This window comes from Paenibacillus sp. J22P90, from assembly GCF_059692195.1.
On record NZ_JCAUAY010000013.1, the window covers coordinates 1 to 115,343 of the forward strand.

At 45.2% G+C, this 115,343-nt stretch carries 97 protein-coding genes, 3 pseudogenes, 1 riboswitch and 1 other annotated feature; of the genes and pseudogenes, 90 read left to right on the top strand and 10 right to left on the bottom strand.

Annotated elements, in window-relative coordinates; translation table 11 throughout:
• The 21 genes from AC58UX_RS29055 to AC58UX_RS29155 form a co-directional block, all read left to right on the top strand.
• A partial coding sequence (locus AC58UX_RS29055) for an S-layer homology domain-containing protein (RefSeq protein ID WP_497259305.1) occupies window positions 1–1,179 on the top strand: 1,179 nt, incomplete at its 5' end.
• A 173-nt stretch (window positions 1,180–1,352) separates the two neighbouring features.
• Entirely contained in the window at window positions 1,353–2,264 is a 912-nt protein-coding gene (locus AC58UX_RS29060; RefSeq protein WP_497259307.1) for a zinc metalloprotease, read from the top strand.
• A gap of 201 nt (window positions 2,265–2,465) precedes the next feature.
• Window positions 2,466–3,107: a GOLPH3/VPS74 family protein gene (locus AC58UX_RS29065; RefSeq protein ID WP_497259309.1), complete on the top strand. Its 642-nt coding sequence runs from the start codon at window positions 2,466–2,468 to the stop codon at window positions 3,105–3,107.
• Between the two features lie 14 nt (window positions 3,108–3,121).
• Window positions 3,122–3,376 carry a MerR family transcriptional regulator gene (locus AC58UX_RS29070; protein WP_497259311.1) on the top strand — a complete coding sequence of 85 codons (255 nt, stop codon included), beginning with the start codon at window positions 3,122–3,124 and terminating at the stop codon, window positions 3,374–3,376.
• A gap of 162 nt (window positions 3,377–3,538) precedes the next feature.
• A complete protein-coding gene (locus AC58UX_RS29075) occupies window positions 3,539–4,477 on the top strand; it encodes an ABC transporter ATP-binding protein (RefSeq protein ID WP_497259313.1) in 939 nt (312 codons plus the stop codon).
• Window positions 4,470–5,414: an ABC transporter permease gene (locus AC58UX_RS29080; RefSeq protein ID WP_497259315.1), complete on the top strand. Its 945-nt coding sequence runs from the start codon at window positions 4,470–4,472 to the stop codon at window positions 5,412–5,414. The genes AC58UX_RS29075 and AC58UX_RS29080 overlap by 8 nt, the downstream gene beginning before the upstream one ends.
• 150 nt (window positions 5,415–5,564) lie before the next feature.
• Entirely contained in the window at window positions 5,565–6,950 is a 1,386-nt protein-coding gene (locus AC58UX_RS29085) for an FAD-dependent oxidoreductase (protein WP_497259317.1), read from the top strand.
• Window positions 6,951–7,221: 271 nt separating this feature from the next.
• Window positions 7,222–8,838: a response regulator gene (locus tag AC58UX_RS29090; RefSeq protein WP_497259319.1), complete on the top strand. Its 1,617-nt coding sequence runs from the start codon at window positions 7,222–7,224 to the stop codon at window positions 8,836–8,838.
• Between the two features lie 48 nt (window positions 8,839–8,886).
• A complete protein-coding gene (locus AC58UX_RS29095) occupies window positions 8,887–10,686 on the top strand; it encodes a cache domain-containing sensor histidine kinase (protein ID WP_497259321.1) in 1,800 nt (599 codons plus the stop codon).
• A gap of 91 nt (window positions 10,687–10,777) precedes the next feature.
• Window positions 10,778–11,743 (top strand): ABC transporter permease, encoded by a 966-nt coding sequence (locus AC58UX_RS29100; RefSeq protein WP_497259323.1) that lies wholly within the window; start codon window positions 10,778–10,780, stop codon window positions 11,741–11,743.
• Between the two features lie 13 nt (window positions 11,744–11,756).
• Window positions 11,757–12,638 (top strand): carbohydrate ABC transporter permease, encoded by an 882-nt coding sequence (locus tag AC58UX_RS29105; RefSeq protein ID WP_497259325.1) that lies wholly within the window; start codon window positions 11,757–11,759, stop codon window positions 12,636–12,638.
• Between the two features lie 76 nt (window positions 12,639–12,714).
• Window positions 12,715–14,250 (top strand): extracellular solute-binding protein, encoded by a 1,536-nt coding sequence (locus tag AC58UX_RS29110; RefSeq protein WP_497259327.1) that lies wholly within the window; start codon window positions 12,715–12,717, stop codon window positions 14,248–14,250.
• Between the two features lie 180 nt (window positions 14,251–14,430).
• Window positions 14,431–15,867, top strand: a complete 1,437-nt coding sequence (locus tag AC58UX_RS29115; RefSeq protein ID WP_497259329.1) for a PAS domain S-box protein — start codon at window positions 14,431–14,433, stop codon at window positions 15,865–15,867.
• A 170-nt stretch (window positions 15,868–16,037) separates the two neighbouring features.
• The gene (locus AC58UX_RS29120; protein WP_497259331.1) at window positions 16,038–16,946 is read left to right on the top strand and encodes a CapA family protein; all 909 of its coding nucleotides are present in this window, start codon (window positions 16,038–16,040) and stop codon (window positions 16,944–16,946) included.
• A 163-nt stretch (window positions 16,947–17,109) separates the two neighbouring features.
• A complete protein-coding gene (gene lepB, locus AC58UX_RS29125) occupies window positions 17,110–17,769 on the top strand; it encodes a signal peptidase I (protein WP_497259333.1) in 660 nt (219 codons plus the stop codon).
• 146 nt (window positions 17,770–17,915) lie between these two features.
• Window positions 17,916–19,436 (top strand): spore germination protein, encoded by a 1,521-nt coding sequence (locus AC58UX_RS29130; protein WP_497259335.1) that lies wholly within the window; start codon window positions 17,916–17,918, stop codon window positions 19,434–19,436.
• Complete coding sequence (locus tag AC58UX_RS29135) at window positions 19,433–20,587, top strand: Ger(x)C family spore germination protein (protein WP_497259337.1); 1,155 nt, start codon at window positions 19,433–19,435, stop codon at window positions 20,585–20,587. The genes AC58UX_RS29130 and AC58UX_RS29135 overlap by 4 nt, the downstream gene beginning before the upstream one ends.
• A gap of 17 nt (window positions 20,588–20,604) precedes the next feature.
• Window positions 20,605–20,844, top strand: coding sequence for a hypothetical protein (locus AC58UX_RS29140; RefSeq protein WP_497259339.1), 240 nt, complete (start codon window positions 20,605–20,607; stop codon window positions 20,842–20,844).
• 25 nt (window positions 20,845–20,869) lie between these two features.
• The gene (locus AC58UX_RS29145) at window positions 20,870–21,988 is read left to right on the top strand and encodes a GerAB/ArcD/ProY family transporter (RefSeq protein ID WP_497259341.1); all 1,119 of its coding nucleotides are present in this window, start codon (window positions 20,870–20,872) and stop codon (window positions 21,986–21,988) included.
• 365 nt (window positions 21,989–22,353) lie between these two features.
• Entirely contained in the window at window positions 22,354–24,018 is a 1,665-nt protein-coding gene (locus AC58UX_RS29150; protein ID WP_497259343.1) for a CehA/McbA family metallohydrolase, read from the top strand.
• A gap of 81 nt (window positions 24,019–24,099) precedes the next feature.
• A riboswitch (ZMP/ZTP riboswitch) is annotated at window positions 24,100–24,177 on the top strand.
• A gap of 73 nt (window positions 24,178–24,250) precedes the next feature.
• On the top strand, window positions 24,251–24,661 hold the full coding sequence (locus AC58UX_RS29155) for an HAD hydrolase family protein (RefSeq protein ID WP_497259345.1): 411 nt from the start codon (window positions 24,251–24,253) through the stop codon (window positions 24,659–24,661).
• Window positions 24,662–24,737: 76 nt separating this feature from the next.
• On the opposite strand, the gene AC58UX_RS29160 is transcribed toward AC58UX_RS29155, so the two are convergent.
• Window positions 24,738–27,485: an exo-alpha-sialidase gene (locus AC58UX_RS29160; protein WP_497259347.1), complete on the bottom strand. Its 2,748-nt coding sequence runs from the start codon at window positions 27,483–27,485 to the stop codon at window positions 24,738–24,740.
• A 226-nt stretch (window positions 27,486–27,711) separates the two neighbouring features.
• Here AC58UX_RS29160 and AC58UX_RS29165 point away from each other — a divergent pair.
• The 8 genes and pseudogenes from AC58UX_RS29165 (at window position 27,712) to AC58UX_RS29200 (ending at window position 39,011) form a co-directional block, all read left to right on the top strand.
• Window positions 27,712–28,286 (top strand): annotated as a pseudogene (locus AC58UX_RS29165) (Nif3-like dinuclear metal center hexameric protein).
• A gap of 45 nt (window positions 28,287–28,331) precedes the next feature.
• Window positions 28,332–29,252: an oxidoreductase gene (locus AC58UX_RS29170; protein WP_497259349.1), complete on the top strand. Its 921-nt coding sequence runs from the start codon at window positions 28,332–28,334 to the stop codon at window positions 29,250–29,252.
• 126 nt (window positions 29,253–29,378) lie between these two features.
• The gene (locus AC58UX_RS29175) at window positions 29,379–29,672 is read left to right on the top strand and encodes a hypothetical protein (protein WP_497259351.1); all 294 of its coding nucleotides are present in this window, start codon (window positions 29,379–29,381) and stop codon (window positions 29,670–29,672) included.
• A 28-nt stretch (window positions 29,673–29,700) separates the two neighbouring features.
• A complete protein-coding gene (locus AC58UX_RS29180) occupies window positions 29,701–30,633 on the top strand; it encodes a GNAT family N-acetyltransferase (RefSeq protein WP_497259353.1) in 933 nt (310 codons plus the stop codon).
• Window positions 30,634–30,675: 42 nt separating this feature from the next.
• On the top strand, window positions 30,676–31,515 hold the full coding sequence (locus tag AC58UX_RS29185; protein WP_497259355.1) for an aminoglycoside adenylyltransferase domain-containing protein: 840 nt from the start codon (window positions 30,676–30,678) through the stop codon (window positions 31,513–31,515).
• Window positions 31,516–31,725: 210 nt separating this feature from the next.
• A complete protein-coding gene (locus tag AC58UX_RS29190; RefSeq protein ID WP_497259357.1) occupies window positions 31,726–32,772 on the top strand; it encodes a copper amine oxidase N-terminal domain-containing protein in 1,047 nt (348 codons plus the stop codon).
• Between the two features lie 278 nt (window positions 32,773–33,050).
• Entirely contained in the window at window positions 33,051–35,495 is a 2,445-nt protein-coding gene (locus AC58UX_RS29195; protein WP_497259359.1) for a carbohydrate binding domain-containing protein, read from the top strand.
• Between the two features lie 39 nt (window positions 35,496–35,534).
• Complete coding sequence (locus tag AC58UX_RS29200; RefSeq protein WP_497259361.1) at window positions 35,535–39,011, top strand: hypothetical protein; 3,477 nt, start codon at window positions 35,535–35,537, stop codon at window positions 39,009–39,011.
• Window positions 39,012–39,096: 85 nt separating this feature from the next.
• On the opposite strand, the gene AC58UX_RS29205 is transcribed toward AC58UX_RS29200, so the two are convergent.
• Window positions 39,097–39,996, bottom strand: coding sequence for a helix-turn-helix domain-containing protein (locus AC58UX_RS29205; protein WP_497259363.1), 900 nt, complete (start codon window positions 39,994–39,996; stop codon window positions 39,097–39,099).
• Between the two features lie 199 nt (window positions 39,997–40,195).
• Here AC58UX_RS29205 and AC58UX_RS29210 point away from each other — a divergent pair, with 199 nt between their 5' ends.
• Genes AC58UX_RS29210 through AC58UX_RS29220 form a run of 3 tightly spaced genes read left to right on the top strand, consistent with a single transcriptional unit; the run spans window position 40,196 to window position 41,958 of the window.
• Entirely contained in the window at window positions 40,196–40,648 is a 453-nt protein-coding gene (locus tag AC58UX_RS29210) for a VOC family protein (RefSeq protein ID WP_497259365.1), read from the top strand.
• Between the two features lie 29 nt (window positions 40,649–40,677).
• Window positions 40,678–41,250: a histidine phosphatase family protein gene (locus AC58UX_RS29215; protein ID WP_497259367.1), complete on the top strand. Its 573-nt coding sequence runs from the start codon at window positions 40,678–40,680 to the stop codon at window positions 41,248–41,250.
• 33 nt (window positions 41,251–41,283) lie between these two features.
• Window positions 41,284–41,958 (top strand): Type 1 glutamine amidotransferase-like domain-containing protein, encoded by a 675-nt coding sequence (locus AC58UX_RS29220; RefSeq protein ID WP_497259369.1) that lies wholly within the window; start codon window positions 41,284–41,286, stop codon window positions 41,956–41,958.
• A gap of 220 nt (window positions 41,959–42,178) precedes the next feature.
• Here the strand turns inward: AC58UX_RS29220 and AC58UX_RS29225 are convergent, their stop codons facing one another.
• Window positions 42,179–42,343, bottom strand: a complete 165-nt coding sequence (locus AC58UX_RS29225; protein WP_497259371.1) for a hypothetical protein — start codon at window positions 42,341–42,343, stop codon at window positions 42,179–42,181.
• Window positions 42,344–42,567: 224 nt separating this feature from the next.
• On the opposite strand from AC58UX_RS29225, the gene AC58UX_RS29230 reads away from it, so the two are divergent.
• The 16 genes from AC58UX_RS29230 to AC58UX_RS29305 all read left to right on the top strand — a co-directional run bounded on the left by AC58UX_RS29230 (window position 42,568) and on the right by AC58UX_RS29305 (window position 64,713).
• The gene (locus AC58UX_RS29230) at window positions 42,568–43,227 is read left to right on the top strand and encodes a cyclase family protein (protein ID WP_497259373.1); all 660 of its coding nucleotides are present in this window, start codon (window positions 42,568–42,570) and stop codon (window positions 43,225–43,227) included.
• On the top strand, window positions 43,224–43,469 hold the full coding sequence (locus AC58UX_RS29235) for a hypothetical protein (RefSeq protein ID WP_497259635.1): 246 nt from the start codon (window positions 43,224–43,226) through the stop codon (window positions 43,467–43,469). Before AC58UX_RS29230 ends, AC58UX_RS29235 begins: the two co-directional genes overlap by 4 nt.
• A gap of 211 nt (window positions 43,470–43,680) precedes the next feature.
• A complete protein-coding gene (locus AC58UX_RS29240; RefSeq protein WP_497259619.1) occupies window positions 43,681–44,373 on the top strand; it encodes a M24 family metallopeptidase in 693 nt (230 codons plus the stop codon).
• A 22-nt stretch (window positions 44,374–44,395) separates the two neighbouring features.
• Window positions 44,396–45,280 carry a dihydrodipicolinate synthase family protein gene (locus AC58UX_RS29245; RefSeq protein ID WP_497259375.1) on the top strand — a complete coding sequence of 295 codons (885 nt, stop codon included), beginning with the start codon at window positions 44,396–44,398 and terminating at the stop codon, window positions 45,278–45,280.
• 17 nt (window positions 45,281–45,297) lie between these two features.
• On the top strand, window positions 45,298–46,317 hold the full coding sequence (locus AC58UX_RS29250) for a zinc-dependent alcohol dehydrogenase (RefSeq protein WP_497259377.1): 1,020 nt from the start codon (window positions 45,298–45,300) through the stop codon (window positions 46,315–46,317).
• A gap of 246 nt (window positions 46,318–46,563) precedes the next feature.
• The gene (locus AC58UX_RS29255; RefSeq protein ID WP_497259621.1) at window positions 46,564–48,873 is read left to right on the top strand and encodes a helix-turn-helix domain-containing protein; all 2,310 of its coding nucleotides are present in this window, start codon (window positions 46,564–46,566) and stop codon (window positions 48,871–48,873) included.
• A 23-nt stretch (window positions 48,874–48,896) separates the two neighbouring features.
• Window positions 48,897–50,510, top strand: a complete 1,614-nt coding sequence (locus tag AC58UX_RS29260) for an extracellular solute-binding protein (RefSeq protein WP_497259379.1) — start codon at window positions 48,897–48,899, stop codon at window positions 50,508–50,510.
• A 162-nt stretch (window positions 50,511–50,672) separates the two neighbouring features.
• Window positions 50,673–51,989 carry a neutral/alkaline non-lysosomal ceramidase N-terminal domain-containing protein gene (locus AC58UX_RS29265; RefSeq protein WP_497259381.1) on the top strand — a complete coding sequence of 439 codons (1,317 nt, stop codon included), beginning with the start codon at window positions 50,673–50,675 and terminating at the stop codon, window positions 51,987–51,989.
• Window positions 51,990–52,073: 84 nt separating this feature from the next.
• The gene (locus tag AC58UX_RS29270) at window positions 52,074–53,723 is read left to right on the top strand and encodes a type 2 periplasmic-binding domain-containing protein (RefSeq protein ID WP_497259383.1); all 1,650 of its coding nucleotides are present in this window, start codon (window positions 52,074–52,076) and stop codon (window positions 53,721–53,723) included.
• Window positions 53,724–53,803: 80 nt separating this feature from the next.
• Window positions 53,804–54,766 (top strand): ABC transporter permease, encoded by a 963-nt coding sequence (locus AC58UX_RS29275; protein ID WP_497259385.1) that lies wholly within the window; start codon window positions 53,804–53,806, stop codon window positions 54,764–54,766.
• A 15-nt stretch (window positions 54,767–54,781) separates the two neighbouring features.
• Entirely contained in the window at window positions 54,782–55,657 is an 876-nt protein-coding gene (locus AC58UX_RS29280; protein WP_497259387.1) for a carbohydrate ABC transporter permease, read from the top strand.
• A 16-nt stretch (window positions 55,658–55,673) separates the two neighbouring features.
• On the top strand, window positions 55,674–58,574 hold the full coding sequence (locus AC58UX_RS29285) for an OmpL47-type beta-barrel domain-containing protein (RefSeq protein WP_497259389.1): 2,901 nt from the start codon (window positions 55,674–55,676) through the stop codon (window positions 58,572–58,574).
• Between the two features lie 161 nt (window positions 58,575–58,735).
• Window positions 58,736–60,829 carry a choice-of-anchor Q domain-containing protein gene (locus AC58UX_RS29290; protein WP_497259391.1) on the top strand — a complete coding sequence of 698 codons (2,094 nt, stop codon included), beginning with the start codon at window positions 58,736–58,738 and terminating at the stop codon, window positions 60,827–60,829.
• 106 nt (window positions 60,830–60,935) lie between these two features.
• Window positions 60,936–62,249, top strand: coding sequence for a neutral/alkaline non-lysosomal ceramidase N-terminal domain-containing protein (locus tag AC58UX_RS29295; protein WP_497259393.1), 1,314 nt, complete (start codon window positions 60,936–60,938; stop codon window positions 62,247–62,249).
• 16 nt (window positions 62,250–62,265) lie between these two features.
• Window positions 62,266–63,936, top strand: coding sequence for a glycoside hydrolase family 3 protein (locus tag AC58UX_RS29300; protein WP_497259395.1), 1,671 nt, complete (start codon window positions 62,266–62,268; stop codon window positions 63,934–63,936).
• 18 nt (window positions 63,937–63,954) lie between these two features.
• Window positions 63,955–64,713, top strand: coding sequence for a sugar isomerase domain-containing protein (locus tag AC58UX_RS29305; RefSeq protein ID WP_497259397.1), 759 nt, complete (start codon window positions 63,955–63,957; stop codon window positions 64,711–64,713).
• Here AC58UX_RS29305 and AC58UX_RS29310 read toward each other — a convergent pair.
• Window positions 64,710–65,492 (bottom strand): IclR family transcriptional regulator, encoded by a 783-nt coding sequence (locus AC58UX_RS29310; protein ID WP_497259399.1) that lies wholly within the window; start codon window positions 65,490–65,492, stop codon window positions 64,710–64,712. The genes AC58UX_RS29305 and AC58UX_RS29310 overlap by 4 nt on opposite strands.
• Before the next feature lie 112 nt (window positions 65,493–65,604).
• On the opposite strand from AC58UX_RS29310, the gene AC58UX_RS29315 reads away from it, so the two are divergent.
• Genes AC58UX_RS29315 through AC58UX_RS29340 form a run of 6 tightly spaced genes read left to right on the top strand, consistent with a single transcriptional unit; the run spans window position 65,605 to window position 72,186 of the window.
• Window positions 65,605–67,197, top strand: coding sequence for a gamma-glutamyltransferase family protein (locus AC58UX_RS29315; RefSeq protein ID WP_497259623.1), 1,593 nt, complete (start codon window positions 65,605–65,607; stop codon window positions 67,195–67,197).
• A 32-nt stretch (window positions 67,198–67,229) separates the two neighbouring features.
• Window positions 67,230–68,333: an alanine racemase gene (locus AC58UX_RS29320; RefSeq protein WP_497259401.1), complete on the top strand. Its 1,104-nt coding sequence runs from the start codon at window positions 67,230–67,232 to the stop codon at window positions 68,331–68,333.
• A complete protein-coding gene (locus AC58UX_RS29325; RefSeq protein ID WP_497259403.1) occupies window positions 68,330–69,628 on the top strand; it encodes a M20 family metallopeptidase in 1,299 nt (432 codons plus the stop codon). Before AC58UX_RS29320 ends, AC58UX_RS29325 begins: the two co-directional genes overlap by 4 nt.
• A gap of 25 nt (window positions 69,629–69,653) precedes the next feature.
• A complete protein-coding gene (locus AC58UX_RS29330) occupies window positions 69,654–70,037 on the top strand; it encodes a RidA family protein (protein WP_497259405.1) in 384 nt (127 codons plus the stop codon).
• Window positions 70,038–70,039: 2 nt separating this feature from the next.
• On the top strand, window positions 70,040–70,792 hold the full coding sequence (locus AC58UX_RS29335; RefSeq protein WP_497259407.1) for an SDR family NAD(P)-dependent oxidoreductase: 753 nt from the start codon (window positions 70,040–70,042) through the stop codon (window positions 70,790–70,792).
• A 17-nt stretch (window positions 70,793–70,809) separates the two neighbouring features.
• Window positions 70,810–72,186: a DegT/DnrJ/EryC1/StrS family aminotransferase gene (locus AC58UX_RS29340; RefSeq protein ID WP_497259409.1), complete on the top strand. Its 1,377-nt coding sequence runs from the start codon at window positions 70,810–70,812 to the stop codon at window positions 72,184–72,186.
• An 87-nt stretch (window positions 72,187–72,273) separates the two neighbouring features.
• Here AC58UX_RS29340 and AC58UX_RS29345 read toward each other — a convergent pair whose 3' ends face one another.
• Window positions 72,274–72,858: a TetR/AcrR family transcriptional regulator gene (locus AC58UX_RS29345; protein WP_497259411.1), complete on the bottom strand. Its 585-nt coding sequence runs from the start codon at window positions 72,856–72,858 to the stop codon at window positions 72,274–72,276.
• A gap of 203 nt (window positions 72,859–73,061) precedes the next feature.
• Here AC58UX_RS29345 and AC58UX_RS29350 point away from each other — a divergent pair, with 203 nt between their 5' ends.
• The 3 genes from AC58UX_RS29350 to AC58UX_RS29360 all read left to right on the top strand — a co-directional run bounded on the left by AC58UX_RS29350 (window position 73,062) and on the right by AC58UX_RS29360 (window position 75,723).
• Window positions 73,062–73,742, top strand: coding sequence for an NAD(P)H-dependent oxidoreductase (locus AC58UX_RS29350; RefSeq protein ID WP_497259413.1), 681 nt, complete (start codon window positions 73,062–73,064; stop codon window positions 73,740–73,742).
• A gap of 491 nt (window positions 73,743–74,233) precedes the next feature.
• Window positions 74,234–74,758, top strand: coding sequence for a hypothetical protein (locus AC58UX_RS29355; protein ID WP_497259415.1), 525 nt, complete (start codon window positions 74,234–74,236; stop codon window positions 74,756–74,758).
• A 356-nt stretch (window positions 74,759–75,114) separates the two neighbouring features.
• Window positions 75,115–75,723, top strand: a complete 609-nt coding sequence (locus tag AC58UX_RS29360; protein ID WP_497259417.1) for a class I SAM-dependent methyltransferase — start codon at window positions 75,115–75,117, stop codon at window positions 75,721–75,723.
• A gap of 254 nt (window positions 75,724–75,977) precedes the next feature.
• Here the strand turns inward: AC58UX_RS29360 and AC58UX_RS29365 are convergent, their stop codons facing one another.
• On the bottom strand, window positions 75,978–76,472 hold the full coding sequence (locus AC58UX_RS29365; RefSeq protein WP_497259419.1) for a VOC family protein: 495 nt from the start codon (window positions 76,470–76,472) through the stop codon (window positions 75,978–75,980).
• Between the two features lie 134 nt (window positions 76,473–76,606).
• On the opposite strand from AC58UX_RS29365, the gene AC58UX_RS29370 reads away from it, so the two are divergent.
• The 6 genes from AC58UX_RS29370 to AC58UX_RS29395 all read left to right on the top strand — a co-directional run bounded on the left by AC58UX_RS29370 (window position 76,607) and on the right by AC58UX_RS29395 (window position 83,142).
• Window positions 76,607–78,358, top strand: a complete 1,752-nt coding sequence (locus AC58UX_RS29370) for a glycoside hydrolase family 3 protein (protein ID WP_497259421.1) — start codon at window positions 76,607–76,609, stop codon at window positions 78,356–78,358.
• Window positions 78,359–78,576: 218 nt separating this feature from the next.
• A complete protein-coding gene (locus AC58UX_RS29375; protein ID WP_497259423.1) occupies window positions 78,577–79,053 on the top strand; it encodes a UPF0158 family protein in 477 nt (158 codons plus the stop codon).
• Between the two features lie 719 nt (window positions 79,054–79,772).
• Complete coding sequence (locus AC58UX_RS29380) at window positions 79,773–80,483, top strand: hypothetical protein (RefSeq protein WP_497259425.1); 711 nt, start codon at window positions 79,773–79,775, stop codon at window positions 80,481–80,483.
• Between the two features lie 407 nt (window positions 80,484–80,890).
• A complete protein-coding gene (locus AC58UX_RS29385; RefSeq protein ID WP_497259427.1) occupies window positions 80,891–81,229 on the top strand; it encodes a YdcF family protein in 339 nt (112 codons plus the stop codon).
• A gap of 18 nt (window positions 81,230–81,247) precedes the next feature.
• Complete coding sequence (locus AC58UX_RS29390; RefSeq protein ID WP_497259429.1) at window positions 81,248–81,781, top strand: histidine phosphatase family protein; 534 nt, start codon at window positions 81,248–81,250, stop codon at window positions 81,779–81,781.
• 200 nt (window positions 81,782–81,981) lie between these two features.
• Window positions 81,982–83,142 (top strand): Ig-like domain-containing protein, encoded by a 1,161-nt coding sequence (locus AC58UX_RS29395; protein ID WP_497259431.1) that lies wholly within the window; start codon window positions 81,982–81,984, stop codon window positions 83,140–83,142.
• Window positions 83,143–83,410: 268 nt separating this feature from the next.
• On the opposite strand, the gene AC58UX_RS29400 is transcribed toward AC58UX_RS29395, so the two are convergent.
• A complete protein-coding gene (locus tag AC58UX_RS29400; protein WP_497259433.1) occupies window positions 83,411–84,214 on the bottom strand; it encodes a hypothetical protein in 804 nt (267 codons plus the stop codon).
• 265 nt (window positions 84,215–84,479) lie between these two features.
• Window positions 84,480–84,748: a binding site (T-box leader), on the top strand.
• Window positions 84,749–84,804: 56 nt separating this feature from the next.
• On the opposite strand from AC58UX_RS29400, the pseudogene AC58UX_RS29405 reads away from it, so the two are divergent.
• The 7 genes and pseudogenes from AC58UX_RS29405 to AC58UX_RS29435 form a co-directional block, all read left to right on the top strand.
• A pseudogene (locus AC58UX_RS29405) lies at window positions 84,805–85,737 on the top strand (methionine--tRNA ligase); the annotation flags it as partial.
• Between the two features lie 159 nt (window positions 85,738–85,896).
• Window positions 85,897–86,025: a hypothetical protein gene (locus tag AC58UX_RS29410; RefSeq protein ID WP_497259435.1), complete on the top strand. Its 129-nt coding sequence runs from the start codon at window positions 85,897–85,899 to the stop codon at window positions 86,023–86,025.
• Between the two features lie 1,773 nt (window positions 86,026–87,798).
• Window positions 87,799–88,374 (top strand): hypothetical protein, encoded by a 576-nt coding sequence (locus tag AC58UX_RS29415; RefSeq protein WP_497259437.1) that lies wholly within the window; start codon window positions 87,799–87,801, stop codon window positions 88,372–88,374.
• A 408-nt stretch (window positions 88,375–88,782) separates the two neighbouring features.
• Window positions 88,783–89,058, top strand: coding sequence for a hypothetical protein (locus tag AC58UX_RS29420; protein WP_497259439.1), 276 nt, complete (start codon window positions 88,783–88,785; stop codon window positions 89,056–89,058).
• A gap of 636 nt (window positions 89,059–89,694) precedes the next feature.
• Window positions 89,695–90,351 carry an alpha/beta hydrolase gene (locus AC58UX_RS29425; protein WP_497259441.1) on the top strand — a complete coding sequence of 219 codons (657 nt, stop codon included), beginning with the start codon at window positions 89,695–89,697 and terminating at the stop codon, window positions 90,349–90,351.
• A gap of 358 nt (window positions 90,352–90,709) precedes the next feature.
• Window positions 90,710–90,919 (top strand): hypothetical protein, encoded by a 210-nt coding sequence (locus tag AC58UX_RS29430; RefSeq protein WP_497259443.1) that lies wholly within the window; start codon window positions 90,710–90,712, stop codon window positions 90,917–90,919.
• Between the two features lie 375 nt (window positions 90,920–91,294).
• Window positions 91,295–92,086 (top strand): sugar phosphate isomerase/epimerase family protein, encoded by a 792-nt coding sequence (locus AC58UX_RS29435; RefSeq protein WP_497259445.1) that lies wholly within the window; start codon window positions 91,295–91,297, stop codon window positions 92,084–92,086.
• A gap of 143 nt (window positions 92,087–92,229) precedes the next feature.
• Here the strand turns inward: AC58UX_RS29435 and AC58UX_RS29440 are convergent, their stop codons facing one another.
• The gene (locus AC58UX_RS29440; RefSeq protein WP_497259447.1) at window positions 92,230–93,108 is read right to left on the bottom strand and encodes a carbohydrate ABC transporter permease; all 879 of its coding nucleotides are present in this window, start codon (window positions 93,106–93,108) and stop codon (window positions 92,230–92,232) included.
• 34 nt (window positions 93,109–93,142) lie between these two features.
• Window positions 93,143–94,084, bottom strand: a complete 942-nt coding sequence (locus tag AC58UX_RS29445; RefSeq protein WP_497259449.1) for an ABC transporter permease — start codon at window positions 94,082–94,084, stop codon at window positions 93,143–93,145.
• Window positions 94,085–94,195: 111 nt separating this feature from the next.
• On the opposite strand from AC58UX_RS29445, the gene AC58UX_RS29450 reads away from it, so the two are divergent.
• The 9 genes from AC58UX_RS29450 to AC58UX_RS29490 all read left to right on the top strand — a co-directional run bounded on the left by AC58UX_RS29450 (window position 94,196) and on the right by AC58UX_RS29490 (window position 108,056).
• Complete coding sequence (locus tag AC58UX_RS29450; RefSeq protein WP_497259451.1) at window positions 94,196–95,947, top strand: sensor histidine kinase; 1,752 nt, start codon at window positions 94,196–94,198, stop codon at window positions 95,945–95,947.
• Window positions 95,940–97,547, top strand: coding sequence for a response regulator (locus AC58UX_RS29455; protein ID WP_497259453.1), 1,608 nt, complete (start codon window positions 95,940–95,942; stop codon window positions 97,545–97,547). Before AC58UX_RS29450 ends, AC58UX_RS29455 begins: the two co-directional genes overlap by 8 nt.
• Before the next feature lie 100 nt (window positions 97,548–97,647).
• Window positions 97,648–98,472, top strand: a complete 825-nt coding sequence (locus AC58UX_RS29460; protein ID WP_497259625.1) for a phytanoyl-CoA dioxygenase family protein — start codon at window positions 97,648–97,650, stop codon at window positions 98,470–98,472.
• Between the two features lie 289 nt (window positions 98,473–98,761).
• The gene (locus AC58UX_RS29465) at window positions 98,762–99,058 is read left to right on the top strand and encodes a helix-turn-helix transcriptional regulator (protein WP_497259455.1); all 297 of its coding nucleotides are present in this window, start codon (window positions 98,762–98,764) and stop codon (window positions 99,056–99,058) included.
• Window positions 99,059–99,166: 108 nt separating this feature from the next.
• Window positions 99,167–100,876, top strand: a complete 1,710-nt coding sequence (locus AC58UX_RS29470; protein ID WP_497259457.1) for a type 2 periplasmic-binding domain-containing protein — start codon at window positions 99,167–99,169, stop codon at window positions 100,874–100,876.
• A gap of 97 nt (window positions 100,877–100,973) precedes the next feature.
• Window positions 100,974–103,085: a beta-galactosidase gene (locus AC58UX_RS29475; protein WP_497259461.1), complete on the top strand. Its 2,112-nt coding sequence runs from the start codon at window positions 100,974–100,976 to the stop codon at window positions 103,083–103,085.
• Between the two features lie 18 nt (window positions 103,086–103,103).
• Window positions 103,104–104,153, top strand: coding sequence for a glycoside hydrolase family 88 protein (locus AC58UX_RS29480; RefSeq protein ID WP_497259463.1), 1,050 nt, complete (start codon window positions 103,104–103,106; stop codon window positions 104,151–104,153).
• 71 nt (window positions 104,154–104,224) lie between these two features.
• The gene (locus AC58UX_RS29485) at window positions 104,225–107,080 is read left to right on the top strand and encodes a sugar-binding protein (protein ID WP_497259465.1); all 2,856 of its coding nucleotides are present in this window, start codon (window positions 104,225–104,227) and stop codon (window positions 107,078–107,080) included.
• Between the two features lie 553 nt (window positions 107,081–107,633).
• Window positions 107,634–108,056 carry a hypothetical protein gene (locus AC58UX_RS29490; protein WP_497259467.1) on the top strand — a complete coding sequence of 141 codons (423 nt, stop codon included), beginning with the start codon at window positions 107,634–107,636 and terminating at the stop codon, window positions 108,054–108,056.
• 272 nt (window positions 108,057–108,328) lie between these two features.
• On the opposite strand, the gene AC58UX_RS29495 is transcribed toward AC58UX_RS29490, so the two are convergent.
• The gene (locus tag AC58UX_RS29495) at window positions 108,329–109,051 is read right to left on the bottom strand and encodes an imm11 family protein (RefSeq protein WP_497259469.1); all 723 of its coding nucleotides are present in this window, start codon (window positions 109,049–109,051) and stop codon (window positions 108,329–108,331) included.
• 311 nt (window positions 109,052–109,362) lie between these two features.
• On the opposite strand from AC58UX_RS29495, the gene AC58UX_RS29500 reads away from it, so the two are divergent.
• The 11 genes and pseudogenes from AC58UX_RS29500 to AC58UX_RS29550 all read left to right on the top strand — a co-directional run bounded on the left by AC58UX_RS29500 (window position 109,363) and on the right by AC58UX_RS29550 (window position 114,998).
• On the top strand, window positions 109,363–110,112 hold the full coding sequence (locus AC58UX_RS29500) for a hypothetical protein (protein ID WP_497259471.1): 750 nt from the start codon (window positions 109,363–109,365) through the stop codon (window positions 110,110–110,112).
• A gap of 361 nt (window positions 110,113–110,473) precedes the next feature.
• A complete protein-coding gene (locus AC58UX_RS29505) occupies window positions 110,474–110,812 on the top strand; it encodes a DUF4234 domain-containing protein (protein ID WP_497259473.1) in 339 nt (112 codons plus the stop codon).
• A gap of 7 nt (window positions 110,813–110,819) precedes the next feature.
• Window positions 110,820–111,200 (top strand): DUF2752 domain-containing protein, encoded by a 381-nt coding sequence (locus AC58UX_RS29510; protein ID WP_497259627.1) that lies wholly within the window; start codon window positions 110,820–110,822, stop codon window positions 111,198–111,200.
• A 174-nt stretch (window positions 111,201–111,374) separates the two neighbouring features.
• Window positions 111,375–111,788 (top strand): NUDIX hydrolase, encoded by a 414-nt coding sequence (locus AC58UX_RS29515; RefSeq protein WP_497259475.1) that lies wholly within the window; start codon window positions 111,375–111,377, stop codon window positions 111,786–111,788.
• 83 nt (window positions 111,789–111,871) lie between these two features.
• A pseudogene (locus AC58UX_RS29520) lies at window positions 111,872–111,985 on the top strand (metallophosphoesterase family protein); the annotation flags it as partial.
• A gap of 250 nt (window positions 111,986–112,235) precedes the next feature.
• A complete protein-coding gene (locus AC58UX_RS29525) occupies window positions 112,236–112,709 on the top strand; it encodes an NUDIX domain-containing protein (RefSeq protein ID WP_497259477.1) in 474 nt (157 codons plus the stop codon).
• 75 nt (window positions 112,710–112,784) lie between these two features.
• Complete coding sequence (locus AC58UX_RS29530) at window positions 112,785–113,039, top strand: cold-shock protein (protein WP_497259479.1); 255 nt, start codon at window positions 112,785–112,787, stop codon at window positions 113,037–113,039.
• Between the two features lie 139 nt (window positions 113,040–113,178).
• A complete protein-coding gene (locus AC58UX_RS29535) occupies window positions 113,179–113,658 on the top strand; it encodes a GyrI-like domain-containing protein (protein ID WP_497259481.1) in 480 nt (159 codons plus the stop codon).
• Window positions 113,659–113,833: 175 nt separating this feature from the next.
• Entirely contained in the window at window positions 113,834–114,058 is a 225-nt protein-coding gene (locus AC58UX_RS29540; protein ID WP_497259483.1) for a hypothetical protein, read from the top strand.
• A 137-nt stretch (window positions 114,059–114,195) separates the two neighbouring features.
• The gene (locus AC58UX_RS29545) at window positions 114,196–114,384 is read left to right on the top strand and encodes a hypothetical protein (protein WP_497259485.1); all 189 of its coding nucleotides are present in this window, start codon (window positions 114,196–114,198) and stop codon (window positions 114,382–114,384) included.
• A gap of 98 nt (window positions 114,385–114,482) precedes the next feature.
• The gene (locus AC58UX_RS29550) at window positions 114,483–114,998 is read left to right on the top strand and encodes a GNAT family N-acetyltransferase (protein ID WP_497259487.1); all 516 of its coding nucleotides are present in this window, start codon (window positions 114,483–114,485) and stop codon (window positions 114,996–114,998) included.
• Window positions 114,999–115,343: the final 345 nt, after the last annotated feature.

Sequence of the window (115,343 nt, forward strand, 5' to 3'; positions counted from 1 at the left end):
ATTAAGGATAATGAGTTTTTCCGCAGCTCCATATTTTTTAAACATGAAAAAGCTCCCCTTACAGCAACAGGTTTTATTATTTCACCTGTCTACCGTAAGGGGAGCATATCAATATTGTCTGCCGCGTTACTCAGCACAAACTTGACTACAATTCAAGCAGCCGCTAGTACATTTAAAGATGTAACGGCCAGTTTTTGGGGATATTCGAATATTCAATGGGCTATCGAAAATAACGTTGTTGATGGATATCCTGATCTTACATTTAAGCCAAATCAAAACGTCGAACAGGCAGAATTTATTGCAATGCTAAACCGCGCATATCAGCCTACTGATTTTGATCCAACGTCAGAAACGGGAGAATGGTCGGTACCCTATATTCGATATGCCAATAAAATGGGATGGAAAGTTGTTACACCTTCATCTTTAGGCGGACATGCAAGTTCTATCTATTTAAATAGGGGAATGGTTGCGCAATATCTTGCGAACGCTTCTGGTAAAAACTACAATATGGATGATTCCATCCAATACCTGCTTGATCTTGGACTTTCCGAAGGCAAGACTGATAAAAGCATTTACGGTTTTCAAAAGAGCGATGCAGTAACTCGCACGGAAGCGATTACGTTTATTCAGCGATTGAAAAAACAATTGAATTCACTACAAGCAAGTCCTTCTATCGAAGAAAAATATGACTGGGTCAGGGACTTAATATCAGATGATTTGAAGCTTGTTTATGACTTTGAAAAGAAATATGATACAAAAATGGATGAAATAAGATGGAGATTATTTACGAATAACGATCTCAATGAAATTGGTTATTACTATTTAGATCATGGGAATAAGGTAGACACCATTCAATATGTTTATGCTTTTAAAGTAGAAAATGATAAAACATTATTACTTGAAAAGAACTTAAAACAGTTGATGGGTGAGGGTGTTAGCTTCAAAAAAGTGAAGAATAGCATGAATGATTTGACTAAGATTCAAGAACAAGCACTGCAAATGCTTGACAATCATTTTAAATCACACAGATTTGAACTCTATATCGATGTTTTTACAAATAAAGTAGTAATTAAAGGGGAAGTTTCAGAAACTTTCCAATCAGAGTTGATAAAAGCATTAGGTGCGGACAATATTGATGTTGCGTATCAAGAAAATATTGATATACAAACAAGCATATAGTTCGAAAATGATCCGCGTAAATCGCGGATTTTTTATTTTATATGAACACATTCTAGCATGCTTCTTTCTTCTAAAATGAACGATTATCCCCCTTAATTTGTCCACACAATTTCATATAAACTTGCATCTCCTATAGTAGTTAGTGTCACTAGAATACTAGGAGGAGATAGGCAATGGCAACAGTATCCGTAGTTAGCATTTTTACTAGAGGAGCAAGATCTAGCGATACGTTTGAGATGCGCAGAGCTAGAGTGCAAAGTGATCTCGATCGTGCAACTGCAGCATGGGGGAGTGGTTTTTTTCCGGGTGTCCGCTGTAATATTAACTTTGTTTCTTTGAGAGAATATTACATCTCAGATGTAACGATTCCTGCGAATACGGTTTCAAATGTAAATGATGAACGAGTTCAGTCACTTATTATGCAAGCTAGGACGGTTAACAACAATGCGACGGCGATTTATATCGTTTATTTAAGTGGACAATCCCTAACCTCCGGTGCAGTTGGAAATGGCGGACCACAAATTACATTCTTTAATAGTACGACTGATTATGGCATATATGGTCAAGCTGTATTGACGGACGGTGCGGCTGATTCTTATTTATTCGCGCATGAAGCCGGGCACGTGTTATTCGGCCGTTTCACAAGCAACAGCTCCAATAGCTTTACGATCAGCGACCCTTCAAACCCTGGAAATGATCATAACGACAGTCCAGGGAATCTCATGTATCCTTTTGTTCCATCGAGTAACCCCTTTATTAATGGAGCACAGTGTAATGTAGCAGGTCAGAGCAAAATCGTTCTGGAGAACAGTTTGAGCACCGGAGCAGCAACAGTGAGCATTAGCGCATCAGGGTCATTAGCAAGTGGCGGCGAACATTGTTATTCATGCGAAAAAGTACCAGAGTGCCCATGCTGTGACAGGCCAAGTCCTCCGATTGAAACTGAGAAGGTTAGAAAAATTAATAAGGGAATATCTAAACTTATTAGGGAAATTGGTCCAGACAAACTTAATCTAAAGTTTAAACTTAATCCTGATCCGTATAGAAAGTGTAAATGTAAGTGTAAAGACCACCATGAAGAATAAATACAGAGTAACCGCTTTTCGACTTCACGTCGAAGGCGGTTTTTTTCATATACGCTTTGACTTTTTAAATTGTGTATAATATTATAAGTAGTAAGTAGTAAGTAGTAAGTAGTAAGTAGTAAGTAGTAAGTAGTAAGTAGTAAGTATTAAGTATTAAGTAGTCAGTAGTAAGTAAAAAATCTTCGAAAGGATGATACGACCATGTTGAAAAATTTATCAATTCCCCAAGAATTTGTCCTACTTGCCTTAGATAGTGAAACCAATAAAATAAAATCTATTTTTCGAATGCATGTTGCCTTGTATTCGGTCATTGCTTGTATAGTGGAACTTTCTATTAATGGCAACCTTACATTTGACGCCGATGATACGATCAGAATTTCTAACTCAGCACCCACAGGCGAAAAATATTTGGACAGATTACTCGAAATAATAAAGGCTGAAAAACCAAAGAAGCTAAAACAGTGGGTATCTTACTTTTACTATTATAAACAAAGAGAAATATATAAAATGGTTATAGAAAGCCTTGTAGAAAAAGGAGTTCTAGAAATCGAAAATACGGAAGTTTTATTTGTTGTTCCAATGAAAAAATATTCGGATATAGCAAATACTAGGAACCACATCGTAGAAAAAATTCGAGCTGAGTTATTAGAACAAGGGAATGTAGACGAACATACAGTAGCCTTGGTGTTATTTTTAGATAATAAAAGTATGTTAAAAGATTACTTTTCTGAATATGAACAAAAAACGTTAAAGCATAAGCTAGAGATATTACGTAAAGAGGACATTTATAAAAAAATTAGAACGGTTCATACAGCGATCTCAAATATAGAATCTGGCTTATAGCTTAGGAGAAAATTATGGGGAGAAAAAGAAGCTTAGACAAGATTTTATCATCAGAGTATGTGAGTATCAGTGAGTTGGTTGAACTATCTGGAGTTCGCTACAGTACCATTAAATATTACACAGAAGAGGACATGATCTCATTTGAACAAGAGGATACAAGACTGACAAGAAGATACCCGCGTGAATTAGCATTAAAGCGACTCGAGGAAATTCGCGTAATGAAAGAAGTAGAAGGATTGACTATAAAACAAATTAAAGAAAAATTATAATTATGAACCACTCCTTAAAATGGGGTGGTTTATTTGGATTTAAAATTCGATGTAACAATAATTATATATTGAAAATCAATAAATTTTATGTTAAATTCAATCTGCCATTAACTAATGTGTACATGTTAAAAACTATCACTGAGTAAAGGAAGGAGGCCGTGTATGAGTAACGAACCTATCATCAGTTTGCAAAATGTGACAAAACGTATCGGCCGAACCACAGTCATCGACAATCTTACATTTGATGTGCCACAAGGGGAAATTTTCGGCTTTCTTGGCCCGAACGGTGCCGGTAAAACTACGACTATCCGGATGATCGTCGGCCTGATGTCGACAACCAAGGGTCAGATTCTGATCAAAGGGAAAAATATTAAAACCGAATTCGAGCAAGCAATCCGACATGTCGGTGCAATCGTTGAAAATCCTGAAATGTACAAGTATTTGAGCGGGTACTTGAATCTTGTTCATTACGCCCGCATGGTGCCAGGGGTGACGAAGGAAAGAATCGACGAAGTGGTTAAGCTGGTCCGACTAGAGAACCGTATTCACGACAAAGTCAAAAAGTACTCTCTCGGCATGCGTCAGCGTCTGGGGGTAGCTCAGGCGTTGCTGCATCGACCATCCTTGTTGATTCTAGATGAACCTACGAACGGTTTGGACCCGGCAGGAATTCGGGAACTCCGTGATTATTTGAGGCAGTTGACCCGCTTTGAAGGAATCACCATTATCGTTTCCAGCCATCTGTTATCCGAGATGGAGCTCATGTGCGACCGAGTTGCCATTCTGCAGCAGGGCAAGCTAATCGACGTGAAGCCGATCCAACATTTTACACAGGATGCCGAGCAGACACCAACGTATCGGATTGAAGCTCAGCCGACCGAACAAGCATTGGAAGTGTTGGGGCAAATGGAAGGAATCCAGGGGGTTAAGCTCCTTGAGGAAGGTCTTATAGAAGTCACGACCGAACGGGAAAGCGTTCCGGACATGCTGTCTGCGTTGATGCAGCACCGTATTCGAGTCTATGGTATACAGCTGGTTCGTCTGTCACTGGAAGATCGTTTCTTAGAAATTACGGGTACAGGGAGGGAGCAGATTGGTTAATCTGGTGCGCAATGAAAATATGAAGATCTATCGAAGGACGAGAACATGGATTCTGGTCGGATTTATGATCGCATTGGTGCTTTTTGTCAATATTATAGAGTGGCATTCTGATCGAAGAGAAGTGCAAAGTGAAAGCTGGCAAATGGAATTGCAGCAGGAGAAAGTGCACCGAAACGAACTCTTGACTAAACCAGAGATATCTGAAGAAAGCCGCACTTATAATCTACAACGTCTCGCCCTCATCGACTATCACCTTGAGAAAAATATTCCCACTCCAGATGGTACGATGTGGGATGGCATAAACGGTTCGGCGTCTATGGTGCTCGTGATTACCGTGTTCACAATCATCATAGCGGGAGACAGCCTGGCAGGCGAATTTTCAACTGGCACGATTAAGTTGCTGCTCATCCGACCGGCTAATCGCCTTAAAATCCTTATAGCCAAATATATCTCTTCCTTGATGTTCGGCCTGCTTTTGTTACTCACGCTTTTTGTCGTATCTGTCACGGTCAACGGTATCTTATTCGGCCTTGGAGATCTGAATCTACCATTAATCGAAGTGACCTATGATGGATTTATCGTCGAGAAAAACATGGTTCTTAACTTGTGGAAAACATATATGTTAAACGGGGTATCTACGATTCTCTATGTTACTATGGCCTTTATGATCTCGTCCGCTTTTCGCAGCAGCATTATGGCCATTGGGTTCTCCATTGTCGCCCTTTTTGGAGGCAATATTCTATTGGAGGCGCTGCATCGGTTCGATTGGAGCAGGTACCTATTATTTGCAAATACCGATCTCACCCAATATCTAAGTGGGAGACCTTATCAAGACGGAATGACGCTGTCATTCTCCATCGGAATGCTTGCGGTTTACTTTCTTGCCTTTAATCTGATTTCTTGGCTTATGTTCACGCGTAGAGACGTGGCAGCTTAAGCTGAGCTTTGTTGAAAGAGCCGCGCAATTGCGCGGCTCTTTCTTATGAATAGTTAAACAAATATTAAACTATAAGGAGAGTTCAAGTTAACCTATACTTAACGATAGAAGAGAATAGTAGGCGAGATAAAGAAGGGAGCAGTAACACTTATGGAAACGTATTCATTTCATCGCAACATTCCTATCACGGAGGAATACTATGACCTCGTTGTGGCAGGAGGCGGGCCTGCCGGAGCGGCAGCGGCTATCAGTGCCTCAAGATTAGGCGCCAAGGTACTTCTTGTAGAAGGCACTGGCTGCTTAGGTGGAATGGGTACTTCCGGCTTGGTAACGGCTTTCGACCCAATGGCGAACGGTACGCGCATGCTGGTCGGCGGTTTTATGAAAGAAGTCGTTGAAACGTTGTATCGACGGGGACTTTTACGTCCTGACATCGATCCGAACAGCTGGCGGAAAAATTATCACAAATGGACCGCCTTCCAAGTCGAGGGCTATAAGTTGGTCTTGGATGAGCTTGCCGTAGATGCCGGTGTGGAGGTCCGCTTTTTTACGAAAGTCGTCGATGCGGAAGCGAATTCTGCAACTGGTGTTGTGCAAGGTGTCGTCTTACATAACATTGAAGGCTTCACATATGTTCGTGCCAAAACCTTTATTGACAGCACGGGTGATGCCGTACTAGCGGATTTGTGCGGCGCTGCTTGTGTGGAAGCCGGACGGGATACACCGGGCATTATGCCTGCGACGCTGGCTTCTCTGTTCTCTAACATTGATTGGGATCGCACGAAGGGAAGGTCGTATGAAATTCAGCAGGAGATGCTGCAAATTGCGCTTCGAGACAGTCATTTCTCACAGCCGGATCGTCATTTGCCGGGGATGGCGAAGGTCAATCATACCGTTGGCTATTTGAACGGGGGGCATCTTTTTAACTTAAATGCACTTCGCTGCAAGGATTTAACGGACGGCGTGATGCTGGGGCGTAGACTTGCAAGGGAATACATGGACTTTTATAAAAAATATGTTCCTGGCTTTGAGCATATCGAGCACGTTACGACCGCCTCGCTACTCGGGATCAGGGAATCGCGTCGAATCGTAGGTGAGTATGAGCTGAATGTGAAAGATTATTTTGCTCGTCGCCAATTTCCGGACCAGATCGGACTCTTTAACAAGTCCATCGATATTCATCCCTATAACAACTCCGAAGAAGAATACAAGCGCTATTATGATGAGTTTGAAAAAGCTGGCCGCTTAAGCCCTGGCGAATGCTTCGGTATTCCATATGGCGTACTGGTGCCGAAAGGCTGGCGCAATCTATGGGTGGCCGGGCGATGCGTCTCCAGTGATGTGCAGGTCCATGGCTCCATTCGAGTTCAGCCTGCTTGTGCTATGATGGGACAGGCTGCCGGAACTGCTGCTGTACAAACGATTCGTACGGGACAAACCGCCTGTGAGCTGGATACGGAGCAACTAATAACCACCCTGAGAGAGCATGATGCCTATCTGCCGCAAGAAGTGCTAAGTAAGCAAATGACGCGATAGAGCATCATAATGTGTCTAGAAATAGGAAGAAAGACCAGTTCAAAACACCCTAATGAGGAATGAGGTGTGTGACTGGTCTTTTTTTGCTATACATTTTCAACAGGAGGGCTGTCAGTTTTTTCTTCTTAAGGTACGGGCTTTTAAAAAAGATAAAATAGTCAGTCACATTAGCCTAGAAATAGTAGGATTCCCCCTACAGCTTGTTCCCAAAAACTCTTATAATTGAAGGGACAATTTCGTTACGTCATTTTCTGATAAGGAGACAGGAATTATGTATAAACTGGTCATTGTTGATGATGAGCCTGCCGTCCGAGGAGGACTTAGCAAATTCGTCGAGTGGAGCAACTATGGGATTGTTCTCGCTGGAACAGCGGACGATGGAGACACGGGACTGGAGCTGATCGAGCGAGTGAAGCCCGATATCGTGCTGACGGATGTGATGATGCCAGTTATGGACGGCATCCAAATGTCGAGGGAAATTCGAGAGCGGCTCCCTGAGACGAAAATCGTATTTATCAGCGGCCATAATGAAGCAAACCTTTTACGTTCAGCCTTGCAGGTTCATGCGGCTGATTATATTTTCAAACCTGTTAAACGAACTGAGCTCCAAAAGGTCATTGAAGGTGTTGTGCAGGACTTGCGTACAGAAGAAAAGGAGCGGCAACGGCTAAAAGATATGGAAGTCAAATTGACGCAGAGCATGCCATTGCTGAGGGAGAAATTTCTGATGGCGCTAATCCAAGACGGGAATGTAAAGCCGGATATGCTGCGGGAAAGAGCAGCGTTTCTCAATCTGGAACTGCCGCTCGAATCCCCATATCTCGTACTCGTTATAACCATTGACGATTCGAAAGAGGTGCTCGATAGCCGTTCGGAGAGGGACAAGCAGCTGGTGTCTTTCTCGCTCTTGAACGTCGTTCAAGAACTGATCAATCAGCACCTGCACGGGTATGCATTTGAAAACAGAGTTGCTGAATACGTTGGACTGCTAGTGCTTGACGATCAAATAAAAGACCCAGAGGCTACGCTTCTTTCGCTGGCTGAAGCTATCCGCGACAATCTACAGCGCTGGCTTCAGATAAGCGTAACGATTGGGGTAGGTGAACGTGCGGACAATATCCGTATGCTTCCAGCGTCCTTTCGGCATGCCCGCGACGCGGCAGACCAAAAGTGGTATATGGGGAAGAATCAAGTGATCACGATGGACAGTCTAGAAATGGAAGCTGCCAGCCCAATCCGGTTCGATGCCAACCAAATTGAGCGACTTGTGTCTGTGCTGAAATCAGGAGAGAAGCAACGATTGGAGCTGGAAATGGAAAGCATCCTCGAGCCGCTGGCGGGAATTCGTAAGGACGGCTTGAAATACGGTCGACAGGTAGGGCTGCAAATGATCGCTATCGCCGGCAGGTTGCTTCTTGACCTTAACCTGCTTGCTCCCGAAAAGGAAGAGCAGGAAGCTTGGATGCTGGATCGGCTCCTGAAGCTGGAAACGATGGCTGAACTGAAAAGCTCTGTAAGCGATTACCTATATGATATTTGCTTCTGGATTCAGGAGAAGCGGAACGGTAGATCAAGTAATGTGATCGAACACATTCAGAAGTTAATATCCGAGAATTATGCCAAGAACTTGTCCATTGCAGAGATTGCGGCAAGCGTTTACCTCAGCCAAACCTACGTCAGTTTACTGTTCAAACAGGAAACAGGCGAGACGATTTACGAATATTTGATGAAGGTACGTATCGCGAAAGCGAAGGAACTGCTGCGTGATCCCCACATCAAGTTTTATGAAGTGTGCGAACTGGTCGGCTATACGGATCCAAGCTACTTCAGCAAGTTGTTCAAGAAGATGACCGGACTTACGCCAAGTGCTTACCGGGATCTGCAATAGGAGCAGGAACGTTGCCATGAAAAGGGAGTTGATCCAGTGAGAGGGGTCATGCGAAAAAGAATGAGCCTTGCCACCAATTTGTGGGAAGGTGTTGTGGCGGCCAGGAGGTGGATGCTCGTCTACGGAATGCTGATTTTCTTGCCTGCGTGCATCATGCTGTTCGTCTATTATGAACAATCCTCCCGTATTTTGCAGGAGGAGGTGACCCAGACCATGCAGCAGACGTTGAAACAGGCAGGTAGTAATTTAAACTCACGGCTCAACTATGTTCAGAACTCATCCAATACGATATTCATGAATCATAAGCTGTATGAAAATCTGGATCCCGCTAATCCGATCATCGAGCGCATCGCCCAGTCGAAGGAGCTGCGCAATTTGCTCGAATCGGTTCAAACGGCACCCGACATTGTAAGGGCACGTGTGTTTACGGATCCAATGAATCTATACGGCTTCGATTTATTGAATCTATTTCCGCTAGAGAACTTGAAAGAACGCCCTTGGCATGAAGAGATCTTGAACGCAGGCGGCAGCATCGTATGGACGGGAATCTACGAAGAAAACTATCTGGACTCGGGGCCGGCAAGGATTATTTCCAGTGCGCGCATTCTGAGACACCCGCGAAATTTCGATCAGACGCTAGGTGTGCTTATGCTGGACGTCCCCGAGAGTATAGTCACAGATGTCATTTCCGAGCTTGATTTTCCTGCACAAAGCCGTGTTTATATAGTGGATCGCAATGAAACTATCATTTATAGCGCGGAGCCATTCTTGATCGGCACAAAAGCTGCGCTCGCGAGCACAGATGAAGGAATCCGCGAACGCTCTGATAACGGTGTGGACTTGTTCGAGATGCGTGCCCCCATCAAAGCTGCGGATTGGCGGCTTGTGTTGGAAGTACCCAAAACTGGCTTGACGGAACGCGCGACCACGTTAAGTCAGTGGTCCGGAATCGCAACGATTGCCGGTATGACAATTATGTTTTTGGTTCTCGTGTTTATGTTAATGGCATTTATTATTAATGGCATGAATCGTCGAATCCAATCGGTCTTCAAGACGATCCGCACGGAAGGTGTCGATGGGTTGGAAGAGCCACGTACAAATAAGGGAAGTGATTTTTATTTACTGCAACGCGTCGTCGATCACTTGGTGCATCGGGTGAAAGCATTAATGGAGGAAGCCTACCGATCGAAAATGATGGAGCGGGAGGCTGAGCTTCGCGCGCTGCAAGCACAGATCAATCCGCACTTTCTCTACAATACGCTAGATACGATCAACTGGTTAGCGATCTCTCGTGATGCCGACGATATCAGTCATATGATTGAAAGTCTGTCTGACTATTTTCGGCTCAGCCTTAACAAGGGAAAGGATTATGTGTGCGTAGCGGATGAATTAGAGCTCGCGAAAGTCTATTTGGAGATTCAGCAAAATCGCTTCCCGTCCACCTTCGAGTTCGTGATTGAAGCGGATCCAGAGGCGAGCAGGTGCGTCATTCCAAAGCTCACACTGCAACCCATCGTCGAAAATGCGCTGCTCCATGGTATCCGCAAGAACAAGGGTAAAACCGGTATCATCAGCATTCGCGCGGAGCAGAGCGGTGAGGTGCTTGAGATTACGATCAAAGATAATGGGATCGGAATGGACGAGCACCTGGCTTCCAGTCTCTTGTCAGCATCCCGCCCTTTGATGCATGCCGAAGGAAGTGGCAGCTCATACGGACTTTATAATGTGAACGAGCGAATTAAGCTGTTGGCAGGCTACGAATATGGACTGTCGGTCCATTCCCGTCTAGGCGAAGGCACTGTGGTGATCGTTCGTCTTAAGGCGATGAGAGAGGAAATAATTAAGTAGGATACGCCTAGAAAGTGTTGGATTGCCCACTACATACCGCATCATCCTGCAGGTACAATGAAGCCATAAGTGCAGGAGGTGCAACTACAATATGAGCGAGCTTACCACACAATGGAATGGAAAGGCAGGAGAGGTCAAGGTTTCGCGCAAACGTGAAGGCCCATGGCGACGAGTGCGGCGAAACAGCGACACTTACTTGCTGCTGGTGCCTGGGATGTTATTACTGGTGCTGTTTAAATACACACCCATGTATGGCGTCTTAATCGCGTTTCAGGACTACAATATTTTTGATGGGATCACAGGAAGCGAGTGGGTCGGACTTGAGCAGTTTCGAAAGCTCATGCAGTCGGCAGAATTCATGCAAGTGTTCACGAATACGCTGCTTATCAGTGTATACAAGATTGTGCTGCTGTTTCCGATACCAATCCTTATCGCCTTGCTGTTGAACGAGATTCGTTTCTCAGCGTTCAAACGGACCATCCAGACAATTATCTACATGCCTCACTTCTTGTCCTGGGTCATCATCTCCGGCTTGTTTATGACAATCTTGTCTCCTTCCGATGGACTGGTCAATGCCGTCATTCGCTGGCTCGGTGGCGAACCGATCAGGTTTTTTATGGACAATCACGTATTTCGAAGCGTCCTCGTGTTCACGGCAGGCTGGAAGGAGATTGGCTGGAATGCGATCATCTTCATCGCCGCTCTCGCTAGTGTAGAACAAGAGCAATATGAGGCGGCTTCGATAGACGGAGCGAATCGCCTCCAGCAGATGTGGCATATCTCACTACCCGGCATTGTGCCGACGATTATCCTCATGCTCATTCTTCGCATTGGCATGGTACTGGATGCGGGCACTGAACAGATCCTGACGATGTATAACCCTACCGTCTACGCATCCGGCGACGTTATTGGTACCTTTGTTTACCGAATGGGTCTTGGCAAGATGGATTACAGCTTCAGCACTGCGGTCGGCCTTTTCAATTCGGTCGTCGGCTTTATTCTCGTCATCTCCGGCAACTCGCTCAGCAAAAAACTGCTGAACCGCGGGATCTGGTAAGGAGGGGCTAAGCATGTATATCCGTAAAAGAACGTTCAGCGACTGGGTATTAAATATTTTCGTCTACGGCTTCATGATCGTGTTAGGACTGATTACCTTACTGCCCATGATCCATGTATTTTCCAAATCCGTCAGCTCGGACTGGGCACTTGTTTCGGGGCGGGTGAACCTGTTGCCGATTGGCTTCCAGCTCGACACACTCGTAAAAGTCGCCACTTCCTACGCATTTGGCCGGGCATTTGTCATTTCGGTCATCGTAACAGCAGTTGGGACATTACTTAGCATCTTAGTTACAGCCATCACGGCTTATCCGCTGTCTAAGCGGCAATTGCCCGGAATGTCCGGAATCATGATATTGTTCATCTTCACTATGCTGTTCAATGGAGGACTCATTCCGAATTATCTGTTGATCCGCGAGCTGCACCTGCTAAACAATCTATGGTCGCTCATTCTCCCGGCCATGATCAGTGTGTTCAACATGCTGGTGATCAAGAGTTATTACGAAGGGCTTCCCGAAGCGCTTGAAGAATCGGCGAGAATAGACGGGGCGAAGACGTATATGATTCTGTTCCGTATCATTCTTCCGCTGAGCATGCCTGTGCTCGCAGCAATCGCTTTGTTCTATGCGGTAGGCTTCTGGAACGATTATTTCAGTCCGATGCTTTATATTAGTGATCCGTTGTTGAAAACGCTTCAACTTCATCTAAGAGATATCGTGATGGAAAACGATACGGCCAACGCACTCAATAAATCAGCAGATGACCTGATGAATATGTCGCCAGAAAGTATTCGGGCTGCTACAGTCGTGGCATCTACGGTGCCCATCCTTCTCGTATATCCGTTTCTTCAGAAGTACTTTATTAAGGGTGTCTTGATTGGTTCCGTCAAAGGTTAATGTTGCATTAACGCTGGCGGAATCCATCCCGCTGCTTAATGATAAATCGCACTTCAATTATAGGAGGGTTTAAAAGATGAAGAAAACGATGAAATGGGTCGCGCTTCCTGTAGCGGTCAGCTTGATGCTTCTGTCTGCTTGCGGCTCGAACAGCGAAGGTGAGAAAAGCTCCAGCTCCTCGGCGCCGTCTGCACAGCCAGCAACTGCCGGCCCCAAGCCTGAACTGAAAGCGCTTATGCGATTGGCCCCTAACTTTGCTAAGGACCCGATTGCTGCAATGCTGGAAGAGAAGACCGGGTACAAAGTCAATTACGAGGCGCTTCCAGTCGATAAACCGGAGGACAAACTCAATCTGCTGATTGCTTCCTCCGAACCTTATGACATCGTCTCGACTGCTGGGGACAGCAGTTCCAAAGCAATCTATGCTGATTATGCCAAGAAGGGTGCGTTAGTCGATCTAACTCCGCTCATTGAGAAGTATGGTAAAAACATCAAAGCATCATTGTCCAAAGAGTCGCTGGAGATGGCCAAAGTCGACGGTAAAATCTATGCGATTCCGACGCGAACCCTCGAATCGGTTGGCACGAGCCTAATGATTCGCAAGGATTGGTTGGATAAGCTGGGACTGAAAGTCCCGACAACACTTGATGAGCTGCTGGTTGTGCTCAAGGCGTTCAAGGAGAAGGATCCTGGTGGTAACGGAGCCAAAAATATTCCGATGTCTATTAAGGGCGACAATCCATTGGTCGACAACCTCGTCGGCGCCTTCGGCATGGTGAACGATTGGAACGATGTTAATGGCAAGCTGATCCCCCGTGCGATGAATCCTGCGTTTAAGGAATATTTGACCTATATGACCGATCTTTATAAGCAAGGGCTGCTTGATCAGGAATTTGCTATTAACAAGGATGCAACCGTGAAAGAGAAGTTTACGAACGGCAAGGCGGGGGTCATCGTGTTACATTGGGCCGACATTCCCACTATCGACGATGCACTTAAGAAAAACTTGCCTGATGCCACTTATGCATACATTCCTGCGCTGACAGGCAAAAACGGTCAGGCAGGTCTGGCACAGTCATCCGGGTTCGACAGACTGACGTTTATTCCGAAAGCTTCTAAACATCCGGAAGATGCGATCAAATGGATGGACGCCAAGCTGGAAGTAAATACGTTTAAAAACATGGCGATCGGTGAAGAGGGCAAGCACCATACGGTTAAAGACGGAAATTATTACCCGATTTTGCCGATTTTCAATGACGAGCGCGGTACGGCCAGCAACTATTTGACCGGCATCGACGAAACCAAATATCCAATCTACTGGCAGGCTCGTGTCCGTAAAGATGATCGCCTCTACAAAGGCTGGGAGTTTCTGAACAAGCTGCAGAAGCCGGAAGTGTTCAAGCAGAACCCGCTTGGATTAGCGCCTTACTTCCCGAATTACTCCAAGGAAAACGCACAGCTCAACCAAATGGTCAATGATTATGCCGTTAAAATCATCGTCGGCGGGGAACCGCTTTCAGGATTCGATGCATTCACGGATAAATTCAAAAAAGCCGGAGGCCAAACAAGCTACGACGAGATCAATACCTGGTACGCGACTGCTCGCAAATAAGAGGACATCATCTCTGCAAACTGAATAATGAGAGGTAATGGAGAGGCTGCGTAGAATATAATTCTATGCAGCTTTTCTATGTATTGGGAAAAATGATTTATACGAACAACTGAAAATTGCGTTATAATGCCATAATGAGGTTAATCAATATTATTACTACTGCTCTAAACGGAGGATCGGATGTTATCTCATTTCAATGACTATAATCTTTTTTTACCTACATTTGAGAAATCTTCAATTGGAATGGCTTTGATATCTTCTGACGGAAGGTATATAAGAACGAATCCATCATTTTGCACAATGTTAGGATATAGCGAAAGTGAATTAATTAATGTTGGTGTTTCATCTGTCAGCCATCCTGAAGATTTAGAAGCAGGTTTGGAAAGATGGGGTAAATTAGTACAAGGTGAAATAGATGGTTATCAAGCAGAAAAAAGGTATTTCCATAAATCGGGGACTATCGTATGCGGTCTTCTAAATGTAACTGCAGAAAGGAACAAACAGGGAATAAATCGGAATGACATATTTATTTCCCAAATTGTAGATATAACAGAACAAAAAAAGAAGGAAGAAGAGTTCAAGAGAGTTGAAGAATTACATAATCTTATTTCTGAGCATTCACAGGACGTTATTTTACGTCTAACTCCAGATGGAATTATCACATATGCCTCGCCAGCTGTCCGCCAGCAACTCGGATATGATCCAGATGAACTTATCGGAAACTACGCCTATGATTATTGGCATCCAGAAGATTTGAAGGGGGGTTGGTTAAGGAAAGGCAATATTGATAATTCGGATAGCAGAATACATATTTATCGGCTTCGGCATAAAAGTGGTCATTATATATGGCAAGAATCACACACTAAAAAAATTAGAAATTCTGCTGGAGATGTACAACATGTCATCAGTATGGGGCGTGATATAACAGAACGGATCCATTCTGAAGAATTAATCCGCAGATCAGAGAAACTTTCCTTAGTTGGCGAGCTTGCAGCTGGGATCGCACATGAAATTAGAAATCCTTTGACGAGTTTACGAGGATTTATGCAACTGTATGTGAAAGAGGATATGGATGGTACAAAGAAATTACGAAATGAAGTCATGTTATCCGAAATTGATCGAATCAATGAAATTGTAAGTGAGCTTTTAGTGTTAGCTAAGCCTTCAAATGAGGCATTTGAGTTAAGGAACGTGGTGCATATTTTAAGTCACGTTACAAGATTATTTGAAGGACAAGCAAACTTATATAACGTCCAAATAAAACTAGAGTTAGATGCTAATTTATCATCCATTCAGTGTCAACGCAGTATCAATCAAGTATTTATTAATATTTTAAAGAATGCCATCGAATCCATGCCTAAAGGCGGAGAAGTGATAATACAAGCCAAGCAATTGAACGATAGCATTTACATTCGAATTAATGACAAAGGGTATGGAATCCCCCAAGATGAAATAACCAAAATTGGAAATCCTTTTTTTACTACAAAAGAAACAGGAACAGGGTTAGGACTAATGGTTTCAATGAGGATCATCCAAAATCATAATGGGACTATGCGAATCGAAAGTGAAGTTGGGCAAGGGACGATGGTTGAAGTTGTTTTGCCTATCGTTAAATAGCCACGAAAATCCAGGTTGAAAAGCGTCAACCTATTGAAAGTTATAAGGCTAAAGCTCATGCCGATTCAGGCGTGGGCTTTTTGCTTCTTGCAGTACCAAGCGGGCCCAACTTGCAAGCATTTCGCTTTTTTATCGCATAAGGTGTAATCATGAAAGGAGTGGCTGAATGGATGCAAATCACAATTGCAGCAGTCGGAGATTTGTTGATGAAAAAGCAAATGATCGCTTCGGCCGCACGGGAAGGCGGATTCGACCCTATTTTTTCAAAAGTAAAACCTTATTTACAGAGATCCGATTTAACGATAGGGAATCTGGAGACGACCTTCTCAGGCAGCAATTTTCGCGGAGAAAAGGGGAAACTGTTGTTCAACTCCCCGGATAAATTCGCTGCTACACTCCGGAACTTGGGCTTCGATGTATTAGGTACAGCCAATAACCATTGTATGGACGGAAAACTATCTGGTTTGAAAAGGACATTAAATGTCCTCGATCGACAAGGTCTACGACATACGGGTACGTATCGCTCCGCCAGGGAAGCCCGTCGGCAACTTATTGTTAACGTAAAGGGAATCAAAATCGGCATATTGGCTTATACGAAAGGAACGAACGGGATCCCCGTCACCGAGCCGTGGTTAGTCAACCGGATACACCAGAACAAAATAATAGCGGACGTGCGCAGCTTGAAGAGTAGAACAGATTTTATCATAGCTTGCCTACATTTCGGGAAAGAATTTCGATCATATCCTGACCGCAACCAAATCCGACTCATGAAGTTATTGTTTAATAATGGCGTGAATGTAGTGCTAGGTGCACATCCCCATGTGCTTCATCCGATAAAAATGTATAAGCTGAAGGACATCGACGGGGTCACTAGAAATCGGGTGGCGGCGTCTTCTCTAGGAAATTTCGTATCCACCGAGCTTCCCCGGCATACGGCTAGACTACGAGGAACCATCTTAATGATTACCTTAACGAAAAATGCAAAAGGTATAACAGATGTATTGAAAATATCCAGAGTGCCTACTCGGATTTTGCAAAACATAGGAAAGAATAACGTTTATCGAGTTGTCCCGGATTGAAAAAACAGATACCAACAATAGATTGCTAAACCGCAAGATCTCTGACAAGGAGATCTTTTTTTGTGAGGAACTAATATTTTTCATACCGGAGTTCAGGAAATTATTGGAATTTAAAGGAGATTTCTCCGTTTTAGTGCGTATTATCAAATTAGGGGGGATTCCTATGAAGAAGTCACTTTTGATTGTTTTCCTTTTTCTATTCGTGCTAGGCTGTGAAGAGCAAATTATTACTGACGCAATTACTCAAGAATCGCCAAAGACAGTAGTAATGAATCAGGGCCTTATTACTATTGAAAATAATTCCGATGGAATGGCGCGTCGCAACTTAGAATACATCTCGAATGACAAAGGGAAGATAGCTGTCGACCCAAATTATTTTAATCAAAATAATATGAATCGCGGCGATGTTATTTACTATAGAACACCTGCCATAGATCAGATCAAATATCCAAGTTTAAATCCGTCAGAGTATAATATTGCAAGAGTTATCGCTCTTCATGGTGAAGTTATTGAAATAAAAAAAGGGCAAGTTTATGTTAACAATAAAAGGTTAGATACCTTCTATGGTAAAGCACTCAGTTGGGGACTCGAAAAAGAAGAGTATTTTAATACGGTTAATAAGCCAGGTACAATTCAATGTGATGAAGCTTGTCAGAAAACCATGAAAGAATACTTTAACATGGAAATGGCGAAGGTTAAAGTTCCTGAGGGACATGTCTTTGTGATGGGTGATACGTGGTGGAGAAGTGTTGACAGTCAAATTTTTGGTCCTTTGCCTGTCGCTGCTATTAAGGGAAAGGTATTGGGGTATGCTGGTAGCTGAATATTAAATCCACCCACACGGCAGTCGGAGACGTTTTTGCACTTTTTATGCAGCGTTGATTTGTGGTAGGCGGTTAATATGGATAGTTATGTATATTTTGGACAGAATAAGCACACGTAACCATGACCCGGGAATAGGTGAACATCATGAAAGCGACAGCTCATTCAATGGACATTGCGAAAAGCTTATCCATATCTATTCAGGATAATTTGACTTTATTGAATCAAATATTTGAAAGTGCAAATGATCTAGTGGTTCAAGAATGGCGTTTCGGTAACGATTTCTCCATTTCGGCCTGTTCGATTTACTTTAAAACACTTTCCAAGGAAAAAGAAACCAATTACCTAAAAAAAGCGCTTCAAGATCTACTTAAGTCTGAAAACGGAACTGCCATAGACGTGACACTGGAAGCTTTCACCTCATTTTTTGAAAACCATGGCGTATCTACAAAGAATGCTGTTCTAGTTGAACGTCTTGATGATGTTGTTACCCATATTTTAAGCGGTCAATTTGTTATTCTCCTCGATAAATGGTGTAAAGCACTTTCTTTTGATGCATTAGACGTCGAAACCAGGCCTGTGGCAGAACCGGTAAGTGAATCCGTTGTACAAGGTCCACGCGAAGGGAGTGTCGAAGATCTTCAAACTAATGTGGGATTAATACGAAAAAGGTTACGAACCCCAGACCTTAAAATGATTTTTATGGTCGGAGGAGGCGAATCGAAGACAAATCTCGTATACGGGTATTTAGATAACCGAGTGAGCAAGCCTTTGTTGAATGCTTTTGTTGAGAAAATAAGCTGCATCCCCGAGTTGGAAATCCTCGAGACATCTTATATCGAAGAATTGGTGGAGGATAATATCTATTCTCCGTTCCCGCAAGTGCGATTTACCGAACGTCCAGATGTAGTAGTTGCTGGACTTCTTGAAGGAAAGATAGTGGTGATGGTAGACGGTACCGGTACGATGATGTTATGCCCGGGCTTATTTATCGAATTGTTCCAATCAAGCGAAGATTATTACCAACGGACTGTCCTATCGAGTTTAATCCGGTTGTTGCGCATTTTTGCATTTTTTATCGCACTCTTGCTACCCAGCATGTATATTGCGCTCACGACATTTCATCCTGAGCTTATTCCAACCATATTGCTTCTTGCCATCGTCGACGCAAGAGAGGGGATACCTTTCCCTGCTTTTGTTGAAGCTTTTCTAATGGAGTTTTTCTTCGAATTGCTTCGGGAGGCTGGAATTCGCTTGCCACGTCCTGTTGGGTCAGCAGTTAGTATCGTTGGGGCACTTGTTATTGGGGAAGCCGCAATTTCAGCAGGCATTGCATCGCCAAGTATGGTCATCATCGTGTCATTAACGGGAATTGCTTCCTTTGCTATCCCTCAGTACAGTGTGGCTATCGGGTTACGTGTTTTGCGTTTTCCCTTGATGATTTTAGCAGCATGGCTCGGAGGGTACGGGCTGATGCTAGGGTTGTTGCTAATCTTGCTTCATCTGTGCAGATTGCGCCCGCTAGGTCAATATTACATGTCTCCGCTCGCGCCTTTGAACTTACCTGAATGGCGGGATGTATTTGTTCGTGCACCACTTCGACAGTTGATGCGAAAATCAAGAACTGGCATCCTAGGAAGGACAATACAGAAGGATGATAAAAGATGAAAAAGATTCTCCAAATGAACATGATATTGGTGATTGTTTCGTTCTTCCTGACTGGTTGCTGGAGTCATTACGAATTAACAGATTTGGTATTCGTGATGGGTTTGGCGATCGATACGAAACAGGATGGAACTGTGCAGATTACTACACAGTACTATAAACCAAAAGGTGGTAAGAGTAGTAGCCAAGGTATTGGAGCCTCAAGCTTTAATGTCATATCAACCGGCGATTCGGTACTACCAGCGATACGCAAAATCACAGGAGAGCTTGGAAGGAGATCGCAGTGGAGCCATATGCGAGTCATTCTGATTAGCGAAGAGACCGCACGCAGAACGAATATTGGCGATCTACTCGATATTTTCTATCGCGATCCTGAACCTCGACTAACTGCGTCCATCATGATTACAAAAGGTAATGCACAATCGTACTTAGAAAAGAAACCAACAATAGAGCAAACCACTAGTCAACAAATCATGCGATCCGAAGAGGCGCTATACAAGTACTCAGCTCGAACAGTGAACTCTAATTTATTAGATTTAGGTAAACAGTTGAAGGACAAAACCGGCAATGCTGTCATTGCTTACATCATTCCTAACCAGGAGAAAGGCTTCAAAGTAAGCGGTTCGGCCTTGTTTAAGAAAGACAGAATGGTTGATAAATTGACAGGAGATGAAAATGATGGATATCTCATGCTAACGAATCGTTATAACTATGGTCTGCTCGAGGTGCCATGTTTGGATACAGCAGAAAACAAACAGAAAAATGAAACCGTTGAAGTCACCGAGTTTTCAAGTAATTTGAAGTATCAATTTGATAAAGACAAATTAGTCGTTTCGGTTAAGGCAATGGCCAAAGGCTCGGCGCGAGAGCTTAAATGCACTGCTTTCGATTCAGTCGATGTAGAGAAAGCTTTTGTGAAGAAGACGGAGGAGATTATTGTCGATCAGATGAAACGAACTTTTGAGAATTTGCAAAAAAAGAAGTTGGACATCTTTCTAATCGGCAATCGTGTTTATCAAAATAATGAAACCTTATGGAAAAAGATAGAGCCGGATTGGGAAAACTATTTTTCAAATGCCAGTTTTGATGCTCGCGTTACGTTAAATCTGGAAAACACGGGTACATCTGCAGGTAAACCGGTATTTTCGAAGTAACTAGGAAAGGTGAACGTATGACTGAATTTCTTATTTTGATTATCATCCTATTTGGAGCGATTCTGATTCATGATTTCAAACTTTTAAAACAAGCCCAGGCTAGAGAACGCATCGTATATGTTTCGCTATTGACGGTTACCGTACTTATGAGCATCGATTGTATATGGCATACGAAACTGTTCGCAATATACGATTGGGCGGACTATGTATTTGGTAAAAGCTCCCATAAACTGGTTGAAATGTTGAAACCCTCTTAATAACTTGGAATTAGGTGAATGCATCATGGATTCAAAAGGATATAAGCTCAGTGCTAGACAGCTCGGAGTTTTATTTTTCACATATTTGACTGGGTCAACCATTATTAATATCCCAGGCCCCTTAATTGCAGTAGCGAAAAACAGTGCATGGTTGTCCATCCTTCTTTCTTGGACTGCCGGTTGTTTGCTGCTAACGGGTATGCTTTACTTGCATAGACGCTTTCCTAGCACTGATTTTATTGACATCAGCTCTTCCTTAATCGGTAAGGCCGCGACGTTCATCATCGTTATCCTTCTTCCGTTACCTTTTCTTATTCATATTGGTACTGGAATTACGCTGGATGTCGGCCTCTTTATGGAGAGCACCATGATGAGTGAGACTCCTGTTTACATCTTTACAGCAACAATTTTAATTGTTACTGTACTGACTGTTATGTCAGGCATTGAAGTCATTGCACAGATGTTTGCATTACTTTTAGTTACTTTATTGGTTTTTGTAGGCATCGTTATTGTGCTTAGCATTCCTGATTATGATTTTAGTAATTTAAAACCCCTGTTTCCAAGTGAGTTCAAATCTGTTATTTTAGGCGCTTATATGTCTTTTTCATTTCCATACGCTGAACTTTTTTTGTTTAGCATGTTGATCCCATTTGTAAGAGAAAATGAACGAAATCGGATACCGAAGGTTATGTTTGTCTCAATGTCCTTAAATCTGATCGTATTGATTCTGGTTACCACGAGCACGATCCTAGTCTTCGGTCCCATCGCTGGCGATCGTAAATTCCCTATGTTCGAGTTGGCGCGAATAATTGAGGTACAGGAAATCATTCAACGAATTGAATCCGTGATAGGGATGTCCTTGATTGTGGGCTCTTTTATGAAAGTAACAATTGCGCTGTATGTTATGAATTTATTTGTAGTACGATTGTTCAATCTTCGTGACAGCCGGCTGTTAATATTAATCTTGGGAATGATCTTTTTTTTAAATGGGAAAGCTTCCTTCACAGGCGTGAAGAAATGGGGGGAAATCGTTAGTTATTTAGGGCCAATGTGGGAGCCTTTTGCATTTGTAATGCCTTTATCAATTTTGCTTGCGGTCAGCGTGTTACGGCGTAATGTGGTACAAGCAAGGCCACCGAATTGAATAGATTGAACTACTAATAATGGAGATTGCAGTTCAGTTGCTCAGCTGCCTTTTCTCAACTAAAGGGAGTTATTTGTTGTCCAGTCATATAAATCGTACCATTCACTGTTTCATCCTTTAATAAGGGAACCGTAATATTTTCGAATACGTTCTCACTAAAGAAGACGTTGTGGGCAGGCTGCCAGCTTGAATAGGCAGTTATTTTGAATAAGGTCAAATAAAAACATAATAAAAACTAATATTTTTATAGAGGACTCTTCTACAAAATTGTCTATAATTTTAGATGCCGTAGATTGGCAGACATACGAGTATAAAATACTATCGATAGTTTTTTCATACATTCATACTTAGGAGGACATCATTTTATGGCCATGAAAAAGTACTTGCAAGCAGCTAGTAGCATTATGACAAACGGAAATGGCTTGCCACGTTATTCGCCGCCAGCTCTGAATGAAGCTCTACTGTTTTTGGAAGGGGAACTAACCCATAGAGGAATCATTTTTCAGCAAGAGACAATTACGGAAACGCAAGGCAAGCTCAATTTGACCGTAACGGATACCCAAGGTAACGGAATGATCGCGCAAGTAAAACTATTTCCGATGTTAGCTGACGACACGATGGAAACCGTCTATCAGGCAAATCATAGAATCGATTTTATCCTTGAATATACGTTGCCGGGTGGGAGCGTAACTTTGCCACTTCCATTAACTAATGAAAATAATGGTCGTTATTTGCTCGAAGTATCTAAAGGCCCTGCTTACAAGATTGTGAAGCGAGAAATAATCGTTAACGCGAATGAGGCGTTGGCTTGTCAAATTTGCCTCCCACAAATGGTGGATTGGACTGGAGAAGGCTGGTATGCGGGGGATTTGCATCATCATAGCGTCTATTCAAGTCCTCTTCACGGCGGGACGGATGACGTTATTGAGTCGCCGCAGCAAGTAGCATTTTCAATGGCAGCCGCAGGGCTAGATTATGGCGCGTTAAGCGATCATCACAATATTAAAAATCATCAAGATTGGCTCGCTACAGCGACAGACACGTTTTTACCAATTGTATCTAAAGAGATATCTACGACGAATGGACATGTCCTGTCATTAGGTGTTCATACCGACGTTATTTATAAAATACCGAAACAGGAAGACCGCACTGAACAATATTTGCGCCAAGAACATATTCGGACTTCGGAGGAGATCAGAGCGTGCGGGGGGCTTCCTCAGATCAACCATCCATGTGACAGGAATCCTGCAATTTCATTAGATCCGAAGTTTGCAGATATGATAGAAATATTTGATACAATTGAAGTTTGGAATGGCTCCAACCCGATGATCCCTGGAACGCCAAACTATGACGCCTTTATGTTCTGGTTGTCATTACTTGAAGAAGGGCGATTTGTTGCAGCTACGAGTGGAAGTGATACCCATAATATATGGGCGGATGACTTACACGGAAGACTTGAAAAATTTCCGTGGATGATCGCACATGGTAGAGAAATCTTTGATACTCTTCCAGTTGATCGACAGGATGTCCTTCGCTATCTCTTAGAAGTGCTCCAAGAAACAACGCCTATTATGGAGGAGTGGGCAGAAAATCGCTTAGGAAGCGGTTGCGTGCAAACATATATCCATACAGAGCAGCCGTTGACGGTAGAGTCCGTTTTGGATGCGCTGCTCAAAGGACATAGCTTTTTGACAAGCGGACCGTTGCTTCGGGTATCTGTAGAAGGTAAAGGTCCTGGGGAAACGCTCGTGACGGACAAGCAGTCTGTTAGCGCAGATGTTACGATTTTGTCCAATGTTCCATTAGACAGACTTTGCTTGTACACAAATGGCGAACAAAGAACGTACATTCCGTTAACGAATCGACTTGTGGACACAGAAAGCGAGGCTCAAGGCGCGGGGATTGTCTATGATTATAGTTTGGAAGTACCGGACATTCCTGTGGATAAAGTGAAATGGATTGTAGTAACTTTAGAAAAAGGCAGGGAATTCAGAGCGATTAGCAACCCAGTATTTATTGAGGCTAAATGAAGAGCAGTTTGAAGAATTTGCTAAATTAGTTACAAGTCATTGAAATGCTCTGGTAGTATTTGTTATTATGAAAATAATTTTGAGCTTATATGTGACTGGCGAAACATGGGGATCCATGAGGAAGCATATAGGATATAGCCGTACGCCTGGGCAGAGGTAAGGGGATTTTCCCCTTACCTCTTTATGTTTATTTGAGAGGAGTTGGAGAACATTAAATACTCGGCAATTGTACTTGATTTGGACGGAACGTTTCTCAACTCAGGCAGGATTTGAAAGGCATTCACTTGAAGTCACTAAGATTCTGATCACACATTTTGACAGCCCAGAAGAGATAAGAAGTTATTTAGGGAAGCAAGTGCATTTTGTAGTAACGGATCGTGGAACACTTATACAAATAATGAATCGCTCGATAAGTAAGGCCAGCGGTGTAGAGTTGCTTCTTATGCACTTAAAGATCCACTTATCCCAAGTCATTTTGTTTGGTGACGATTATAACGACCTCGAACTTTTTGAAATGCCGTTCCACAAAGTTGCCATGTTTAATGCTGTCAGCGAACTAAAAGAGTTAGCTAATCAAATTACGGATTCCAATGATAATGACGGCATTGCAATAGTACTGGAGCAGCTATGCTTACAGGGATAAAAGCCTCCGCCAAAAGGCTGAGGCCCCTATCACTCAAACATCAAGTACACAATACGATTACCTCTACACAATCAGCTTAGTTCCCAAAGAACACCTTGTCGACATAAATGTCGTCTCCCGTGGTCGGCGTTCCGCCGCTGGAGAACTTGAAGCCGTTCAGCTTCAGGATGTTGCCAGGGGAGGCGTACGTGCCGGCGGTGCCAATGTAGTCGTTGTTAATGTACACAGCAGCTGAAGTTTTGTTCGCTTCGAGGCGGAACTTGTTCCACGCGTTCAGCGTCGAGACAGTGCTGGCGCCGCCAATCACGACCCAATCAGAGCCGTCGTAATACTTCACGCTGCCGTCGCTATTAAGCGCCAAGTGATAAATGCTGTTCGTACCCGTACTCACCGACCCGTTGATGCCGAACAAGAAGCCGGTCGGTGCTGCAGTGACGTAAGCATAGAACTCTAGCGTCTTGCTATCCGCTGAATCAGCGTTCTCTGCCGCCATCGCGATAGCGCTAGTCGAGTTGTCATAGATCCTCAACGACTTGGTGCCCTCATAAGCGCGCGTATTGGAGACTGTCGCCATAGTAGCTGTTGTATAGCCGGCAGGCGAGGACCCCACGGTATCGCTCTCGAACGTGTTATTAATTGCATTTACCTCCGTAATCAATACATCGTCCACATACGCCTTGTCGCCGGTCGGCGCGGTACCGGAGCTGGAGAATGCGAAGCCGTTTAACAACTGAACATTTGCCGGAATGGCGTACATTGTAGCCGTACCGATGAGTGTCCCTCCAACATACACTTTAGCATTCGTCAGGGTAGCATCTACCCGTACGAGGCTCCAGCTATTCGTAGGCACTGTCCCCGCCGCACCGATCTGCACCCAACCCGAGCCGTTGTGATATTGAACGGACCCGTTAGAGAATACCGCAAAATGATAAACCTCGGTATCTCCCGAACTCACCTGTCCCAGCACATTAAACATGATTGATCCTGAGGTCGCATAACCGGTCGGCTTCAAGCGGAATGACAGCTGTTTGCTCCCCGTCGCATCCACGGTTTTCTCAATCAAAGCGATCCCACTGCTCGAAGTGTCGTTGATATATAGTGCGCGATCGCTCTCAAACCCGTCAGCATTGCTGACCGTCACCATGTTGTCGTTGGAGTAGCCGTACGGGGCTTCCGATAATGCGTTATTTTCAAAAGAGTCTTCCGTCGAATAAAGCTCCAGTTCGTTCAAAGCGATGTAGGCGGATGTGCCACTGGCGAGCACCTTTACATACCGCGCCGATAAAGGAACTCCGAAATGCGTATATTCCATTGCATAATGTTTTTTGTTCGAGTACGTTTTGACTGGGATACCCCAGTTGACGCCGTCCGTGGAAAAATAAATATCCGCCGTCTCAGCCGTGCCGATGTTCAAGCTAGTGCCGATATCGGTGATCCGGTATGTTTTATCCAGTTCGATTTGGAACGAGGCGTTTGTCGTGCTACCGGCCGACCCAGTCTTAAGGGCACCGCTCCAATAATTGGTGCTGCCGTCGAAGGCTCCAGCGATGCGTGCTTCGGGATGCGAAGCATTCGAGTAACTCATGTCCGTCGTGACCGTAATTTTGCTTTGCTTGTATTTTTCATTGAGATCGATACGGTTGATCGGGGTTTTGACGACATCGACGAGCTTGCCCCAGATGGACAGTTTGTTCGGACTCGGGAAGTAAGAGTAGCTCCAATCCGCCCCGGTATCACCCACCTGCAAGAACCTGTTCGGACCGCCCGTAACTAAGCCCGTATACCCTGTAGTTTCTAACACATCTGCCGTTTCGGAAAAAGTAGAGGTGAAATTGCTCCATGAAGTGCCGTTGCCGTCCTCGGAAAGCAGAAACTTCGTATTCGGCCGGCCGTAGCTAAGCACCAGAACGCCGTTGGGCAGGAGCAGAAGTTCGGGGTCAACGCTTTGAGCATTGGTATCCGAGACACCGGGCAGCTTAGCAGGGGTGGTCCATGTAAGGCCGTTGTCGGTAGAGCGAGCGTAATACATCGGCACAAAGCTGTTGGTCCGCATGACAGCCAGCAACGAACCGTTGGCGGTCCGAGCAATCGCTGTTTCGTTGAAGCCCAAGCTCGAGACGTAGCCGATCGTGGAAATGACGTTCCATGTAGCTCCGCCGTCTGTTGATTTGGCCAACATGGAACGGTTAACAACATCGCCCGTGTAGTTGCCATAGGCTGGCATATACAGGGTACCGTCAGGATCCGCTACAATTCCGCGATGCATCCGGGGTTCACCGTTGATGGAGTTAGGGAACGTGATGGTGCCGTTCGTATACGTCGTCCAGTTGACGCCGTTGTCGGACGACGTATAATACTGCATGGTCCATTTTTTGTTTGCTGTACCAGAAACAACCCCAGTCGGTTTGAAATCGACGGCCAGAAGCGTGCCATCGTTCCGTTTAACGGCATTGATAAAAGCGAGCGACGTCCCAGTCACCTCCGTAGAAGAGGGGAATGTCAAGCCCCCGTCCGTAGAGACGCGGTACGTGTTGACAGGAGTAACGCTGGCGGAATCAGGCGACTCGCTATAGCTCAGAAAAATTTTCTTGTACACATTGCCGCTGCCATCCACCGCATCGAATCCAAATACGAATGGAAACTGCTTCAACTGGCTGCCAGTTGCCGTTGTGATTGTGCCAGGTTGACTAGTATGAACCTCTACATCTGCGATTGCCGCACCTGCGGTTAAAGCGCCGCAGAACAAGCCAATTCCCGCCGCCACAGTCAATCCTAACCATTTGGCGGATTTTATCCTCCAGTCTACCCAATCCCTATTTCCCATCAACATCGCTCCTTCGCAATTTTGAAATGAATTACAAATTTAATTAATGAAATGGAGGGCCAAAATATAAGGTGAATTTATACAGGTTTTAGTTGAATTTTTCGGTTTTCAAAAACACTGGGCTTCCCCGTTCATCGATAGCCTATTTTCGTAACGCGCAGGTTTGTTGCGTATTTTGCCGAATAGAAGTATTCATTATGAAATGTGCATGATTGGGGGGATACAAGTGAATACAGAACAATTTAATGAATTAATCGAAACCCTATTTGGTGATCTCCTACAACAATTTGCTTATGGGGAGGAATTTGCATTTTATAACTATGGTCCTGATGTATTTCATCGAATTGGGTATGCAACCAATATTACTCCCGAACTTATTGAACAAGCCGCACAAAAGAAAGTAGATCTTATAGTTACCCACCATGATGCATGGGATTTTGTCTTTGGAATGAAAGAAGATTGTCATAAACTTCTGGCATCCTATGGAATCAGTGATTTTTTCGTGCATTTGCCATTGGATTATGAAACTCCGAAAAGCTAATAAAAAGAGTGGGCATTATTACAGGGGCAGGAAACTCTACAAAATGTCTCCGTGATGCCCATTATTCAGAATGCGATTTCTATATTACTGGTGAGAAAATCTTATACACAATCCAGTATGCAACATTCATTAAAATGAACCTGATTGTTGGAAGTCACACGTTCACAGAGATTTTTGGAGTGAAATCCCTGTCTGAAAAAATCAAAGAAAAATTCGACTCTTTAGAGATTATTGAATTAGTTGAAGATCATATTGAATAGATTTGTTGTTATAATATTTTAACTATTAAGGGAGCAGGAGATATTATGGTGTATAAATGGGATGAGACGTATATACCTGATCAATCGGGAAAAACGATCATAATTACTGGATCCAGCAGTGGACTTGGATTGCAAACTGCGAGAGCGCTCGCCGTTAGAGGTGCAGAAGTGATTCTTGCCGTTCGTAATGAACAGAAAGGAATTGAGGCGGCACAACAAATTAAATTACTTCATGCAAAAGCAGACGTAAAGGTCATGAAGCTTAATTTGGGTGATCTTAACGACATTCGCAATTTTGTGGTAGATTTTAATAAGCAATATTCAGATTTGGACATTTTAATAAATAATGCCGGCGTCATGATGCCGCCTCACCAGAAAACAAAGGACGGGTTCGAGCTGCAGTTCGGTACGAACCATTTGGGCCATTTTGCATTAACCGGGTTGCTACTCCCAAAGTTGCTCAGTACACCACATTCTCGTGTAGTGACGCTAAGCAGCTTAGCTGCCCAGAAAGGACGTATATTCTTCGATAATCTGGACGGTTCAAATGGGTATCGAGGATTCCCTTTTTATAGGCAGAGTAAGTTGGCAAACCTGTTGTTCGCAAAGGAGCTGCATATAAGGCTAAGTGCATCCAAGATGAACACAATAAGCATCGCGTGTCATCCTGGCATTGCAGCAACAAATATCACTTCTCGGGGTTCTGGGCGCGAAATGAAGTTCTTCAATAAATTAATGAGCTCGTTGTTCCAAACTGCAGCGATGGGTGCGCTGCCAACCTTGTATGCCGCAACGGAACCATCATTGTTAGGTGGGGAATACATTGCACCTGATGGCCGAGGAGCGAAGAAAGGAAATCCAGCAATCGATACTTCCATACATAAGCTGTTTGATAAAAGTGTTTCAGAGCGGCTGTGGCAGATTTCTGAGGAATTGACAGGGGTTCATTACACTTTCCATGAATAATTCAACAAACGGATAACAATAACACAATAACAGGGAGCAGGTTGCCACGGCAGCTGCTCCCTGTTTTATTCAAATTATTCGGACATTGGCATCGCAAATAGTACGTACTACTACGTGTTGCAGGCGATGAATACGGGCGGCTTCAGTGTTAACTCTGCGGAAGCGAGCGCGACGCTGAACGCCGCAACGCTTGATGCGCCGACAGGCTATTTTGTCTTTCGCAGCATGCGGAGCGGCGGTGGCTATACGCCAATAGGCACGGTAGCGGATGGCAGTGCGATGGGTTATATGGATAAGGGCGTAGAGAACGGTCCAGCACTGGCACGCAACTGGTTATATTTCAACTTCAGCTTATCAAGATACATATTCGTTTTAATTATCTTCCCCCTATTATTACTTAAGCCAATAACATATTCTTGAAGGAAAGACAATGGAGGGGTGGGGTATAATGTTCCAAGTCTACAAACTTAAAGATAAAGCCAAACAATTTGAAAACGCCGTCCAAATGTTTTGGAGCCAATGGGGAAGCGATAAGAATTATAAATTCTATTACGACTGTATGTTTCATTCATTGAAAACGGAGAGTGACTTGCCTTGTTTTTATATTGCAGTACAAAATGATTCAATCATCGGTACCTATGCGTTGCTAAGGAATGACTTGGTTAGCCGTCAAGATGTTTTTCCATGGCTGGCCTGTTTATACGTCCTACCGGAATGCAGAGGGCAAAATGTGGGAGCCAAACTGCTGCAACATGCACTTCACGAAACCCTGAAATTGGGATATGACACCCTCTATCTCTGCACTGATTTGGAGGGCTACTACGAAAAACATGGGTGGGTACACTTAACCAACGGATATATCTTTAATGGTGTAGAAACGAAAATTTATTCAGCATCTACAGCAACATTTAAATGTCCGGATGAAAGTCTAGTAATCCAATCCATAACGGAATGCCCTGAACGTCGAGATTCGTTTATAACCTATATTTCTGAAGCTTGGCCAGCCATAAAAGGTGCTGCAATCACCCAAATGGAAGAAAGTTTATGGATGACGAACGCTTTGCCATTGACCTTTTTGATGCTAAAGAATGACCGGATTATCGGCTTTTATCAAATGATTGAGCAGGAATATTTAGTTCGAAAAGATTTATCACCCTGGATTGCACCGTTATTCATCGACAAGAGCGAGCGAGGTCAGGCTTTAGGAGCTTTACTTTTACAACATGCAAGAAAAACGGCAGGCCAGTTGGGGTATGAAAAGGTCTACTTAACTACGGATCATATTCGATATTACGAGAAGTATGGTTTCACAGAGATTGGACTTAGCAATTTTGAGTGGGGACGCCCAAGTAAAATATATGAGAACCACACATTAGTGTGATGGAATAGGATAAAAAATTACGATGAGATAAGGAGTAACGTCATGGTCAATAGAGCCCAAGTCTGGATTAACTGTGATGTAGATATTAAACAATTCGTTGATAACCTGGTAGAACAGTTGAAAACTATTCTAGGAAATCAGCTGATAGGTATCTATCTCCATGGTTCATTAGCTATGGGCAGTTATTATCGTCCCAAAAGTGACATTGATCTGATTATAGTCGTAAACAGTAAACTGGCAGACGATTTGGCTAAAATAGTTGGCGTCTCTATCGCTAACGAGACGGTCAACAGACCTACAACTGGTAATGTTGAACTTAGTGTAATTACTGCAGAGGTAGCAAGGCAAATCCCCGATTCGACTCCTTTTGAAGTTCATTACAGCTCGGGATGGCATGAGAAAATTCTCAATGATGAAATAGATTATAGTCAAGTGAGAACAGACATTGACCTACCCTCACATTTAGCCTATGTAACGCAGCGAGGCATTTGTTTATATGGTAAACCCATATCCGATATATTTGGCAAAGTAAATTGGCAATATTTCATAGACTCTGTCATGGATGACTTTACATGGATACTTCAAGATGAGCATATTCTGGAGACGCCATTTTATAGTGTTTTGAACATTTGTCGTGTGTTTCAACTACACAGACAAGACGATCAGAGAGTCCACAGTAAAGATGAAGGCGGTGAATGGGGAATTCAACATATGCCACAGGAGTTTCATCCATTGATTCAAAGAGCACTAGATGTTTATCGTTCTTCAGATATAGTGAATGAGGAGCAACGAAGAACAGGAGGGAAGAAATGGGACAAAACTGCCCTACTCTCCTTCAGGAACTATGCCCGTATGAAATTCAATCAAAACCAAGAAAGATAGCCCCGCAGATAATACGCAAGGAGGGTAACAAGGAATGGGGAGCTGCAAAATAAACCGCCTTTACAAGGGCGGTTTTTATTTGTTGTAAAGCAATTTAAAAATTAACAGGAAACTTTTTCCAAAATGTAACGTCTAAGCATATTAGGATTTCTAAAGAAATTTCTTAAATGTACAAGTAGACAACTGGTTTATAAGACAGGAGTGGGGACTATGAAAAAAATTATTATATTAATGATTTTCCAATTACTTTTGTTTTCTAATTTTTCCTCGGCACAAGAGAATTTGTTCAGCCCGACAAAGAAAGAAAATGACAGTCTTCTTGTTACTAAAGGTCTTATAAATGATGAAATCTTGAAACTTGACTATCGTAGTGAAATTTTAGCTAATGCATTGAGAACACAAAGTATTGACGATAGTAATTTTAGAACCATTTCCAGTTCTTTATTAAACCCGATACAAAAAGGAGTATATGTCCCGAATAGTGGGCATCCAAATGGTACGCCTCCATCTCCAAAAGAGCCTGAGCGTATACCAATGAAAGTTAAGTTTAACGGCAACATGATGAATTTTGAAAATGAACAACTCCCTGTGATAAAAAATGGGCTTACATTAATTCCATTAAGAGTAATCTTTGAAGCACTTGGAGCAAAAGTTGAATGGAATCAAGATACGTATACAGTAACAGCAACAAAAGAAAATACAACAATTGTTCTCTCCGTCGGTAATTCTAATGCGATTGTAAACGGAGCTGTAGTGCAGCTAGAACTGCCTTCAGAAATTGTTAATGATAAAACAATGATACCTTTGCGCTTTGTTAGCGAAGCGCTAGGTGCAAAAGTAGATTGGATTGAATATACGAGGACAGTCCTCATTTATAATGAATTACTACCTAAAACATTTGCTTACATTGTTGTAGGTTCAATGGAACACAATGTTGTTGATGCACTCGGTCCAAATTATCAAAAAATAATAAGTACACAATTACAATTACCTGTTTGGAGGTATGATGATAAAGCAAACTTAAATTATTCTGTTCCTAATATAAATAATGTTAATGTTGATTTCCAAGGGTTATTGAATGGTTCACTCCGAACGCAATTATTCGTATATTGGAAAGCGGGGAAGATTGAAGCCTATCCTGTAATTGACCATTTTGTTTTGTATTATTTGGACCAAGATGACCAAAAGATCCATGAATATCATGTAAAACGCGATGGAACAATTGAAGAGGTCATCTTGAATTTAAAGGGTTGGTGATTATACGTCATAAGACCATTTCGAAAGGCACTCCTCTGAGCATCGGAGGAGTGTTTTCTTTATGCTTCATAGACTACCTATTCACCACTCCCTAAATATCCTTCCGTCTGTTTACCCAAAGACCCGATTTGTCCAACAATTCACGGTTTTGTCCATCCCGCCGCGTTTCCTTAGCTTGTAGAATAAAAGTGAACATGTATTAAACAAGTATGGAGGTGTAGCTTGAAGTTTGCTGCTCGATGATTTCCAATACTAGTCCCCCTTAGGAGGAAAGTTGAATGAAATTGAAAAGAAAACTGATTACGCTGCTTCTTACTGGATGTATGCTGATGATGATGCTTGCGACTGTGCCGACCCTTGCTGCGGATATGCTGGCGACTAACTACAGTTTCGAATCCGGGTTGACCGGATGGACGTACAGCACCACGGCAAGCAGTGGAGCCTTTGCTTCATCGACTGTGCAAGCGAATACTGGGAGCAAAAGCGTCAAAATGACGGACACGGGCGCAACCGATAACTATGGCTTGGAGAGCAATCGGATTACGGCAACGGCAGGCAAAACTTATATGGTTTATGCTTGGGCCTATATCGAGACCGGGAAGGCATACTTATATATCCGTTTCTACGATGCCTCGGGCAATCTACTCGCTACGCAGATCGCGGACAAAAACACACCTACGCAAGAGTGGACATACATGAAAGTGAAGCTGGCAGCTCCCGCCAATACGGCGACAGCGAGCGCCATGCTCTACACGAGCACCTCAAACACCGGAACCGTGTATTGGGATGACGTGTACATCACACAGGAATTTACGAACTTAGGCACTACTTTAACAAATGCAACACCGCAAGGCGCGACAATCGGGATGGAGAGCAGCAACGAAGTGTTCTACGTCACCATGCAGGGCAGCAAGAGCACACCAGCTCGCATTGCGGCTGTGGATATCAATACTGGCAGCGTGCTTCGTATGGTAAATCTAGGATCTGTTGGTGAAACGGAAGGAGCTTGGGGTGCCACAACTAGTTCTGATGGCTACATTTATGCCGCCACGTACCCGCAAGCCAAGGTGTACAAATACACACCAGGTGCTACATCTGCGACCGACCTAGGTACTGCTTTGTCAGGACAGACACATATCTATAACATTACGGCGGGTCTCAGCGGTAAAATTTATGGCGGCACCTATCCGAACGCTGGATTTTTCCGCTACTACAACGGTGCCTACTTGCAATTGGGCAATATGCCGTTCGCTACAGGCGAAACTTACGTTCGCAGCATGGCTTACGATCCCGTAAATAATGTATCCTACATTGGTCTTGGACCTGTTGCGGCAATCAAGCGATTTGACCATACGACAGGTCAGATAGATAACATCTTGCCTTCGACATATGCGAGCGATGATTTCGTATACGGCTTGAATCTGGAAGGCGGCAAGCTGTTCGCGCGGCTAGGTCCGAGCAACAAGCTGGTTGTATTGAATGTAGACAATGTGAATGGTGTGATCACCACAACGGTAGATGCCGAGATCAGCGGGGTTGCCTCCCAGAACCAATCTCCGGTATACAACGGCAAAGTTTATTTCACGATTGACGGAATTATTCATGCCTATGACATTGCGAACAAAACGTACAGCTCGCTCAGTGCAGATGCAACTATTCATCCAATCCGCATGGGGCTTGTTCAGCTTGATGATCAAACGAACTATCCGGGAACGACTTTGGTCGGCGTAGGCTTCAGAGAAACAGGGACTCGGATGTTCAAATACAATATTCAAAACGGGACGATCACATACAGCGATTTGAACATTCCTAGGATTGCCACCACCATTAATGCTGTAGGAACGGGACCCGATAACAAAATTTATACAAGCGGCTACTACTCCGGAGGGATGGGGATCTATTCTCCGCTACGTACAGACCAGAACGTTTACCAAGGTAATATCGGGCAGATCGAATCTTTTGCATCGATGGGCAACACGTTGTACATGGGCGGTTACCCGAAAGGCAGATTATATGCAACAACACCTTCCACCGGTTGGAATCCTACGTTCTTGTTCGATACTTCGGCATATGAACAAGAGCGGCCGAACGTGCTAGCTACCGGAGGCGGCAAAGTGTTCATGGGCACAACTCCGGTAGCTGGCAAACTAGGGGGCGCTTTAACGATCTACGATCCCGCAACCAGCAGTGTAACTGTGAAACGAAATCTCGTTCAGGATCAGAGCGTAATCTCCATCGCTTACAAGGACGGCAAAGTGTATGCAGGTACGACAATCTCTGGCGGACAAAGTGCGACTCCAACTACAAGCGCAGCGAAGCTGGCGATCTACGATATAGCGACGGATACAACGACGGTGAAGACACTTCCGGTGTCCAAAAAAGCTTTGACTGCGTTGACAGTTGGCCCGGACGGGAAAATTTGGGGGCTGCTGGAGGGATACTTGATTATATATAACCCAACCACAGGCGTGTTCGATTATAGCGCTCTGAAATTTTCAGATGTCGATTATAGTGGCAATGCTTACATTTGGCGTGACGGGACGCTGCTCGAGGGCAAGTTCGGTGACGTTCTTGGGACGCTTGACGGAAAACTGTTTACCATTGACGCTTCGACCAAAGCCGTATCCATCCTGGTTTCGAGCGGCGCGAGCGCTTTAGCAGAAGATGAATTAGGCAACGTTTATTATCGTGTAGGCACAAATTTATATAGATACGCTTACTAACCTAGAGTTCATATACGCAATCTGAAAGGAGTTCCACTCATGACTCGACAACTCATTCAAGCTCGAGAAATCAACTACTACACCGACCTGCTTCCAGAGCAGCCAATTGTGATTGCATCGTCAAGAGACGCTGAAGGTGTTCGAGCCGCACAATCTATCGAGGCCAAACTGCGTCGAGTACATGCTGACATACGCATTGAAGTTCTAGAAGATCCAAAGCCTGCGATCCTGTATCAGGCGCAAGGACCTGTGTTTCTGATCGGCAACCTGGCGGACAGCCAATGCGTGAAGGAACTGTATTTTCGCTGGTTTTGCTTGACAGATCGGTGGTATCCAGGGCCTTCCGGCTATGAAGTTCGCACTTTGATGAACCCTCTCGGAAGCGGTCATAACATCATTCATCTCGGGTATTCTGACGAAACCGGGCTCTTGGATGGGCTTCAAATTCTACTAGAACGTATAAGCTCATCGATACCGCTTCTGTCTGAAGTTCGGGCGATGCGGGTACCGATCCCAGATCATGAAGTGATTAAGTTCAAGTCGCCTAAGCCGCATCAGCACGATTGGCAAGTAAGTATCCGTCACGAGGATGTGATGAAGGGCGTCCTAGGTTATTTGATTGGCGATCAGTCTTGCTTGGACGAATACGCCCGCTTGTCGGAGATTGTGGTACGCAACGGCGTCTTGACTGATGACAAAATCGTACAGATCCACCTTGGCATTCGCAGCCGTGTAGTGTTGTTCCGATTGTTAGAGGTGGCAGGGTTAGTCCAAGAGCCGCTTCGTCAGAAGTTTGCCCAGTTCATCTATGATTGGGCGGAGAGCGCGGAAGGGTATCGATATGTGGAGAAACCGCTCTATCAGTCGCTCCATTTTCCACGGCAAAATCATGGCACCATTCCCGCGCTTGCGCTGGTATTCGCCTCTGATTATTTCACCACTCACTATCCGGGGATGGAAGAACCGAAAGTGTGGAAGGAGACCGCGGATCGCGTGTTCGCGCCTTACTCGGGCGGTAGCTGGAAGCCGGTTTGCGACGGCATGTGCCACGGCTGGTGGATGACGCAGCCAACGTTGATCGATTATGGCTTAATGGATCGAGGTCACCGATTCTTCGAGAATGGCGGGGCGCGCGCCGCAGCTGACTGTGCGGTGGCGATCGTCAATAACATAGGCTGGCTGCCGAATGCGGGAGATTCCATCCTGTTGCAATCGTTCCCCGGTCCAAGTTTGCGAGCTGCTGCCGCTTATTATGAGGACGCGCGTTACACGTACACGCATGAGCTGGCACCGGTGCATCGCCGTCTGTATCACGAGTGGGGAACGATCGGAGGGCTGCGGACGTTCGATATTGGGCTGACTCCATCCGTACCAGTATATGGGCTAGGTGTAAACGTCGTCCCTATGGATCCTTTGATTTATGAAACGTGGAACAAGGAGCCGGATCTAGCTGTTCTACTGCTCGACACGCCGCCATCAGCCCCAATCGAGCGATGCTTTGACAAAATTTCGATGCGAGCAGGGTGGCAGAAGAAGGACGACTATTTGCTGATTGACGGGCTTAGTACTAAGAGCTCCTCCCACTCTTATGCCGATGCGATGGGTATCCACGATTATGCTAGGCTAGGGGTCAGCTGCATCGTGACCGAGGATTTGTTGCTATTTCCGGAGCCAGAGAGCCATAGTCTGGTGACGGTCGTAAAAGATGGAGAGACCGGTCCTCTACCAAGCTTCGCTGAGTGCGAGGAGCACGCAACAGAGCCGGACGGGACTTATTATGTACGACTCAAGCTGACCCGTTATGCGGGAACAGATTGGTACCGGGAAATCTGGATGCGTCCGGGAAAATACGCAGTTATTACAGATACGATCGTTGCACTGGAGGAGGGGGAGTATGCAGTGGAGGCGCATTTCCGGACGCCTTCTCGCGCTCAACTGAACGGTTTTCTTATGACTAGCAGCCGGAACACAGAAGCCGGCGATCCGGTGGAGTTCCGACTTCAGAGCACATGCACATCCTCTTCCAGCTGTAGTCTTACGGAAGTGCCGATATCGTTGTTCTATCGGGTACACCCTGGTGAGCCGCAACCATTGACGTTAGACGACGATCCGGTAGAGGCGTATAAGCGCCGTTATTATACGCAAGAGGTGGAGCTGACCGAGTTCCGAGCTCGCAGTACGAGCCGGCTTCGTTCGGGGGAGTCAGTCGTGTTCAGTCACTTGGCACAGATTGCGGCGGCTGGGGAGACGCATGGTTTGCTTAAGCTGGAAGATAGAACCAAGGCGGTTGTAATCAGTGGGGAAGAGAGTTGGGAGGCGGTCTCGCAAGTCAAATCTCGCCAGCCATCCGATGCTATGGTCGCAGCAACGGCTACGACTTCAGCTTCAGCGACAGTGGAAGCATGCGTGACGAAGTCAGTACTATCCCTTCCTTCATCCATTACGAGCTTCAAGATGGCTTCAGGAGGAACGGGAGGCTTCGTGTGCGGAACTAAATCGGGAAGTGTCTATCGACTCGATCCGTCTGGACAGATTGTATGGGAAGCGAAGCTGGACGGTTGCGTGCATGATGTAGATGTGAATGGAACGAATGGGGAGGAGACGGTTTTTGCCGGACATGGGATTGACCGACTCTCCGTGCTAAGTCGAGCAGGCACAGTCCATAAGGAATCACGCATCATCCGGAATCCAAGTCCATACCCATGGTGGGAGCTGACGGGACCTACCCCGATGCGGCTCGCAGCTGCGTATGTCCCATCATTCACAGGGAACGAATTTATTGGTGCTGCTGTGGGGTGCGGTGACATGCAGCTGCGCTTCTTCGATCAAGACGGAACCGAGCGATGGAGCTGGTGGTACAAGGAAGGGTTGCCCGGACGAATCCAGGTCGGCGATGTGGATGGAGACGGGTTGGAAGAGCTCATAGTAGGGGGCGACATTATCACGGACCAATCCACATGCCGCATTCTAACGATAGAGGGCGAAGTCAAGGCGGAGTTCGCAGTGGAAGGCTGGACTAGCCGGACAACCTCATTTGACTGGGCTGTGGCTGGGACGCGCCGTATTTTGGCATGTGGGGCTAATCACGGAAGGAACCTCTGGGTGTATGATACGACTGGACTACACGATGATCCAGCGCTCCAGGCCGATTTTCAGCAATCTCGACACCGACTCTTGTTCATGAGTAGGTTAGGCGGCGCGGTGTCCGCACTGAAATTTTCAGCGGACGGGGAGCGGCTCGCAGCGGCGACTAGCCAGGGCTTTTTGTGTCTGTATGATCTTCAAGGGAAGCTCCTGCATACCAAGCTGTATGAGCATGGGATCGTATACTTGAGTTGGTTGGATGGGAAGTTTGTGCTCGTCGAGGCAAATGGCCATCTCCATGTAGTAACACCGGACGGTCGGACAGAAGCGAGTATGCTGACTGGAGTTGCCAGTACTTTTTTCTGTCAGAACGGCTTTGAGCTGTGGCAAATATCACAAAACTCCATTTATATGACAAATTTGAAGCTGTAATATAACCACCTATTAAAGCCAGCTCCCCAGCTTGATTGTAGCGACGGGAGGCTGGCTTTCGTCATGAATGTAAGAAAGTAGATTATTAGAGCGGTTGTTCTTGAGAACGATATTCGGTTGGCGACATACCGGACCATCGCTTGAACTGCTTGCTGAAATGCGCGCTGTCGCTAAAGCCAAGCTTCTGGGCGATCGACTCGAGCGGCTGCTTCGTGTTCATGAGCTCCAGCTTCGCCCGCTTCAAGATCGCGGTTGACAAGTATCGACGCGGCGACAGTCCATACACCTCGCGGAACAGTCTGGAGCAGTAGGACAAGCTGTACCCCATCTGCTGTGCTATGCTGCCGAGTCTAGTATCAAGCCGACTATGGGGAGTCTCTCCGCTGTCCGCTTCTGACTCCAGCACTTGCGCCATCCGTCGAGCGATATTGTAGCTAAGCAGATTCCCTTCATTTCCCGCCTTCTGCTCCTCCATCTGGACCTGCGCCAGCGCTGAGAACAAAGAGAACAGTACAGACAATATTTTCATACGCAAGACTAAAGATACGGATGTCCGATTGTCCGCCTTCCAAGCCAGCTCAATAAGCTGTTCCAACGGAGCGTTGCATGCTTGTTGGATAGGGGATCCGACGGGGTGATGCTTGTCAGGATGCAGGCACAGCAGTTCCTTCAGCGCAAAATCGTCCACATCAAACGTAACCACGAAGTAAACCAGTCTTCCACTCTCAGACGCCCCGCAATCATGGACATGCCAAGGCGGAATGAGTACAAGATCACCGGCTTTCATCTGATACACCGTATCTTCCACACGCATCCATTGCTCGCCATCCAGCACCACGTTCAACTCAAATATGGGGTGATCGTGTTTGCGGCATTTCCATCCAGGTTCGACGGTCCGCCAATGGCCTTCCTTCAACACTAATGTAGATTGAATATCAGGCAGAAAAAAACGGTCTGTAATGCGATCAGTAGGCGGTTGCTGCATCGAGTTAGGCAAGAGGCATTCTCCTTCATGAGTCACTACCGTAAATCTATAAAAAAATGGAATGCCTGTCTACTACTTCTTTTTATGCGATGTGATTGATTACAAAGGGGTTGCATTGATAAAATCAACTAAGTGAAGGTGGTAAATTGAAAGGTAATATGATCAAGTAATAAATTTGTACACATAAGGAGATAAAACTATGGAAAAAAACAATTTACTAAGAATGGATAATGTTAGCATCGTTGTAGAATCTCTTGATGACGCAATTTCTTTCTTCAAAGAGATTGGCTTGAAGCTGGAAGGACGAGCTACTGTCGAAGGTGAATGGGCTGGTCGCGTAACCGGGTTGGGATCACAGTGTGTAGAAATTGCTATGATGGTTACCCCAGATGGCCACAGCCGAATTGAACTTTCGCGATTTATTAATCCACCTATTATATCAGATCATCGAACTGCTCCTGTTAATGCACTCGGTTATCTACGCGTCATGTTTACCGTTGAAGACATTGACGAAATGGTATCCAGACTCACTAAGTATGGTGCTCAACTCGTTGGCGAAGTGGTTCAGTACCAGGACTCATATCGCCTCTGCTATATTCGTGGAATTGAAGGACTTCTAATCGGTTTGGCGGAACAACTCGATAATAAATAAGTGACGGAACCTACACCAAGGAGGATCATATGAGAACTATTATTTATATGGTTAGGCATGCTGAGTCACCATATTCTGAAGGAACTGAAAGAACTAGAGGACTTACCCTAAAGGGCAAGAAGGATGCAGAAACAATAACAGAGATTTTAAAAGACGAAGGAATAAACGTAATTATTTCAAGTCCCTATGCTCGAGCAATTATAACATTGGAGGGGTTGGCCAATAAATTAGAACTAGATATTAAGATATTTGAGGATCTGAGGGAAAGGCACTTTTCAGGAGAAGACTATCTTATTTCTAATGAAGAATTTATGTCTGCTATGCAGAAGATGTTTGATGACCTTGACTATGCATTGCCAGGAGGAGAGTCTAACATCGATTGCCAGAATAGATCAGTGGCAGTGTTGAAAAATATCTTAGAAGAATACAGGGGAAAGAAAGTGGCTATTGGAACACACGGGAATGTCATGACGATGATGATGAATTATTTTGATTCAACTTACGGTTTGGATTTCTTAAATCAAACAAAAAAACCTGACATCTATAAAATGCAATTTAGAGACCTAGAGTTAGAAGAGGTAACAAGACTATGGAAAGACTAAATTATAAAGTTGACACCGACAAGGAGTAAAGTTATGAAATTATTGCTCACCTCTGCAGGCATTACTAACAAAAGCATACACGAAGCGCTAGTTGACATGCTGGGCAAGCCGATCGCCGACTGCAACGCCTTGTGCATACCCACCGCGATGTATGGACACCCCTGGGTTGGCCCCGGCGTCAAAGCTTGGCAGTTCATCAGTGGGAATTCAGAGAATCCCATGGTTGACTTGGGCTGGAAGTCCGTCGGCATATTGGAGCTCACAGCGCTACCAAGCATTAGCAAAGACCGCTGGGTGCCGCTGGTCCGGGAGACGGACGTCCTGCTAGTGGCGGGAGGGGACGCCCTCTACTTGTGCCACTGGATGCGGCAGTCCGGACTGGCAGACTTATTACCATCGATGCAGGCAGTTTATGTGGGAATGAGTGCCGGGAGTATGGTGATGGCACCTAACATTGGGGAATTCTTCGTTGGCTGGACTCCACCCACCGGTGGTGATGAAACACTGGGTCTGGTTGATTTTTCAATATTTCCTCATTTGGACCACGAGTTGCTGCCTGGAAACACCATGGCTGCTGCAGAGAGAAGGGCCGAAGGAATGCAAGGGCCGACGTATGCCATTGATGATCAAACCGCCATTAAAGTAATCGACGGATCAATCGAAGTTGTATCCGAAGGGAAATGGAAACGTTTATTCGCCACCATATAAATGGGTGTATTTACCAATAAAATGAAATGAGAATTGACGTAAAGCCGCGTATTTGTGGCTTTTTTTGTTTTAACCCTAAGTCGATACACTTTGGGTCGGATTGGCGGTTCGTGAATTTAGGGATGAACCGGACGTCATAGAGACACTAGAGATAAGCGGTGGGCTTTGTTTGAGTGCACGTGTCTACGGCAATGAGGCCCATATGTGGCGAGTATATGATTCAAAATTTGATTAAATCTACCAAGTGCATCTCAAGGCCGTATTCCTGCTGAACAGCAACAAATATTAAGCCGATTGTGCCGAGGACTTGATTCCCGATAAAGTCATCCGACATCGAAACGAAGGAATTCGAGCACCTCGAAATGATGGCTGCGAACGTTATCATACAACGCCTCTTCCAACTGGGAGAGGTTAATTGTTTTTGTAATATAAAAATAAAATTTGTAATTACAAAAATATTTAGAATATACACCGAAAACATCTTGACCGATAACATTTAGAATGTTAATTTAAATTTATAAATTGATATAGTAAATACATTTTTGTTATAACAAAATTATCGATATTTATCTGTAAACAAGGAGGTGACTCGCCTCGCTGGCGTAATCCATGATACTGGACATTACTGGAAGCATTCGGAACGGGATGTGGACATACGGCGACCCGCTTCCTTCAGTGGAAATCGAACAAGTAGCAACGCTCGAGGGAGAAGGTTGGAAAGGCCATCGCTTCCAGCTGCACACATTGGCCGGAACGTACATCGAGTCGGCCGATCACCTTCTGCCGGGGAGGAAGACGATCAGCGAGCTGCCAATCGAGAGTTTCATCCGCCGTGCGTGGATCGCGCAACTCTCGGATAAGCGGGAACTGGAGCCGATTACAGCGACGGAGCTTGCGGCAGCTTGCGAGGGGCATGCCCACCGACCGGGGGATGCGCTGCTGATCGCGACCGGTTGGGATAGGAGATGGCAGGAGCCTGAGTTCGTCACACATTGCCCGTTCTTTACAGAGGAAACGATGAAATGGGTGATTGAACGGGATGTCGGGCTGCTGGGGGTGGATGTTCCTTGCATGCAGGATCCCCGCGCAGACGACGGGACGCTGGGCCGGCAGTTTTTCCAACAGGAGAGGCTGCTGCTTGCGCCGCTAGTCGGCCTGCGGCAGGCGGCATCGGGGCCGTGGACGCTAGCGGCGCTGCCGCTGTCCATCCCCGGTGTCTGCGGCGCGCCTTGCCGAGCGATCCTCATGCCAATAACGGAAGGAGGATGAGCGGGCATTATGAACATGCAGGCAACTACAGAAGAGCTTACGCAAAGGAAGGCGGCCTTGCTCGAAGCGATGGCCGAGCACGGATGGGATACAATTTGTCTCGCCGATCGGGCGAATCGGAATTATCTTATCGATACGATCGAGCAGGACGGACATCCGGCATATCTGCTGCTGGATCGATCGGGCGAGTACGTACTAATCGCCGGCGAAGGCGACGGGCTAACGGGCTGGCAGCGGGATGACGTGACCGTCCGACCCTATCCGGTCTATGACGCCGAACGATGGACGGTTCCCGCTGACAATGCAGCGAGGCTTCTCGCCGAAGCCCTTAAGTCGTCACGAGCCACACGGATGGGGACAGACATGTTGCCGGTCCGCTCCGGCAGCGGAAGCGTCGTCTCCTTGGCCAGCGAAGGCTTAATGCTATTCGATGCGAGACCGATTCTAAGCCGGATGCGCCGGACGAAGCGACCGTATGAAATCGAACGTATCCGGGATGCCGGCCGGCTGCACGAAGCGATGTATCGTGCCGTTCGTCAGCACATCTCAGAGGCGAATGATGAATTCGAGCTTTTTCACCTCATGAGTCTCGAGGCTTGGCGATTTGCGGGACGTCCGATCACTCTCGACGAACAATACGACCTGCTGTCGGGCCCCCGTACTATGCAGGCGGGAGGAAAGCCGGTGAACCGGAAACTTTGCGCAGGCGACCTCGTTTTAGTGGATTTATTCCCACGGTTGGGCGGCTATTATGCCGACACCTGCCGCACCTTCTGTACGTCAGCCGGCGGGCCGACCCCACTTCAGGAGAGACTGTTCGACCGCGTAACTCGGGCACTACGAATCGCGGAAAGCGGGCTGAAGCCCGGGGTTCGGGTGAAGGAGCTGTTTGATGAAGTGAATGCGGAGCTCGCCAAAATCGGAGGCGGTTATTCACTCCCGCATCATCTTGGACACGGCATTGGGCTTCAGGATCAAGAGGCGCCATATTTGGTCCGAGAGGGCGATGACGTTCTCGAGGAAGGCATGGTCATTTGCATCGAACCGGGCATTTATCTAGAGGGAGCCGGGGTGCGAATAGAAAATATGTATGTCGTTCGCGCCGACGGACCCGAGAATCTTACTCCGTTTGACGAAGGTTGGTAAAAAATATTTGGAGGGACTTATTATGACATTGACTGGCAACATCCCTGTAATCCCGACTCCATTCTTAAATGGTGAAATTGAATACGCCGGCTTCGATCGGCTGATGGAACGAACAATCGACCAGCTTGAAGGCTATGTCGTCTGCGGCAGCACGGGAGAAGCACCGGCTTTGTCGATGCAAGAGAGGATCGACATCGTAAATTATATAGCTCCCAAAATGCCGGCAGGCAAAGAGCTTGTTATCGGTCTGGGCCACACGAATTTGCAGGAAGCGATTCGAATCGGCTGTGCAGCCAAGGAGAGCGGCGTACGATCTGCCCTTGTATCCAGTCCGTATTATTTTCCCAATTCGCAAGCCATGGTGACCGATTACATAGGGCGGCTAGCGGAAGGCACGCAGCTTGACATCGTCTTTTACGACAATCCAGTGACTACGAAGACGCACTTTACGGCTGATGAACTCCTCCAATTGGCGAGTGCCATTCCCCAAATCAAAGCAATCAAAATGACGGATCACAATTTCGGGAAAATTCGTCAACTCAAAGCCCGTTCGAGCTTGACCGTGTTTGGCGGAGACGACATCATCTGCTTCCGTTCCTTCGAGGCGGGGGTTGACGGCAGCATGATCATTGCGCCGATCATTTATCCGGAAGAGTTCCGCGCATGCTGGCAAGCGTACCAGGCAGGAAGACGTGAAGAGAGCTACCGGATCTTCTCCGAAGTGATACTACCATTCATTCATATGTTCGGGCCAGGGGATGAGATTCCAACGACGAAGGCGCTGTTCCACCAGTTGGGTATCTTCTCGAGCAAAGAGACGAGGTCCCCACTGCTCCCGGTTACGGAGCACCGGCTACAGGAGGTCATGCTCGGTTTTAAAGCTCGGCTTGGGCATAAGTCTGTTTAGAGGGGATGGAAAAACCGATGAAAGCATTAGTGTATGAAGGACCGCGAGAGATGCACCTCCGACAGCTGGAAGCTCCTGAACCGCTGGAAGACGAGGTGCTGATTCGGGTCGCGTACTCTGGGATATGCGGCTCTGAGCTGAGCGGATTTTTGGGTCACAATGCGCTTCGTAAGCCGCCGATGGTGTTCGGTCACGAGTTTTCGGGTACGATCGAAGCGCTGGGCGGGCGCGTCGTCCGTGATGGGCTTCAAGTCGGCGCTCGGGTGACAGCAAACCCGCTCGTGACATGCGGAGAATGCCGCTTCTGTTTGAGCGGCCGGCAGCAGCTGTGTCCCTCGCGACGATTGCTCAGCGCCGCGCTTCCCGGAAGCAACGCCGAGCTGGTCAAAATCCCAGCGCGTTTCGTCTACCCGCTGCCTAACGGTATGCCGCTAAGGCGCGGGGCGCTCGTCGAACCGGTCGCCTGCGGCGTGCGGGTAGCGGAGCTCGCCGTTCCGAAGCCCGGCGAACGGGCAGTTGTGGCCGGCATGGGACCGATCGGCCTATTCGCGTTGCAAGCGCTAAAGCTGTATGGCGTCACGGATCTCTACGCGATCGACCTAAGTCCGGAGCGGCTCGAAATCGCAGCGTCGCTTGGCGCCATCCCCATCATGCCGAACCGCACCTCCGACGTTGCGGCTGAAGTGCGGCGCCTCACCGACGGCGGGGCAGACATAGCCGTGGACGCCGTCGGCGCAAGCGTTACGCGCCGGCAATGCATCGACTTTACCGCGCCTGGCGGACGGGTCATCGTAACGGGGCTGCACGAAGCAGAATCGTCACTGCAGGTTAACATGATGATCCGCAGCGAAATCTCGCTCCTCGGCTCGTTCGCCTACTCAGCCGTTACCTTCGAAAAGGCGCTTGCTTACCTCGCAAACGGTTCGTTCATACTGGACGAGTGGGTAGAGGAAGCTCCTCTGGAGACAGGTGCGGCTTGGTTCGACCGGCTCATCACGAAACCAGGGAAAACCGCGAAAGTGCTGCTCGTGCCATAATCCGAGCAAGGATCCGCCGGAATGAGTTCATTCCGGCTCTTTGCGATTGGGCAGGAATGGAAGAAATAGACTCTTAATAGACTTGTCTCCGGAAAGAAGGCAGGTTATTATATTGGAATAGGTAGTCCGAGGTAAATCAACTCGTATTTAAAAGTCAGATAATTCGGAATAGTCGTTAAATTAGTCAATGAAAGTTTGTTCTCCTCGAAACATAACGAAATAGGGAGGGTGACTTCTTTGAGCGGAATGCGAAAGTCGAATCGAAGAAAAAGTATCCTGATTACGATACTGATCTCGTATATCGCCATCCTACTCTTTCCCGTCACGGCCGGCGTATATCTATACCAGCGGGTAGAGCGGATCATGGTGGACAATGCGAACCGAACAAATCTTGGCCTGCTCGAACAGATCACGCTTGTCGCAGAGGACCGGTTTAAAGAGGTTGAGGGCATGGCCGTGCAGCTCGCCTTTAATCCGAAGCTTCAGTGGTCACTAAGCAACCTGGAAACCGATTATACGAAGAACGAGTTCGATTTGGCCGACATCATGAAGGATTTCCGCAATGTCAATAAGGCCAGCAGCTTCATCTATGATTTTATGGTCTACTTCAAAAATTCGGATATGATTCTAACCTCATCCGGAAAAGCCAATTCCTCCTTCTATTTTGATAAAATCCTCAACTTTAACGAAAAAGGCGCTGGTTGGGTAAGGGATACCCTGTTAACTGGAGCTCATTACAAAACGTATTTGCCGGTCACTTCGATCAAGGAAGGCGAGCGGGTCACCAACGTCTTGACGTATGTCCAGTCCCTCCCGATTGGAGAAACTGTGAATGTAAAGGGAAATCTGGTCATTCTCATCAATGAAGCGGAGTTCGACCGACTGATCAAGCAGATTGAAAAAGTGAACCAAAGCTCGATTTATATTCTCGACGAACACGGACAAATCATCATGACGACGGCAAAGCAACACCCACTGGAAAACGGGTTGTTTGCGCAGCTTGGAAACGACTCTGGGTACCAAACCTTTCAGCAAAACAATCAATCGATGATGCTGTCCTACACGACAGGGCAGAACGGTTGGAAATTCGTCTCGGTCGTCCCGATGTATATGGTGTTAAAGCAGGTGAACGCCGTAAAGGAAATCGCACTGCTACTGCTCTTACTGATCGTCGTTGCCGGGATTATCGCCTCTTATATCATGGCCTACCGTAATTACTCCCCAATTCGCGATGTCGTCCAAACCATTATGAAAGAGAACACCACGCATAAGCAGGATATTGACGAGAATGAGCTCGAGTACATTAAACAATCGTTCGTCCGCACGTTTAGCGAGAATAAGGAGATGGGCCAAACATTAAAGCGGCATGCGCCCGTCATCCAGGCCAATTTCCTGTCCCGACTGATTAAGGGGCACATTGACGAATCGTCGCTAAGCGACGACTCCCTTGCCTTCATGGACGTTCAATTTGAATACGACTATTTCGGTGTAATCGTGCTGGATATCGAGGATTGCCGGGACTTCATTAAGGATAATACGGAGCAGGAATGGGCACACGTGCGATTTATACTGACCAATATAAGCAATGAGCTGTTAGGCAGCAAAGGTTTTATCGTAGAGATGGATCGCAGCCGAATGGCTATCCTACTTAATGTCAGCACCAATGCCGGACCGATGAAGCAAGAGGTGGCGGCGCTCATCAACCAGCTGCAGAAAACCGCGGCAAATCGGTTTTATTTGAAAATATCGATTGCCATCAGCCAGTTCCATAAGGGGCTTGAGGAAATCGGCAGATGCTACCGCGAGGCATTGATTGCACTCGATTATCGAATGATAAAGGGCTCTAATGCGGTCATCTATCATGAAGAAATAGCGGGTTTTGAACCTCGCTTTTACCATTATCAGATGGAGGACGAAGTCCAGCTGATGAACTTTGCTAAGAGCGGAGATTACACGAGCGCGGAAAGACTCCTTAACCAGATTTATACCGCAAATTTCCAATCGAACGTCTTGACTCCGGAGATGGGGAAGTTTCTTTTGATCGATCTACTCAGCACGGTTGTGAAGGTGATGAACGGTCTGCAATTCGCCGACAAGCCGCCGTTCGAGGGCTCGTTCGATCCTGCGAAGGTCTTGGTTGAATGTACAACCGCCGAGGAAGCGATTCAGAGAACCAAAGACATTTACCAGACGATTTGCACGTTTACCCGGGAAGAAAAAACCGACCATGGAGATCGGTTGTATCGCCGTATATGCCAATACATTGACGAGCATTATTCGGAAAACGGCTTAAGCCTAGCTTCCATGGCTGATCATTTCCACATTAGCCTTCAATATTTGTCGACGTTCTTTAAGAGGCACAGCGGGGAAAATATTACAGACTATATCGCCACCGTACGAATTCGGCAGGCAAAAAACATGTTATCCGATCCGAGTATTACCATTGCGGAAATCGCGATCAAGGTCGGCTATGCCAATGCGGTCGGCTTCGTCCGATTTTTTAAGAAGGTGGAAGGCGTGCCACCTGGTAAGTATCGCGAAATGCTGAGTCGATAGAGCGGAAGAGAGGGGATGGGCGCATGCTCCGATATCGAGGGAAGAGATTTGTCTCGTTGCTGAAATCGGCGTTGCTGGCTTGCGCGATGCTCAGCCTGGTCGCGGCCTGTGAAGATAGCGCTGAGCCGCAGGCTGGGCATTCCCCACTTGACGAGTCAAGTCGATACCCGTCTTCCCTTACGTACTGGGTACCGATGGATACGGATGCGGCGGTTACGCTTAAAAACTATGGTGAAATGGGACTATACAAGCAGTTGACGAAGATCACAGGAACCCGGGTCAATTTCCTGCATCCGCCGGCCGGGGAAGAACAGGCGCAGGATCAATTCCATTTGATGATGGCGTCTGGCGAGCTACCTGATGTCATCTATACGGATTGGTCAAAGAATAGCCCGGATAAAGCGATTCAAGACGGAAAGATTCTACGGTTAAACGAGCTCATTGAACGGTACGCGCCGAACTTATCCAGACTACTGGACGAGAAACCATATCTTCGGAAAGAATTAACGAGCGACGAAGGGAATATCTATATGTTCCCCTTGATTGGCGACGATCCTCCGGTATTTGCGTACCATGGGTTAATGCTTCGCAAGGATTGGCTTGATAAACTTCATTTGAAGACACCGGTTACGATCGACGACTGGGAAAAAGTGATGACGGCTTTTCGCGATGGGGATCCGAACGGGAACGGACGGAAGGACGAAATTCCGTTTTTCTATCGTCAGACGGATATGGAGACGAGCTATCCCTTCATTGGAGCATTCGGCATTACAACCGGCTTCTATCAGGAAGACGGCATGGTTAAGTACGGTCCCGCCCAGCCTGCCTTCAAGACATTTCTGACCCTGATGAACAAATGGTACGCAGAGGGACTGATCGATCGCAATTATTTGACCTCCGATATCAAAATTCGGGATGGGCGGATGCTGGATAACCAGCTCGGTGCGGTGGCCGGTTGGGCCGGCAGCGGACTCGGGGCTTATATGCAGGCCATGAAGAAGAAGTTGCCCGATTTTAACCTGATCGGTGTCCCATTCCCTGTGCTCAAAGTCGGTGGAACAGCCGTATCAATGGCAAGACCGCTCATCATTGGACACGGTGCAGCCATCTCGGCAAACGCGAACCATCCGGAACGCATTGCGGCATGGCTCGATTACGGCTACGGTAAAGAGGGGGCGATCTTGTACAATTTCGGCGTGGAAGGTCAAAGCTACACAATTGCGAACGGAAAGCCGCAGTACACCGATCTGATTCTTCACAATCCCATGGGATTGACTGTTTCTCAGGCTCTGTCGATCTACTCGCTACAATCGGGCAGCGGTCCGTTCGCTTCAGATTCCGATGCAGACAAACAATGGCATGCAGATCCCGAGCAGGCGGACGCGATGGTCAAGTGGACACAGGCTGATCATTCGAAAGCGTTGCCGAATGGGCTGCTGAATGCAGGGGAGCAGGAGCAATTTGCTTCGATCATGGCTGACCTTCTAACCTATAAAGATGAAATGGTCAATAAATTCATTATGGGTGCGGAACCGTTGTCAGGGTTCGACGATTATGTCCGTAAGTTAACTAAATTCGGGTTGCATGAAGTTGTAAGAATAAATCAGACCGCATACGACCGATATTCGAAGAAGTGAAGAAGACGCTCTCAGGCGTCTTTTTTTGTTTTGAGAAGAAGTAAAGGGGATAACCGATGTTTAATATGGACTATTTGGAGGGATCCGCCCCTGATATATAGTCGTAGAGATGGCCGGAGCTCGATCAGGCCTTTAACCAATTTATGAGGAGTCGATAAGCGTATGGAAATGATGGAGCTTCTGTTGGGTACAGCGAAGGTGGATATTACGCCGCAGAGTCCGATGCCGCTAGCAGGTTTCGGTCATCGGCACGGCGATTTCGAAGGCATTGCTCATCCGTTATATTTGAAGGCTTGGTTTTTTGAACAAACAGAAGCCTCCGGCTCAGCAAGGAAAGCACTACTTGTGCAGGCGGATATTCTTGCGTGGAGCACAGAACGTACAGAAGCGCTTCAACTCTTGTTATCTGAACGATTCGGTCTGGAACCAGCGGCGATTATCCTTCATGCGACCCATGCACACTGCGGTCCGAGAACGCTCGATATTCCCGATCCTATGAACACCGGCTATGTGAAAGCTTTGGAGTACTGCCTGTTGGAAGCGGTCAAAGAGGCATATCAGAAGCTAGAGCCCGTAACAATCGAGCGAGGATCCGGTGAATGCCGGATCGGTATTCACCGCCGTAGGTTCGTTGACGGTGTAATGACCATGGCTCCGAACGAGGCGGGACTGATCGATCCGGAGGTCAACGTGATCCGATTCAGGAGTCAGCGAACGAAAGAAACGACAGGCGTGTTGTTCCATTACGCCTGTCACCCGACCACGACCGATCATAAATTCATAAGCTCGGAATTTCCAGGCATTGCGATGGAGCACGTGGAGCAGGCCATCGGAGGCGGGGCGATTGCCTCTTTCCTACAAGGCTGCTGCGGCGACATTCGTCCAGCCTTGATCAAAGGAGATGCCTTCTACCGAGGAGGCGATGAGGACGTACGGAGGCTCGGAGCGCAGTTATCCGAAGTCGTACTGCAGGTGCTGCAACAACCGATGCGACAGTTATCACCCGGACGGATAGAGGCGGAAGCCGTAGAGGTGCAGCTTCCGTTCGATTCGGTACCGGACGCCCTGCAGCTGCAACAGGCAGCGAATAAGCCTGGCATGGCCGGGGAATGGGGCCGGCGAATGCTGGATGAACCCAAACGACTCACTTCGCATATTCCACTTAAGCTGAATCAGGTTACGATTGCTGACGATCTTGTCTTCTTGGCGATGAACGGAGAAATTATGGTCGAGTACGGTCTGTTCATCAAGAGTCTACATCCAGGTGGTGTGCTTCCACTCGCATACAGCAATGGTATGGTGGGCTATGTTCCGACGGATCAGCAGCTTACTGAAGGAGGCTATGAACCAATTGAGTCCATTTTATACTATCTCTTGCCTGCACCATTTTCCCCTGGAATCGAAAAAGCCATATGTGACGCGGCTTCCCAGCTTCTAAATCGCACAATACTTAATCGGGATAACCCATATATAATTTAGGCTATTTGCTCTTGACCGTGCTCTTTATATAGTGAAATCGAGCCAACAGCTCACGATTTTCAGAATCTAAGGGAGGTTTACGGTATGAAGTTTAAGCGTAAGAAACAGATTGCGGCATTACTTTCGGTTTCCGTGCTGGGGGGGCTAGTGGTCGCCTGCAGCAATGACAACAAACCGGCAGTGAGCTCAGCGAGTCCATCGAACGAAAGTCCGAAACCGACGGCAGCCCAAACGACCACGGGTCCGAAGTATCCAGCTTCATTCTCGTATTGGAACATCATGGATACGGAAGCAGCGGTTTCAATCAAAAATTACAGCGAGATGGGCATTTACAAACAGCTGGAGAAAATTACGGGAACGAAGGTAGAGTTTCAGCATCCACCCGCAGGCGAGCAACAGGTTAAGGATCAATTCAATTTGATGATGGCGACCGGTAAGCTTCCTGATGTTATGGGGTACTCGTGGAAAGCGAATTCCCCGGACAAAGCAATTAAGGACGGCAAGATCCTCCGTCTGAATGAGATTATCGACAAATATGCTCCCAATTTATCGAAAATGCTGAAGGATAAGCCCGACTTGAAACGCCAGCTGACCAGCGACGACGGCAATATTTACGCATTCCCGTTCGTGGGCGAAGACAACCCTGTATTTGTATATCACGGTTTGTTTTTGCGTAAGGATTGGTTAGATAAGCTCAAACTGCAGCCGCCAGCGACAGTCGATGAATGGGAAAAGGTTCTGACGGCTTTCCGCGACGGGGATCCGAACGGCAACGGCAAAAAAGATGAAATCCCTTATTTCTACCGCCAGACGGATTACGAAACAAGCTATCCGTTCCTCGGCGCATACGGCCTCAACGCCGCTTTCTATCAGGAGAACGGTGTGGTCAAATACGGCCCATACCAGCCGAAGTTCAAGGATTACTTGACGCTGATGAATCGCTGGTACAGTCAAGGCTTGATCGACAAGGACTATTTAACCTCGGACACCAAGCTTAGAGACAGCAAGACACTGAACGATTTGATCGGCTCGCAAGCTGGCTGGGGCGGAAGCGGATTAGGCGGCTATTTGCAGCTTAAGCGGCAGCAGGATCCGAACACGAGCTTCAAATTGGTCGGCGTTCCAGTCCCTTCTCTTAATAAAGGTGAGCTGGCGGTATCAGCAGGCGCACCGACCGCCCAATGGAGCGGCATCGGCGTAGCCATCACCACTTCGGCCAAAAATCCGGAACAGATTGCTGCATGGCTCGATTATGGCTACAGCAAGGAAGGCAAGATATTGTACAACTTCGGTGTAGAAGGTCAAAGCTATACCATTGATAACGGGAAGCCGAAATACACGGAGACGATTACGAAAAATCCGAACAAATTATCGATCACGCAGGCGCTCGGCATCTATACGATTGTCGCCTCCAGCGGTCCGTTCCAAGCGGATGAGGACGCCGATCTGCAGTGGCATCCAGATCCAGATACGCAAAGTGCCATGAGAGAGTGGACGAAGGCGGATCACTCAAAATTCATGCCGTCCTTCCTCAATTCGGATGAGCAGGCCAAAATCGCCTCCATTATGACGGATCTGCGGACATACCAATACGAAATGATTAACAAGTTCATTATGGGCCAAGAGCCGCTTTCCAAATTTGACGAATTCAACGCCACGCTCAAAAAGCTGGGGATCGAAGAAGCTACGAAAATTTATCAAACGCAGTACGACAGATACATGAAGAAATCGTAAGCATCATGCAGATGAAGGAGGCGGAGGGCCGTTAAGTGATGCGGACCTTCCTTCCTCCTTCGTACTAGGAGGAATCGTCTATGCAGCTTGGTTCGAAGGCGGTGACGACGCTCCCGAAAGCAGACCGAACGAAATACGGCTATCGGTTGAAGCGGGATTTGAAAGTGAATCGTTATCTGTATCTCATGGTATTGCCGGTTGTCGTCTATTACTTATTGTTCCATTACGTTCCGATGTATGGCATCCAGATTGCTTTTAAGAACTACTCGCCTGGCACGGGCATCTGGCACAGCCAATGGGTAGGCTTTAAATATTTTAACGAGTTTTTCCATAGCTTTTATTTCGGAAGGCTGATTCGGAATACGCTGATCCTCAGCTTCTACGAACTCATTTTTCAATTCACGGCCCCAATTGTACTGGCGTTCCTGCTGAACGAGCTTCGCAGCGCTTTATTTAAACGGATCGTGCAAACGATCGCTTACCTGCCATACTTTATCTCCATCGTCGTCGTGGTAGGTTTTATTGTCGACTTCCTGGCGAGAGACGGGTTGCTTACCAACATGCTTAATTTCCTGTTTGGCATGGAGAAGGTGGCGTACCTGAGCAAGCCCGAATGGTTTCGGGCAATATTCGTCAGCTCAGGCGTCTGGCAGAACGTCGGATGGGGCACCATCATCTATTTGGCGGCGATGGCGAACATCGACCCTTCGCTCTACGAAGCGGCGAAAGTCGATGGGGCCAGCCGGCTGAAGATGAGCTACCATATCACATTTCCCGGCATTATGCCGACGATTATCATCTTATTGATTCTGCAAATCGGCAGCCTGATGTCGGTGAATACCGATAAAATCCTGCTCCTGTATAATACAGCCACCTATGAATCGGCAGATGTAATCGGCACCTATGTTTACCGAAAGGGCATATTGGAGGCTAACTTCAGCTACAGCGCCGCAATCGGATTATTTAACTCCGTCATTAACTTTGTACTTCTCGTGATGGCCAATGCGCTCAGTAAACGCGTAACAGAAACAAAACTTTGGTAGAAGGGGGGAAACGCGATGATTAGGCGGTCCACAGGAGAACGAATTTTTGATATCGGCAATGTCCTTTTTATGCTGCTGCTCGTGTTTGTCACCTTATATCCGTTCTGGTACGTGTTCATCTCCTCGATCAGCGACCCGGCATGGGTGGCGCGTACACGCGGGTTGATCTGGCTGCCGCACGGCTTCAACCTGAACTCATATAAAGCGGTTTTTAATAATCCGATCATTCGATCGGGTTACCTGAACACGCTGTTCATCGTGGTCGTTGGCACGACACTCAACATCATCATGACCTCGCTTGGAGCCTATGTTCTTTCCAGACAGAATGTCATGCTTAAAAACGGCATTATGTTTATGATCGTGTTTACGATGTTTTTTGGCGGCGGCTTGATTCCGAATTACATCCTTGTGACCAGCCTCGGCATGCTCGACACCTTGTGGGCGCTCATCATCCCGGTGGCCGTAGGCTCCTTCAATTTGATTATCATGCGAACCGCTTTTCAAGCGGTCCCCGTCAGCCTTGAGGAATCGGCGCGAATGGACGGAGCGAACGATTTCACGATTTTGTTCCGGATTGTGCTTCCGCTTTCGCTGCCTGTCGTTGCTGTCATGATCTTGTTTTACGGCGTCGCCCATTGGAATTCCTGGTTCGGTGCGCTCATCTATCTGCGGGACCGCACGCATTATCCGTTGCAGCTGATCTTAAGAGAGATTCTCATCAGTAACAGCACAGACAGCATGACGGCGGATTCCAGCGGGGATAAGCTGCAGGTCGCGCTGACCATCAAGTATGCGACGATCATCGTGGCCACGGGTCCGATACTCATTCTTTATCCTTACTTGCAAAAGTTCTTTGTGAAGGGCGTTATGATAGGCGCCATAAAGGAATGACGAGGAGAGTGAATTCATGTTCGGCCGAAAAATTATTGCGGGAAGCTTAAGCCTTGCCATCATTTGCAGTCTAGCTTTTACGGGTGAGCCCAAGGCGTATGCAGCCGCAACGGATTATTATGTTTCTGCAACAGGCAGCGATTCCAATCCCGGCACACAGGCGCAGCCCTTTCTGACGATCCTCAAAGCGTCCCAAGTTGCAGCGGCTGGTACCACCGTTCATGTTGCGCCGGGGACGTACACGGGCGGCTTTCAGACGAAAGCAAGCGGGACGGCTTCTGCCCGAATCCGGTATGTGTCCGATACATTGTGGGGTGCGCGTCTAGTACCTCCTGCAGTGAACGCCAGCGGTATCGTCTGGGATAATCAGGGCAGCTACGTGGATATCGAAGGCTTTGAGGTGGATGGGAACGGCAGCGACACGCGCAACGGCTTATATAATGAAGGTTCTTATGTAGCGATCAAGAACAACCACGTCCACGATATTGCAACGAACATCGTGTGCACTGGCAGCGGTGGAGCAGCCATTAACACCGATTATTACCATTATGGCGTGGAAACGGAAATCAGCGGCAACATCGTCCATAACATCGGCTACGTTGGCTGCAGTTACATACAGGGCATCTATGTCAGCACGTCGGGTACGGTGAAGAATAACCTTGTCTACCAGAACGGCGGTGCTGCCATTCACCTGTGGCATGACGCCAATCATGTAACGATTGCGAACAACACCGTTTTCTCTTCGTGGTTTGGCATGGTCATCGGCGGCGGAGACTTCTGGCATACACAAGGCCCGGCCGATGAAGTTCATGTATCGAACAACATCGTATTTGACAACAGCTATGGGATCTCTGAGCAGGGGAAAACTGGAACAAACAATACGTACTCGAACAATCTTATTTTCCACAACAGTATTTACGACTTAAGTCTGCAGAATGGCTTAACAGCTGTCGGTACAATTGCAGCCGATCCACAGTTTGTGTATTACGATCCGGCCGGCGGTGGCAATTATCACCTGAAATATACATCTCCGGCTCTCGACGTGGGGATACCGAATGATGCGCCTACGATCGATTTGGATGGGAAACCTCGGCCTCGGGGCGCCGGCTTTGATATGGGGGCTTACGAATATGATCCGAACGATTTTACGATTCAGGCGGTATCGCGTGCGCTTCGAATCGGCGAATCAACGCCAATCGTTTCTTCCTCCGATTTGAGCGGTGCGCAGTATACGAGCGACAACCCCGCCGTAGCCATAGTTAGCGGGAACGGACTTGTCACGGCTATTTCTAACGGTGTCGCCACGATCACGGCTGACGTGGACGGAAATGGGACGCCGAAGAGCAGTTCGGTTCAGATCAAGGTGGCAGAGCGCTTGCAGTCCGTTGCGCTGCAAACGAGTGAGCCAACGCCAGAAATCGGGCAAACCCAGAAGTATACGGTATCCGGGCTAATGAGCGACGGCAGCGCTGCCGATCTTAGCGCCGCATCGATCCGCTACTATATGAAAAGCAACTCCATTGTGTCTGTCAGCTCGACCGGTTTGGTGACGGGTCTGAATAGCGGAACGGACACGCTCAATGTGGATGTGACGTTGGACGGTGTATCGAAACGGACGAATATACCCATCACCATCGCTGCGCCTACAATCGCATCCGTAAAGCTCTCCGCACCGGTCAGCTCTCTGGTCAAGGGACAAACGACGCAGCTAACCGTTTCGGGGACATCGACGAATGGGAAGCCGGCATCACTAAAGACATCTACCATCGTCTACCAGAGCAACAATGCCGGAGTCGCAACCGTCAGCGCTGCGGGGCTCGTCACGGCGGTTTCCCCGGGGACATCCGTGATGACGGCCAACGTTACACTGAACGGAACAACGCATTCCGCCTCGTTCATGATTACCGTGCAGCCTGGCTTATCGATCGTATATGGGTTCACCAAGCTGCCGATCATCGCCAAGACCATTGGCACGACTATCTACGCACCGACCCTGCAATTCGACGCCAATGCTGTAGGTCACGCCATCACGTTCGATGTGGATGTGCCGGAAACGCACCTGTACCAGCTTCGTATGACGACCTTCAAGGCTACCAGCTACGGCAAGTATACGATCAAGCTGGACGGACAGCCGCTATTGGACTATAACTTCTACGGTTCGACGGGAAGAGGAGCAGTGTTCGAGCCGATTGGGTCTACGCAGCTGACGAAAGGCGTTCATCAGCTTACCTTCGAGAATATCGGGAAGAACGAGGAAGCCACCAATTACAAAATGGGGATCATCGATCTAGAATTGCTCGCGATGCCCGATACAACACAGCCAATAACGAGCGCAGCGGTTCAGGGGGACGCCCATAACGGTTGGATTACGTCCGACGTAAGTATCAGCTTAAGTGCGACGGACGGCGATACAGGAGTGAACCGAACAGAGTATCGTTTGGACAATACAGTGAATTGGTCAACGTACAGCGGACCGATCACGATTTCGGCAGATGGCGCTCATACCCTTGCTTACCGTTCGATCGATGCGGCGGGGAATCTGGAACAGGCGAAATTACTGCCGATCAACATCGACCAAACGGCGCCTGGCTTAACCGTTACGTTGGATCGATCGACGCTGTGGCCTGCGAACCACAAGATGGTGACCATCCATGCACAGTTGAACGCGGTCGACACGGCATCCGGAATTGCGGCGGTTACCTTAACCTCTATTACCAGCAATGAACCGGATAGCGGGGATGGGGACATTATCGCAAATATCGGCTCGTCGGACGTTACTTTTCAATTGCGTGCGGAACGCAAAGGTAACGGAAACGGTCGAATTTATACAATCACATATACAGCCGTCGACAAAGCAGGCAATCAAACGCCGGCTTCCGCCACCGTATCCATAAGTCACGATCAATCACATAACTAACCAATAGAAATCTTGGGGGGACGACAAAACACATTCAAAATCCATTTGGAAAGGGGTGAGGATGATGTAGCGTGTTAACCCGGTCAACGGGTCGCTGAAGGCAGCCGGACATCCATGAATAGGCAGGGAAAGGATGTTTAAAAACCTGAAGGAGGAATCGTATGTTGATCAATTGTTATGTTGGAAGGAAATTGGTGTTTGGAAAAGTGTCGGCCATCTTCTTGTGTCTGGCGATGATGTTCAGCTTGCTCATGCTGGTGCCGATGAAAGCTCATGCCGCAGGGGACATTTGGGTAGCGCCTGCGCCTGTAGGGAACGATTCGTCTCCGGGCGACGGTTCGCAAGCGCATCCATACGCAACGATCGGCAAAGCGTACGCTGTCGCGACTTCAGGCGACACCATTAAAGTCAAAGCGGGGACGTATGCGGTGGGTACGTCATCGGCAGGTTTCAAAACAACGAAGGATAACATCACCTATGTGTCCATCGATGGGCCCTATCAAGCGACCATCACACCTACCGACGCCACCAAAGAATTTATCATTTGGGAAAACTGGGGAAACAATGTCGTAATCGATGGATTTGAGGTTGACGGCACGGGAGCAAAAGCAAGAAACGGGATTTTAAATCAAGGTTCGTACGTCACGATAAAGAATAACGATGTCCACAATATCATGCAAACGTTTTGCGACAGTGGCGGAGGCGCCGGTATTAACATCACCGATTACAACACGACCACCACTAGCTTCATGGTAGGTACGGTTGTTACCGCAAATAGAGTTCACGACATCGGTAATGGAACTTGTGGTTATGTCCAAAGTATTTACATCAGCACAAGAGCGACTGTAACGAACAACGTTGTCTATAACAATGCAGGCGGGGCAGGCATTCATCTATGGCATGATGCCCACCAAGTCACTATTGTGAACAACACGGTTGTCGACCATAAGTTCGGCATCGTAGTAGGCGCCACCAATGGTACAAGTGGTGGATACAAAGCCTGCACCGTAGAAAGTTGGGGTTGTTCAGCTGATAACGTCTATGTATCCAATAACATCGTTCAGAACAGCAATTCCGGCACCACTTATGGTATTGACTTATCCGGGACGGTAGGCTCAAGTAACACCTACGATTACAATCTGTTAAACGGTACCACTTACTATTGGTACCCAACTACAATGACACACGGTACCCACAATATAACAGGGGTAAGTCCATCTTTTGTGAACAGTGCGGGCCATGATTATAATCTTACTTCCACCTCTCCGGCCAAAAATGCGGGAAGCTCGACGAATGCACCTAGCGTAGATTTTGACTGGGATACCCGTGACTCGTCACCGGATATCGGGGCTTACGAATACGGCGCAACTGGAAGCAAGTCATTGACGTTCTGGGAGAAGGACAGCGAAGCAGGTACCACCTCGACGTACTGGTATAAACAGGCACTTGTTGACGGTGTTGTCGTCTGGGAAAGCGACGTAACAGCAGATGGGACAGCGTGGCAGTCGCATACCGTCTCGATCAATCCATCCAATCCAACGTTTTCGTTGCAGTTTAGGCTGATCAGCAAGAAGGCTGTCTCCAATTACCCGATTTCCTTGTACGTCGACGACGTTTCGGTGAGCGGAGCGACGATCACAAACGCAGACTTCGAGGGGACGACGGGCTGGACTTACAGCGAATCAAATTCTCCATTCACCGGCGCTTATGATACGACGTTCCATGGCGGAGCCAAGTCCTATAAGATTGCGTATCCAGGATCAACCGTTTCTACGGCGGGCGATAACGCCTCGATCTCGCAATCGGTGACGAGCAACACTCGGACGCTGACATTCTGGGAGAAGGACAGCGAAGCTGGTTCCACCTCGACTTACTGGTATAAACAGGCGCTTGTGGATGGCGTTGTCGTTTGGGAGAGCGACGTGACGGCGGATGCGACGTCATGGCAGTCGCATACGATCACGATCAACCCGACAAGTTCGAGCTTTTCGCTGCAGTTTAGGCTAATTAGCAAAAAGGCTGTCTCCAATTACCCGATTTCCTTGTACGTCGACGACGTTTCTGTGAGCGGAAAGACGATTACGAACGCCGACTTCGAGGGGACGACAGGCTGGACTTACAGTGAATCAATTTCTCCGTTCACAGGCGCTTATGATACGACATTCCATGGCGGAGCTAAGTCTTATATGATTTCATTTCCTGGTTCAACCGCTTCGTCAATAGGTGATAACGCCTCGATCTCGCAATCGCTATGATTTTGACGGAGTAATCACAAAGTGAGATTCAGAAGGGGGCAGGGCATATTTCTTGAGCTGCCCCTTTCTGTTTCCTATATAAAACTTATGTAAAGGGTGGATACGTATGAAGTTTGGCATGTCCAAGGCGGATATCACGCCGCAAACGCCTGTATTTATGTCTGGTTTTGGAGACCGTACGCACGAAAGCGAAGGAATCCATGATCCTGTTTATGCGAAGGCTGTGCTCCTTGAGGCAAACAAAACCCTTCTAATCATCACCTTGGATTTGTCGGGGGGCGATCGCAGCTTCATCGATGGGATCAAAAACACACTAGAACAAACGTTCGATCTGAAGCATGACGAAGTGCTTATCAATTTTTCTCATACGCACCACGCCGTTGCCGCAAGAGGGGAAGGAAATGCGAGCACGAACAGCGTGGTATACCGAAGCGCGGTTGATTACGGCTTTATTCGAGATACGATCGTGGGTCTAGTGAACGAATGCTATTCTCATTTGGAAGAAGGTCAGCTTCAGCTCGCGCGCGGAACCTCCGTATTCGGTGTTAGCCGCCGAAAGCTGACGGACAGAGGCGTCCTGTGGAAGCCAGCCTACGATGTGGAAATCGATCATGATCTTTTCGTGCTGAAGCTAGTCGATCAGACGAACGATCTCAAGGGAATCCTGTATAGCTACGGCTGTCATCCGACCTCGATGAGCTCGGATAATTATTTGATTTCGAACGATTATCCAGGAAAAACGAACAGTTATCTGGAAGAAACCTATCCTGGCGTGAGTGCTGTGTTTCTACAGGGCTGCGCTGCCGAAATTAAGCCACTGAAATGCGCGGTCGGCGACGATTTTATTAGCTGTAACTTCGAGCAAATGGAGGAGGCAGGCGTCGATCTGGCCAAAGACATCATTCGTGTGCTTGAGGAGCAGACGTTCAACCCGATCGAAGGTGTCTTCAAGACGGTTTTGGTTGAAGCAAACCTAATTATGGAGCATACGCCTATCGAATTTTTCGAAAACATTGTAGCCAATCCCGCGATAGGCGAAGTTCGGCGAAGAGGGGCGAAACGCAAAATCGAATTCATGAAGGAAGGCCTCACGAAGGATCGAACGTCCATCTATATCAGTATCTGGCAGCTGGACGATGATACGCGCCTGATTGCGATGGAAGGCGAAATTTCAACCGAGTACTCGCTCATGCTCAAGAAACTGTTCCCTGGCGGGAAGACTATTGTTCTTGGTTATTCGAACGGAGTTACCTTCTATGTCCCTACTCGCAAAATGATCAGTGAAGGCGGCTATGAAGTTGACTATAACCATATCGGTGGTACATTCAGCGGCATCTTTTTACCAGAAATAGAAGATATCATCGTCGGAAAAATTGCAGTGGCCGATTTATCACTTCGTCTGACGGACGCGGCGAAATAGAAGGGATGGATACAAGATGCAGGTGGAAACCAATGCCGAGAAGTGGTTAAAGCGTCTGACGCTTGAGCAAAAGCTCGCGCAGATGATCGTAGTTAGAGGACATGACTATGCGCAAAAAGCGAAACAAATGAACGCGGAAGGTCGATTAGGCGGCGTGGGGGCCGTCATGCTGACGACAAAGGGATCCCGTGAGCTGGAGGATATCATCGCGTGGGTCAATGAGTGCCATGCGCAATCCACCGCCCCGATTCTCTTTTATTTGGATGCAGAGCACGGCCTTGCGGATACATTCAACTTTGGCACGCCGTTTCCGACACTAATGGCGCTCGGCGCTACCCGCTCTAAAGAGCTGGCCTATCAAATGGGGCGCTGCATTGCGAGGGAAGCCCGTGCTATCGGCTTCGGCGTCGTGAGTAATCCAACGGTGGATGTCAACTCCAATCCCGACAATCCGATCATCAATACGCGGGCGATCAGTGACCGGACGGAGCTCGTTGCTTCGCTAGCTGCAGAAGTGGTTCGCGGTATGCAGGAGGAAGGGGTCATCCCGACTGCCAAGCATTTTCCAGGGCATGGCGATACGGAAGAAGATTCCCATGTATCAATGCCCGTCGTGACGCGGGATAAGAGTTCCCTATTGGAGCTGGAGCTGGCACCGTACCGGGAGTTGATTGCCAAAGGTCTGCTTGGCATCATGACCGCACATATTTTATTTCCGGCGCTGCTCGGCCCGGATGAGGCACGCATACCCGCTACGCTGTCGAGAGCGATCATGACCGACTTGCTGCGCGACGAGCTCGGGTTCGAGGGGCTGCTCATCTCTGATAGCCTGACCATGCGCGGCATCAAGGTGGAATACGGAATCGAGCGGGCAGCCGTGTTAGCCGTGAAGGCCGGCCATGATATTATTCTGCAAGACTACGAGACAGATCCTGAAATCACATTTCAAGCGCTAAACGCTGCGGTGCAGTCCGGAGAGATTCCTATCGATCAGATCGATTCGTCCGTTAAACACATATTAGAAATCAAAGATAAGCTCCAGTTGCTCGAGCATCGCACGATCTCAGTTGAGGAAGCATCACTCGTAGTCAGTTCACCGAAGCATGCAGCCGTTTCGGCGGAAATCGCTGATAAATCCGTTACGGTGTTGGAAGCGGCCTCGCTGCCGTTTTCTGGGAAATCGGCGCTGGTCATTGCTACGATCGGCGAAGAAGAAGGATTAGAGGCGGAGGATCTCGGGTATGTTGTCAAAGGCAAAACAGCCTACCTTCGCGAGCGAATGAAGGACTATTCAAGTGATTACGACATGGTTCTTGTCCGTGAGCATCCGACTGAGGAGGATTTCACCGACGTTCGACAAGCGCTTGCAGCACGCCCCTATGACCATGTCGTGTATGCGACATTCGTCCGCGTTTTGTCCTACAAAGAAGGGAGCGGTACGGTTCCGGACTCCCAGCTTGCATTGATCGAATTGATCAAGCGCCATGATCCTGAGGCGGCATTGCTCATTTTTGGAAGTCCCTATATTTTGCGGAAAATGACGCCGCCGGGCAATTGCATTTGCTCCTACGGCGATTGTGAATATTCGATCGATGCAGCACTTAAGGTTTTGTATGGCCGACTCCGGGCGGAAGGAAAGCTTCCGGTAACGGTGAACGAACAATATCCATTTGGCTACGGCTTATGACGAGAGGGGAGCTGTCGTATGAGTTTGTCTCCGATGACACGCTATTTGGCGATAGTAACGGAGCATCTGTCTCGGCTGCATGAAGAAGAGAATGAGGCAGTAATGAAGGCTGCCCGATTGGTCGCAGATCACGTCAAGCAAGACAAAATCGTATACGCTTACGGTCCAGGGGGACACTCCAACCTTGGTTCGCAGGAAATATTTTTCCGGGCTGGCGGCTTGATGCATGTCAGTGCAATTCTCGACGAAGGCACGCTGCTGAGCGGAGGTGCGCTCCGGTCGATGGCGATCGAACGTACGCCGGGCTATGGCCGTATCGTGGTCGAAGACTATGGACTTCAGGCAGGAGATCTTCTGATCATCATCAATGCATACGGGATCAACTCGGCTGTCATCGATACGGCGCTTGAGGCGAAGAAAAGAGGGGTTACGACGATTGGCGTCACCTCGGTTGGACATGCGAGTCAAACGCCGGCGGAACATCCCGCACGCCATCCGTCGAAGCAGAATTTACATGACCTCGTCGACGTCGTGCTGGATTGTAAAGTAGGCGTTGGCGACGCCGTTTTGGAAATCGATGGATTGGAGCAGCGGGTGGCTGCAATATCAACATTCGCCAACGCGTTTTTACTAAATGCTCTGGTTGCGGAGACCGTTAACTTTCTTGCGGCGGAAGGCGTTAAACCGCCGATTTGGATGAGCGGCAACGCCACCGGCGGCGACGAGTGGAACAGGCAGTTTATCGAGCGCTTTAAAGGCCGGATCAAAAAGCTTTAGCTCGTAGGAGCTTGCCCTTCATAACCCAACTGTTCGGAAATCCGTAGCGCAGCATCCCGAACCTTCTGCCCGACTTCCTGATATGACATGCTGGGTAACTCGCTACGCAATGCCGTTACGCTAATAGCGGCATAGATTTGGCCCAAATGATCGAAAATGGGTGCTGCCAAGCAGCGTATCCCAACTTCGCCTTCCTCGTCCTCGATCGCATAGCCGACTTCTCGGACGTTCGCGAGGAATCTGCGGAACGTGGCAAGGTTCGTAATCGTATGCTCGGTCATGGCTGGCATGCCGTGCATCTCCACATACTGCGCGAGGGCGTCCTCCGTAACATATGCGGCTAGCGCTTTGCCCACGCCAGAGTTATGCAGATGGAAGGATTGACCCACTTCGGTTGAGAATTGCACGAAACCTGGACCTTTGACCTTCTCGATATAGCTGGCTTTACCGTTCTCCAACATCGCTAGATGTACCGTAAAGCGAAGCTCGGAGGCGAGCTTCTCCATATAGGGGCGCGCGATATTGCGTATATCCAGCCTGGACAGCATTTCCATGCCGAAGTTGTATAGCCGGAGCGTAAGCCTATACTTGCCGTCATTGGTCTTTTGTACGTACTTTAAGTCTTCCAGTGTAGTGAGAATCATAAAAATCGTAGATTTCGGAATCTTGTTCATCTCATAAATATCGGTAACGCCGAGCGGGACCAGAGAACCGGCAAGCATCTCGATGATCGCAAGACCTTTCTCGAGCGCTGGGACCGTGTATTTCCTTTTCATCATATCAATCGTCCTTTTGTAATTTTGAATAGATTCTACCTAATTATAAACCTGAGTTCCACTCTCTTACAACAACCCAATCATAAAGGAGAGGCTGTCGTTGGATTTCGATGTGATGAATGAGCCATACGCCTCCCGCCGTTCCCCTATATACGCTGGAAATGGGATGGTTGCGACTTCGCAGCCGCTTGCGGCCCAAGCAGGTCTTGACATGCTGAAAAAAGGCGGGAACGCCATTGATGCAGCGATTGCCGCAGCTGCGGCCCTGACCGTAGTGGAGCCCACCTCCAACGGGATTGGCGGAGATGCTTTCGCTTTGGTCTGGTTTCAAGGGAAGCTTCACGGTTTGAATGCCAGCGGTCCCGCTCCACAGTCTATCTCTATAGATTCATTACGGGAAGCGGGATACGATCGAATGCCCATGTATGGTTTCAGCCCGGTGACCGTTCCAGGTGCTCCTGCCGCGTGGGCGGAATTGGCTGCAGCATTCGGGAAGCTCCCCTTAGCGGAAGTGATGCAGCCCGCCATTCGATATGCGGAAGAGGGATTTCCGCTTTCCCCTATCGTTGGGAACTCCTGGAAAGGAGCGATCGAATATTTTCGCGAACGACTGCAAGGACCTGAATTTCAAGCATTGTTTGATACGTTCGCACCGAAAGGCAACGTTCCGGGTATCGGAGAAGTTTGGTCTTCTCCGGATCATGCCAAGACCCTTAGGATCATCGCGGAAACGAACGCTGAAGCTTTCTACCGCGGTGAATTAGCGGAAAAGTTCGACCTTTTCTCCAAGCAGTATAATGGGTATTTACGCATAGAGGATCTGGCGGCTTACAAGCCGGAATGGGTGGAGCCGATCAGCGTGAACTATCGCGGGTATGACGTATGGGAGCTTCCTCCTAACGGGAGTGGGTTAGTGACTTTGATGGCGCTCAATATTCTCAAAGGATTCGAGTTCACGCAGCGCGATACCGTTGATACGTACCATAAGCAGCTAGAAGCAATGAAGCTCGCGTATGCGGACGGAAAGGCGTACATTTCCGATCCGCGGACCATGTCCGTAAGGCCGGAAGAGCTGCTTTCGGAAGCGTATGCGAGGGAGCGCCGCCGCCTCATCGGATCGTCTGCGCTGCAACCAGCGCCCGGTCGACCGCCGCAAGGCGGGACTGTTTATCTATGCACGGCGGATCGGGACGGAAATATGGTTTCTTTCATTCAAAGTAATTACATGGGCTTTGGGTCCGGCCTTGTTGTTCCGGGTACGGGAATCGCCCTTCACAACCGGGGGTACGGATTTACGCTGGATAAGAACCATGGCAACTGTCTTGAACCGGGCAAAAAGCCATATCACACTATCATACCTGGTTTTCTCAGCAAAAACGGCCGGGCAGTCGGACCGTTCGGCGTGATGGGTGGAGCGATGCAGCCGCAGGGCCATCTGCAGGTCCTGATGAATACCATCGATTTCCAACTCCATCCTCAAGCGGCATTAGATGCCCCGCGGTGGCAATGGATAGAAGGGAAAACGGTAGACTTTGAACTGACAACTCCCCGCAGCATCGTCGACAAGCTCGCCAGAATGGGCCACGATGTTCGATGGTCCCAAAGCACTGGAAGCTTTGGCAGAGGCCAGATCATCTGGCGTTTGGAGAACGGCACGTTGGTCGGAGGTACCGAGCCCCGGACGGACGGTCAGATTGCGGCTTGGTGAATTCTGACAATCATATTCAGGAGGCCTGCATCATGCAAATTAAAGAACTAGACACCCCGTTCGTCTTAATCGATCTAGAACGCTTGAACGCAAATATCCGCGACATGCAGCAGATCGCAAACTCGGGTAGGGTACGGCTGAGGCCTCATGCCAAAACACATAAGATGCCTGAGGTCGCCCGCCTGCAGATCGAGGCTGGGGCGGTGGGCGTCACCGTCGCTAAGCTTGGAGAGGCGGAGGTGATGGAGGACGGGGGCGTGCGCGACATCCTGATCGCCTATCCGATCATCGGGCGCCGAAAGATCGAGCGGCTGGCCGCACTGTTGCCGCGAGCGGCGATTACCGTTGCGGTGGAAAGCGAGGAAGGCATTGAGGCGGCGGCAGAAGCCGGCCGGCTTGCGGGACACCCGGTGGCGGTCCTGATCGAAGTGGACAGCGGCTTCGGGCGCGTAGGCGTAAAGCCGGATTCATTCCTCTTGCGAGCGATGGCAGCCCGCATCACGAAGGAGCCGTATCTTGAGCTGAAAGGACTGCTGACGTTCGCTGGCCAGTCTTACGATACGGAAAGCGATGAGGAGCGTCGCCAAATTGCAACACAGGAGGCTGGGAGCGTCGAACGACTAGCCGCTTCACTGGAGGCGGACGGCTACCACATGGAGATTGTAAGCGCGGGCTCGACGCCTTCCAGTCGATTCGTCGCCGGCTTGCCCGGCGTCACGGAGATTCGGCCGGGTACGTATGTGTTCGGTGATTTGATGCAAGTGAAGCTCGGCGCCCATGAGTTGAACCATTGCGCGCTTACTGTCTATACCACCATTATCAGCCGACCTGCGCCAGACCGTGCGGTTGTCGACGCCGGAACGAAGCTGTTCTCGAGCGACGGAGAAGACTCGCCAATCGGAACTGGACGCGGCTATGCGGTCGGTCATCCGGACGTGACGCTCGAATGGATGACGGAGGAACACGGCATGCTGCGTCTTGGCGAAGCCGCGCGTGGGCTACGCATCGGCGACCGGTTGGCCTTCGTCCCTGTTCATTGCTGCGGGGTTATCAACATGACAGACCGTGTAGCCGCCGTGCGTGACGGCGAGGTTGAAGCATTCTGGAACGTCGCGGCAAGGGGGAAATTTCAATGACACAGTCCGAACACATCTTACCTGGACTGGATGCACGCATCGCCGAATGGGTGTCTTTGAACAAGGATCACCTGATCGAACTGACATCCGCCCTTATCCGCCAATCGACGGTAAATCAGGTGTTCGACGGGACCGAGCGGGAGTCTCAGGTGTTGCTGCATGACGTGATGCAGCGATGGGGACTCGAGACGGAGCTGTATTCGCCAGAGGATGCGCCAGGCTTCAGGGAGCATCCTGCGTATTTCCCCGGCAAGGATTACGGGCACAGACCGAACGTGCACGGCAGGCACCGAGGGACGGGCGGCGGCCGTTCGCTTCTGTTCTCGAGCCACATCGATACGGCGGTCGTTGCTTCCGGATGGTCTGTTTCCCCGTGGGAGCCTTATGTACGTGAGGGGCGTCTGTACGGGCTGGGCTCATACGACATGAAGGGGGGCTTGGCGGCATCTATGATGGCCTTACGCTGTGTAAGGGAGCTAGGCGTCCCGCTGGCCGGCGACGTCATCGTGGAATCAGTCGTCGACGAGGAGTTCGGCGGAGCGAACGGTACGCTAGCCGGGCGCCTGAAGGGCGTACTTGCTGATGCGGCTATCGTGCCAGAGCCGACGAATCTGGTCGTCTGTCCGGCTGCGCGCGGCGGAGCTTTGTGGCGTTTGACGTTCCGCGGCAAAACCGGGCTTTCGTTCAATGGGGAAGCGATCGATAACCCGCTTTTTGACGTCGGGCGGTTTCTCGTCTTCCTGGAGCGGCATGAACTCGAACGGAGTGGGCTGCCCGGTCCTTCGCCGTGGTATGAGGAGCCGACGTCGCTGCCGATCATCCCCACCCGGCTGGAGGCGGGCGACTTGCGTGCTGCGCTGTGTGACGTGGGTCCCGAAGTCAGCCTTCTCGACATATGGGTCGAGTGTTACCCAGGCGTGACCGAGGAGGAACTACGTAGCGAGTTGGTTGCCGGCTACCGAGAGATGTTCGGCGATACGGTATCGATTCCCGAATTTGCGAAGCTCATCCGTTTTCTGCCGGGCTCGGCGCTGCCGCCGGAATCGCCCATTCTTGCAACAGCCATTCGGCAGACGCAGAATGTTTTGAACACGGCCCCTGTCGTGCGCGGGGCACCCTTCGCTTGCGACTCATTCATGTTCAACCTGCACAGCCCAACGCCGGCTCTCGTACTCGGCCCAAGCGGTGCCAATGCGCATGCGGCGGATGAATTTGTCGATCTGGAGTCACTTTACAAGCTAACGGAAATTTACGCCCGCATCATCGTGGAGTGGTGTGGCCCTGGACACGATTAACGAAATTCTAAGGAGGTACCCTTCAATGAGAAAACCGGTTGTTACCGAGACCACTTCCAAGGGAGACGGCCCTTATTCGCAGGCGATCGTATCGTACGGTCATGTGTATGTATCCGGCCAAGGACCGCTTGATCTCGATGGCAGGATCATTGGCGTTTCGATCGAGGAACAGGCGGAGAAGACACTGGAGAACGTGCGTCAGATTCTGGAGGCGGCCGGTAGTTCGCTTGACGACGTCGTGAAGGTAACCGTGATATTGTCCGATATGGCCGACTTCGAGCGGTTTAATGCCGTGTATCGAAGCGTATTCTCCGCGCCTTACCCGGCTCGCACCTGCTTCGGCGGTCAGTTAGACGGCATACTCGTCGAGATTGACGTCGTCGCCGAGATTGCGGAAGGGAAGGGATGACGATGCGCAGATTTGAAGGAAAAGTCGTTCTTGTCACTGGGGCAGGGCGAGGAATCGGCAGGGCGGTGGCCGAGCGGTTCGCCCGCGAAGGTGCGGCATTGGCTTTGGTCTCGAATGACGAGGCCAATTTAATTGAAGCCGTCAAAGAGCTGGAGGCGGTCGCAGCGGAAATTCTTGCGATAACGGCGGACGTGTCCGATACCGGCCAAGTCCGTGACGCTGTGGAACAAACCGTGAGCCGCTTCGGTCGAATCGATATATTGGTCAACAATGCGGGAATTGCTTGGGAAGAGCCGGTTCTAGACATTACCCCGGAGCACTGGCGCCGGATCATCGACGTGAATTTGAATGGCATGTTCTGGGTGGCTCAGGAGACGGCCAAAGTCATGGTTCGTCAACGGGAGGGTGTAATCCTGAATATGGCCTCCACCAACGGTCTCGTTGGCGAAGCGAAGTACGCGCATTATAACGCGTCCAAGGGCGGCGTCGTGTTGCTGACGAAGACAATGGCGATCGAGCTGGGCGCAAGCGGCATCCGCGTGAACGCGGTTTGCCCGGGCTACATACAGACGCCGATGGCCGAAGCGATAGACGACGCACAATTTGTCGAGCAATACATTCGGGATAAAATCCCGCTTGGACGTACCGGCAAACCTAGCGATGTGGCCGGCGTATTCGCATTCCTGGCTTCGGAGGATGCGGCGTTCGTCACCGGCGAGTGCCTTGTGGTGGACGGCGGGCAACTCGCATTCTAGAGAGAGGGGGAAAACAAGTGAAACAGGTAGAAGAAAAGCTGGCACTATTTGGCGGACCGAAGGCGGTTACCAGGGCGCACGAAGAGTTGTTCCGCTGGCCGATCATCACGGCGGAGGATGAAGAAGCAGTGCTGGAGGTGCTGCGGCGCGGCGCGATGTCGGGTACCGATGTCACTGAGCAGTTCGAACGGGAGATGGCCGATTGGCTAGGGGTGCCGTTTGCGCTTGGTTTCCATAACGGAACCGCGTCGCTGCAAGCGGCTATGTTCGGCTGCGGGGTCGGGGTCGGCGACGAAGTCATTGCTCCAGCGCTCACCTACTGGGCGACCGCGATGCCAGCGTTCTCGCTCGGCGCCTCCGTCGTATTTGCCGAAATCGATCCCGTAACGCTGGGCCTCGATGCGACGGATATCGAGCGGAAGATCACGAGCTGCACGAAAGCGATCGTAGTAGTCCATTACTTGAGCCATCCAGCAGATATGGACCCGATTCTGAGCGTAGCGGCTAAGCACGGAGTGAAGGTGATTGAGGATGTCTCCCATGCGCTAGGGGGCCTCTACAAAGGACGTCCGCTTGGTACGATCGGAGACGTAGGCGCAATGTCCATGATGACCGGCAAAGCGTTCGCGATCGGCGAAGGAGGTATGCTGGTGACGAGGGATCGAACCGTGTATGAGCGGGCAATTGCCTTCGGTCATTACGAGCGCTATGGATCGAAGATCCAGACGCCGGAGCTACAGCCGTATATCGGGCTTCCTCTCGGCGGAGTCAAGTACCGGATGCATCAGCTAAGCTCGGCGGTTGGCCGCGTGCAGCTGAAGTATTATGAAGATCGCATCGCCGAGATCGAGCGGGCGATGTCTTACTTCTGGGAAGGGCTGAGCGGGCTGCCCGGAATCAAGCCACATCGTCCGGAATCCGGATCCGGCAGTCGCAACGGAGGGTGGTACGCCGCCCGCGGACGATACGAGCCGGAGGCGCTAGGCGGCTTGTCCGTGACCGGTTTTTGCGCCGCTCTGCGAGCAGAGGGAGTGCTAAGTGTAAGTCCGGGCTGCAATTTGCCTTTGCACCTGCATCCTTTTTTCCACGAAGCGGATGTTTACGGACACGGCAAGCCGACGATTTTAGCCCATGCGAACCGTGATTTGAGGCAGCCTGAGGGCAGTCTGCCGGTGACGGAGTCAATCTCGGCAAGACTGTTCGCGCTTCCTTGGTTCAAGCACGAGTGGCGTGATCAAATCGATGAATACGTGCTAGCCTTCCGCAAAGTGATCGCCCAACATCGGGAGCTGCTAGCCGTCGACACCGGCAACCCGCCTACTTTAGGTGGCTGGCACTTTTTTAATCACAGCTCATTAATAGATAGGTCGCCACAACAACCCGCAGCCAACTGAGAACGTTCACCTTATTCGTTGATAACAAAAGAGTTGTATCAAAAGCAGGGATAACCGTCTTTTGAAGCAGCTCTTTTCGTGTTGCGCTCATCCTTTCATATTATTTATTTCCGTCACTATAAAAGGTAAGGCTTTTTGTATATATAGTTCTCCTGAAAGAGAACTATTATTTTCCCAATCCACAGATGCTCCGTAAATTCCCCAACTCAACACAGTAGTACCAATTTTTAAGGCTTCCGAATCCAAGTTAGGCTGTTGTTTTAAAAATAGGGTGTAAAATAATTCTCCCAGTTCTTTTTTTATTTTTTGTTCAATTATTGCATAAAAGGATTCGATACTTCTTCTACATTGTGAACTATATTCAGTTCGTTTTTTGGTATGAAACTTAGTTAACGTAAAAAAGATTTTCACAATCGTTTCTTCATTTAAACTATCGTAATGATTCAAGTGTTTCACAATGCTTTCTATTATATCTTCTGTAATTGAGGCATCCATTAAGTCGTATTTATCTTGAAAATGAGAATAAAAAGTAGCACGATTTACGGTTGCTTCTTCCGTAATATCGTTTATTGTAATGTCTTTGAACTCCTTTCTTTGCGCTATTTTGTTAAAGGCATCCATTAACAATTTTCTTGTCCGAATAATACGTGGATCTACTTTCATCCCTTCCATATTTATCACGCTCTCTTCTATGTATAGACGACAATTTAATTCGTTTGTTGTTTAGGCGATAAAACACCAAAACTGATGATTGAGCATAAAGGAATTCTGCTTTAGAATCAATCGAGTAACCAACATTCATTGTTTAAACCAAAGATGTTGGATTAACAGAATGAGTAGAGGTCATTAAAAAAATAAGAAGGAAGTGTTTGAATATGACACAACGAATGATAAATAGAGAAGAAATTCTAGATGCGTTTAATTTTAGACGTGCAATAAAAAGCTTTGATCCAACAAAAAAAATCTCAGAGGAAGACTTTCATGTCATCTTAGAAGCAGCCCGACTTTCACCTAGCTCATGTGGCATTGAACCTTGGAAATTCCTCGTTGTCCAAAACCAGGAATTCAGAGAAAAGCTAAAAGAGATTTCTCCAGGTGCACAAGGTCATCTGCCAACTGCTAGCCATTTCGTTATCATTCTTTCAAGAACAAGCAAGGATACAAGGTACGACTCCGAATATGTAAAAAATCACTGGCTTAATGTTTGGGGTGTTCCAGATGAAAAATCTGATCAAATTATAGAGGGTATAGGAAATTTTCAAGTGAACCAACAAAATCTGTTTGAGAATGAGCAAAAAGCGTTAGATTGGGCTAAAAGACAAACCTTTCTTCCCTTTGCCAATATGATGACGGTAGGAGCGTTACTAGGAATTGATTCTTGTCCAATAGAAGGATTTTATATCGATAAGGTAGAAGAGCTGCTTGCAAAAGAAAACTTACTAGAGGATGGTCACTTAGCAGTTTCGGCTATGGTCGCATTTGGATACCGAGCAGATGAGCCTGTATTCCCTAGAGGCAGAAAAGAAATGAAAGATATCGTGCAATGGATTAATTAATGTTTTGTAATTATAGACATTAAGTATCTATATTAACTACGAAATCAACCGAACCTGTTCAACCTGTACGATAAATTAGCAGAAACGATGCTCAATTCAGTAGTGAATATCATGCAGCTAGTTTAGATTTAAACTTATTATTTTTAGACAAAGGAATGCCTTTTCAAGTAGTATCTCCTGAGGAAGCATTAAATTATTCTTATACCGAAATGGATAAGATGCATATACAGAATAACCGTAAACGATTTTATGGTAATAAATTACGGATGGTCAACTTTTGATTTGGGATGGAGGCTGCCAACATGATTGGCAGTCTCAATTACGTTAACGGGCAGCATAGTTGAATCGGATTAAAGGAAGATTTTTTTTCTTAGCGAATATTTCAATATGGCTTTTGGTTATTTGTGAAGAAGGTAAATCCATCTAACCCATATTATTATTCGAATTTCTCAAATAAGTCGTTATCGTAAATTACCTAAAGGATGATAAAAATGAAAATAAGAAAGCGATATATCATTACAGGTATTGTATTTTTTATTGTATTTTTTGCCCTTATTATCTTGTCATTTCTTTGGTATGAGAGATTCAAGATAGATATAGACACCTTAAATAAGAATTTATTAATTGAAGACATAAAGTTTGGAATGTCTGAAGACGAAGTAATACAACAATGGGGCCCAGGTGAATATATCCATGGTATGGGGGGACATGGGCGAGCGTATAACGAGAAGAAAGTTAGAATTAGTTTTCCCAATGATGCTGATAATGATCTTAATGGTAAGGTTGGTTCCTTGGAGTTTTCTAATCCTGACTACTCAATATTTTCGATTAGGATTGGAATGGACCGACTGGACGCAATAAATCATATAAAATCAAACACTAAATTTAAAACTGTAAAATATTCGGAAGATATATTTGTATGTGGTGAGTTTTCAATAGCATTAAGAGGTAAAGATATGATTGAACAAATTCAAATATGGTTTAAAGACAAAGATTTGTCAGATAGAAATTATTAATTAGATGAGCCCTAGCGAGTTCGAAGAAGAGGGAACATCCGATACCACCGTATTCACACTGCGTGGCTGCTCCTATTCGTTTGCTGAACTAAGAGCAGGATTCCGATAAAAATAGAACCGCGAAGTAGCACGAATCTTCACGGATCTTCATACGGTGGCACGAACGAGGATCTGTAGCTTAAACGTCCATAATATGGGACTTATCGATAACGTAAGGGAGTGGCCAGCCACGCGGCAGCCGCGCTCTAAATTTCCAGCTACGAGAATTGATGGTATAATTACTAAGGATATTGGGATTATTTCGATTCAGGTTAACGTCTCTTTTTTTTTATTTTGAAGGTAAACAGGTGAAGCATATGAATCTAAAAGAGCAGTTTGGCGATATTGATATTTATTTATTTGATCAGCTATTAAAAGGTAATATTACGAAGGGAATGCGAATTCTCGATGCCGGATGCGGCTCTGGTCGCAATCTTATCTATTTGCTGCGTAACGGGTATGAAGTGTATGCAGTGGATCGATCTGAGGAAGCGATTGGCGCTGTTCAGAAGCTTGCCATGAAGATAGCACCTGACTGGTCGAACGAGCGCACACGGGTTGATGCTGTTGAGAAGATGAGCTTTGATGATCACTATTTTGATTTTATTATTAGTAACGCCGTTTTGCATTTTGCTGAAAATGAGGCCCATTTTCAGCAAATAGTGCATGAATTATGGCGTGTACTTAAGCCTGGCGGGCTGATGTTTGTACGACTTGCATCATCAATTGGAATTGAAACGAAAGTAAAGCCACTCGGGGATGAACGTTATAAACTTCCAGACGGGAGCATCCGTTTTCTTGTGGATGAGGAAAGATTACAGAAAACTACGGAAGAGTTGAAGGGGAAACTATTTGAGCCTATTAAAACGGTCAATGTGGCTGGGCAGCGTTGTATGAGTACTTGGTGCGTGAGAAAGTCGATATAAATGTGAGGAAACTTTAAGTAATAACGCAATTAATAAAACACTTGAGCATTTAGGAATTACAACGATTGATGGCAAGGATGAATTCTAATTTTCGATGTCTTTAGTATTGGCTCTGATATCCTTGATTGTTGATTTCTGGCCAAAAGAAAAACCGCCCTATCAATCGTAAGGCGGTAAATTCTTAACTAACGTTTTTTCCGTTATCAATGACTCGTGGTACGGTCTTCCCCCAGTCTGTCACGACAAAGTGCACTTTATCCTTCATACGCTTGCATCAAAGATTTTATGTCAATTTTACTCTTCGTTTGGAGTAATGCTTCCATAACTCTTTCTGATTTTTCTGGATTTGGGTCGCTTACCATCTCGGTTAGAGTGGAAGGAATAATTTGCCACGACACGCCATACTTATCTTTTAGCCAACCGCAGTTTTGAGCCTCTTCATCTCCGCCTTCGGAGAGTTTTTCCCAAAAATAGTCCAGTTCATCTTGATCTTCACAGTTCACGATAAATGATATTGCCTCTGTGAATTTGAAATACGGGCCACCATTTAAGGCTACGAATTCTTGCCCGTCCAGTTGAAATTCCACAGTCATTACTGTTCCTTCTGGTATCCCGTGTTTATCTTTGCCATGGTGAGTGATTCTTCCTATCTTCGAATTTTTAAAAATAGAAGTGTACAACTCTGCCGCCTGTTCGGCTTGTGTATCGAACCACAAGTTTGGCGTGATTTTTTGGATTTTGTTATTCATAATTTTTACTCCTTAATATTCAAGAGTTTTAAAAGGTTTATACACAATACAGTTTAGCATAAAAAATGAGCCATTGTTTCTTTCGAATTGCTATGTTTACAGTTAGTTAAAAAATAAGCGGGAGGAAACGTAATATGTTGAATTTAAAGGCAGCACCGTTTCATTTGATGGATGAAGACATCCTATGGGTAGAACAAACTATCGCCTCCATGAACTTAGAAGAAAAAATTGGACAACTCTTTATTAATTTAGGGTATCGTCATGATACAGAATATTTGCAGGAACTATTGGATAAATACCATATTGGTGGCGTGCGCTACAATCCGAATACATCAGAGAATATCTATGAGCAGAATAAATATTTGCACCAACATAGTAAAATTCCTCTCCTGATTGCAGCTAACATGGAGTCGGGAGGCAATGGCGCTTGCACGGACGGAACGATGATCGGTACACATGTGCAGATCGGTGCAACCGGCGATCCGAATTATGCTTACCAGATGGGTTTTGTAAGCGGGGTTGAAGGTGCAGCGGTCGGCTGCAACTGGACGTTTGCTCCCGTGGTCGACATTAACTATAATTGGCGCAACCCCGTTACGATGACACGCTGTTTCGCAGATAATCCAGACGATGTACTTGAGATGTCAAAAGCTTATTTCAAAGGCGTTTGTGAAAGCGGTTTCGCGGCGGCGATGAAGCATTTCCCAGGTGACGGGGTTGACGAACGAGACCATCATTTGCTGACAAGTGTCAATACCCTGTCGTGCGAGGAGTGGGACCAAACCTTTGGCAAAGTATACAAGGGAATGATCGAAGCAGGCGTGCAAAGTGTGATGGTCGGCCATATCAAGCTGCCTGCTTATTCAATGCGGCTTAATGCGAATTTGGCGGAGGAAGACCTACTTCCGGCCACACTGTCGCCGGAGCTTGTGACAGGACTTTTGCGGGAGCAGCTTGGGTTTAACGGGCTGGTACTGACTGATGCCTCACGAATGATTGGCTTAACTTCCGCGATGGAACGCTCCGACATACTGCCTCAGGCGATTGCGGCGGGCTGTGATATGTTTCTGTTTTTTAACGATCCGGAAGAGGATTACCAGTTCATGATGGACGGTTATAAGAACGGCGTCATTACGGAACAGCGTCTGAATGACGCCCTGCGTCGCATACTCGGGCTCAAGGCTTCAATCGGGCTGCATCGCAAGCAACTGGAAGGTACGCTTATCCCACCGAAGTCGGCTTTAAGCCGAATCGGCTGCAGCGAGCACATGGCCATTGCGGTGGAAGTGGCAGACCGCTCGATTACGTTGGTGAAGCAGACTCGGCCCGACTTGCCGATCCGGCCGGAAACTCATCCACGGATTATGGTATATATGCTGGGGGACGAGAAGATGTTTTTCGGACTTAAACAGGACGGGGTCCGTACGCTAGTTACGGAGGAGCTGAAACGGGTAGGTTTTGAGGTTACGCTTTATGAATCTCCGGTAGCTGAAGCGGAACGTATAAAACGGGAGAGACCCGGCGAGCCAGTTGCCGTACAGCTCTTCAAACGACAAAAGGTAACGGAGTTTGCCAAGTCGTACGATGCGGTATTATTGTTTGCAAATGTCCAGCAATTTGCCCAGGCGAACTATGCCCGGATCAAGTGGCTTTCTCCCATGGGACCAGAAATTCCTTGGTATGTTACATCGCTGCCGACGGTATTCGTTTCGCTTCATAATCCTTTCCATTTGTATGATGTCCCGATGGTTAAAACGTATATTAATGCTTATGAGCCAACCCAGAACATCATCCGTCAAACAATATCGAAGATCATGGGGGACTCAACATTTAAAGGCGTCAGTCCGGTGGATGCGTTTTGTGGCGTGCGGGATACGCGATTTTAAAATTGGACCGTATGAAATTGATGAAAATGGTTTTGGAATTTGTTACAACAGCGACTATCAGAAAAAGAGATCTAATTGTTGAACTAACGAAAGAACGATAGTTTAATGTCCACAAAGTTGGACCATTCAATTTAAATGTGGTCGAAGCTACCTGAGAGGTAGCTTTATTTGGTTTTTTGGATATGATGTTTGTATATATCGAAAAGGAGCAGAGGCATATGATGAGTAACAAATCAGTAAAGTTAAATGAATTAATTAGTGAATTTGAACTTCAAATTGATGATACTTTTACTTATATAAATACTAACACAGGCGAAGTTATTACATTAATGAGAGAAGAAATTGGGGCTGCTGAAGATGAAGAGCCTCTCGAAAAATTTCCTGTATGGCAAAGGGAGAATATTGAAAAAGCAATTAGCATAATTGAGGATGAGGTTGGTGTTTACGTCGATTTCACATTAAGAAACGAATTCAATGAATATGAAATTATTGAGGAATTTATTCTGAGTATAAAGGATCAGAGGATTCGAGAAGAATTGTATGATGCCATTCAGGGAAGGGGAGCTTTTCGGAGATTTAAAGAAGGGTTATTACAACATGGTGTCGATAAACAATGGTACAAGTATAGAGAAAATAAGATTAAAGAATTAGTAATTGACTGGTGTAAAGAGCACGACCTTGAGATCCAAAGTTAATATTGGTTATTATTTGGCAATCCTAGGTTTATAATTATGTAAAATTCGAAATTTGCAGATTTGTTGTTTGTTGATCTCCGCGGAAACCATTTAGGACTGGACGTTTACAATGAGAAGATTATTGAAGAGTAATACTTTTTGGGCCTTCATACTTGCCCCTTTTTTTATTAGTATGTTTTTCCTAGAACATTTTTGGTCTTGGCTGATATTTTCATTTTATTTTTTACTTCTTGGTGTAGTTCTTATTATTCTAGGCATCTTTTCTAATGGAGGAAAGATTGAAAGCAATCTGAAGAGATTAATAACCAAGATCTTTGTAACTCTAGCTGGCTTGGGATTATTATTCTTTTTTTTCGTGATATTGTCATCTAGTTTTCTTGATATTCCTGTATATCTTTCAAAGGACCCGAAGATAAAATAATTGAATATAAAGCATATTATTTGCCACACTCAAAATATGTAATGAGTTTATATGAAATTACAAGATAACTAGGTTAATCGAGGAAGTCACAGACATCAGTTAGCACCAAATTCACGGATCGGGTCATTCGGCCCTCGGTCCTAACTATAGCTCAATACATGAACAGGCTGCCGGCATGCTGGCAGCCTGTTCATGTAACAGTTTATCGCGGTTAAACACGGTTCATAAGAAGGGAATCGTAAAATTTTGTAGAAAATATATCTTCTAAACAAATATTTTTCTTAAAGGGGGTGTTAGGGTGGGAACGAAGATATTAAATAGTGATTGGAATGATTTTTGTAATGATATCACTTGGTTTATTAAGCCACATGATATAGTTACCATAACTGAGACCATCCAAGGTAAAGATATCTTTAGATTTTCTGGCTCATTTATAAGATTATATCCTGTTTTGAGTGAATTCTTAATAAAGGCACGTGTGACTAATGTTCGAGTTAACAACGAATCTTACCAATTATTAGGGTGGACTGACCATGAAGGAAATTCTTTCGGTTGGTTAGTTAAACCTCCAGCTTTAGATATTAATAAGCCATTATGCAATGAGCATAAATTACTTTTAACATATTTCGGAGGAATAACTGAAAGATGGAACGAGACTGAGATAAGTTGGCTGTTAAATTTGAATTCAGCCTTGACTCTAGGAGATGCGGAAGAAGGTTTTCAAGGGTGGGAAAATTATATCGCAGATGTTTGTAATGATGAAAAATTCGAATGTTATATCAATCCCAACGACTACATAGCGTTCGCCTTTGAGGCTAATGGCAATATGACACTATATAATAAGAATAACTCATCAATTATTATGATTGCCCATGACCATTGTTTTGAACACATAGCACCCCTTGATGGTTATCCAGAATATACCATATATAGTATTAATGATTGTCCAAACTTTGTTGCTTGGGTCGAAGAAGTTGCCAAGCAAGAAATATGTAGATTGATTGGATAAACGATGCACTAATAAGGAAACGAAGAACTATAGTTGAACAAACGTAAAAAGGCTGCCGCGTGCAGCCTTTTGTGCTAACGGGAATGAACTAGCGGTCAAGATTTTAGATTCGTTTATTAATTCATTAAAGTAACTCAATTGGAAAAGCAAAATGATAATCAAGATAGGGTGGATCGCTTGGACGATTATGTTGGAATAATTATTGCGTTGTTGCTAGGGTTTGGATTTCTGTTTATACGGAAATCTAAACTGTATAAAAAGAATTTGACAGCTCGATTGACAGGATATTCATTTATATTAATGAGTATTATCCTGTTTTTTGTTGTTATAGTAGCGTATTTTTCTCAAGCATCTCATGAATTTGGACACTAGATGATATAACGCTAACGAGAGGCGATAGCTTAAATGTGATCCTAATTCCTGGGGGGAGCCATCCACAATTGATGGAACAAGCAGCTGATCTATTTCATCTGGGGTTTGCACCCTACATTTTGCCTTCAGGTGGCTCAACACCAAATGTTACGACTACAGAATGGGAATTTCTTTGTGCTGTAGGAATGGAACTTGGCGTTCCCGAAAAGGCGATTCTTCGTGAAGATAAAGCAACCAACGCGTTTGAGAACTCGAGATTTTCGAAACAAGTACTTCAAGAGAAGGGGATTGACCCCAATTGGATCGGATGCCTTTTCTCAAGTAACTGGCAGGTTTCATCAACCATTCCGTCGAATGTGTACAACGATATTTAATATTTTGGAGATGATTGTTTGAAATTATATGTTGTGAGACATGGTCAGACTGAATGGAATAGTGAAAATCGAGTTTGCGGAAAGACTGATGTTCAATTAACGGATAAGGGTGCAAAGCAAGCAGAGGAAATATCTAAAATATTACATGAAAAACAAATCAAAATCATCATTACATCACCCTTGACTAGAGCAGTTAAAACGGCAGAAATAATTTCAAAAGCGATTAGTAAAAACTTCGTAATTGAAAACAGACTTATAGAGCAGGACTACGGCATATTTGAAGGAACTAATCGTGATGATGATAATTTTATAAAAGCAAAAAGACATTTTCCAAGTAAGCTTAGTAGCGGGGAGTCGATTTTAGAAGTCGCGCAAAGAGTTTTTAATGTTCTAGATGAAATAAAAGAAAAATATGGCGATCATAATGTCCTAATTGTAACCCACGGTGGAGTCTTCAGAGTAATAAATGCGTATTTTAGAGATCAGACGAACGAAGAGTTTTATCAATTTCATGTTGGAAATTGTGAAGTAAAAGAGTATAAATATCAATGAACATTAGAGCAGTATGAGCTATGGAGTGTCCACTTGAAAGAAGAGCATTTTTTTAACAAAAAAATGCGTACAATGTGTTTGTTCTTTTTTAAGAACATACACATAAGTTATACAAAAATATTCTAAAGGAGGACAAAAGAAAGTAAGTCCGAGTGTTTGATGTTATATGGTGAGAAGAATGATTAAAGGGAGGGAAAAAAATGATTGGATATTTTAAGAACAAATGGATCAAGGTCTTAATGATACCTCTTATTTTGTTTTCCACATTGATTGTTACCCTAACTTTTGAACCGAAAGAAGCATCGGCTGCCGTAAATGCTGCTCCTGTTATATCACAAGGTGATGCTGCCTCCTTTACTACCAATAAAAACACTCCAGTTCCTATCAATTTAAAAGCAACGGACACCAATCGAGATGTAATGAGCTGGAAAACGGGTTCAATACCGAGCAATGGTAGTGTTTCATTTGGAACTCCAACGAATGTGAGTGGAACAAGTACTGTAGTTGTCACATATACACCGAATAAAGATTTCACAGGGGCTGATCAATTTTCTGTGGCGGTTTCGGATGGAAAAGCCACTGATTTAATTAAAATTAAAGTTACCCTTAATAAGGGAATTATTAGTTATGTGGCACTGGGAGATTCCATTGCAACTGGGACTATTTATACCGGAAAAGTGATAACATCCTATACCACCTATTTTTATGAATATTTGAAGACACAATACCCTTTATGGACTGTGACAAGATCAAGTTTTGCAACAGTTGGAGATCGAACAAACGAGCTTTATGCCAAGCTTGGTCTTGATGCTCAGAGAGCTCCTGATACTACCTTAATTTCTGCAGTGACGAACGCTGACATTATCACATTAAGTATTGGTGGAAACAATCTGATGCAAGCCGCTAAGGATAGCTCCAAACTTGGCGGGTATAACTTTAATTATATAAATACTGTTGTAGCAAACCAAGGATTGTTAGATTTCCAGAACCAGTGGGCTCCAATAATTTCTAAAATTAAAAATCTGAATCCTGACGTTCAGCTTATCGTAACTACTACCTATAATCCCTATAATGAAACGGATACAAGCTTACACAATACGGTAGATTCCTTGCTTTATAGGACAGATGGAAGTGGGCTTAATGACTACATCCTAAATAATAGCAGTAACCTTGGATATTCTGTCGCAAATGTATTCCAATATTTTAATACAAATTATAATAAAAATATGGGAGCAGTAACCTATTTTTATCCAAGTCCAATTGATATTTTGGGGAATTTAACAAGGAACCCACATCCGAATGGCACGGGTCAAATTATTATTACGAATTTAATCAAAGGTGTGTTTTTGGCTAATTTTTGATATTATGTGAGGTGACAAGAATATTATCTCACTAACGGCCGCGTAAATCGTGGCTTTTTTTGTTTTATGGGATCAAGTTCTTGTCACAAGGCAATGACAAGAACTTGATCCCATTGCCGATTTGACAAGAACCTAAACTCATTCCCGACAGATTCATTTAAACGTTCTTTGGTAACAGGCTTCGAAAGGGATTCAAATTGGTTATATATTTGGACGAATCGTTGCGCTAAGGGATACCGTTTAAGATATCAGGACGAGGCTGCCGCCGTTAGTAGCCAGCTTTTGGTTTTCTCCAGTACCAAAGGGTGCTAAAGATGAGATAGAGTCCCATGACTGCCGTAAGCAGTATAAGGGTGAAGCCCGACATGTTCTCCATGGAATCAAGCCAACCTATTCTTTTCATACCGAACAGACTGATGTTAAACACGATTCCAACCAGCATAACGGACCATATGGATGATAGGCGTACATAGATGGATCCATATATGAATCCTAACGCTACACCCAGAAGCTGCATCGCAATTCCTCCTGGCTGCAACGCCGCAATTATCAAAGCGATGACTAGAATTGGCCAGAATACGTGAACATGTTTCCGGGCTTCATTAAACATGATACCAATAAACAAGATCAGCTCAAGTGCAGTAGTTAGCACTGAGGAAAGTATAATGTAAACGAAAGGAACAGAGGCGAAATATTCTTCTGTAAAATCATTGAACGTTGTAATGTTGTAGTGAAGAAGTAGTTTCATGGAGGCAGCGTTTAATAAAGTGAACGCGAGCCCGATTGTCAACATGTGAACCGACAAGCTCGAACTGATCGGCGAGAAGCTACTAAGACTCCAGAAGCTTACCGGTGTCTGTTTCAAAAGTCGATATTTAATGGCGTAAACAATTGCGGAAAGAGCGATTGTAATTACAAGTACCATGAATACCTGGATTGGGATGTTCTTTCCTTTTCCGAATTGCCCCCATCCTAATACAGGATCGAGGACGATATTATAGAGGAAGATCACTAAAATGATGACCGTCAAATAGAGTAAGTAATTTCCCAGCATCGATAAATATCTCTTCATGAGAATCGCCGCCTTTCATTTTCTAAGAATAAACTCACTCATCCCTTTTCAGAATATTCCTTACCCATGAATAATATAATAACTCGTATTTTATTTATCGCCTGAAACAAATTTTTATGACTCAAGGAGTAGAAGGACTTCTTGAATCAGAGTTTGATTGTATGGATAATGTTATATGTGCGCATCATTTAATCTTAGAGTTTTATTGAAAATTAGATTGATTTTTCGGAATATATTATTATAAATTGGCTATATAAGGAATATGAATAAGGCAACGACGAGAAAGAGTAGTTGGACCCCGTTCTTTTAACAGAGAGCTCCGGTAGGTGCGAAGGAGTAAAGAAACGTCTGACGAACATGGTCTCTGAGCTGTGCATCGAACCCTCCCAGTGAGGTAGTAGGCCGCACCGGGCGCACCCGTTAAAGTGCCAGGGTATAATCACCTCATGTGGTGACGTACCTGTAGAGGCCGGTCACTGTGAGGGATCGGTAAATTTAGGTGGAAACACGTGAGCGACAGCTCTCGTCCTTTTTGAGGACGAGGGCTTTTTTTGTTTTCAGAAAATTTTATAACTAAGGAGGAAATTGAAATGAGCATTTTTATTGGAGGAGCGTGGCCCTACGCAAACGGATCACTTCACTTAGGGAGAGTAGCTAGCTTACTGCCAGGTGACGTTATTGCGCGGTATTTTCGGTTAAAAGGAGAAGAAGTACTTTACGTATCAGGAAGTGATTGTCACGGAACGCCAATTTCAATTCAAGCTAATCAAGAAGGTGTTTCCCCTCAAGTAATTACCGATCGATACCTTAATGAGTTTATGGATTGTTTCCGTCAAATTGGATTTTCCTACGACATTTATACTCGTACGGATCATCCATTTCACCACGAAGTTGTGCAAGATATATTTAATCAACTACTGGATAATGGTGTTCTGTATAAAAAAGCAGTTGAACAAACTTACTGTGACGGTTGCGATCGCTTTCTGCCGGACCGTTATGTTGAAGGGAGCTGTCCTCATTGCGGCAGTGGAGCTCGTGGTGATCAATGTGATGCTTGCTCAGCATTATTGGATCCTTTAGAACTTAATAATCGTTCATGTAAGTTATGCAATGGGAGTCCAACATCAAGGTTTTCTGATCATTACTTCCTGGCACTTTCAAAGTTTCAAAATGAACTAGAAAACTTTGTTGATAAAGCGGATGGTTGGAGGGAGAACGCCATTGGACTTTCAAGGCGTTATTTAGGAGAAGGGCTGCAGGATCGAGCTGCTACTAGAGACTTGGATTGGGGCGTAGATGTACCCCTAGAAGGTTTTGAAGGAAAAAAAATTTATGTGTGGGTAGAAGCTGTAAGCGGGTATCTTTCTGCCAGTAAGCTGTGGGCTAATCAGAGTGGTGAATCGTGGGAGAAGTTTTGGTCAAAAGAAAGTGTAAAAGCCTACTATATCCATGGGAAGGATAATACTCCTTTTCATACATTAATATGGCCAGCTATTCTGCTGGGATTAAAGAATTTGCACCTCATGTTTGAGGATTCGAGGCTTTCATAGCTTATCTGTGCCCACCTGGGAATATGTTGAGTGTCCAACTGGAAGAGAGTTAACACAAGTTGAAGTATTGTTCCAAAGGATTGACGTAAGTCGAATTGAAGAAGAGGTACAGCGACTAAAAAACAGCAATTAATGGAAAAAGAAAAGCAATTTTTGTGGACACTTTTGATAAAACCAGCAGTCAGTGAGGTGGGTTCACAAGATATGATAAAAACGGTTAAGGATATTTTCAATATTTTGAGAGCTTCAATAGATAAATAGAATGTGAGATTAGATGGGAGCGATAGTTGAGGTAGTTGCGGTGTCTTCGCGAACCGCGATGGTTAAAGTAATAAAAAATGTTTATTTTCTTTCATTTTCTTTCGAATGAATTTATAAATTCCCCTTATCATGATAATTGATACTATGATAATAAAAACTGGAGCGACCTCTAGAGCTAGCACTGACATTATTGGCGTTAAAGAAACTAGTATTTCATAAATAACAAAATAATCAACTATTCCTATTACTACAATTGACATAATCATCATTTGAAATTTCTGATAAAAAAGTAAGATCTTAAAATAGATTCTTTTTAAGAATTCAAAAGTTTTCAACCTACACCCCCATTATTACTTTAACATTATTTACTAATGAGTTACGATCCCACTTAAATTTGGTTTCAATATTTCTGAGAGAGGGGAGAAATTAAATTCACTCTATATAATGTATAACACCATATAAAAACATGTTAACAAGAACATTGTCCTTAAGCGGAGGATGGGAATGTGATAAGACTACGTACACTACCATCCACGAGCTCAGTTGAAGAGTTTTTTTGTTATTAAACTAAGGGCAGTATAGCACAGTGTTAGTGCATAATTTGAGGAGCCATTAATAAAAGTTGAACGTTCCATAGGTATAAGCCGTGCCTTCAAACCGATGGTTGTGCATAAAGTGACAGGGCAACCAACCATCCAAGAGGGGAAGCGAATAACATGGCTTGTAAAAAGTTTTGTGTTAATGTGACCACTAATCTAACACTTCGACAACGTCTTAGAAATTTTATTGGAAGGCAAGGTGTGGAGGTAGTCCACAAGACCAGAGGGAAATTTCTGGGTGTCATTAGGTCGGTGGGAAATACATTCTTGGTAATGACGCTTGGAGAAACTACAAGGCGTCTCAGACTGAGAATTTCAAATATTATTGATTATAATTTGCAGGAACTTGATGTTGCCATTGCACAAAAAATTATAAACAGACTCGCTATCGTATTCGCTAACTTTGCAATCAGAACAGCTGTATTTGTTCGTGTAGGTAAAGATTTCGTTGAAATAATACGGATAGATTCGGAGGACGAACCACAATTTACCACCTATATAAGAGAAATTATCCCGTGCAATCAAGTGAACGGGATTGAGTGTATATTTAATAAATGCTTTGTCAACAAAAAACGCTCAACCAAGTGTAATTGCAAATAACGACTTTTATTTCGCTCAACTATTACACAGGGAAGCCATGAGTAGAACAAAGGCAGTAACTTGCCCACTTGTACAAAATGAAACGTCGTATTTGGAGACGAGTCCATCGGAGGCGGGTGGATAGGCTAGGGTGGCAAATAATTAAATTCGCGAAACAAAGAGAAACACCATCCGTAATACACAACTTCTTTTCTTTTATCGATAGTTAATCTTGTCCTCAGACAACAGTAAAGCAGCTTTACAGTGACGGGTGACAATAACATTATCTCATTAACGACCGCGTAAATCACGGCTTTTTTGTTTTAAGGGATCAAGTTCTTCACAAGGCAATCCCTTTCCCAATTTTAACAAGAACTTGATCTCATTCCCGACAGAATCATTCAACGTTCTTTGGTGAGTTCAGTTCTAACGAGAATCTTCAATTCAAATAAACATGAGTTCCTATTGGCTGTCTTCGCTAAACTAAAGGGCAGATTAATGGAACAAATTGTCTGTATTCCTACGTATTCATCACATGATAAATTAAGGACAATACATTAAAGAACGAATGGGGTGAATAGGATTGGGTAAGTTTATGGTCGTCATTTTCACAGTTGTCTTTTTGTTGGCAGGATGCTCAATAGATGATAAGCCTAACGAGCACAACGTAAAAGAATCACCGATTCGCTCAAATGCAATAGTGACTGAAGGAGATTTTGTCTACCGCCTCGTGTCAGAGAAGTCAGTATACATCGAAAGCGAAAAAGTAGAGGTCTATGCGGAGTTGGAATACGTGGGAGATGAGCCAGAAATCAAAATCGCCCATGCCGACTCACCGTTCTATTTCCCAATGAAAGAGAAAACGAGGAATTACGAAATCAGATACGGTATGAAAGAGCCTGTACGCGTGACTATCCTAAAAAAGGGACTACCACTGAGAGAGATATTTAGGCCACATGGTGGATATAGTTCGGAAGATCAAAAAGAATATGTAGAATACATCAAAGCTTTGTGGGAGGCATCCAATAAAGGCACGCTTCTTCAGGGGGACTACCAGGTAGCTGGATCAGCTATGTTCTATCCCTTAAATGAATCGATAGTGAGTCAAGAAAGTCTTCGCTTGAACGCAGAGATCGAGTTTTTAGTGGAAAAACCTATAAATAAAGAATAATAAAAAAATATTGTTAGATAACAAGGAGCAGATTGCGCAACCAGCAACTGCTCCTTGTTATTAAAGTAATGGGCAGGATTACCTAGTATCGTGAAGGGTATCACAAATTAGAAACTGAACAAGCTCTGGAGCCTTTGTATCATTCTTTTTTATCCGAGGATGATATTAGAGAAAATAAACGGCTTTTAGAGTTTTGGGGTTATGATGAAAATACCTCTAATTAAATTTAAAAGTAATTACTATATAGGGTCTGTCACAAATGAATCATTTACATGGAGCAGATGTTGAAGATTAGTTCGCTCGTGTTTATTAAACTATTGGGCAGGTTAATAGAACTAATGTTTTTCCAATCCTGTCTATTTATATAATGATTCTTTTAGAATCTACGTTTAGGCTTAAGGAGGGTTTATGAATATCCCAGTAAAAATAAACCTTTGGTCATTCGTATTAATGTTATTCTGCTGGATAGCTTTCTTTTTAGTTCAACCTTTTTCAGCAGTACCGTTTAACCCGCATTACGTCATCTTAACTGCCACCATCATCGTGCTTATTATTAGTGTGACGGGGCTGGGAAGAGTTTCGAATTGGAGGACAGCCACGCAATCAATGATGGCTATTTTCGGTTCAATTGCCCTATGTTTAATCGAAGCTTGGGTAGTATTCATCGGTAGACTTGTAACCTAAAAAGAGAAATTGGTAAGTTTGGTGTTCAGCGAACAGAGAGCGATTGTTTAAAGCAATTATAATATAATTAATTTTAGTTCACGATGTGCGGAGGATTCCGAATCGACATTGAATGGATTAATGAGAGTTACAAGGAAGCAAGTAGAATATTTGACTCTTCTCGGGAAGCTAATGAATGGGCAGATTCACTACATTCTGACTTTGCAGGAGGTTATAGAGTTAACCTTGGGTATGCAACTCCAGATGATAAAGTTTATACATACTTAGTCGAGCACCTTCCCAAATGGGCACGCTATAACAATATAAGAATTAAGGTTAATACTTCTTCAAATTTATACGGATAACGATAGCGTAATAAGCAGGGTGCAGATCGCCTCACGGCACCTGCTCCCTAGATTCGTTGAAATAACGGGAGGAAAGTTTAATCAATGCTTTAGGTTATTTCTCTATTATTTCTCATCCTTGCTACTTTAGATCTGAAATTGAAAAGCATCAATGAAAATTGCAATGAGAAACTATAGTTGAACGCATTTTGGAGCGGCTTTTTAAAACGCTGATATATTATAAATAGGAACATATAGCCCCTCGTTGCGTTACACGAGATAAGCTTAATTATGAACACAGGAGATGTGAGATATGAAGATCGTGGGAGAGCTCGTCACAGAGACGCTCGAGTATGATGGTGGTCGTCAGGTTACGGTATACATCCCTCCGGACTCATCCCAGGCAGTCGTGTTCGCCGGTGACGGTCAGCTTATCTCGCAGTGGGGCGGGTACCTCGAGGCCGCCGACGTACCGCCTACGATGATCGTCGGTGCCTACCGAACGTCCGATGAGGATGAGATGGTGCGCATCCATGAGTACTCACCGCCGTTCGACCAGGAACGTTTCGCAGCACATGAGAGATTCTTTGTCGAAGAGGTCCGCCGATGGGTGAGATCGCGCTTCAGCGTCGCACTGCCCGCCAAACGCACTGCGGTGTGCGGCGTGTCGGCAAGTGGAGAGCTCTCACTCGCCATAGGACTTAGGCACCCGGACATCTACGGTACAGTCTTCTCCGCATCTCCAGGCGGGGGCTACCGACCGCCTGCGGTGATGCCAAGTCCACTACCGCGCACATACCTGGTAGCCGGCACACTGGAGCCGTTCTTCCTTGAGAACGCGACCCGGTGGGCGGCTGCACTTCGCGATGCAGGTGGGGACGTTGAAATGAGAGAGCGGGTCGCGTCGCACGACGAAGTGATGTGGCGAGAAGAGTTCCCACTGATGGTCGCTTGGGCGTTTGGACGATAAACATCCGCCGAGCCCGGGTTAAGTAGGTTTGATTATCATCTGTCCCGCCTACTTCGTCAAGCCCTGATGGAGAGCTGCTTAATTGTCCTGGCTTGCATCGTCAGCGGATCGCCCGGTTGGGACCATTGCATGAATCATCATTCCGCTAACGGATAACGATTGTTCAATACACAGCAATAGGAGGCTGCCGGCACGATCGGCAGCCTTTCGCTCACCTAACGGGCAATAATGTGATGTAAAGATTAAGGTGAATTCTTAATAAATTGTACACTTACTTATTCCTAAATATGGTATTATAGGGTGGCAATTTAACTTTTTGAAACCATTGTAATCAACATTACAAGATTGGGGTAATCCTATGAAAAAGTGGTTTTGGCTAATATGTTTGATAGTGGTGTTAATCATTGTTTATACAATCGTCTTTGGTTTTTCATTTTACATGCTTCCATTTGTATTAATATTTGTAGGTATAGCTTTATTAAAAATACTTAACTTTATCGAAGGAACAAAGCAAAATGATTCAGATGAGTATTATAGGTCGATGGAAAGAATTAATAGAAAAAGATAAGAAAGAATTTCGGGAAGTATGGGACATAATTGTAAACCCGTTGAGCAAACTGGGAACGTTTTTCAATACACAGTAGAGGAATGTTATGATTCCTGTTAAGTACAGAAGATATCCATCAAGCATACGAATTTATGCGAGCGAAGAATGTGAAATTAACAACTGGAGTCGAGAATGGTCATTTTCGGATTATTATATATTTTTAAGAGTACGTCAAGCAATCGATTTCTTCATGGTACTTCTGTGGTGCAGCGCTGATCTTGCGCTGCATGAACGGCTAACGGACAGATTAGTTAAGTAACTTGTATCAATAATATTATCCATTTTATGGTATGATTTAAGGTAGGTAGGATACTAAAAGAGAATCGAGGATGTCAAATGAAATTGGGAATGCCCACTTTAGTTGAATACACATCCATAACTGAAAACGTCCAATTGTGTAAAACACTTGGATTAGAATTTATCGAACTTAATATGAACCTTCCTATCTGCACACCAGAGAAATTAAGTCATTCGGAATTAACTTACTACAAAGAAAAATACGGATTAGATTTTACAATTCATCTCCCAGAAGAAATGGATTTATCCTCCTATCATCCATCAATAAGGAAGGGGCATTTAGAACGATGCAGACAAGCGATGGAGTGGGCAAATTTGTCAGGAATAAAAACACTGAACATGCACTTAAATAATGGGATTTATTTCACCCTACCGCAGACAAAGGTCTGGATAAATGAACAGTATGAATCAAATTTTTTAGAATTACTTTATGATTCGTATTCAGAACTTTATCATTTGGCTAAAACTTTTGAGGTTGAATTATGTATTGAGAATACGGGGAATTTTCATATTCCGCATATTCGAAAAGCACTTGATCAGTTAAGTTCATTCAATAACTTCTATCTTACCTGGGATGTGGGTCACGATGCAAAAGCAGGGTTCGATGAAGAATCAATCTTTATTTATTTTAATAATCAAATAAAACATATGCATCTTCACGATTATAATGGTAAATCTGATCATCAATCTTTATATACTGGAATCGTACCAATCAATAACAGATTGAATTTTGCCCAGCGGAATGATTTGTCTGTTGTTATTGAAATTAAAACAAGTCAGTCGTTAACTGAATCCGTTTCGGAGCTAAAGAAAAATGGTTACCTAAGCTAACGGAGAACGATACTTGAGGGGCTTCCTACGCGGTAGCTCCTCTTCTGTTTATTCAACAATGATGAGGTTAACATGAGGATCCCAATGAAAAGAACTAGCCTCAAGCTATTACCTTGAAGGCTAGTTCTCTCTATAAGATCGCATTATTCCTTTACCGATCCAATAACCAGTCCTTTGACAAAATAGCGCTGCATAAAAGGGTAGACAATAAGGATTGGCAGAATGGATATAAAGATTTGTGCAGCTTTGACGGAACGGTTAGAGATTTGATCCAAGGTGATTTCATCAAAGCCGGTTTTATTGAAATCTTGTACGATGACAATCGTCTGAAGCAGCGTCGCTAGCGGCCATTTGGCTGGATCGTTCATATAGATCATGCCATCGAACCAAGAGTTCCAATGGCCTACCATTGAGAATAAAGAAAGTGTGACAATAGCGGGAAGAGAAATTGCCAAATAGATTCGAAATAGGATCGTAAAGTAGTTTGCGCCGTCCATGGTCGCCGCTTCTTCAAGTTCACGAGGGACGCCACGGAAAAAGTTCATCATCAGAATAAGGTTCCACACATTGAGCAGTCCAGGTAAAATGAGCACCCAGAAATTATTCAGTAAGCCGATTTTCTGAATGACCACGTACGTAGGAACAATCCCTCCGTGGAACACCATAATAAATAGGAAGAACCATGTATAGGCATTTCGAAATCTGAATTTTTTGGAGTCAAAAGCTAGCGGGAAAGCTGCCAAGATGGTGACTAGCATCCCTAGAACGGTACCAATCACAGTTCGAAGTAAGGTTATTTGCAGTGAGTTGAAAAAGTTTTCATTGATTAATGATTTCTCATAAGCTGCAAGTGTGAAATGAACGGGCCAGAAATTAACCAAATTCCCATCAGCCGCAGATTTATCACTAAGTGAAACGGCTAATATATGAATCATGGGTAGGATACATAGGATCGCTGTAACAGAAAGAAGCGCAACAATGAAGTAATAGGAAAGCCGGTACGTAGGGTTTTTATAGTACATGTTGATACCTTCTTTTCATCAAAGTAGTGTTGCTCTAGAACACTCTGTATTTCGCTACTCGATAAGCTAAATAGTAGGCGCTTGTAATCAAAACGAAGCTTACTGCGGACTTAAATATGCCGACTGCGGACGCATAGCTGTAATTACCAGATCTGAATACAGCATAAACGTAAGTATCGATAATATCGCCCTTACCAGCAACCAACGGATTGAGCAGGTTATATACCTGATCAAAATTGGCATTGAGCACGTTACCAAGCGAGAGCGTAAGAACAACGACAATAATAGGGAGCATAGAAGGAATCGTTACGTAAAGTGTTTGCTTCCATCGCCCCGCTCCGTCAATTTCGGCAGCCTCGTAAAGCGCTGGGTTAATATTGGATAGAGCTGCGAGGAAGACGATCATCGAGAATCCGAATTCTTTCCAGATATCGCTGACGACAAGAACAACGCGAAACCAATCGCCATCGGCTAAAAATTGAATGGAAGGAAATCCCATCAATTGCACGAGCCTGTTAACCATGCCTTGAAGGGAAAGCAGATCCAGTAATATACCGGCAAGGATTACCCAAGACATAAAGTGCGGTAAATAGACAAGCGTTTGTACCCAGCGCATTAAAGCCATCTGCCGGATCTCATTCAGCAGGAGTGCGAAGAAAACGGAAACAATCAGACTAATAGACAGTTTAAGTCCGGCGATGATGATGGTGTTCGAGATCACCTGCTTGGAGTCATGAAGGGAAAAAAATAACTTGAAATTATCCCAGGCTACCCATTTCGAGTTCATAAAGCCAAACCATGGCTTGAAATCTTGAAATGCAATTACAATGCCTGCTAACGGTATGTAATGAAATACGATAGCCAGGATAACGGCCGGGAGCAGCATCACATGCAGCATCCAGTTGTTACTTACAGAAAATCGCGCAGACCGATTGTCAGTGCGAGTCCTTGGTGTTATATTTTGTCTTGAAATCATTTGTTCGAACACCCTCTCAGAATTAGTAATTTAATTCTATTCTGTACACGTTTGACTTCATAGTGATCGATTCTAAATATAACCACCATTTTCTTAAGGGGAATGATCCAATTGAAACTTCACCAATCGATTTTATTTAAGCTGAGTGGGGTCACCGTAGTACTCTTGATACCGGTTTTTTTATTGGTTTATTTATTTAACCAGACGAATGTCCGGATCATAAGTGAAGAAATTTCTTCCAATTCATCTAATCAACTGCTCCTGTTGAAGAGCCAGATCGAGTCCGGATTAGAGAATATGATGCTGCTCCCAGGTGTTCTGGCCAGAGATTCTAAACTGGTCGCGTTAAGGAAAAGTATTGTGCTTAAAGAATATTACAATATTACGCAGCAACAAATCGCGCTTCAGGAATCATTGGCGCTGCACACTTATTTGCTGAACTGGTCGCCTAGAATTGACATTTATCTCACCGAACCCAAACGCCGAATTTCGTCCTCTGGTGAGGAATTCTATAACGAAGATGTGGTGAATCAGGTCAAATACGGTCAGTGGATTTATAAGAAAGGTGTCAATACACAGTCCTCATACTTCGACTTTTTCTTTACTGAATCGCTGCCAAATACCAATAACAGCTCCGCAGGCAAAACGTTGGACAGCACCATTTTTCTGATTGAATTCAAAGCTTCAAGTATAGAGAACTTACTAGAGCAATATGGGACTAAAAACCATAAAGCCCCTTTTCTTTTGATCAATGACGATTCGATCGTGACGACCCAACTTGGGGACCATGAACTTATCGGCAAATTGACGAAACATTTACGACTTACGGATGAAACCGGTCATGCCCATATTACGCTTGATGACAAAAACTATTTTATGACGTATGTGTATGTACCGCAGATTCGCTCCTACTTAGTCGACTATGTGCCTTTAAAAGAAATATTGGGACCGATCAATCACAATCAAACCATTTTTTACATCATCATGTTCCTATTGTTGTTTTTAGGATTAGCTTCGTCTTTCATGCTGTTCCGTCAAGTTCAGAAGCCGATCAGTGTGTTGACACAAGGTTTGAAAAGAGTACGGATGGGCGATTACTCCCACCGGATTGAGAGCAAATATCATAATGAGTTTGACTTTGTGACGGTAGGCTTTAATGAGATGGGCATACAGATTCAGCATCTCATTGAAAACGTGTATGAAGAAAAGAATCGCTCTCGACTTGCGAGCATGAAACAACTGCAATCTCAAATCAATCCTCATTTTCTCTATAACAGCCTTTCTTTCGTTTCGGCATGCGCAAAGCTGGGGGAGAACGATACCATCATCCAAATGTGCTATCATCTAGGGGATTACTACCGTTACTCAACCCGGGTAGAGAATCAGAATCCGAAGATCCTGGAAGAGATGGAATTTGTTCAAAATTATTTAGAAGTCATTCACATGAGATTCGGAAGAATTAAGTATGATTTCGATGTCCCGCCTGAGTTAGCACAGGAAGTGATTCCTCGTCTTCTCATACAACCTGTCGTAGAAAATGCCATTGAGCACGGACTCGAAGGAAAAGAGGGAGTAGGGCACATCCATATAACCGCTTCCAGACAAGCCGGGTGTATCGTCTTGGCGGTCGAAGACAACGGTACTGGAATGTCTGAAGAGCAAATGGAATCACTACGAAAGAAACTCCTGCAACCGATTACAGAATCGACCGGATGCGGGTTGTGGAACGTTAATCAACGTTTATGTATCGCTTTTGGTGGGAGATCGGGTATTCGTCTTTCCCATTCCACCAATAGTTCAGGCGTCCGTGTAGAGCTAATTCTCGATCAATCCGAAGAAGAAAGCAGGGATGAACATGTATAAAATATTAATAGCAGACGATGAACCGATGCAGTTAAATAGCTTGGCAGCCTTGGAATGGGATCAGCTGGAAGTAACTCAAATCTATAAAGCTTCATCAGGTAAAGAAGCGATAGAACTTCTAGAGAAGTACCCTGTCGACGTTGTGATTACGGATATACGAATGCCGGGAGTAGATGGGTTGGCACTTAGCAGGCACATTCATGAAAGGTATCGTCAGACCAAATGTATTATCGTCTCCGGATACGCCGACTTTGAGTATGCCCGCATAGCTCTTCAATACAGCACAATCTCCTATTTGCTGAAGCCTGTTAAAGATCAAGAGCTTATTGATGCCGTTCGCGAAGCGTTGGCAAGAATTAATGAAGATTGGCAAATGATCAGTTCATACGATAATGCGATGTCTGTTTTGCGTCAAAATTTGCCGACGCTGCGCTCTGCACTTTTATCGGACATACTGGCTGGCAAAATAGATTTCATTTCGAAATTATCGGATAAGCTATCGTTGTACGAAGTCCCTTACGCGGAGGGTGACTCGTTTGCCATTGTGGTGCTTCGGTTGGAAGATTGGTTTCGTGAATCCAAGGAACAAGAGAGAGAGCTATATGTATATGCGATAACAAATATCGCTAATGAACTGATGCAGAGTGATTTTGAGTTATGGTCTTGTACAGATCATCTGGGATATATGGTTTTTTTACTTAAGCCTTTATCTACCGGAGAAGAGCCCGAGTCCAACGCAAGGCTAGCGGAGAAGTTAGCTGCACAGCTTCAAACAAGCATTCAAAATTATTTAAATGGGAGAGCATCTGTACTTCTGAGTCCTTTTGGAAATTTCCCGGAAGATATTCCCGCTCTTTACCGCGGTTGCCTGCAAAAGTATCGTCAATTACCTCTCAGATATCAGGATTACTTCATCCGGCTATCCGAAGAGAAAAAAAGCTTCGACTTCCAGACGCTGCATACTTTATATGCCCCACCTACCATCATCCAATTGTTTGAGACAGGGCGTATGGAAGACGTACGTACCAAATGCGCGGATATTCTGGCAGAAATGATGCACAAAAAAATGGATACCGAGGAATATATTCTCGAGGTGGTACTTGCATTTCGCCATGCGTTTGTCTATAGCGCGCATTTGCAAGGCATGTCTCTGATCGAACTGGAATCGGAGGTTGGGGATATTTCTCAAAGAACACTTAGATCACTTGATCAGTTATCTGAATGGGTTCTTGGTATCGTTGACAAGCTTGAGCAAAAGACGATACAGCAGACTCGAAGTACGCATGAAAAGGTCATTCTGCGGATTCATCGGTATATAGAAAGCCATATATCCAATGATGTTTCCTTGCAAGCGCTTGCTGATGATGTCATGCTGCACCCCGTTTATTTATCATCGATGTATAAGCAAGAGACGGGGGAGAACATCAGTGATTATATTTTTCGATTCCGTATGGAAAAGGCGAGTCATCTCTTGAGAAACTCCAGCATCAAAATATTTGAATTATCGCGGGAGCTTGGCTTTCAAAATCCTACTTATTTCAGTAAGCTGTTTAAAAATCATTTTGGCATGACGCCTCAAGAATATAGGGGACTAAGTTAATGCAAGGAAATGATTATTTCCGGTTCGACATACTCGTGCTAAATTATATTCGGTGGGTGTACCAAATGATATTGGGAGGTTGAGTGAACCAGTGAACAGAATGGATATTGACCAATTACCGAATATGAGTGACGAGTACATGTTGACAGAACAGCAGGTTTCCGAATATCAAAAAAATGGACACACGATGCTGAGGGCGGTTGCTTCAAAGGCTGAAATCGACGTTTTTGAACCTATTATCAGCGATAAAGTAAAAGAATTGAATTATTATCATGACAAACCATTATCAGAACGCAGTACGTATGGCAAAGCTTTTATTCAAGTTACGAATTTGAGGCTTAAGAGTGAAGCTGTCATGAAATTTACGTTAGCTAAACGATTCGCTAAAATCGCCGCTGATTTAATGGGCGTAACTGGAGTCCGCATCTATGCGGACCAAGCACTGTTTAAGGAGCCGGGCGGCGGTTATACGCCGTGGCATCAGGATCAAATCTATTGGCCTCTTGATGCCCGCACAATTACGATGTGGATGCCTCTCGTGCAAGTAGCTGAAGAAGTAGGCTCCATGACATTTGTATCAGGTTCACATGCATTCAATCATATTACAAGAATGGCTATCTCCGATGAATCCCATAAAACTTTAGGCGAGTTCATCGATAGCAAAGGATTGGAAAAGGTGAACTATGGTGAGCTACAGGCAGGAGACGCTACTTTTCATGCAGGATGGACGCTCCACAGCGCGCCGGGAAATCCTACCGACAAGATGAGGGAAGTCATGACCGTTATCTATGTGGAGGACGGAGCACGCCTGGTGGAACCGGAAACCAATGTTCGAACACAGTGCTTGCAGATGCATACACCAGGGTGCAAACCGGGAGATTTTGTGTCCAGCAACCTTAATCCGCTCGTTTACCATCGTTCATAAAAATTCGTATGTACAAGGAGTAACCTCACAGATTTCCTTGACTGTTAATGCATAATATAAATCAGGCTGCGCATCTCTGCGCAGCCTGATTTATGTAAAACAGAAAGTCTGATGACATCGCGTTAAAAATTTACTAGGTTATCTTTATTCTATATGACTACAGGAATCATTCAGCCCGTTATATGATGAATTTGCTAGCAAATTGCAATCGTTATCATTATAGAATGGGGATGTGATACGTATCAGATTGAATGAGAACTTATGCAAAACTTCGAGTGATATTATGAAAATGATTCACGAAGAATACGACACAGATTTAACAATTGAAGTCTGTGCGGAACGGCTTCATTTCCACCCCAGCAACATATGGCGTTTGCTTCGGAAGGAAGTAGGGATTAATTTCAGCGATTATTTGGCGCAATATCGACTGAAAATTGCAAAGATGTGGCTTGTTGAGACGGAGATGACGATTAAGGAGATGGCCGATAAACTAAGATATACGAACGCGCAAAACTTTATCCGGTATTTTAAGAAGCGTGAAGGGGTGTCACCGGGACAGTTCAGGTATTTACGCAAGGGTACGTAAAAGTTAAGAATTTACTATACTATCTTTAATCATTATTACTACTATGAATCTGAAGTCCGTTATAAGATGAATTTACAGCAGCTCAACATTTTGTTTAGGGGGAAAAATATGAAAAGACCAAAGCTTTTTGTCGTCTTAGTTTCCGCGTTCATTTTCACGAGCAGTTTTTTGACGGCCTGTTCGCAATCAAGCAATCCGGTAAACACGGCGGGTCCGAGCAGTACGGCTAAGCAAGATGCGGCAACAAGTGCCAAAAACATCGCAAGTCAAATACAAGCAGGAACGTATAAGTTCGAGCAACCTATAACGATCACGACTGTCAGATCAACTTCGTCCTCGCATGTTTATAAAACGGGTGAAGGTCCGACGGACAACGCCTCAACGAAATGGGCAAAAGATAAACTTGGCATTGACATTAAGTATCAGTGGGTATCGCCACTGGATCAATACAGCAATAAAATTCGGTTGATGTTAAGCTCGGGTGAAAAATTGCCGGACGTTATCCGGGTAGGTGATGCAAGGTTGATTAATGATTTGGTTGAATCAGGCAGGTTTAAAGACATTTCAGCTGATTTTGAAAAGTACGCTTCTACGGAACTGAAAAACTCTTTAAATACAAATCCAAAGTTGATGTGGTCATCTGTCAGCTTTGATGGAAAAAAGATGGGAATCCCGATCTTGACTCAAACGGCACTTAACAACTCGCTGCTTTGGGTGCGCCAGGATTGGTTGGATAAACTTAATTTGAAAGCGCCAACAACGCTTGATGAAATGGCTACCGTCTTGAAAGCGTTTAAAGACAATGCGGATAAGCTTGGCGTTGGCGCAAAAGAAATGGTTCCGCTCGGATTGAGCTTGAAGTCCGGATTCAAAGGATGGATTGCTGAATCAACGCCTATTTTCGGAATGTTCGGCACAGTGCCAGATCAATGGATTAAAGGTTCCGATGGCAAACTGGAATATGGTACCTTCAAGCCGGAAATCAAAGAAGGATTAACCGTACTCGCCGATTGGTATAAAAAGGGATTCATAAGCCCAGAAGTCGGACTTCATAACGAAGGAAAGATTGCGGAGTTAGTCGCTGCCGGGAAAGTCGGCATGATGTTCGCTCCATACTGGATACCGGCCTATCCATTACCTGATATGTTGAAGAACAACCCAAATGCCTCATTTAAACCCTATGCGCTCCCAGTAGGACCTAGTGGAAAAGTAATGGGATATGATTACAACATTAATGGCGGGGCGCTGCTCGTCAACAAAGATTTTGAACATACCGATGCGCTATTCTTATACTTAAACCGACTCTTTACAGCGAATAATCCAAAACAAGGCAGTGAATTCGAGAACGGCTGGTTTGAGGGTTACGATTATGTGATGAAAGACGGAAAAGTATCGATTAATCCGAAGGATTTCCCGGACGGAAAATGGATCAACAGTGTTAAGCATGATTTCCTAATGGAACCGATTGATCCCAATATCTTCAATGATACGGCAAAATTGCTTGCCAAAGGTAAAAAACCTGAAACTCCAATTGAAAAGAAGATTGCAGATAATAACACTTCTGATGCGATCTATGCGGCGGGTTTAGTATCCGATCGTGCCCAAAGTTACGTAGTCGACGCCTATCTTGGCGGCCCAACGCCTACATTGTTATCCAAAGGACCTGTTATCGACAAGATTAAAGCAGAGGGAATGCTGAAAATTATTTACGGTCAAGCGCCTATTTCAAGCTTTGACGATGTGGCTAAACAATGGCAAACGGCTGGAGGGAATGATCTGACCTCTGAAGTGAATAAAGCTGCAGCGAGCAATAAATAGCTGCAACTTGTGATGTTATCCATACCAACTCCTTCGGTTATCATGTGATGGGGTTGGTATTGATTTATAAAAATAAAGAGTTCCGGAGGTATTCACATTGGATAAACAGACTGCAGAGATGACTGCGAGAATGAAATTAGGCTGCCAAATTTGGTTGGAGCCTACCGACTCGTCTGAACGAGTAGACAATTTATTCTCAGCAGCTAAGCAGAGCGGTTTAGGTTGGGTTCGGATCTTCCTTATGTGGCCATGGATAGAGCCGACACCCGGTCAATGGGTTTTTGATACATTTGATTATGCGTTCGATGCTGCCTACAAATATGGGATTAAAATCAAAGCTACGCTGACTGCAAACTCGGGACCTTGGCATAATGGGACACCGTCTATGCTCCATTCCCATACAGGGTTTCTATCTCCCGATCAACGTGAGCCCATGTCCAATTACATTCAACAATGTGTCTCCCGTTATAAGGATCATCCGGCTTTAGGACAATGGATTTTATGGAACGAGCCGGTAGGAGGAAGAGAAAGGACAGAAGAGGTTCTCGTTCATTGGCGGAAATGGCTTCAGGAGCATTATACAGAGGGGATTCAAGTATTAAATGAAAGATGGCGGTCCGGATACGCATCCTTTGAAGAGATACCCTTTCCTGAAGATGTTCCACATGCTAATCATAAAGGAGAGGCCTGGAATAGTTACAGACCATGGATTGATGACTGGCAGAGCAGAGCGGCATGGCTCGTTAGTGAACTTGAATGGATCTCGTCTAAATTGAAACAAGTAGATCCCATTACAGAAACCTGTGTAAATCCAATTCCTTTACTGGATAATCAGGCCGTATCTGGTATGGATATGAACCGTATGGGATGCATTGTGGATGTCATTGGTGCCAGCTACCACCCTGCATGGATGTTTTCATATGCGAAGCGATCGCACTTTCCCCTTTTAATGGCTGCCGGGGTCAAAAAACAAATTGCATGTCCAGATGTGCGGCAAGTTGAGGTTACTGAAGTTCAAACAGGAAACACATTAAACTCATCTCAAAAACCATGCGAAGCTTCTGCGGAAGAAATTAGCAAGTTCTTCCTTGCCAGTCTGGCAGCGGGAGCCAATTCAGTAACTGGATGGTGCTTAAATGTAAGAAGCTATGATTTTGAAGCGGGCGATTGGGGACTATTGAGTGATAATGATGAACCTACTTCACGCAGTCGAGCCTTAGCGTTGTTGCAAAGCAAGCTCGCCACTTTATTTGAAGAGCTAGGTGATTGGACCATTCCTGAACCGAATGCCTGGGTCGGGTATGATCCACGCTCACAAGCGATAGAATGGGTGGATAACAATAAAAAGTTAAAAGATGTCCCAGGACGTATGGTCCAAGATGGCGCCCACGGAGCTTCCCTTTCCACGATTGCCCTTATGCAGGCAGGGTGGAATGTTTCCATGACACGCATGAATGATATGCCTACGAATGGCGAAGGCGGGAAAATCGTGTGGCTGTCCCATGTTGTGGCTTGGGAAGAGCAGGACCTGCAAGCAGTTTTATCCTTTGCTAGAACAGGTGGCACAGTCGTTATGGATGCAACATGCGGGAGAAAGGATTTTGATGCCGGATTGCATCGTCCATGGCCTGGCGGTATTGCGAATGTAATTGGATTGAAGTCGAATGGTTTACATTCCAATCCCGATGGATACGAAATCTCTTTTCAAGGTGTTCCCATGGGTGAACTATGTTTGGCTAGAATAGATCCTGAATTTCAAGATGAGGGCGCATGGTTTCCATGGGAGGATCTTCGGTTCTCCAATGACGGCCATCCCCTTGTGTGGGAGAGAGGATACGACAAAGGCAAAATTGTATTTATCAACGGTATATTGGGTCCTTCCCTCGTACATAACGGGATAGCCAAAGGTGCAGAGCGGATTGTAACCTTTGTAATTTCGCAGCTATCTCATCCGATTTTAAACCAAATTAGACCTGTGTTTTCTTCAAATTCAACGGTGGTTCTGCCTGTAGATACAGACAAGGGAAGGCTATCTATCTTAATTGGCGAAAACATACTTGAAAGATCGGGTCAGTCGATTGGACTTAAGGCACCGCAAGGCATTTATAAGGATTATTGGAACGATTGCGTGTACACGGTTGATGCTTCTGCTGAGTTATGGTTGCGTTCAAATGATGGCATTGCGATTCTTAAAGAAGTACATGATTAATGGACTGTGAGGTTGCTTATGAACCATCTAACAGCGTTAACAGCGATTGAAGCCATATTTCAGAAAATTGCCAATCAAAATTCAGACGCTTGGAATCTTAATATTTATCGATGGGATTGGTCTTGCGGTGTTGGTTTATATGGATTAGTTAGAGCCATAGAGGCAACGAACAATCCGGACTATTCTTCCTTTCTTCGTGGCTGGTTCGAAATGAGTTACTCAGGCAGAGCATTTGGCTCTGTCAATTATGTGATTCCTGCCGTCGGAGTACTCCATCTCTTGAAGGAGCAAGAAGACTACCGATACAGAAAAGTGTGCGAAGAGTATGCACAATGGTGTTTTCATCAAGCGCTTCGCACAAATAATCGCGGATGGGCGCACGTTTGGGAGGGAGGCGATCCTGACTATAAGAATCAGTTATGGATCGACTCGATGTTTATGGCGGGCATATTTATGGTCAGTTATGGACGGTTTACGGATCGGAAGGACATCATGGAGGAAGCGTTGCTACAATTTAACATTCATACGGAATGTTTGATTGACCCTCATGAAATGCTCTTTTACCACGGTTATCATTGCGTGAAACGCACTTGCCTTGGGGAGCACTGGGGAAGGGGAAACGGCTGGATGGTCGCGAGCCTGATCGACATACTTGAACAGCTAAGGGAAACGGGAGATAGTCCAAAGTATGATCTGTCAAAGAATCAACAACTATTTCAAAATGTTATGGAACGAGCCCGCGCATTGAGAACATCGGAAGGCATGTTACGTACGCTTCCTCTTGTTGAGAATTCGTATCCGGAAACAACAGCGACGGCATTGTTTGGATATGCTGCCCTGAAGGGATATCGAATGGGAGTGCTGCCGCATCCCTTTAGATTGTGGGGGGAGCAGATTGTTCAAACGGTATCTGGTTTCGTTTCCCAAAACGGTATGATTGACCATTGCTCCTATGGTACGAATCCTGAGAGTAAAGAAGTGTATATGACTAGGCCATGTGATCAATCGCTGTATGCGGACGGCATTGTCATGATGCTTATGAGCGAGTATCTTCAGAAGAATAAATAAGGGGGGTGTTAAGGTTTTAGATTAAAATGTCTTTTTCCGTTTCCCATATCCGCAATAAAAGGAGGATGAAAATGTCAATGAAATCAAGCAAATGGATAAGTATCGTACTTTCATTCCTAGTGATCGTAAGCACTTTGGGTTCCTTCAGTTTTGGATTACCTAATGTGGCACGAGCCGCAACGTTATTTTCCGATGATTTTGAAGACGGGAATGCGGATGGCTGGTCTGTAACGAAAGGAGGCAGCTTTTCAGTAGTTACGGAAGGCACAAATGAAGTATACAAATTATCTTATATAACGAACGGTTCTAGTACACATATCTCAACTGCTGGCAACTCAACTTGGACGAATTATTCATTGGAAGCCGAAGTGAAAAATTATACGAACGATAATGTAGTCGGCATTCTGGCGAGATTCCAGAACAATAACAACTATTACAGCTTAAAGATTCTTACAGCGAGCGATACGATCATTCTGGCAAAAACATTAAACGGCGTAGAAACCGAATTGAATTCAGCCGTTTCAACACTCGATCTGAATATTTCGTATGCTTTGAGATTACAAGTTGACGGGAATCAATTGACCGGATTTCTGGATGGCGTTCAAATCTTATCCGCTACAGATTCGACATTCTCTTCTGGAGGAATCGCATTCGGGGGTTATAGCAAGGGCAGCTTCAGTATAGACGATGTCATCGTTTCAGATATTGCGGCTCCGACACCGACACCAACTCCTACACCTCCTCCTTCCTCGAATACCTATACTTCCAAGAAAACGTTAACTCCTATTAATGTCGACGGTGTTTTAAATGAAAGCGTATGGACAATCGATCAAAGCATTACCAAATCAACAAGTGGAACCCCAAATAATACGGTTACATACGGGGCTCTGTGGGATAGCAAATACTTGTATGTAGGCGTTAAAGTACTCGATTCAAATCTTAATAATGATTCGACGCAATCTTTCGATGATGATTCTATTGAGCTCTTCATTGATGCGGACCACAATCACGGAACAAGTTATGACCTTAAGGATTGGCAGTTCCGAAAGGGATATAATGATTCAGCTATATTTGAATTATTGAATGAAACAGTCGGCGTGCTTCACGGCTGGTCAGCGATATCTGGAGGATATGCCGTGGAAATGGCAATCCCCTGGATAAATCTCGGTATAACCCCGACAGCTTCAGTGACGGTCGGCTTTGACATTGGAGTTAACGACGACGATAATGGAACGACGCGTGACAGCCAGCTAGTATGGGCAGGCTCGGCGAACAATTGGCAAGACACTTCTGCATTCGGTGATCTCGTTCTTTCCAGCGTTACGGTAGGCACGGCACCAACTCCGAATCCACCGCCACAACCTGTTCATCGTTACGTGACTCCACAAGGTGCAGGAACGATGGATGGAAGCAGCTGGGCAAACGCGTTTCGCGGTGATCAGGCAGGAGGGCTCCAGGCAGCATGGAATGCGACTGGCGTTACCAATACGTTGTATGTCGGTAGCGGAACATACACGGTTCCCCAAACCTTGACCTTGTCAAGCGCCGGAACTGGAGTACAAAACATGAAAAAGCTGGTCGGGTTCAATACCGGCGGCGGATTGCCAGTATTTCAAGGAGACTTTACGCTTTCGAGTCAGGGGTCGCGCAGATTTATTGATGTACCGCTGGGTGTCAGCTATTGGTGGATTCAAGATATCGTCATTAATAATTATTTCTATGGCATCTATGGGGCAGGCCAGCATGAAGGTATCCGCATCCTCAATGTTGATGTTAACAATATGAGCGATGGGGTTTATATGTGGGGTAGCGCGACTCGATCCAATGCGAATGCAGGCTCACATGACATCTTGATTAAGGATGGGGAATATTCGAATTACACGAAAAGTGCCGTACGTTTCCGCAATGGAACTTATTTAGCGAGCGTCATCGGCGTTTCGGCGGATGCCGGGGGGCAGGCTAATTGGGCGGCTGGCAACTTCCCTATGGGCTTCAGGGTCGGAAATTCACCTGCAGAATCACCGCATATATTCAATCATGACATCGTGTTTCAGGATGTTACCGCCCGAAACGCGTGGCATCAAGACGGTACGAACTATTGGAACGGTGACGGATACTCTGTTGAACGCGATTCCTACAATATTACTTACGTCCGTTCAAAAGCATTTGATAATACAGACGGTGGCTGGGACGACAAATCTAGCAACCCTATGTTGATTGACACAGTATCATTCGGGAATAAACGAAATTATCGCTTTTGGTCACTTGACAACGCTGTTCTGATACGTGCAATCGGAGCTTATTCGTTGAGACGAGGCGGAAGCGGAGGCTCGAACGGGTTATGGGCAGGCGGCGGCGGAACTGTGAATGCGTATTATAGTACTTTCTATAACAATCAAGATCAGGAAATTGCCCTCGAAGATGCTGTAGCCGTAAACATTCATCATTCGATCATCGGTAAAACGAGCGGAACCACGCTTTATGATACGGATCCAGTACCATTAACCGTAACCGATTCCGATGAGTATATCCAAGGGATTCAAGGGACTAATCCGCAGTTTGTAAATGGAACGAATTCGAACTGGGAAGGCGGCAGCAACGATTTCAACAGCCAACTATATGGAACGACGAAAGGCTACCAATATCCTGGTCCGAATAACACGCCATATACAATTCAAATCAGTGTCGCTAGTTTGACGCTGGGAAGCTACGGAAGTCAAACGATTACTGCTCAAGTATTGGATCAGAATAACAACCCGGTAAGCGATCCTGGGAATATCGTTTGGTACAGCAACAACGGTGATATTTCCAGATTGCTGCAGTCGCGAGGCGCTAGCGCAATTGTGCAAGGTCTCACGAATGGCACGACAAGTATCGTTGCGGCATATAAGGGAGAAGCGGCGCAAATATCTGTAACTGTTAATTAACAAACACTAACTAATACTAATCAGGCTGTGCAGTTATGTGCAGCCTGATTTTTTGGCCCATAAATGTATAAGAAGCCGCGGTTTACGCGGTTTTTTATTTTTATGGATACAACTTCTTGTCCATTTCGAAAGACAAGAAGTTGCACAGATTTCCGAAGGTGGACATGAAAATGATATGTTCTCCACATTAGCAGAACAATACATATTTATAGTTCACTTTGTAGGCATCCATTCACCCTTATGTCCCATAATTCGAGATGTGGTATAGTTTCTTCGATTGAAATAGCAAACGCATTTTACTATTGACTTTTGCTCAAGCACTTGGATAGAAAATACAATCATTATGAAGTCAATCGAACGAATGATTCGGCTGACTTCATTACACGATTGGGCAGGATAGTTCCAAAAAAAGGTAATAACTTATTGATAGCGAATGTATTTCTATTCAAATTACTAATAATCGATTGCAAATAAGAGGAGAAGAGTAAAATGAAGAGTTTTTTCTTAAATCAAGCAATTGAAAATATAAATACCATTAATTGGACGAATAATCATGAAAGAACCGAAGAAGAGTGTAAAATGGACGTTTTTTTTTGTCAAGGAGTTTTTCAAGCGATTGTCTCTTTTTCTTGATTTTCTTTCGGTGGAATCAAAATACCCATATATCGATCCAGTTAAATTGATCAATAAGGAAAGTAAGATTGATTATGATAAGGTTTTTGAGCTATGTCCCAATCTCATTAAAGCACCAAATGGAGTAACTCAAGCGTTATGCGTGAATCATGTTATTTGGAGTTCATTAGCAGATGAAGGAGATCCCATTGCAATTCAATTTAATGAACTATTCAAACCGTTAATTGATCTTTTTAATGGTGGAGGATCTTGGAGAACTCATCATGGCATGTTAGATATAAGCAATAAATTTCTTTGTTTCCTCTCAGATTGGAAGGAATATAAGACGATTGAGTTACGCTAACGCGGAACGATAGTTCAATAACAACAAGAGGCAGCCGACCCTATTGGATCGGTTGCCTTTTCTCAACTATCGGGCAGAATTCTTAAATCGGTTGCAGGTGCCGGCGCTAAACTAACGTAAGAATGATTAAACTAATAAACCAGTGGCAGTCTAGGATTTGTTATTAATTCCAGGACTGCCGCTGTATGAAGAACAGGAAATTCAGAAGGTGCGGTCGCTCAAAACCTTAAGAGTTTTGATAATAGGGGCAACCGTTTCTTTTCTTTTATACCCTAAGTTAGACTCAATATGATTGGTGGGTAGTATAATGGTGCCATCCAATCATACTCCCCATCTATTTTTAAAGTGCCTAATAATATTTCGCCTTGTTTGTCTGTTTTAATCGCCCACTTTCCGGAGTACACTAGTTTACCAACATTTTTTGTTACATAATCTTGAGCAGCATTGAAATCAAATGTCTGTGATAGAGACAAATCAATTTGCTGACACATCAGTTCATATTTCTCCTCTATCTGTTTCCACGGAAGTTCGGAGTCCCAGATATCAATGAACTGAAATCCTTGAATTGATCCTCTTAATACCTCCATTAATTGGTCTGATACATAAACAAAGGACAATAATGTATTTCGATTAGGTAATTTCATTCTAAACATTGATTGATTTAAAAGATTTTCTTCAACCAATGCTAAGGAATATTCATCATACTCGGCGATATCATCTTTGATATACCTTTTGATTTTGGAATTGATTGGATCAATGCAGTCCAAGATGTTCAGTACATGAAGTGGATAGTATTTCTCTTCTGAGGAATCTGTTCTAAGCGGCAAGAACTCAATATTGTCAATATTATGTCGAAGCAATATTTCTTTGGTCGCACTGCTAACGGCCAAAGCACCATTGAATCTACCTAATATGTCGGATGGTCTGCCTTTATCAACAATTTTTACGTTCACGGCTGACCATTCTTTAGCAAGGGGCTGCTTTTGGGAAAGCAAGTCATTTACTTTTCTATGTTAAAATTTATTATTATTGATAGGACTAGTAATTTAGCCTACAAGGTAAGTTAAACCAACACCAAACAAATGCATATAACAATAATTAAAATTCCTTTTTTATTAATGTCGCTATGCTTATATAATCCAATAATATACATATACTTAGGAGTTTACAACAAACGTGCTGCCATGCCTAAATGACTATGGGGAGAGAAAATTTAATAGGGTTCAAGAGTAGTGAGGTATAGAGAAATAATCAAGATTCTCAATATTTATCTAAAGATGGATAACTCGAGGAGATGCTATCCTATATGAAAAAGTTGTTAGTTTTTATTTCTGCCACTTTAGTATCTATCATGTTAGCTGGTTGTGAGCAATCGGCAAATGAATCCATAATTTCACCATCACCAACGACCACGATAGCGCCAACAGCATCCCCGAATCCAGCAGCAACGACAGTACCTGGAACTGACGCACGTATCGACAATAAGGCTTCATTCATTCTGAAAATTCGTGACCTGGAAGAAAAAACACTAAGTATCATGAGTGTTGCAGAGAAAAAGGCAATAAAAGAAAATGCACCAACCTTTGAAGAGTTAATACCAGAATTATTAAAGTACAACACCGAAAATGCGATCAAACGATGGGAAGATATGTATAATAACGATCCTGGATGGATAATGGAACCACGAGGCTTAATTTATGCTCATAAACACAGCATGTACCAACCTAGTTTCCGTTTAAAACAAGAAGCTAGTGGGAAAATCATTATTTTTTTTAATACCTATGGCAACCCAACATATTCTAGAGCAGAACAAGTGAAATACACATTAGTTAAGACAAATATTGATGACTGGAGAATTGATTCCTTGGAAGCAACTCCCCTGAATAATACCTTTTCCTTGGAGGAAGTTAAAGAGATTATGGCTAACGAGATAGAAAGTGCGGAATATGTGAAAGAAGACGATATTTACTACTACTTTAAAGCCACCAATCAAAAACAAAGTAATCAAGACTATGTATTTCATAAAAAAGACGGATATCTTGACTTAGCTCCTTAACGACTTCCTAATCGGACACAGTGCGGATAAACAACTATGAAGATAAAGAATTTATCCGATTAAGATCCCTAGGGACACTATAACGTGGCGACTGAACCGATCCGTCGCTTCTTTTCGTTTCTGTGCGATCCACTCAACTATCGAGCAGTAGAACGTGGTGAAACGACGATTTATCATCGCTCCCTTTGTGATACGGATTTCTGTAACGGGCCTTACGGTGAAAATACTTATGGTTTTTGTATACATATATTCATATAATAATAGTGTCGGTTTTTGCCATTATGTGTTGTATATAATATACAAATTTCGATTTCGTGGCATGAATTTGATAATTAGAATAATAAAATATCAGGGGTGTGTCATGATTCAACAAAGAAGTGTTGGCTTAGCAATCGTTCTATCACTTATCACATGCGGTATCTACGGTATCTATTGGTTCATTGTTTTGACGAATGATACTGGTAAATTGAGTGGAGACTCCTCATTTACAGGTGGAAAGCACTTTCTGCTATCATTAATCACTTGTGGTATTTGGAGCTTCGTCTGGGCTTATCAAATTGGTAAACAAGTCGCAGAAGCACAGCGTCAACGCGGTGCGCTCGTAACCGATAATTCAGCTATTTACCTTATACTTACAATCTTCGGATTGGGGATCGTAACCTATGCATTGGTTCAATCGGATATCAATAAACTTGCATAAGTTTAAGATGAATACACAGAGCAACTCCAAACTTGTTTGGGGTTCCTCGCTTTTCGTTGGTGGGCTATTGTATCTAGAAGTATGGTTACCGATAACAAAAATCGGTATTCCTTGTTTTTTTCACGCGTTAACAGGGTTCTATTGTCCAGGATGTGGAATAACGAGGGCTGCTTTTTCCTTGTTTCAGTTAGACTTCCTTCAGGCTTATAGGTATAATCCCTTATTGTTGTTCCTTCTCCCTTTATATGTAACTTACACATTGGCAAATAAGAAACAAATGCGGCATACATGCAATCTAATTATGGCCGTAATGATATCATTGACCACTACATTTGGAGTATTGAGGAATATTCCAGCTTTTAATTGGTTAGCTCCAGCCCCTGTTTAATTGTCAATTTGATTATACTGACTCAATCTTACTGATGGATAGTACTAATTCATAATAGTACACGAAAAGGCAACCGACTAAACCGGTTGCCTTTTCCAGCCTAACGGGCAGGACACTTCCAATATGTGTTAAAATGTAATGTGAAGGTTATTCTTGTGGCAGGAGGGAATTCCGATGAATCATTGGGTCGGTGCGGCAGCTTTATGTGTCAATTCTGATAGACAATTACTTATGGTCCTACAAGGTAAACCAGAAGAAGAGAAACGATGGGCGGTGCCGTCTGGGGGCAAAGAAGTAGATGAAACACTAGAAGATTGCTGTATTAGGGAAGTTTATGAGGAGACAGGTTACCGCTGTAAAATTAACAGAGAAATAAAGGGTAAGGCAGGGGCATTTGGTCAAGTTGAATTTCAAGTTACATATTTTGAGGTTGAAATTTTTGGTGGTCAACCAACAATCCATGACCCTGATGGACTTATATATGAAATTGCTTGGAAGACCTCTGAGCAGCTGAATGACCTGCATTTTTCCTTTCCTGAAGATAAAGAGTTCTTGTTACAGTATATCGAACAAAGAGCATTGAGCTAACTGGAACTATAGTTCAATCACGACATGAAGGCAGCCGCACACGATCGGTTGCCTTATACAACAAACTAGTTTTGGAGGTACAAATGAAAAAAATAGCGATAATAACCGATATTCATGGAAACAGCCCAGCATTAGCTGCGGTGCTTCGTGATATTTCTTCAAGGGGGCTTGATCACATTTACTGTCTGGGGGATGTGAATGATTGCGTGGTACGATAGCGTACTAAGCAAGTAGCAGCTCGCCATGCGGCAGCTGCTACTTGCTTTCGTTAAAGTAACTGGCAGGTTAGTTGATACAATTTCAACAAACGTGGTTAGTCTTCAATATCAATATTAGAACGAATCCGTCTAAAATTAGTTGTTTTATTGATAGGTTTAAAACATTATTATATTCACATCCAGAATAATCCAAAGGGTGAGAAAAATGAGTGGTTGGCACGACTCTTATATGGGCAAACTTCGTAAAGTCATTGGCACACAAAAGATAATCGCAAACTCAGTACGGGCAATCTTACTTGATGAAAAAGGTCATGCATTGTTTATAAAGCGTAGTGGTGATAGAAAGTGGGGTATGCCTGCAGGAGCCATGGAACTAGATGAATCAGTGTTTGATGCGATGAAGCGTGAAGTTAAAGAAGAAACAGGGCTTGTCGTTCTTAAGGCGACATTAATTGCTATTTATTCTTCTCCAACAACACAAACATATACAGACCGTTGGGGTAACGAGCATCACATAATAGAGTATCTATTTCGAGTCGATGAATGGAAGGGGTCAATTGAAAAAGAAACAGATGAAAGTGTGGATGCTAAGTTTTACCCACTAGATAATCTACCGGAAGCTTCAACTGAACTTTTTGCAAAGCATCACGAAAGGGTAATTAAAGATTATAAAAAGTTCGATGGAAAAATAATATTAGAATAGTAATTGTCATTGAACTAGCGGGTAACGATTGCAAAATCTCAGTGATACTTTGTAAATGGAAGAGGAGGTGCCTAAATGGGAGAAAGACGATGGGGTATTGTCAAATGGTTCAATGAAGATAAAGGTTACGGGCGGATAATGTTAGACGGTCAGGACGGTAACCATGTATTTGTTCACTTTAGTGAAATTCTACCAGACCCTATTAGGTTACCGAATGGCTTTCGGTTTCTTAAAGAGGGTCAAAAAGTTGCGTTCGACCTATTCGATTTCCCGAGCATAGCGGATTCACAGCGAATGACAGCTAAGAATGTGCAAATTTTAGAGGATTAAGGTATCGTGATGTACTTCATGAATGTATGGGCTTTCGGAATTCATCAGTAAGCTAACTGGGAACGATAACACAACGATGCTAGGCTGCCGGCATGAAGTGTTATATTTCAGAACATTTAGTATTAAAGGAGCTATTGGTATGAATTACAGAATAGAGCACCTTGAAGCGTTTTCAACGATTGGTTTCAAAGCGCGGGTAAATACTAATAAAGCTTTCGAAGTGCTTCCAGGTCTTTGGGAAAAGGCAAAACATAACGGACAGTTAGATAAACTGATTGAAATATTATGGGCATATCCGCCAAGGAATCCAAGAGGTATATTGGGGATTTGCGTCAATGGCGATTTCGGAAATAATGAGGAGTTCGATTATTACTTTGCGGCTATTTCCAGCGATGGTCTCCCCGAAGACATGGAAAAGCTGAACTTCTCCGCGAGCACATGGGCGGTCTTTGAAGTGACTCCTGAACTAGATGTTCAAGGATTTTGGAAAAGACTCTATACAGAGTGGGTTCCAACATCAGGATACGAACTCGCCAACTTGCCTGGTATTGAGTGCTACTACCCACCAGGTCATCATCCTTCAGCAGAAGTATGGATTGCAGTATCGAAAACCCCTTGATTAATCTAATGGTGAACGATAGCACGGCGATGGAAAGGATCCATCGCTTGTTTTCGTTTCTGTGCAATCGTCGCTCTACGAGCAGAATAACGCTTTAGAAAGTCCATCTCTATAAAAGGAACCTTTTGTTTTCAATTGAGTAAAAGATATATATGATTCGAAAGGAGAACCAGTTATGAGAATGAAACTGATTGTTTGTTTTACGGCCATGATCTTGTGTGCCTCTCCCAATGTCAACGCTGCAAAGGAAAATCCAAACCAGCAAACAACAATGCTCAATGTCGTTCCACCAGATTCTCTTCGTATTCCTTCTAAGATAACTCTACTTAAAGAAACTCCTTATTTCTCTGACCCCAGCAATACATCCGCAACCGGCATTTTATCAGCGTTCCATAATTAAGCATCCTATAAAAAAGAGAGTGATTAAAAAAAAATATTTAATTTATTTTCCCTTAGAACGAATTTAGAGGTGCGGAAGGGATAATCATTTTCTAAAGTCCCTTTCTAAGATACCAAATATGGAGGGGAAATAACAATATGTCTTTCAGTAAATATGGTGCATTATGTACAGAGGTATATGACCACACAAAGAAAATCGGTGATTCTTTTGGTGGGGATGTAGAGTATTATCGAGAGCATTTAAAACATACAAGGGACGCATTCTTGAAGCAAATGGTTGGTGCTGGAAGAATATTTACATGTGCTTTCTTTACCACACAAATATGAAGCAATAATTATTCCTGGCGGGTCATTTTTACTCATAGAACAACGAGAAGAAAGGAATTTTTGAAAAATTATTGATATATTAGAAAGGTGGAAGATTTTTGATAGAAACAAAACGTCTTATTATTAGAGAAATGATGCAGTCTGATTATGATGCATTGTGCCGAATATTGTGTGATGAGGAAGTAATGCGTGCTGCTTATGAAAGTGCATTCAACTTAGAAGAAGCACAAAATTGGCTTAACAGACATCTTAAAAGATATGAAGAGTATTGTTTTGGACTTTGGGCAGTTGAATTAAAAGAAACAAACGAAATGATTGGTCAATGTGGCTTGACAATGCAAGGCTGGAGAGAAAAAGAAATTTTGGAAATAGGATTTTTGTTTCAAAAAGCGTATTGGCACAAAGGTTACGCAACAGAAGCGGCAATTGCTTGCAAGGAATACGCTTTCTCAGTTCTTAATGCAAATAGGGTTTATTCTATTATTAGGGACACAAATATAGCCTCTCAAAAAGTTGCTGTTCGAAACGGTATGAATATTATTGATAAAGATACTAAGAATTTTAGGAATATAGATATGGAATTTTTTCTGTATTCTGTAGAGCGAACAAAATGAGCATAATACAAAGTAAAAAACAATTGATAATGTTAAATGCTATTATGGGGAGTTGGGGCGAACGCCCACTATATTTTGAGCTCCCAAACTCTGAGAGATAGATATGAGAACAACGTGTTATACCAAAACAAATTAACAGAGTTCAATCTCGATTTCAAGACATTCCGCTAATGGAAGAATGATAGCTCAATAATCCAGACGAAAAGGCAACCGACTAAAAGCGGTTGCCTTTTCCCCGCTAACGGACAGGGTAGTGTAGTTAACCTCCCTCCTAGAAGTACACGGGAATGCTTGGGAACGAGAGGCGCTGTACGTAAGAGTCCGTTCCTCCATATTAAGCTGGTG

Excerpts from the sequence above, each read along its gene's own strand:
- AC58UX_RS29060 (WP_497259307.1), top strand. The coding sequence starts at position 1,353 with ATGGCAACAGTATCCGTAGTTAGCATTTTTACTAGAGGAGCAAGATCT.
- AC58UX_RS29065 (WP_497259309.1), top strand. The coding sequence starts at position 2,466 with ATGTTGAAAAATTTATCAATTCCCCAAGAATTTGTCCTACTTGCCTTA.
- AC58UX_RS29070 (WP_497259311.1), top strand. The coding sequence starts at position 3,122 with ATGGGGAGAAAAAGAAGCTTAGACAAGATTTTATCATCAGAGTATGTG.
- AC58UX_RS29075 (WP_497259313.1), top strand. The coding sequence starts at position 3,539 with ATGAGTAACGAACCTATCATCAGTTTGCAAAATGTGACAAAACGTATC.
- AC58UX_RS29085 (WP_497259317.1), top strand. The coding sequence starts at position 5,565 with ATGGAAACGTATTCATTTCATCGCAACATTCCTATCACGGAGGAATAC.
- AC58UX_RS29090 (WP_497259319.1), top strand. The coding sequence starts at position 7,222 with ATGTATAAACTGGTCATTGTTGATGATGAGCCTGCCGTCCGAGGAGGA.
- AC58UX_RS29095 (WP_497259321.1), top strand. The coding sequence starts at position 8,887 with ATGCGAAAAAGAATGAGCCTTGCCACCAATTTGTGGGAAGGTGTTGTG.
- AC58UX_RS29100 (WP_497259323.1), top strand. The coding sequence starts at position 10,778 with ATGAGCGAGCTTACCACACAATGGAATGGAAAGGCAGGAGAGGTCAAG.
- AC58UX_RS29105 (WP_497259325.1), top strand. The coding sequence starts at position 11,757 with ATGTATATCCGTAAAAGAACGTTCAGCGACTGGGTATTAAATATTTTC.
- AC58UX_RS29110 (WP_497259327.1), top strand. The coding sequence starts at position 12,715 with ATGAAGAAAACGATGAAATGGGTCGCGCTTCCTGTAGCGGTCAGCTTG.
- AC58UX_RS29115 (WP_497259329.1), top strand. The coding sequence starts at position 14,431 with ATGTTATCTCATTTCAATGACTATAATCTTTTTTTACCTACATTTGAG.
- AC58UX_RS29120 (WP_497259331.1), top strand. The coding sequence starts at position 16,038 with ATGCAAATCACAATTGCAGCAGTCGGAGATTTGTTGATGAAAAAGCAA.
- lepB (WP_497259333.1), top strand. The coding sequence starts at position 17,110 with ATGAAGAAGTCACTTTTGATTGTTTTCCTTTTTCTATTCGTGCTAGGC.
- AC58UX_RS29130 (WP_497259335.1), top strand. The coding sequence starts at position 17,916 with ATGAAAGCGACAGCTCATTCAATGGACATTGCGAAAAGCTTATCCATA.
- AC58UX_RS29135 (WP_497259337.1), top strand. The coding sequence starts at position 19,433 with ATGAAAAAGATTCTCCAAATGAACATGATATTGGTGATTGTTTCGTTC.
- AC58UX_RS29140 (WP_497259339.1), top strand. The coding sequence starts at position 20,605 with ATGACTGAATTTCTTATTTTGATTATCATCCTATTTGGAGCGATTCTG.
- AC58UX_RS29145 (WP_497259341.1), top strand. The coding sequence starts at position 20,870 with ATGGATTCAAAAGGATATAAGCTCAGTGCTAGACAGCTCGGAGTTTTA.
- AC58UX_RS29150 (WP_497259343.1), top strand. The coding sequence starts at position 22,354 with ATGGCCATGAAAAAGTACTTGCAAGCAGCTAGTAGCATTATGACAAAC.
- AC58UX_RS29160 (WP_497259347.1), bottom strand. The coding sequence starts at position 27,485 with ATGGGAAATAGGGATTGGGTAGACTGGAGGATAAAATCCGCCAAATGG.
- AC58UX_RS29170 (WP_497259349.1), top strand. The coding sequence starts at position 28,332 with ATGGTGTATAAATGGGATGAGACGTATATACCTGATCAATCGGGAAAA.
- AC58UX_RS29175 (WP_497259351.1), top strand. The coding sequence starts at position 29,379 with ATGAATACGGGCGGCTTCAGTGTTAACTCTGCGGAAGCGAGCGCGACG.
- AC58UX_RS29180 (WP_497259353.1), top strand. The coding sequence starts at position 29,701 with ATGTTCCAAGTCTACAAACTTAAAGATAAAGCCAAACAATTTGAAAAC.
- AC58UX_RS29185 (WP_497259355.1), top strand. The coding sequence starts at position 30,676 with ATGGTCAATAGAGCCCAAGTCTGGATTAACTGTGATGTAGATATTAAA.
- AC58UX_RS29190 (WP_497259357.1), top strand. The coding sequence starts at position 31,726 with ATGAAAAAAATTATTATATTAATGATTTTCCAATTACTTTTGTTTTCT.
- AC58UX_RS29195 (WP_497259359.1), top strand. The coding sequence starts at position 33,051 with ATGAAATTGAAAAGAAAACTGATTACGCTGCTTCTTACTGGATGTATG.
- AC58UX_RS29200 (WP_497259361.1), top strand. The coding sequence starts at position 35,535 with ATGACTCGACAACTCATTCAAGCTCGAGAAATCAACTACTACACCGAC.
- AC58UX_RS29205 (WP_497259363.1), bottom strand. The coding sequence starts at position 39,996 with ATGCAGCAACCGCCTACTGATCGCATTACAGACCGTTTTTTTCTGCCT.
- AC58UX_RS29210 (WP_497259365.1), top strand. The coding sequence starts at position 40,196 with ATGGAAAAAAACAATTTACTAAGAATGGATAATGTTAGCATCGTTGTA.
- AC58UX_RS29215 (WP_497259367.1), top strand. The coding sequence starts at position 40,678 with ATGAGAACTATTATTTATATGGTTAGGCATGCTGAGTCACCATATTCT.
- AC58UX_RS29220 (WP_497259369.1), top strand. The coding sequence starts at position 41,284 with ATGAAATTATTGCTCACCTCTGCAGGCATTACTAACAAAAGCATACAC.
- AC58UX_RS29225 (WP_497259371.1), bottom strand. The coding sequence starts at position 42,343 with ATGATAACGTTCGCAGCCATCATTTCGAGGTGCTCGAATTCCTTCGTT.
- AC58UX_RS29230 (WP_497259373.1), top strand. The coding sequence starts at position 42,568 with ATGATACTGGACATTACTGGAAGCATTCGGAACGGGATGTGGACATAC.
- AC58UX_RS29235 (WP_497259635.1), top strand. The coding sequence starts at position 43,224 with ATGAGCGGGCATTATGAACATGCAGGCAACTACAGAAGAGCTTACGCA.
- AC58UX_RS29240 (WP_497259619.1), top strand. The coding sequence starts at position 43,681 with ATGCGCCGGACGAAGCGACCGTATGAAATCGAACGTATCCGGGATGCC.
- AC58UX_RS29245 (WP_497259375.1), top strand. The coding sequence starts at position 44,396 with ATGACATTGACTGGCAACATCCCTGTAATCCCGACTCCATTCTTAAAT.
- AC58UX_RS29250 (WP_497259377.1), top strand. The coding sequence starts at position 45,298 with ATGAAAGCATTAGTGTATGAAGGACCGCGAGAGATGCACCTCCGACAG.
- AC58UX_RS29255 (WP_497259621.1), top strand. The coding sequence starts at position 46,564 with ATGCGAAAGTCGAATCGAAGAAAAAGTATCCTGATTACGATACTGATC.
- AC58UX_RS29260 (WP_497259379.1), top strand. The coding sequence starts at position 48,897 with ATGCTCCGATATCGAGGGAAGAGATTTGTCTCGTTGCTGAAATCGGCG.
- AC58UX_RS29265 (WP_497259381.1), top strand. The coding sequence starts at position 50,673 with ATGGAAATGATGGAGCTTCTGTTGGGTACAGCGAAGGTGGATATTACG.
- AC58UX_RS29270 (WP_497259383.1), top strand. The coding sequence starts at position 52,074 with ATGAAGTTTAAGCGTAAGAAACAGATTGCGGCATTACTTTCGGTTTCC.
- AC58UX_RS29275 (WP_497259385.1), top strand. The coding sequence starts at position 53,804 with ATGCAGCTTGGTTCGAAGGCGGTGACGACGCTCCCGAAAGCAGACCGA.
- AC58UX_RS29280 (WP_497259387.1), top strand. The coding sequence starts at position 54,782 with ATGATTAGGCGGTCCACAGGAGAACGAATTTTTGATATCGGCAATGTC.
- AC58UX_RS29285 (WP_497259389.1), top strand. The coding sequence starts at position 55,674 with ATGTTCGGCCGAAAAATTATTGCGGGAAGCTTAAGCCTTGCCATCATT.
- AC58UX_RS29290 (WP_497259391.1), top strand. The coding sequence starts at position 58,736 with ATGTTGATCAATTGTTATGTTGGAAGGAAATTGGTGTTTGGAAAAGTG.
- AC58UX_RS29295 (WP_497259393.1), top strand. The coding sequence starts at position 60,936 with ATGAAGTTTGGCATGTCCAAGGCGGATATCACGCCGCAAACGCCTGTA.
- AC58UX_RS29300 (WP_497259395.1), top strand. The coding sequence starts at position 62,266 with ATGCAGGTGGAAACCAATGCCGAGAAGTGGTTAAAGCGTCTGACGCTT.
- AC58UX_RS29305 (WP_497259397.1), top strand. The coding sequence starts at position 63,955 with ATGAGTTTGTCTCCGATGACACGCTATTTGGCGATAGTAACGGAGCAT.
- AC58UX_RS29310 (WP_497259399.1), bottom strand. The coding sequence starts at position 65,492 with ATGATGAAAAGGAAATACACGGTCCCAGCGCTCGAGAAAGGTCTTGCG.
- AC58UX_RS29315 (WP_497259623.1), top strand. The coding sequence starts at position 65,605 with ATGAATGAGCCATACGCCTCCCGCCGTTCCCCTATATACGCTGGAAAT.
- AC58UX_RS29320 (WP_497259401.1), top strand. The coding sequence starts at position 67,230 with ATGCAAATTAAAGAACTAGACACCCCGTTCGTCTTAATCGATCTAGAA.
- AC58UX_RS29325 (WP_497259403.1), top strand. The coding sequence starts at position 68,330 with ATGACACAGTCCGAACACATCTTACCTGGACTGGATGCACGCATCGCC.
- AC58UX_RS29330 (WP_497259405.1), top strand. The coding sequence starts at position 69,654 with ATGAGAAAACCGGTTGTTACCGAGACCACTTCCAAGGGAGACGGCCCT.
- AC58UX_RS29335 (WP_497259407.1), top strand. The coding sequence starts at position 70,040 with ATGCGCAGATTTGAAGGAAAAGTCGTTCTTGTCACTGGGGCAGGGCGA.
- AC58UX_RS29345 (WP_497259411.1), bottom strand. The coding sequence starts at position 72,858 with ATGGAAGGGATGAAAGTAGATCCACGTATTATTCGGACAAGAAAATTG.
- AC58UX_RS29350 (WP_497259413.1), top strand. The coding sequence starts at position 73,062 with ATGACACAACGAATGATAAATAGAGAAGAAATTCTAGATGCGTTTAAT.
- AC58UX_RS29355 (WP_497259415.1), top strand. The coding sequence starts at position 74,234 with ATGAAAATAAGAAAGCGATATATCATTACAGGTATTGTATTTTTTATT.
- AC58UX_RS29360 (WP_497259417.1), top strand. The coding sequence starts at position 75,115 with ATGAATCTAAAAGAGCAGTTTGGCGATATTGATATTTATTTATTTGAT.
- AC58UX_RS29365 (WP_497259419.1), bottom strand. The coding sequence starts at position 76,472 with ATGAATAACAAAATCCAAAAAATCACGCCAAACTTGTGGTTCGATACA.
- AC58UX_RS29370 (WP_497259421.1), top strand. The coding sequence starts at position 76,607 with ATGTTGAATTTAAAGGCAGCACCGTTTCATTTGATGGATGAAGACATC.
- AC58UX_RS29375 (WP_497259423.1), top strand. The coding sequence starts at position 78,577 with ATGATGAGTAACAAATCAGTAAAGTTAAATGAATTAATTAGTGAATTT.
- AC58UX_RS29395 (WP_497259431.1), top strand. The coding sequence starts at position 81,982 with ATGATTGGATATTTTAAGAACAAATGGATCAAGGTCTTAATGATACCT.
- AC58UX_RS29400 (WP_497259433.1), bottom strand. The coding sequence starts at position 84,214 with ATGAAGAGATATTTATCGATGCTGGGAAATTACTTACTCTATTTGACG.
- AC58UX_RS29410 (WP_497259435.1), top strand. The coding sequence starts at position 85,897 with ATGGAAAAAGAAAAGCAATTTTTGTGGACACTTTTGATAAAACCAGCA.
- AC58UX_RS29415 (WP_497259437.1), top strand. The coding sequence starts at position 87,799 with ATGGTCGTCATTTTCACAGTTGTCTTTTTGTTGGCAGGATGCTCAATA.
- AC58UX_RS29420 (WP_497259439.1), top strand. The coding sequence starts at position 88,783 with ATGAATATCCCAGTAAAAATAAACCTTTGGTCATTCGTATTAATGTTA.
- AC58UX_RS29425 (WP_497259441.1), top strand. The coding sequence starts at position 89,695 with ATGAAGATCGTGGGAGAGCTCGTCACAGAGACGCTCGAGTATGATGGT.
- AC58UX_RS29430 (WP_497259443.1), top strand. The coding sequence starts at position 90,710 with ATGAAAAAGTGGTTTTGGCTAATATGTTTGATAGTGGTGTTAATCATT.
- AC58UX_RS29435 (WP_497259445.1), top strand. The coding sequence starts at position 91,295 with ATGAAATTGGGAATGCCCACTTTAGTTGAATACACATCCATAACTGAA.
- AC58UX_RS29440 (WP_497259447.1), bottom strand. The coding sequence starts at position 93,108 with ATGTACTATAAAAACCCTACGTACCGGCTTTCCTATTACTTCATTGTT.
- AC58UX_RS29445 (WP_497259449.1), bottom strand. The coding sequence starts at position 94,084 with ATGATTTCAAGACAAAATATAACACCAAGGACTCGCACTGACAATCGG.
- AC58UX_RS29455 (WP_497259453.1), top strand. The coding sequence starts at position 95,940 with ATGTATAAAATATTAATAGCAGACGATGAACCGATGCAGTTAAATAGC.
- AC58UX_RS29460 (WP_497259625.1), top strand. The coding sequence starts at position 97,648 with ATGGATATTGACCAATTACCGAATATGAGTGACGAGTACATGTTGACA.
- AC58UX_RS29465 (WP_497259455.1), top strand. The coding sequence starts at position 98,762 with ATGATTCACGAAGAATACGACACAGATTTAACAATTGAAGTCTGTGCG.
- AC58UX_RS29470 (WP_497259457.1), top strand. The coding sequence starts at position 99,167 with ATGAAAAGACCAAAGCTTTTTGTCGTCTTAGTTTCCGCGTTCATTTTC.
- AC58UX_RS29480 (WP_497259463.1), top strand. The coding sequence starts at position 103,104 with ATGAACCATCTAACAGCGTTAACAGCGATTGAAGCCATATTTCAGAAA.
- AC58UX_RS29485 (WP_497259465.1), top strand. The coding sequence starts at position 104,225 with ATGTCAATGAAATCAAGCAAATGGATAAGTATCGTACTTTCATTCCTA.
- AC58UX_RS29490 (WP_497259467.1), top strand. The coding sequence starts at position 107,634 with ATGAAAGAACCGAAGAAGAGTGTAAAATGGACGTTTTTTTTTGTCAAG.
- AC58UX_RS29500 (WP_497259471.1), top strand. The coding sequence starts at position 109,363 with ATGAAAAAGTTGTTAGTTTTTATTTCTGCCACTTTAGTATCTATCATG.
- AC58UX_RS29505 (WP_497259473.1), top strand. The coding sequence starts at position 110,474 with ATGATTCAACAAAGAAGTGTTGGCTTAGCAATCGTTCTATCACTTATC.
- AC58UX_RS29510 (WP_497259627.1), top strand. The coding sequence starts at position 110,820 with ATGAATACACAGAGCAACTCCAAACTTGTTTGGGGTTCCTCGCTTTTC.
- AC58UX_RS29515 (WP_497259475.1), top strand. The coding sequence starts at position 111,375 with ATGAATCATTGGGTCGGTGCGGCAGCTTTATGTGTCAATTCTGATAGA.
- AC58UX_RS29525 (WP_497259477.1), top strand. The coding sequence starts at position 112,236 with ATGGGCAAACTTCGTAAAGTCATTGGCACACAAAAGATAATCGCAAAC.
- AC58UX_RS29530 (WP_497259479.1), top strand. The coding sequence starts at position 112,785 with ATGGGAGAAAGACGATGGGGTATTGTCAAATGGTTCAATGAAGATAAA.
- AC58UX_RS29535 (WP_497259481.1), top strand. The coding sequence starts at position 113,179 with ATGAATTACAGAATAGAGCACCTTGAAGCGTTTTCAACGATTGGTTTC.
- AC58UX_RS29540 (WP_497259483.1), top strand. The coding sequence starts at position 113,834 with ATGAGAATGAAACTGATTGTTTGTTTTACGGCCATGATCTTGTGTGCC.
- AC58UX_RS29545 (WP_497259485.1), top strand. The coding sequence starts at position 114,196 with ATGTCTTTCAGTAAATATGGTGCATTATGTACAGAGGTATATGACCAC.